General features: G+C 68.6%; 97 protein-coding genes and 27 pseudogenes (2 of these 124 running past the window's edge). 55 read left to right on the forward strand and 69 right to left on the reverse strand.

Annotated features, from left to right (window positions below):
- The 8 genes and pseudogenes from H0I39_RS22010 to sucC all read right to left on the reverse strand — a co-directional run.
- A protein-coding gene (locus H0I39_RS22010) for an adenylate/guanylate cyclase domain-containing protein (RefSeq protein WP_307776891.1) crosses the window boundary here: on the reverse strand, nucleotides 1-681 show its 5' portion. 483 nt of this gene lie to the left of the window's left edge; the window shows 681 of its 1164 coding nt (coding positions 1-681); it begins with the start codon at nucleotides 679-681; its stop codon lies beyond the left edge, outside the window.
- Nucleotides 597-1100: a CHASE2 domain-containing protein gene (locus H0I39_RS22015; protein ID WP_257646078.1), complete on the reverse strand. Its 504-nt coding sequence runs from the start codon at nucleotides 1098-1100 to the stop codon at nucleotides 597-599. Before H0I39_RS22015 ends, H0I39_RS22010 begins: the two co-directional genes overlap by 85 nt.
- Nucleotides 1021-1755 (reverse strand): annotated as a pseudogene (locus H0I39_RS22020) (CHASE2 domain-containing protein); the annotation flags it as partial. The pseudogene H0I39_RS22020 and the gene H0I39_RS22015, both read right to left, overlap by 80 nt.
- A gap of 31 nt (nucleotides 1756-1786) precedes the next feature.
- Complete coding sequence (locus H0I39_RS09440; RefSeq protein WP_180550315.1) at nucleotides 1787-2416, reverse strand: FHA domain-containing protein; 630 nt, start codon at nucleotides 2414-2416, stop codon at nucleotides 1787-1789.
- Between the two features lie 107 nt (nucleotides 2417-2523).
- On the reverse strand, nucleotides 2524-3285 hold the full coding sequence (locus H0I39_RS09445; protein ID WP_180550316.1) for a Stp1/IreP family PP2C-type Ser/Thr phosphatase: 762 nt from the start codon (nucleotides 3283-3285) through the stop codon (nucleotides 2524-2526).
- A gap of 59 nt (nucleotides 3286-3344) precedes the next feature.
- Nucleotides 3345-4054: pseudogene (locus tag H0I39_RS09450) on the reverse strand (TerC family protein).
- A 114-nt stretch (nucleotides 4055-4168) separates the two neighbouring features.
- Nucleotides 4169-5061 (reverse strand): annotated as a pseudogene (sucD, locus tag H0I39_RS09455) (succinate--CoA ligase subunit alpha).
- Nucleotides 5062-5073: 12 nt separating this feature from the next.
- A pseudogene (sucC, locus tag H0I39_RS09460) lies at nucleotides 5074-6232 on the reverse strand (ADP-forming succinate--CoA ligase subunit beta).
- Between the two features lie 186 nt (nucleotides 6233-6418).
- Here sucC and argC point away from each other — a divergent pair.
- Nucleotides 6419-7329 (forward strand): annotated as a pseudogene (argC, locus tag H0I39_RS09465) (N-acetyl-gamma-glutamyl-phosphate reductase).
- A 35-nt stretch (nucleotides 7330-7364) separates the two neighbouring features.
- Here argC and H0I39_RS09470 read toward each other — a convergent pair.
- The 3 genes and pseudogenes from H0I39_RS09470 to recA all read right to left on the reverse strand — a co-directional run bounded on the left by H0I39_RS09470 (nucleotide 7365) and on the right by recA (nucleotide 9959).
- On the reverse strand, nucleotides 7365-7901 hold the full coding sequence (locus tag H0I39_RS09470; protein WP_180550317.1) for a hypothetical protein: 537 nt from the start codon (nucleotides 7899-7901) through the stop codon (nucleotides 7365-7367).
- Nucleotides 7902-8038: 137 nt separating this feature from the next.
- A pseudogene (gene recX, locus H0I39_RS09475) lies at nucleotides 8039-8514 on the reverse strand (recombination regulator RecX).
- 395 nt (nucleotides 8515-8909) lie between these two features.
- A complete protein-coding gene (gene recA, locus H0I39_RS09480; RefSeq protein ID WP_180550318.1) occupies nucleotides 8910-9959 on the reverse strand; it encodes a recombinase RecA in 1050 nt (349 codons plus the stop codon).
- 131 nt (nucleotides 9960-10090) lie between these two features.
- On the opposite strand from recA, the gene H0I39_RS09485 reads away from it, so the two are divergent.
- From H0I39_RS09485 to H0I39_RS09495, 3 genes are all read left to right on the forward strand, one after another.
- On the forward strand, nucleotides 10091-10561 hold the full coding sequence (locus tag H0I39_RS09485) for a MarR family winged helix-turn-helix transcriptional regulator (RefSeq protein WP_180550319.1): 471 nt from the start codon (nucleotides 10091-10093) through the stop codon (nucleotides 10559-10561).
- A 233-nt stretch (nucleotides 10562-10794) separates the two neighbouring features.
- A complete protein-coding gene (locus tag H0I39_RS09490) occupies nucleotides 10795-11469 on the forward strand; it encodes a response regulator (RefSeq protein ID WP_180550320.1) in 675 nt (224 codons plus the stop codon).
- A 58-nt stretch (nucleotides 11470-11527) separates the two neighbouring features.
- Nucleotides 11528-12976, forward strand: a complete 1449-nt coding sequence (locus H0I39_RS09495) for a sensor histidine kinase (protein ID WP_180550321.1) — start codon at nucleotides 11528-11530, stop codon at nucleotides 12974-12976.
- 327 nt (nucleotides 12977-13303) lie between these two features.
- Here H0I39_RS09495 and H0I39_RS09500 read toward each other — a convergent pair whose 3' ends face one another.
- The 4 genes from H0I39_RS09500 to H0I39_RS09515 all read right to left on the reverse strand — a co-directional run bounded on the left by H0I39_RS09500 (nucleotide 13304) and on the right by H0I39_RS09515 (nucleotide 16477).
- Nucleotides 13304-13963, reverse strand: a complete 660-nt coding sequence (locus H0I39_RS09500) for a glutathione S-transferase family protein (protein WP_180550322.1) — start codon at nucleotides 13961-13963, stop codon at nucleotides 13304-13306.
- Nucleotides 13964-14376: 413 nt separating this feature from the next.
- On the reverse strand, nucleotides 14377-14817 hold the full coding sequence (locus H0I39_RS23240) for an SPOR domain-containing protein (RefSeq protein WP_307776799.1): 441 nt from the start codon (nucleotides 14815-14817) through the stop codon (nucleotides 14377-14379).
- 325 nt (nucleotides 14818-15142) lie between these two features.
- Entirely contained in the window at nucleotides 15143-15940 is a 798-nt protein-coding gene (locus tag H0I39_RS09510; RefSeq protein WP_180550323.1) for a biotin--[acetyl-CoA-carboxylase] ligase, read from the reverse strand.
- Between the two features lie 3 nt (nucleotides 15941-15943).
- Nucleotides 15944-16477: an SET domain-containing protein gene (locus H0I39_RS09515; protein ID WP_180550324.1), complete on the reverse strand. Its 534-nt coding sequence runs from the start codon at nucleotides 16475-16477 to the stop codon at nucleotides 15944-15946.
- A 105-nt stretch (nucleotides 16478-16582) separates the two neighbouring features.
- Between H0I39_RS09515 and H0I39_RS09520 the strand changes: the two are divergent.
- The 8 genes and pseudogenes from H0I39_RS09520 to H0I39_RS09555 all read left to right on the forward strand — a co-directional run bounded on the left by H0I39_RS09520 (nucleotide 16583) and on the right by H0I39_RS09555 (nucleotide 23943).
- Nucleotides 16583-19529: pseudogene (locus H0I39_RS09520) on the forward strand (DNA topoisomerase III).
- 74 nt (nucleotides 19530-19603) lie between these two features.
- A complete protein-coding gene (locus tag H0I39_RS09525; protein WP_180550325.1) occupies nucleotides 19604-19885 on the forward strand; it encodes a type II toxin-antitoxin system prevent-host-death family antitoxin in 282 nt (93 codons plus the stop codon).
- Between the two features lie 7 nt (nucleotides 19886-19892).
- Nucleotides 19893-20312: a type II toxin-antitoxin system VapC family toxin gene (locus H0I39_RS09530; RefSeq protein ID WP_180550326.1), complete on the forward strand. Its 420-nt coding sequence runs from the start codon at nucleotides 19893-19895 to the stop codon at nucleotides 20310-20312.
- Nucleotides 20251-21261 (forward strand): patatin-like phospholipase family protein, encoded by a 1011-nt coding sequence (locus tag H0I39_RS09535; protein ID WP_180550327.1) that lies wholly within the window; start codon nucleotides 20251-20253, stop codon nucleotides 21259-21261. The genes H0I39_RS09530 and H0I39_RS09535 overlap by 62 nt, the downstream gene beginning before the upstream one ends.
- Before the next feature lie 43 nt (nucleotides 21262-21304).
- On the forward strand, nucleotides 21305-21775 hold the full coding sequence (locus H0I39_RS09540; protein WP_180550328.1) for an FKBP-type peptidyl-prolyl cis-trans isomerase: 471 nt from the start codon (nucleotides 21305-21307) through the stop codon (nucleotides 21773-21775).
- 247 nt (nucleotides 21776-22022) lie between these two features.
- Nucleotides 22023-23273 carry an MFS transporter gene (locus H0I39_RS09545; RefSeq protein ID WP_180550329.1) on the forward strand — a complete coding sequence of 417 codons (1251 nt, stop codon included), beginning with the start codon at nucleotides 22023-22025 and terminating at the stop codon, nucleotides 23271-23273.
- Between the two features lie 93 nt (nucleotides 23274-23366).
- Nucleotides 23367-23531, forward strand: a complete 165-nt coding sequence (locus H0I39_RS09550; protein ID WP_180550330.1) for a hypothetical protein — start codon at nucleotides 23367-23369, stop codon at nucleotides 23529-23531.
- A 94-nt stretch (nucleotides 23532-23625) separates the two neighbouring features.
- The gene (locus H0I39_RS09555) at nucleotides 23626-23943 is read left to right on the forward strand and encodes a putative signal transducing protein (RefSeq protein WP_180550331.1); all 318 of its coding nucleotides are present in this window, start codon (nucleotides 23626-23628) and stop codon (nucleotides 23941-23943) included.
- 58 nt (nucleotides 23944-24001) lie between these two features.
- On the opposite strand, the gene H0I39_RS09560 is transcribed toward H0I39_RS09555, so the two are convergent.
- The 3 genes from H0I39_RS09560 to purB form a co-directional block, all read right to left on the reverse strand.
- The gene (locus tag H0I39_RS09560; RefSeq protein WP_180550332.1) at nucleotides 24002-24562 is read right to left on the reverse strand and encodes a YaeQ family protein; all 561 of its coding nucleotides are present in this window, start codon (nucleotides 24560-24562) and stop codon (nucleotides 24002-24004) included.
- Between the two features lie 34 nt (nucleotides 24563-24596).
- Nucleotides 24597-25109: a TIGR00645 family protein gene (locus tag H0I39_RS09565; protein WP_180550333.1), complete on the reverse strand. Its 513-nt coding sequence runs from the start codon at nucleotides 25107-25109 to the stop codon at nucleotides 24597-24599.
- 142 nt (nucleotides 25110-25251) lie between these two features.
- Entirely contained in the window at nucleotides 25252-26658 is a 1407-nt protein-coding gene (gene purB / locus H0I39_RS09570; protein WP_180550334.1) for an adenylosuccinate lyase, read from the reverse strand.
- 128 nt (nucleotides 26659-26786) lie between these two features.
- On the opposite strand from purB, the gene H0I39_RS09575 reads away from it, so the two are divergent.
- A complete protein-coding gene (locus tag H0I39_RS09575) occupies nucleotides 26787-27407 on the forward strand; it encodes a glutathione S-transferase N-terminal domain-containing protein (RefSeq protein ID WP_180551758.1) in 621 nt (206 codons plus the stop codon).
- 348 nt (nucleotides 27408-27755) lie between these two features.
- Here the strand turns inward: H0I39_RS09575 and H0I39_RS09580 are convergent, their stop codons facing one another.
- The 6 genes from H0I39_RS09580 to rarD form a co-directional block, all read right to left on the reverse strand.
- On the reverse strand, nucleotides 27756-28301 hold the full coding sequence (locus H0I39_RS09580) for a ferritin-like domain-containing protein (protein ID WP_180550335.1): 546 nt from the start codon (nucleotides 28299-28301) through the stop codon (nucleotides 27756-27758).
- A 316-nt stretch (nucleotides 28302-28617) separates the two neighbouring features.
- Nucleotides 28618-29115, reverse strand: a complete 498-nt coding sequence (locus H0I39_RS09585) for a hypothetical protein (protein ID WP_180550336.1) — start codon at nucleotides 29113-29115, stop codon at nucleotides 28618-28620.
- A gap of 152 nt (nucleotides 29116-29267) precedes the next feature.
- Nucleotides 29268-30209, reverse strand: a complete 942-nt coding sequence (locus H0I39_RS09590) for a FecR family protein (protein WP_180550337.1) — start codon at nucleotides 30207-30209, stop codon at nucleotides 29268-29270.
- Entirely contained in the window at nucleotides 30107-31189 is a 1083-nt protein-coding gene (locus H0I39_RS09595; RefSeq protein ID WP_180550338.1) for a hypothetical protein, read from the reverse strand. Before H0I39_RS09595 ends, H0I39_RS09590 begins: the two co-directional genes overlap by 103 nt.
- A gap of 5 nt (nucleotides 31190-31194) precedes the next feature.
- A complete protein-coding gene (locus H0I39_RS09600) occupies nucleotides 31195-31719 on the reverse strand; it encodes a hypothetical protein (RefSeq protein ID WP_180550339.1) in 525 nt (174 codons plus the stop codon).
- A gap of 21 nt (nucleotides 31720-31740) precedes the next feature.
- The gene (gene rarD, locus H0I39_RS09605) at nucleotides 31741-32628 is read right to left on the reverse strand and encodes an EamA family transporter RarD (protein ID WP_180550340.1); all 888 of its coding nucleotides are present in this window, start codon (nucleotides 32626-32628) and stop codon (nucleotides 31741-31743) included.
- Between the two features lie 417 nt (nucleotides 32629-33045).
- Here rarD and H0I39_RS09610 point away from each other — a divergent pair, with 417 nt between their 5' ends.
- The 4 genes and pseudogenes from H0I39_RS09610 to H0I39_RS09625 all read left to right on the forward strand — a co-directional run bounded on the left by H0I39_RS09610 (nucleotide 33046) and on the right by H0I39_RS09625 (nucleotide 36734).
- The gene (locus tag H0I39_RS09610) at nucleotides 33046-33291 is read left to right on the forward strand and encodes a DUF2061 domain-containing protein (protein WP_180550341.1); all 246 of its coding nucleotides are present in this window, start codon (nucleotides 33046-33048) and stop codon (nucleotides 33289-33291) included.
- 56 nt (nucleotides 33292-33347) lie between these two features.
- A pseudogene (locus H0I39_RS09615) lies at nucleotides 33348-35666 on the forward strand (NADP-dependent malic enzyme).
- Between the two features lie 207 nt (nucleotides 35667-35873).
- Nucleotides 35874-36228 (forward strand): annotated as a pseudogene (locus tag H0I39_RS09620) (guanyl-specific ribonuclease).
- A gap of 80 nt (nucleotides 36229-36308) precedes the next feature.
- Nucleotides 36309-36734, forward strand: coding sequence for a barstar family protein (locus H0I39_RS09625; RefSeq protein WP_180550342.1), 426 nt, complete (start codon nucleotides 36309-36311; stop codon nucleotides 36732-36734).
- Nucleotides 36735-37005: 271 nt separating this feature from the next.
- Here H0I39_RS09625 and H0I39_RS09630 read toward each other — a convergent pair whose 3' ends face one another.
- Nucleotides 37006-37407, reverse strand: a complete 402-nt coding sequence (locus H0I39_RS09630) for a hypothetical protein (RefSeq protein ID WP_180550343.1) — start codon at nucleotides 37405-37407, stop codon at nucleotides 37006-37008.
- A 256-nt stretch (nucleotides 37408-37663) separates the two neighbouring features.
- Between H0I39_RS09630 and H0I39_RS09635 the strand changes: the two are divergent.
- Nucleotides 37664-39102: pseudogene (locus H0I39_RS09635) on the forward strand (FAD-linked oxidase C-terminal domain-containing protein).
- Between the two features lie 195 nt (nucleotides 39103-39297).
- Here H0I39_RS09635 and cutA read toward each other — a convergent pair.
- From cutA to H0I39_RS09685, 11 genes and pseudogenes are all read right to left on the reverse strand, one after another.
- Nucleotides 39298-39618, reverse strand: coding sequence for a divalent-cation tolerance protein CutA (cutA, locus tag H0I39_RS09640; RefSeq protein WP_180550344.1), 321 nt, complete (start codon nucleotides 39616-39618; stop codon nucleotides 39298-39300).
- A 22-nt stretch (nucleotides 39619-39640) separates the two neighbouring features.
- Nucleotides 39641-40806 (reverse strand): annotated as a pseudogene (locus tag H0I39_RS09645) (aminotransferase class V-fold PLP-dependent enzyme).
- Nucleotides 40807-41335: 529 nt separating this feature from the next.
- Nucleotides 41336-42239: pseudogene (locus H0I39_RS24065) on the reverse strand (alpha-amylase family protein).
- Entirely contained in the window at nucleotides 42206-42751 is a 546-nt protein-coding gene (locus H0I39_RS09655) for a DUF2334 domain-containing protein (protein ID WP_180550345.1), read from the reverse strand. Before H0I39_RS09655 ends, H0I39_RS24065 begins: the two are co-directional and overlap by 34 nt.
- Nucleotides 42751-43128: a DUF2334 domain-containing protein gene (locus H0I39_RS09660; RefSeq protein ID WP_180550346.1), complete on the reverse strand. Its 378-nt coding sequence runs from the start codon at nucleotides 43126-43128 to the stop codon at nucleotides 42751-42753. The genes H0I39_RS09655 and H0I39_RS09660 overlap by 1 nt, the downstream gene beginning before the upstream one ends.
- Before the next feature lie 111 nt (nucleotides 43129-43239).
- Nucleotides 43240-43737: a hypothetical protein gene (locus H0I39_RS09665; RefSeq protein ID WP_180550347.1), complete on the reverse strand. Its 498-nt coding sequence runs from the start codon at nucleotides 43735-43737 to the stop codon at nucleotides 43240-43242.
- Nucleotides 43738-44025: 288 nt separating this feature from the next.
- Nucleotides 44026-46833 carry an NfrA family protein gene (locus H0I39_RS09670; RefSeq protein WP_180550348.1) on the reverse strand — a complete coding sequence of 936 codons (2808 nt, stop codon included), beginning with the start codon at nucleotides 46831-46833 and terminating at the stop codon, nucleotides 44026-44028.
- A 95-nt stretch (nucleotides 46834-46928) separates the two neighbouring features.
- The gene (locus H0I39_RS22025) at nucleotides 46929-48272 is read right to left on the reverse strand and encodes a cyclic di-GMP-binding domain-containing protein, MshE-related (protein ID WP_257645727.1); all 1344 of its coding nucleotides are present in this window, start codon (nucleotides 48270-48272) and stop codon (nucleotides 46929-46931) included.
- Nucleotides 48269-49057 carry a glycosyltransferase gene (locus H0I39_RS22030; protein WP_257645728.1) on the reverse strand — a complete coding sequence of 263 codons (789 nt, stop codon included), beginning with the start codon at nucleotides 49055-49057 and terminating at the stop codon, nucleotides 48269-48271. Before H0I39_RS22030 ends, H0I39_RS22025 begins: the two co-directional genes overlap by 4 nt.
- Nucleotides 49044-50513: pseudogene (gene wecB / locus H0I39_RS09680) on the reverse strand (non-hydrolyzing UDP-N-acetylglucosamine 2-epimerase). The gene H0I39_RS22030 and the pseudogene wecB overlap by 14 nt, the downstream one beginning before the upstream one ends.
- A 510-nt stretch (nucleotides 50514-51023) precedes the next feature.
- The gene (locus H0I39_RS09685) at nucleotides 51024-51425 is read right to left on the reverse strand and encodes a hypothetical protein (RefSeq protein ID WP_180550349.1); all 402 of its coding nucleotides are present in this window, start codon (nucleotides 51423-51425) and stop codon (nucleotides 51024-51026) included.
- Between the two features lie 62 nt (nucleotides 51426-51487).
- Here H0I39_RS09685 and H0I39_RS09690 point away from each other — a divergent pair, with 62 nt between their 5' ends.
- Both H0I39_RS09690 and H0I39_RS09695 read left to right on the forward strand, forming a co-directional pair.
- Nucleotides 51488-52414 (forward strand): PAS domain-containing protein, encoded by a 927-nt coding sequence (locus H0I39_RS09690; protein WP_180550350.1) that lies wholly within the window; start codon nucleotides 51488-51490, stop codon nucleotides 52412-52414.
- A 26-nt stretch (nucleotides 52415-52440) separates the two neighbouring features.
- Entirely contained in the window at nucleotides 52441-53724 is a 1284-nt protein-coding gene (locus H0I39_RS09695) for a putative bifunctional diguanylate cyclase/phosphodiesterase (RefSeq protein WP_308645917.1), read from the forward strand.
- Nucleotides 53725-53762: 38 nt separating this feature from the next.
- On the opposite strand, the pseudogene putA reads toward H0I39_RS09695, so the two are convergent.
- Nucleotides 53763-57598: pseudogene (putA, locus tag H0I39_RS22035) on the reverse strand (bifunctional proline dehydrogenase/L-glutamate gamma-semialdehyde dehydrogenase PutA).
- A gap of 173 nt (nucleotides 57599-57771) precedes the next feature.
- Here putA and H0I39_RS09710 point away from each other — a divergent pair.
- Complete coding sequence (locus tag H0I39_RS09710; protein WP_180550352.1) at nucleotides 57772-58248, forward strand: Lrp/AsnC ligand binding domain-containing protein; 477 nt, start codon at nucleotides 57772-57774, stop codon at nucleotides 58246-58248.
- Nucleotides 58249-58299: 51 nt separating this feature from the next.
- Nucleotides 58300-58866, forward strand: a complete 567-nt coding sequence (locus H0I39_RS09715; protein ID WP_180550353.1) for a P-loop NTPase family protein — start codon at nucleotides 58300-58302, stop codon at nucleotides 58864-58866.
- 86 nt (nucleotides 58867-58952) lie between these two features.
- Here H0I39_RS09715 and H0I39_RS09720 read toward each other — a convergent pair whose 3' ends face one another.
- Both H0I39_RS09720 and rocF read right to left on the reverse strand, forming a co-directional pair.
- Entirely contained in the window at nucleotides 58953-59102 is a 150-nt protein-coding gene (locus H0I39_RS09720; protein ID WP_180550354.1) for a hypothetical protein, read from the reverse strand.
- A gap of 523 nt (nucleotides 59103-59625) precedes the next feature.
- Nucleotides 59626-60569: pseudogene (rocF, locus tag H0I39_RS09725) on the reverse strand (arginase).
- A gap of 150 nt (nucleotides 60570-60719) precedes the next feature.
- On the opposite strand from rocF, the gene H0I39_RS09730 reads away from it, so the two are divergent.
- The gene (locus H0I39_RS09730; RefSeq protein WP_180550355.1) at nucleotides 60720-61307 is read left to right on the forward strand and encodes an NnrU family protein; all 588 of its coding nucleotides are present in this window, start codon (nucleotides 60720-60722) and stop codon (nucleotides 61305-61307) included.
- Between the two features lie 226 nt (nucleotides 61308-61533).
- Here H0I39_RS09730 and H0I39_RS09735 read toward each other — a convergent pair.
- Nucleotides 61534-61740, reverse strand: a pseudogene (locus H0I39_RS09735) (acylphosphatase); the annotation flags it as partial.
- A gap of 56 nt (nucleotides 61741-61796) precedes the next feature.
- On the opposite strand from H0I39_RS09735, the gene H0I39_RS09740 reads away from it, so the two are divergent.
- The 3 genes from H0I39_RS09740 (at nucleotide 61797) to H0I39_RS09750 (ending at nucleotide 64587) form a co-directional block, all read left to right on the forward strand.
- Entirely contained in the window at nucleotides 61797-63050 is a 1254-nt protein-coding gene (locus tag H0I39_RS09740; protein ID WP_180550356.1) for a M14 family metallopeptidase, read from the forward strand.
- Nucleotides 63051-63195: 145 nt separating this feature from the next.
- Nucleotides 63196-63441, forward strand: coding sequence for an ATP-binding protein (locus H0I39_RS09745; RefSeq protein ID WP_180550357.1), 246 nt, complete (start codon nucleotides 63196-63198; stop codon nucleotides 63439-63441).
- Nucleotides 63442-63495: 54 nt separating this feature from the next.
- Complete coding sequence (locus H0I39_RS09750) at nucleotides 63496-64587, forward strand: 3-deoxy-7-phosphoheptulonate synthase (RefSeq protein WP_180550358.1); 1092 nt, start codon at nucleotides 63496-63498, stop codon at nucleotides 64585-64587.
- A 472-nt stretch (nucleotides 64588-65059) separates the two neighbouring features.
- Here the strand turns inward: H0I39_RS09750 and H0I39_RS09755 are convergent, their stop codons facing one another.
- The 3 genes from H0I39_RS09755 to H0I39_RS09765 all read right to left on the reverse strand — a co-directional run bounded on the left by H0I39_RS09755 (nucleotide 65060) and on the right by H0I39_RS09765 (nucleotide 67006).
- The gene (locus H0I39_RS09755) at nucleotides 65060-65527 is read right to left on the reverse strand and encodes a protein-L-isoaspartate O-methyltransferase family protein (RefSeq protein WP_307776892.1); all 468 of its coding nucleotides are present in this window, start codon (nucleotides 65525-65527) and stop codon (nucleotides 65060-65062) included.
- Nucleotides 65528-65786: 259 nt separating this feature from the next.
- Nucleotides 65787-66053 carry a translation initiation factor IF-1 gene (infA, locus tag H0I39_RS09760; RefSeq protein ID WP_180550359.1) on the reverse strand — a complete coding sequence of 89 codons (267 nt, stop codon included), beginning with the start codon at nucleotides 66051-66053 and terminating at the stop codon, nucleotides 65787-65789.
- 344 nt (nucleotides 66054-66397) lie between these two features.
- Nucleotides 66398-67006, reverse strand: coding sequence for a hypothetical protein (locus H0I39_RS09765; RefSeq protein ID WP_180550360.1), 609 nt, complete (start codon nucleotides 67004-67006; stop codon nucleotides 66398-66400).
- 370 nt (nucleotides 67007-67376) lie between these two features.
- Between H0I39_RS09765 and H0I39_RS09770 the strand changes: the two genes are divergently transcribed.
- Nucleotides 67377-67586: a hypothetical protein gene (locus H0I39_RS09770; protein ID WP_180550361.1), complete on the forward strand. Its 210-nt coding sequence runs from the start codon at nucleotides 67377-67379 to the stop codon at nucleotides 67584-67586.
- A 104-nt stretch (nucleotides 67587-67690) separates the two neighbouring features.
- Here H0I39_RS09770 and H0I39_RS09775 read toward each other — a convergent pair whose 3' ends face one another.
- On the reverse strand, nucleotides 67691-68581 hold the full coding sequence (locus H0I39_RS09775; protein WP_180550362.1) for a DUF4124 domain-containing protein: 891 nt from the start codon (nucleotides 68579-68581) through the stop codon (nucleotides 67691-67693).
- 192 nt (nucleotides 68582-68773) lie between these two features.
- Between H0I39_RS09775 and H0I39_RS09780 the strand changes: the two genes are divergently transcribed.
- Nucleotides 68774-69409: a GNAT family N-acetyltransferase gene (locus H0I39_RS09780; protein ID WP_257646084.1), complete on the forward strand. Its 636-nt coding sequence runs from the start codon at nucleotides 68774-68776 to the stop codon at nucleotides 69407-69409.
- Nucleotides 69410-69554: 145 nt separating this feature from the next.
- On the opposite strand, the gene H0I39_RS09785 is transcribed toward H0I39_RS09780, so the two are convergent.
- Nucleotides 69555-69971, reverse strand: coding sequence for a DUF6683 family protein (locus H0I39_RS09785; RefSeq protein ID WP_180550363.1), 417 nt, complete (start codon nucleotides 69969-69971; stop codon nucleotides 69555-69557).
- 95 nt (nucleotides 69972-70066) lie between these two features.
- Here H0I39_RS09785 and H0I39_RS09790 point away from each other — a divergent pair, with 95 nt between their 5' ends.
- The gene (locus H0I39_RS09790) at nucleotides 70067-70447 is read left to right on the forward strand and encodes a hypothetical protein (RefSeq protein WP_180550364.1); all 381 of its coding nucleotides are present in this window, start codon (nucleotides 70067-70069) and stop codon (nucleotides 70445-70447) included.
- Between the two features lie 117 nt (nucleotides 70448-70564).
- Here H0I39_RS09790 and H0I39_RS09795 read toward each other — a convergent pair whose 3' ends face one another.
- From H0I39_RS09795 to H0I39_RS22050, 6 genes are all read right to left on the reverse strand, one after another.
- On the reverse strand, nucleotides 70565-71149 hold the full coding sequence (locus H0I39_RS09795; protein WP_180550365.1) for a biosynthetic peptidoglycan transglycosylase: 585 nt from the start codon (nucleotides 71147-71149) through the stop codon (nucleotides 70565-70567).
- Nucleotides 71150-72012: 863 nt separating this feature from the next.
- Entirely contained in the window at nucleotides 72013-72597 is a 585-nt protein-coding gene (gene xrtQb / locus H0I39_RS09800) for an exosortase Q subunit 2 (RefSeq protein WP_257645730.1), read from the reverse strand.
- Nucleotides 72598-72693: 96 nt separating this feature from the next.
- Complete coding sequence (locus tag H0I39_RS22040) at nucleotides 72694-73092, reverse strand: archaeosortase/exosortase family protein (RefSeq protein ID WP_308645819.1); 399 nt, start codon at nucleotides 73090-73092, stop codon at nucleotides 72694-72696.
- Complete coding sequence (locus tag H0I39_RS22045; RefSeq protein WP_257645731.1) at nucleotides 73020-73556, reverse strand: exosortase/archaeosortase family protein; 537 nt, start codon at nucleotides 73554-73556, stop codon at nucleotides 73020-73022. The genes H0I39_RS22040 and H0I39_RS22045 overlap by 73 nt, the downstream gene beginning before the upstream one ends.
- A 303-nt stretch (nucleotides 73557-73859) precedes the next feature.
- A complete protein-coding gene (locus H0I39_RS09810; protein ID WP_308645820.1) occupies nucleotides 73860-75299 on the reverse strand; it encodes a vWA domain-containing protein in 1440 nt (479 codons plus the stop codon).
- A complete protein-coding gene (locus H0I39_RS22050; protein WP_257645732.1) occupies nucleotides 75257-76063 on the reverse strand; it encodes a VIT domain-containing protein in 807 nt (268 codons plus the stop codon). Before H0I39_RS22050 ends, H0I39_RS09810 begins: the two co-directional genes overlap by 43 nt.
- A 468-nt stretch (nucleotides 76064-76531) precedes the next feature.
- Here H0I39_RS22050 and H0I39_RS09815 point away from each other — a divergent pair, with 468 nt between their 5' ends.
- The gene (locus H0I39_RS09815) at nucleotides 76532-76777 is read left to right on the forward strand and encodes a hypothetical protein (protein WP_180550366.1); all 246 of its coding nucleotides are present in this window, start codon (nucleotides 76532-76534) and stop codon (nucleotides 76775-76777) included.
- 273 nt (nucleotides 76778-77050) lie between these two features.
- Here the strand turns inward: H0I39_RS09815 and H0I39_RS22055 are convergent, their stop codons facing one another.
- The 13 genes and pseudogenes from H0I39_RS22055 to H0I39_RS09875 all read right to left on the reverse strand — a co-directional run bounded on the left by H0I39_RS22055 (nucleotide 77051) and on the right by H0I39_RS09875 (nucleotide 85467).
- Nucleotides 77051-77806 carry an ATP-binding protein gene (locus H0I39_RS22055; protein ID WP_308645821.1) on the reverse strand — a complete coding sequence of 252 codons (756 nt, stop codon included), beginning with the start codon at nucleotides 77804-77806 and terminating at the stop codon, nucleotides 77051-77053.
- Entirely contained in the window at nucleotides 77740-78564 is an 825-nt protein-coding gene (locus H0I39_RS22060; protein WP_257645733.1) for a sensor histidine kinase family protein, read from the reverse strand. Before H0I39_RS22060 ends, H0I39_RS22055 begins: the two co-directional genes overlap by 67 nt.
- A gap of 238 nt (nucleotides 78565-78802) precedes the next feature.
- Nucleotides 78803-79564, reverse strand: a pseudogene (creB, locus tag H0I39_RS09825) (two-component system response regulator CreB).
- Nucleotides 79565-79778: 214 nt separating this feature from the next.
- Nucleotides 79779-80039: pseudogene (gene minE, locus H0I39_RS09830) on the reverse strand (cell division topological specificity factor MinE); the annotation flags it as partial.
- Nucleotides 80040-80041: 2 nt separating this feature from the next.
- Nucleotides 80042-80856 (reverse strand): annotated as a pseudogene (minD, locus tag H0I39_RS09835) (septum site-determining protein MinD).
- 167 nt (nucleotides 80857-81023) lie between these two features.
- Nucleotides 81024-81794 carry a septum site-determining protein MinC gene (gene minC, locus H0I39_RS09840; RefSeq protein WP_307776802.1) on the reverse strand — a complete coding sequence of 257 codons (771 nt, stop codon included), beginning with the start codon at nucleotides 81792-81794 and terminating at the stop codon, nucleotides 81024-81026.
- 389 nt (nucleotides 81795-82183) lie between these two features.
- The gene (locus tag H0I39_RS09845) at nucleotides 82184-82393 is read right to left on the reverse strand and encodes a DUF2788 domain-containing protein (RefSeq protein ID WP_180550367.1); all 210 of its coding nucleotides are present in this window, start codon (nucleotides 82391-82393) and stop codon (nucleotides 82184-82186) included.
- A 66-nt stretch (nucleotides 82394-82459) separates the two neighbouring features.
- Nucleotides 82460-83263 carry a DUF2189 domain-containing protein gene (locus H0I39_RS09850; RefSeq protein WP_257646089.1) on the reverse strand — a complete coding sequence of 268 codons (804 nt, stop codon included), beginning with the start codon at nucleotides 83261-83263 and terminating at the stop codon, nucleotides 82460-82462.
- Between the two features lie 312 nt (nucleotides 83264-83575).
- Nucleotides 83576-83932 carry a peptidoglycan-binding domain-containing protein gene (locus H0I39_RS09855; RefSeq protein WP_180550368.1) on the reverse strand — a complete coding sequence of 119 codons (357 nt, stop codon included), beginning with the start codon at nucleotides 83930-83932 and terminating at the stop codon, nucleotides 83576-83578.
- 212 nt (nucleotides 83933-84144) lie between these two features.
- Nucleotides 84145-84516 carry a Spy/CpxP family protein refolding chaperone gene (locus tag H0I39_RS09860; protein WP_180550369.1) on the reverse strand — a complete coding sequence of 124 codons (372 nt, stop codon included), beginning with the start codon at nucleotides 84514-84516 and terminating at the stop codon, nucleotides 84145-84147.
- Nucleotides 84480-84695 (reverse strand): hypothetical protein, encoded by a 216-nt coding sequence (locus tag H0I39_RS09865; RefSeq protein WP_180550370.1) that lies wholly within the window; start codon nucleotides 84693-84695, stop codon nucleotides 84480-84482. Before H0I39_RS09865 ends, H0I39_RS09860 begins: the two co-directional genes overlap by 37 nt.
- 167 nt (nucleotides 84696-84862) lie before the next feature.
- Nucleotides 84863-85273, reverse strand: coding sequence for a Cu(I)-responsive transcriptional regulator (gene cueR / locus H0I39_RS09870; RefSeq protein ID WP_180550371.1), 411 nt, complete (start codon nucleotides 85271-85273; stop codon nucleotides 84863-84865).
- Nucleotides 85270-85467 carry a heavy-metal-associated domain-containing protein gene (locus tag H0I39_RS09875; protein WP_180550372.1) on the reverse strand — a complete coding sequence of 66 codons (198 nt, stop codon included), beginning with the start codon at nucleotides 85465-85467 and terminating at the stop codon, nucleotides 85270-85272. The genes cueR and H0I39_RS09875 overlap by 4 nt, the downstream gene beginning before the upstream one ends.
- 280 nt (nucleotides 85468-85747) lie before the next feature.
- Between H0I39_RS09875 and H0I39_RS09880 the strand changes: the two genes are divergently transcribed.
- From H0I39_RS09880 to fghA, 12 genes and pseudogenes are all read left to right on the forward strand, one after another.
- Nucleotides 85748-86317 carry a GNAT family N-acetyltransferase gene (locus H0I39_RS09880; protein ID WP_180550373.1) on the forward strand — a complete coding sequence of 190 codons (570 nt, stop codon included), beginning with the start codon at nucleotides 85748-85750 and terminating at the stop codon, nucleotides 86315-86317.
- 71 nt (nucleotides 86318-86388) lie between these two features.
- On the forward strand, nucleotides 86389-88314 hold the full coding sequence (locus tag H0I39_RS09885) for a heavy metal translocating P-type ATPase (protein ID WP_257645734.1): 1926 nt from the start codon (nucleotides 86389-86391) through the stop codon (nucleotides 88312-88314).
- A 210-nt stretch (nucleotides 88315-88524) separates the two neighbouring features.
- A pseudogene (locus H0I39_RS09890) lies at nucleotides 88525-88899 on the forward strand (HAD-IC family P-type ATPase); the annotation flags it as partial.
- A 485-nt stretch (nucleotides 88900-89384) separates the two neighbouring features.
- Nucleotides 89385-90002 (forward strand): OmpA family protein, encoded by a 618-nt coding sequence (locus H0I39_RS09895; RefSeq protein ID WP_257645735.1) that lies wholly within the window; start codon nucleotides 89385-89387, stop codon nucleotides 90000-90002.
- Between the two features lie 12 nt (nucleotides 90003-90014).
- Complete coding sequence (locus tag H0I39_RS09900; protein ID WP_180550374.1) at nucleotides 90015-90164, forward strand: hypothetical protein; 150 nt, start codon at nucleotides 90015-90017, stop codon at nucleotides 90162-90164.
- Nucleotides 90161-90463 (forward strand): hemerythrin domain-containing protein, encoded by a 303-nt coding sequence (locus H0I39_RS23250; RefSeq protein ID WP_307776803.1) that lies wholly within the window; start codon nucleotides 90161-90163, stop codon nucleotides 90461-90463. Before H0I39_RS09900 ends, H0I39_RS23250 begins: the two co-directional genes overlap by 4 nt.
- A complete protein-coding gene (locus tag H0I39_RS09905; RefSeq protein WP_307776804.1) occupies nucleotides 90364-90744 on the forward strand; it encodes a hemerythrin domain-containing protein in 381 nt (126 codons plus the stop codon). Before H0I39_RS23250 ends, H0I39_RS09905 begins: the two co-directional genes overlap by 100 nt.
- 104 nt (nucleotides 90745-90848) lie before the next feature.
- Entirely contained in the window at nucleotides 90849-91148 is a 300-nt protein-coding gene (locus H0I39_RS09910) for a metal-sensing transcriptional repressor (protein WP_180550375.1), read from the forward strand.
- A gap of 24 nt (nucleotides 91149-91172) precedes the next feature.
- A complete protein-coding gene (locus H0I39_RS09915; RefSeq protein ID WP_180550376.1) occupies nucleotides 91173-92285 on the forward strand; it encodes an S-(hydroxymethyl)glutathione dehydrogenase/class III alcohol dehydrogenase in 1113 nt (370 codons plus the stop codon).
- A gap of 68 nt (nucleotides 92286-92353) precedes the next feature.
- Nucleotides 92354-92608, forward strand: coding sequence for a type II toxin-antitoxin system ParD family antitoxin (locus H0I39_RS09920; protein WP_180550377.1), 255 nt, complete (start codon nucleotides 92354-92356; stop codon nucleotides 92606-92608).
- The gene (locus tag H0I39_RS09925) at nucleotides 92608-92898 is read left to right on the forward strand and encodes a type II toxin-antitoxin system RelE/ParE family toxin (RefSeq protein ID WP_257645736.1); all 291 of its coding nucleotides are present in this window, start codon (nucleotides 92608-92610) and stop codon (nucleotides 92896-92898) included. The genes H0I39_RS09920 and H0I39_RS09925 overlap by 1 nt, the downstream gene beginning before the upstream one ends.
- A gap of 38 nt (nucleotides 92899-92936) precedes the next feature.
- The gene (fghA, locus tag H0I39_RS09930; RefSeq protein ID WP_180550378.1) at nucleotides 92937-93776 is read left to right on the forward strand and encodes an S-formylglutathione hydrolase; all 840 of its coding nucleotides are present in this window, start codon (nucleotides 92937-92939) and stop codon (nucleotides 93774-93776) included.
- Nucleotides 93777-94034: 258 nt separating this feature from the next.
- On the opposite strand, the pseudogene H0I39_RS09935 reads toward fghA, so the two are convergent.
- Nucleotides 94035-95161, reverse strand: a pseudogene (locus H0I39_RS09935) (alkene reductase).
- Between the two features lie 83 nt (nucleotides 95162-95244).
- Here H0I39_RS09935 and H0I39_RS09940 point away from each other — a divergent pair.
- Both H0I39_RS09940 and H0I39_RS09945 read left to right on the forward strand, forming a co-directional pair.
- Entirely contained in the window at nucleotides 95245-96459 is a 1215-nt protein-coding gene (locus H0I39_RS09940; protein ID WP_180550379.1) for a YbfB/YjiJ family MFS transporter, read from the forward strand.
- Between the two features lie 188 nt (nucleotides 96460-96647).
- Entirely contained in the window at nucleotides 96648-97520 is an 873-nt protein-coding gene (locus tag H0I39_RS09945; RefSeq protein ID WP_180550380.1) for a transporter substrate-binding domain-containing protein, read from the forward strand.
- Nucleotides 97521-97548: 28 nt separating this feature from the next.
- On the opposite strand, the gene gstA is transcribed toward H0I39_RS09945, so the two are convergent.
- Together gstA and H0I39_RS09955 are read right to left on the reverse strand one after the other, a co-directional pair.
- Nucleotides 97549-98151, reverse strand: coding sequence for a glutathione transferase GstA (gstA, locus tag H0I39_RS09950; protein ID WP_180550381.1), 603 nt, complete (start codon nucleotides 98149-98151; stop codon nucleotides 97549-97551).
- 132 nt (nucleotides 98152-98283) lie between these two features.
- The gene (locus H0I39_RS09955) at nucleotides 98284-98607 is read right to left on the reverse strand and encodes a YkgJ family cysteine cluster protein (RefSeq protein ID WP_180550382.1); all 324 of its coding nucleotides are present in this window, start codon (nucleotides 98605-98607) and stop codon (nucleotides 98284-98286) included.
- Between the two features lie 215 nt (nucleotides 98608-98822).
- Here H0I39_RS09955 and H0I39_RS09960 point away from each other — a divergent pair, with 215 nt between their 5' ends.
- Nucleotides 98823-99005: a DUF1328 domain-containing protein gene (locus H0I39_RS09960; protein ID WP_180551764.1), complete on the forward strand. Its 183-nt coding sequence runs from the start codon at nucleotides 98823-98825 to the stop codon at nucleotides 99003-99005.
- A gap of 53 nt (nucleotides 99006-99058) precedes the next feature.
- Here H0I39_RS09960 and H0I39_RS09965 read toward each other — a convergent pair.
- Nucleotides 99059-100372 (reverse strand): annotated as a pseudogene (locus H0I39_RS09965) (Glu/Leu/Phe/Val family dehydrogenase); the annotation flags it as partial.
- Nucleotides 100373-100576: 204 nt separating this feature from the next.
- Here H0I39_RS09965 and mnmG point away from each other — a divergent pair.
- From mnmG to H0I39_RS10015, 10 genes and pseudogenes are all read left to right on the forward strand, one after another.
- Nucleotides 100577-102586: a tRNA uridine-5-carboxymethylaminomethyl(34) synthesis enzyme MnmG gene (gene mnmG / locus H0I39_RS09970; RefSeq protein ID WP_308645822.1), complete on the forward strand. Its 2010-nt coding sequence runs from the start codon at nucleotides 100577-100579 to the stop codon at nucleotides 102584-102586.
- Nucleotides 102583-103235 (forward strand): annotated as a pseudogene (gene rsmG / locus H0I39_RS09975) (16S rRNA (guanine(527)-N(7))-methyltransferase RsmG). The gene mnmG and the pseudogene rsmG overlap by 4 nt, the downstream one beginning before the upstream one ends.
- Before the next feature lie 2 nt (nucleotides 103236-103237).
- Nucleotides 103238-103851 (forward strand): annotated as a pseudogene (locus H0I39_RS09980) (LysE family transporter).
- Nucleotides 103848-104632 (forward strand): annotated as a pseudogene (locus H0I39_RS09985) (ParA family protein). The pseudogenes H0I39_RS09980 and H0I39_RS09985 overlap by 4 nt, the downstream one beginning before the upstream one ends.
- Nucleotides 104633-104696: 64 nt before the next feature.
- Complete coding sequence (locus H0I39_RS09990) at nucleotides 104697-105257, forward strand: RBBP9/YdeN family alpha/beta hydrolase (protein WP_308645823.1); 561 nt, start codon at nucleotides 104697-104699, stop codon at nucleotides 105255-105257.
- Nucleotides 105258-105557: 300 nt separating this feature from the next.
- Nucleotides 105558-106466: a ParB/RepB/Spo0J family partition protein gene (locus H0I39_RS09995; protein ID WP_308645824.1), complete on the forward strand. Its 909-nt coding sequence runs from the start codon at nucleotides 105558-105560 to the stop codon at nucleotides 106464-106466.
- Between the two features lie 143 nt (nucleotides 106467-106609).
- Nucleotides 106610-107362, forward strand: coding sequence for a class I SAM-dependent methyltransferase (locus H0I39_RS10000; RefSeq protein ID WP_180550385.1), 753 nt, complete (start codon nucleotides 106610-106612; stop codon nucleotides 107360-107362).
- Nucleotides 107363-107698: 336 nt separating this feature from the next.
- Complete coding sequence (locus H0I39_RS10005; RefSeq protein ID WP_180550386.1) at nucleotides 107699-110290, forward strand: hypothetical protein; 2592 nt, start codon at nucleotides 107699-107701, stop codon at nucleotides 110288-110290.
- A 221-nt stretch (nucleotides 110291-110511) separates the two neighbouring features.
- A pseudogene (locus tag H0I39_RS10010) lies at nucleotides 110512-111427 on the forward strand (CsgG/HfaB family protein).
- Nucleotides 111428-111740: 313 nt separating this feature from the next.
- Complete coding sequence (locus tag H0I39_RS10015; protein ID WP_308645825.1) at nucleotides 111741-111980, forward strand: peptidoglycan-binding domain-containing protein; 240 nt, start codon at nucleotides 111741-111743, stop codon at nucleotides 111978-111980.
- A gap of 100 nt (nucleotides 111981-112080) precedes the next feature.
- Here the strand turns inward: H0I39_RS10015 and H0I39_RS10020 are convergent.
- Nucleotides 112081-113136: pseudogene (locus H0I39_RS10020) on the reverse strand (FAD-binding oxidoreductase) (it continues 371 nt past the right edge of the window).

Consider the following 113136-nt stretch of genomic DNA (forward strand, 5'->3'; position numbering starts at 1 on the left):
GCCGACGGACACCGACGGCGCGCCGCGCGCCGCGCGCTCGGCATTGAACTGGCGCATGGTGGCGGTCATGGCGACGGCGGCATCGACGGCCAGGCGGGCGTGGTCGGGCTGGGCCACGGGCGCGCCCCAGAAGGCCATGACGCAGTCGCCCATGTATTTGTCGATGGTGCCCTGGTGCGCGCGGATGACGTGGGTGAGGCGCGAGAGCACGTCGTTCAGCAGCGCCTGCAGGGCCAGCGGCTCCATGGTTTCCGACAGGCTGGTGAAGCCGCGCAGATCGCAGAACATCACGGTGAGCTCTTCGGCGCGCGCCTGCATGCCGTAGCGCTCGGGGTTGCGCACCATCTGGCGCACCAGCTCGGGCGGCACATAGGTGGCGAACTGCTGGGCCAGCTCGCGCTTGGCGCGGCTTTCGACAAAGTAGCCCAGCGCCATGTTGACGGCCAGCGCGGTGAGCGTGAGCACCAGCGCCGTGGCCAGCGGCATGGCCAGGCCGGCGCCCAGGTAGAGCGAGAAATCCAGCGCCAGAATGCCGGCCAGCAAGGCCAGCCCCAGCCCCAGCGATGCCGCCACGGGCAGCAACGGCAGGCCCAGGATCAGCACCAGCCCCAGGGCCAGCAGCAGGGCCACTTCGTAGCCGGCGGCGTAGTCGGGCCGCACGGCAATGCGGCCGTCGAGCATGCCCGAGAGCAGGTTGGCGTGCACTTCAACCCCGGATACACCTCGCCCACCGGCGTGGCGCGCAGGTCCATCAGCCCCGGCGCCGTGAAGCCGAGCAGGGTGTAGCGGCCCTTCAGCTCGCCGGCGGGCAGACGGCCTTCGAGCACGTCGAGCGCCGAGATGTAACGGAACGAGCCGCCCCGGGGCCGCCCGGCCCGCGGAAAGGCACCAGCGCGGCACCGCGCGCATCCACCGGCACGCGCAGGGCCTGCGCGCCCGAGCCCAGGGTGACGGCCGCCAGGCCGCCTGCCGCCTGCCCGGCCACGCGCTCTGCCGCAGCGGCGGGTTGTCGAGCCCCAGCCGCAGCGCGGCCAGTGACAGCGATTCGTACAGCCGGCCTTCGAACGCCGCCACCAGCGGCACGGCGCGCACCTTGCCATCGGGGTCGGCCACCGAGTTGAAGAAGCCGGCGCGCGGGGCGGCCGCGGTCAGCGGCGCGATGTTGCTGCCGTAGCCATCCCAGTGCAGCATGCCGGGCGGCGGCGCATCCACCTCGGCCAGCGGGCGCGGCAGGGTGCCGCTGCGCCGCGCGTCGCGGTCGCTGCTGAGGTAGTAGCCCAGCGCCACCGGGCCTTGCTGCAGCGCGCGGGCCAGCACGCCGTCGTAGTCGAGCTGCGGCGCGGCACGGGCCAGCCAGTCGGCAAACGCAGGGTCGTGCTGCAGGTCCTCGCGGGCCAGGCGCTCGAGGTTTTGCAGGCCGGAACTGCGGTCGGGTTCGGCAAACACCGCGTCCAGCGCGAGCGCCGCCACCTGCTGACGCTCGGTCAGCTCGCGCACCAGCGCGGCCACGCGGGCGCGGCTCCAGGGCCACTGGCCCACGCGCGCCAGGCTGCGTTCGTCGATGTCGATGATGACGATGCGTTCGTCGAATGTCTGCGGCATCGTCAGCCGCAGGCGCAGGTCGTACAGGGCTTCGTCCACGCGGTGCAGCGCGGCGAAACTCCACACCCCGGATGCATGCAGGATCGCCAGCAGCACCAGCACCGCTGTGGCCAGCGTGCGCTTTCGATGGCGCTTCAAGCCAGCCCAAGCCATGCGTTGTCATCGCCCGCGCCGGGGCGCCGTGTCAGCGGTCGACAAACTCCAGACGGATGCCGCCCAGGTCGATCTGATCGCGGTTCTTGAGGGTGATGGGGCCCGCGTCGACGGCCACGCCGTTGACGGCCGCCACGTGCGTGCCCTCGACCTGCGCCAGGTCGAACCCATGCACGCGGCGCGTGATGGAGGCCACCGACAGGCCGGGCTTGCCGATGGTGGTGACCACCTTGGTCAGCGGCAGCTCGCGCCCGGCGGCGGAGCCGTTCAGCACGCGCACCCGCGGGCCGGTGGCCTCGGGGCCGAAGCCGACATCCACCCCCATGGGCACCGACAGGCCGGCGCCGGGCAGACTGACCGGCGCAGACATGGTGTCGCCGTCGACGAACTTGACCTTGTACTTGCCGACCTCGATGGTGTCGTCGTGCGCCAGTTCCTGCTTCTTGATCGCCTTGCCATTGACGTAGGTGCCGTTGGTGCTGCCCAGATCCTCGAGCACGGCGCGACCATCCACCATCTGCACGACGGCGTGCTCGCCGCTGACGGCGAGGTTGTCGATGACGACGTCGTTGTAGGGCCGCCGACCGATGGTCGAGCGATCCTTGATCAGTTGGTATTCCTTGACGACGACACCGTCGATCGAAACGATCAACTTCGGCATGAACGGCTCCCGTTTTCTGGCTTGTACTGGTATGAGTGGCCTATTGGAGCGTAGCCGCTGGGGCGCCGACAAGCCAACTATTGCCTATTTTCTCAACAATTTGGCCATCATCCCGGACTTTTGGGCGGTTCATGGGCTTTGACGATGACCACCGATATGTTGTCGCGCCCGCCGCGTTCGTTGGCCAGCCCCACCAGCCGCTGGCACTTGGCATCCAGCGTCAGGTCTGCCGCCAGGATCTCGGCGATCTCGTCGTTGCGCACCATGTCGTTGAGGCCATCGGAACACAACAGCAACTGGTCGTCGCACAGCACGTCGACCTCGCGCACATCCAGCAGCACCGTGTCTTCCACGCCCAGGGCGCGCGTGACCAGGTTGCGGTTGCCGGAGGCGGCGGCCTCTTCCGGCGTGATCAGGCCGATGTCCACCTGCTCCTGCAGCAGCGAGTGATCGCGCGTGAGCTGCTCCAGCACGCCCTCGCGCAGTCGGTAGGCGCGCGAATCGCCCACATGGCCGATCACGAACTTGCCGCCATGCGCCACCGCCATGGCCAGCGTGGTGCCCATGCCGGCATAGGCCGCGTGCGTGTTGGCAGCGTCGAAGATGGCGCGGTTGGCGTTGTCGACGCAGATTTCCATCGCGCGGCGCACGTCGCGCAGCGTGGCCACGGGCGAGGCCTCGTGCAGCCAGCGCGCCATCTCGCCGGCGATCAGTTCGACCGCCAGCGCGCTGGCCACTTCGCCGGCGTTGTAACCGCCCATGCCATCGGCCAGCACGGCCACGCCGTGCGCGGCATCGACCATCACGGCGTCCTCGTTGTTGGTGCGCACGCGCCCCACGTCGGACAGTGCGCCGTACTCGAACTCCATGTCAGGCCGTCGCTGCGATCAACCGGGGGCCGAGGGGCAAAGCCACATGCAACGGGCCCTCATGCCGCCGAGGCGGGTGGCGGGCTGCGACGGCTCTGCACCCACTTGCCGATGGCCAGCACCAGCAGCGCGCCCGCCACGCCCATGGCGTAGTGCACGGTCTTGTCCTGCGGGATGTAGGGCACCAGCGCCGGGTCCGAGTGCATCATGGTGCCGGCAATCCAGCCCAGCAGCATGCCCCCAGCAGGATGATGATGGGGAAGCGGTCCATCAGCTTGAGCACCAGCTGGCTGCCCCAGACGATGATGGGGATGCTGACCAGCAGGCCGAAGATGACCAGCGGCAGCTGGTGCTGCTCGCCCGCACCCTGCGCGGCACCGGCGACGGCGATCACGTTGTCGACGCTCATCACCAGATCGGCCACGATGATGGTCTTGATGGCGCCCCACAGCTTGTCGCTGCCCTGGATGCTGCCGTGCGCGTCTTCCTCTTCCGGCGCGATGAGCTTGATGCCGATCCAGATCAGCAGCAGCGCACCGACGAACTTGAGGAAGGGCACCTGCAGCAGGGCGAGCGCGAAGGCGATGAGGATGACCCGCAGCACGATGGCACCGGCCGTGCCCCAGATGATGCCCTTGGTGCGCTGGTGCGCCGGCAGGCCGCGGCAGGCCAGCGCGATCACCACGGCGTTGTCGCCCCCGAGCAGGATGTCGATCATGATGATCTGACCGACGGCGACCCAGAAATGGGCGGTGAAAAATTCTTCCACTTTGTCTCTTCCCTAGGAACTTGGGGCGGCTCAAATAATACAGCCGGATGGCCTGGCGGGGCATCCGGCTGCAGCATGGAGGCCGCTTCAGGGCGGCCTCGGCCCGCGATCTGCTTACAGCAAGCCCTTGAGCAGCTTGCCCATCTCGGACGGGTTGCGCGTGACGGTGAAGCCGCACTCTTCCATGATGGCGAGCTTGGCGTCGGCCGTGTCGGCACCGCCGCTGATCAGCGCGCCGGCGTGGCCCATGCGCTTGCCGGGGGCGCGGTGACGCCGGCGATGAAGCCGACGATGGGCTTCTTCATGTGGTCCTTGCACCAGCGGGCGGCTTCCGCCTCGTCGGGGCCGCCGATCTCGCCGATCATGATCACGGCATCCGTATCCGGATCGTCGTTGAAGGCCTTCATCACGTCGATGTGCTTCAGGCCGTTGATCGGGTCGCCGCCAATGCCCACGGCGCTCGACTGGCCGATGCCCAGCTCGGTCAGCTGTGCCACGGCTTCGTAGGTCAGTGTGCCGGAGCGGCTGACCACGCCGACGCGGCCCTTCTTGTGGATGTGGCCGGGCATGATGCCGATCTTGATCTCGTCGGGCGTGATGATGCCGGGGCAGTTGGGGCCGAGCAGCAGCGTCTTCTTGCCGCCTTTTTCTTCCTTCTGCTTCATCTTGTTGCGCACTTCCAGCATGTCCTTGATCGGAATGCCCTCGGTGATGCAGACGACGAAGTCGAGGTCGGCCTCCACGGCTTCCCAGATCGCGGCGGCGGCGCCGGCTGGCGGCACGTAGATCACGGAGCAGGTGGCGCCGGTTTCCTTGGCCGCATCTTTCACGCTGGCGAAGATAGGGATGTTGAAGATCGACTCACCGGCCTTCTTGGGGTTCACGCCGGCGACGAAGCAGTTCTTGCCGTTGGCGTATTCCTGGCACTTCTCGGTGTGGAACTGGCCGGTCTTGCCGGTGATGCCCTGGGTGATGACTTTGGTGTCTTTGTTGACGAAGATGGACATGTTCAGGGCTCCTTACTTGACGGCGGCAACCACTTTTTGAGCCGCTTCGGCCATGGTGTCGGCGCTGATGATGGGCAGGCCGCTTTCGGCGAGCATCTTCTTGCCCAGTTCCTCGTTGGTGCCCTTCATGCGCACCACCAGCGGCACTTTCAGGTCGACCGCCTTGCTGGCCGTGATGACGCCGGTGGCGATGGTGTCGCACTTCATGATGCCGCCGAAGATGTTGACCAGGATGGCCTTGACCTTGGGATTCTTGAGCATGATCTTGAACGCCTCGGTCACCTTCTCGGGGGGCGCCGCCGCCCACGTCGAGGAAGTTGGCCGGCTCGGCGCCGAACAGCTTGATGGTGTCCATGGTGGCCATGGCCAGGCCGGCGCCGTTGACCAGGCAGCCGATGTTGCCGTCGAGACTGATGTAGGCCAGGTCGAACTTGCTGGCCTCGATCTCGGCCGGGTCTTCCTCATCCAGGTCGCGCAGGGCCACGATCTCGGGGTGGCGGAACAGGGCGTTGCTGTCGAAGTTGAACTTCGAGTCGAGGGCGATGATGTTGCCCTTGCTGTCGCGGTTCAGCGGGTTGATCTCGACCAGCGAGGCGTCGGTGTCCATGTAGCAGGTGTAGAGCTTCTTGAACACGTCCACAGCCTGCGCGGTGCTGTCGGCCGGGATGCCGATGCCGTCGGCCAGTTCCTTGGCCTGCGCGTCGGTCATGCCCTGCAGCGGATCGACGAACACCTTGATGATCTTCTCGGGGTGGCTGTGCGCCACTTCCTCGATGTCCATGCCGCCTTCGCTGCTGGCGATGAAGGCAATCTTCTGCGTCGCGCGGTCGGTGACCACGGAGACGTAATACTCTTTCTGGATGTCGGCACCGTCCTCGATGTAGAGGCGGCGCACCTTCTGGCCTTCGGGGCCGGTCTGATGCGTCTTGAGCTGCATGCCCAGGATCTGCGTGGCCAGTTCCTTGACCTGTTCGATGGACTTGGCCACCTTCACGCCGCCGCCCTTGCCGCGGCCGCCGGCGTGGATCTGCGCCTTGACCACCCACACCGGGCCGCCGAGTTTCTGCGCCGCTTCCACGGCTTCCTGAACGGTGAATGCGGGAATGCCGCGCGGCACGGGCACGCCGAATTGACGCAGGATCTCCTTGCCCTGGTATTCGTGGATCTTCATGAGGCCCCTCTGAGGAGTGTTGGTGTGATGAGAGAAAACGGTCGGGCCACCGGTGGGCCGTCGGGCGCCGCACTGCCGCAGGGCCAGCGGGCCGCCTCGGCGAATGTATCATGGTGCGACGCACCAATTGTGCGCGAGGGCCTTACGCTGCCATGACGCAGGCCCCGCGATGGAAGGATTCAAGCAATGGCCAAGGTATTCATTGATGGCGAGGCCGGCACCACCGGCTTGCAGATTCGCGACCGCCTGCAGGGCATGCCGGGCGTGGAGGTGGTCAGCATCGACCCCGCGCGCCGTAAGGACCCCGAGGCCAAGCGCGAGATCATGGCCGCGGTCGACCTGGTGATCCTGTGCCTGCACGACGACGCCGCGCGCGAGTCGGTGGCCATGATCGACGCCCTGCCGAACCGCAAGCCGCGCATCATCGATGCCAGCACGGCGCACCGCGTGGCCGAGGGCTGGACGTTCGGCTTCCCGAGCTGTCGAAGGACCAGCGCGCCGCCGTGCAGGCTGCCGATCGCGTGGCCAACCCGGGCTGCTACGCCACCGGCGCCATCGCCCTGCTGCGGCCGCTGGTGGACGCCGGCATGCTGCCGCCGGATTACCCGGTCGCCTTGCCGTCGGTCAGTGGTTACTCCGGCGGTGGCCGGCAGATGATCGAGGCCTATGAAGCCGGCGGCGCGCCGGCCTACGAGCTGTACGCGCTGGGCCTGAAGCACAAGCACATCCCGGAGATCATGAAGTACGGTCGCGTCACGCGCCGCCCGATCTTCGTGCCGGCGGTGGGCAATTTCGACCAGGGCATGCTGGTCGAGTTGCCGCTGCACCTTGACACCCTGCCCGGCCAGCCGACCGCCGCGCAGCTGCTCGACACCTACCGCGCCCATTACGCGGGCGCCGAGGCCGTCAGCGTGGAAGCGGCGCCCGAATCCGGTAAGCTGGATGCCGTGGCGCTGAAGAACACCAACCAGCTCGAAATCCGGGTGTTCGGCAACGACGAGGCGAAGCAGGCGGTGTGCGTGGCGCGCCTGGACAACCTGGGCAAGGGCGCCAGCGGCGCGGCGGTGCAGAACCTGCGGCTGATGCTGGGGCTGTGACCGGCGCGCGCTGAATCGGCGCCGGCGGCGCAGGATCAGCGCCGCTGCGCCCGGCGCGGCGGCTGCAGCAGAAAGGCCGCCGAGTCGGCGAACTCGGCACCGGCCTCGGTGCCGGCACGCGCCACGATGGCGTCGATCAGCGGGTGCAGGTACGGCAGCAACTCGCCCAGCGTGGTGGCGGTGGCGATCTGCTGCTCGTAGGCATAACGGCCCAGGTGCCGGCGGATCGAGCGGATCATGAAGTTCGACATGGCGTGGCACACGTCGTCGGGGCGGCGCGACAGGGGCGATGGCGCACTGTGCGCTGGCGCGGAGGGCGCAAAAGGCGCTGTGGCTGGTGCCGGCCGCGTGTCCAGGTCGGCCATCTCGGAAGGCTGGATGTAACCCGAGGCGCTGAGCCAGCGCAGGCCGCCCGCGGTCAGCGCGCTCTTGCCGGTGGCGGCCAGCAGATCCTCGCGCGTGCGCCGGCCATCCACCATGCGCAGCAAGCCATGCAATTCGACCGGCAAGGTGCTGTGCGCGGCGGCACACTCGCGCGCGCCCTTGTCGCTCAAGGCGTAGACGATTCTCATTGTTTTGTTCTCCCTGCAGCCCATGTGGGTGCGGCCCAAGGGCCTCCATCACCATGACGCTGGCGGGGTGATTGCGGCGGCAACCCGCGCGGCTGTCAAGCCCGCACTTGAAGGGGTGGTGGCGGGTGCGCGCGGCGTCAGAAATCGTCGTCGTCCGCAGCGCCGCCCAGCGCGCGGCGCGCCACGTCGCCGCTGAAGCCGCGCGCGGCCAGAAAGCGCAGCTGGCGCGCCCGCTCGGCCGCGTCGGCGGGCGGCTGGCCGAACTTTCTGCGCCAGACGGCCTGCGCGCGTGCCAGTTCGGTGCTGCGCAACTGCGCGGCGGCGTCGGCCACCACCTCGTCGGGCAGGCCCTTGGCACGCAGCTCCTGCAGCACGCGCGCGCCGCCCAGGCGCCCGGCGCGGCGGTGCAGCACGGACTCGGCCACGCGCGCCTCGTCGATGAAACCCTTGGCGGCCAGTTCGTCGAGCACGCGCGCCACAGCGTCCGGGTCGTCCTCGGGCCCCACGTGGCGCGACAGCTTGTGGCCAGTTCGGCGCGCGAATGCTCGCGCGCCGCGAGGTAGCGCAGGGCGCGGCCCTTGAGGGAGAGGGTCTGCGCGGGGCGTGGGGTCATGGGCTGCTGGATGCTATCAATTTGATGGCTGTTCGCGCCGATTCACACTTGATTTCATAATGAAATCACTATGAAGTCCGCTTGCAGAAGGCGCAAGCAGCTCCCAATAAGAGAGCGTCAGCCTCCTGCCGGCGATGCCGAGCGACTCACGGACGCCGGTTTTAGCTCCGGCACGCCGCTTCGCGGCTTCACGTGCGCTGCGCGCACGTGAGCCTGCGCTGAAACTGCGGTGCGAATTCGGCTCACGCCTCATCGACGGCGGCTTCCGCCGCCGCCGGTCGCCCGGCGATGCCGAGCGACTCGCGCACCTTGTTTTAATTTCGGCACGGCCGCTGACGCGGCCTTCACATAGGCTGCGCCAATATGAGCCTGCACTGAAATCGTGTTCAAGAGGCTCACGCCTCTTCCGCAGCGGCTTCCACCGCTGCGGGTCGCCCGGCGATGCCTAGCGACTCACGAACACGATTTTCAATCTCGCGCGCCAGATCGGGGTTCTCGCGCAGGAACTCGCGGGCGTTGTCGCGGCCCTGGCCGATCTTTTCGCCCTGGTAGGAATACCAGGCGCCGCTCTTGTCCACCACCTTGGCGGTCACGCCCATGTCGATGATCTCGCCCTCGCGGCTGATGCCTTCGCCGAACAGGATGTCGAACTCGGCCTGCTTGAAGGGCGGGCTGACCTTGTTCTTGACCACCTTCACGCGCGTTTCGTTGCCGATGGCTTCGTCGCCCTTCTTGATGGTGCCGATGCGGCGAATGTCCAGGCGCACCGAGGCGTAGAACTTCAGCGCGTTGCCGCCGGTGGTGGTTTCGGGGCTGCCGAACATCACGCCGATCTTCATGCGGATCTGGTTGATGAACACCACCGTGCAGTTGGTCTTCTTGATGGTGGCGGTCAATTTCCGCAGCGCCTGGCTCATCAGCCGCGCCTGCAGGCCGGGCAGGCTGTCGCCCATGTCGCCCTCGATCTCGGCCTTGGGCGTGAGCGCGGCGACCGAGTCGACCACCACCAGGTCGATGGCACCCGAGCGCACCAGCGAATCGACGATTTCCAGCGCCTGCTCGCCGGTGTCGGGCTGGCTGATCAGCATGTCCTGCAGGTTCACGCCCAGCTTCTGCGCGTAGGCGGTGTCCAGCGCGTGCTCGGCGTCGATGAAGGCGCAGGTGCCGCCCAGCTTCTGCATCTCGGCGATGACCTGCAGCGTGAGCGTGGTCTTGCCGCTCGATTCCGGGCCGTAAATCTCGATCACCCGGCCGCGCGGCAGGCCGCCCACGCCCAGGGCCACGTCGAGCCCCAGCGAGCCGGTGGAAACGACCTGGATGTCGGCGACCACCTCGCCTTCGCCCAGGCGCATGATGGTGCCCTTGCCGAACTGCTTTTCAATCTGCGCCAGCGCGGCCTGCAGGGCCTTGGCTTTTTCGGTCTTGTCGGCGACGGCCATGTCCATGATTTTTCCTTTGAGATCAATGGGTTGAAGCGGATGCACCCGAATCAACTGGATGCTTGAACAGGACTGTATATCAATCCATTGATTGCCGTAAAGCCGATTTATGGTCAGTTTGCCTTACTATCTAGCGCATGAATGAGCCCGACGATGACCGCTGGCGCGAGACGCACCTCGGCCGCCTGCTCGGCCACGCCATGCGCCGCTTCGACGAGCGCGTGCTGCAGCTGATGGCGGCCAGCGAGCAGGCGCCGCTGGCGCTGGCCAACCTGGCGGCGCGCGACAAGGTGGGCGCGGCGCACATCCACATCACGCGCCACCTGCCGCTGGGCGGCGCGCGGCTGACCGAGCTGGCCGCCTGGGCCGGCATAGCCAAGCAGTCCATGGGCGATCTGGTGGACCAATGCGAAGCCTGGGGCCTGGTGGCGCGCGAGCCCGACCCGCGCGACGCCCGGGCGCGGCGCATCGTGTTCACGCCGACGGGGCTGGACTGGTTGGCCGCCTTCCGCGACGCCGTGGCGCAGGCCGAGGCCGAGTTCCGCGCCGCCGTGGGCGACGAGGTCGCCACCGTGGTGGCGCTGGGGCTGGAGGCGTATGCGGCCTGATGTTTCAGGCGAAATCGGCCTTCAGAGCTTGTACAGCAAGCGCCGATAGCTATCTTGTTGATAGCGAATGGCGTGGCCTGCGCTGCTCGCCCCGCGCAACCATCCGCGCACCCGCATGCCCACCCCGCCGATGCGGGGACAACCCCAGCGCGGCCCCCGCGGCGGCGCTCTAGAATTTGCTGCCAACGCCCAGTACAACGATGCGGCGCGCGGCGCCGCCACAGGAGACTTTCATGCGCATCCTCATCGCCGAAGATGACCAGGTGTTGGCCGATGGCCTGATGCGCAGCCTGCGCACCCACGGCGCCGCGGTGGACCACGTGGCCACCGGCACCGAGGCCGACACCGCCCTGCTCACCAACACCGAGTTCGACCTGCTGATCCTCGACCTGGGCCTGCCCAAGCTGCACGGGCTGGAGGTGCTCAAGCGCCTGCGCGCGCGCGGGCAGACGCTGCCGGTGCTGATCCTCACCGCGGCCGACAGCATCGAGGAGCGCGTGAAGGGCCTGGACTACGGCGCCGACGACTACATGGCCAAGCCGTTCGCGCTGACCGAGCTGGAAGCGCGCGTGCGCGCCCTCACGCGGCGCGGCATGGGCGCGGCCAGCGCCACCATCAAGCACGGCCCGCTCGAATACGACCAGACCGGCCGCGTGGCCAGCATCGACGGCAAGATGGTCGACCTGTCGGCGCGCGAGCTGGGCCTGCTGGAGGTGCTGCTGCAGCGCAGCGGCCGCCTGGTGAGCAAGGAGCAGTTGGTGGAGCGCCTGTGCGAGTGGGGCGAGGAGGTGAGCAACAACGCCATCGAGGTCTACATCCACCGCCTGCGCAAGAAGATCGAGAAGGGGCCGATCCGCATCGCCACGGTGCGCGGGCTGGGCTACTGCCTCGAGAAGATTCCGGGTTGAATCAGGCGCCCGCGCTTGCTGGGCAAGCGCTGGCAGCTACCGAAACAGCAGCAATGCAGTGAAGATATTCCAACGCGCCCAGCGCTCGCTGTTCGGCGAGATCCTGGACTGGATGCTCACGCCGCTGCTGCTGCTGTGGCCCGTCAGCCTGGCGCTGACCTGGCTGGTGGCGCAGAACCTGGCCAACAAGCCGTTCGACCGCGCGCTGGTCTACAACGTGCAGGCGCTGGCGCAGTTCATCCAGGTCACGCCCGGCCAGCGCGTGCGCTTTCTGCTGCCGCAGCCGGCCAGCGAGCTGCTGCGCGCCGACGACTCCGACAACGTCTACTACCAGGTGCTGGGCGCCAAGGGCGAATACCTGTCGGGCGAGCGCGAACTGCCCGCGCCGCCGCGCGCGGGCCACGAGCCGAGCACGGGCGAACTGGCCGAAGAGCCACAGCTGCGCGATGCCGAATTCCGCGGCCTGCCGGTGCGCGTGGCCTACCTGTGGGTGCCCATCGGCGACAGCGGCGCCCAGGCGCTGGTGCAGGTGGCCGAAACGCGCGAGAAGCGCAGCGTGCTGGCGGCCGAGATCATCAAGGGCGTGATGCTGCCGCAGTTCGCCATCCTGCCGCTGGCGGTGCTGCTGGTGTGGCTGGCGCTGGTGCGCGGCATCCGGCCGCTGTCGGCGCTGGCCTCGCGCATCCGCGCGCGCAAGCCCGACGACCTAAGCCCGCTGGACGAAAGCGCCGTGCCCCAGGAGGTGGGGCCGCTGGTCGGCTCGGTCAACGACTTGCTGACGCGGCTGAAGGACTCCATCGCCACGCAGAAGCGCTTTCTGGCCGACGCCGCGCACCAGCTGAAGACGCCGCTGGCCGGGCTGCGCATGCAGGCCGACCTGGCGCAGCGCGAGGACGCCAGCGCCGACGACCTGAAACAGTCGCTGCAGCAGATCGGCCACGCCAGCGTGCGCGCCACGCACACCGTCAACCAGCTGCTGGCGCTGGCCCGTGCCGAGGCCGGCGGCGCCGTGATGGCGCAGCAGCCGTGCGACCTGGCGCAGCTCACCATCGACGTGGTGCGCGAGGCCGTGCCGCAGGCCATGGACAAGCAGATCGACCTGGGCTACGACGGCCCGGCGCCCGGCGCGCCCGAGCTGACGCTGCTGGGCAACCCCACGCTGCTGCGCGAGATGATCCGCAACCTGGTGGAAAACGCCATCCACTACACGCCTTCCACGCCCGAATCGCCCGGCGTCGTCACCGCGCGGCTGCGCGTGGAGCCGTTCAGCCGCGCGCTGGCTGTGCAGGTGGAGGACAACGGCCCCGGCATCCCCCAGGCCGAGCGCGCCAGCGTGTTCCAGCCCTTCTACCGCGCGCTGGGCACCAACGTGCACGGCTCGGGCCTGGGGCTGCCCATCGTGCAGGAGATCGCGGCGCAGCACCGCGCAGAGGTCAGCGTGGACGACGCCCACCCCGGCCAGCAGCCGCCGGGCGCGTGCTTCACGGTGCGTTTTCGGGCAAGTTGATGGCGCTATCTTGTCGATAGCTTGAGGCGCCCGGCGGGCGGGCGTCGGCGCAGGATTCGGGCATCATCGCCCCGCCAGGCAGGCCACGGCTCGATGGCTTTTTCGTGGGAGCGGGCTTGCCCGCGATGAAGCACTGAACGCGAGGCGACGCCGCATCGCGGGCAAGCCCGCTCCCACAGCCCGCGGTCACCACATACTCCCCTATAAGTAAGCCGATAGCGCCCTATTGGCGGGCGCTGGAGCCGCATACCCCCTACAGTCCGCTCGCACCGACGCCATGCAGCGCCTCTGCACGCCAGGATGATCGAAGCGGCCGCTCCGCCCGCCTCAGGCCGGCTTGTACAGGCTCAGCTGCAGCTTCTCACGCTCCATGGCGCGCGCCACCGCCGGCACCTGGGCGGTGCGCTGCACATGCGCCCACAGCTCGGGAAAGTCCTCGGGGTTGATGCCGGCGATGGTGCCCCAGCGCAGCAGCGTCAGCGCATAGGTGTCCAGCGGGCCGCAGTGCACGCCGCCCAGCCAGTCGCGGCCTTCCGCGTGCGCCTTCTTCACCAAGTCCTGCAGCTCGCCCATCAGCGTGCGGTACTGGCCCACGGCGTGCGTCTTGATGGCGGCCTGCGCCGCCTCGTCGCCGGTGAACTTGTGCGGCATGAAGATGTGCGTGAAGGTGGGGTGCACCGTGTTGTTCATCCACGCCAGCACCTCGACGAAGCGGCCACGCGCCAGCGGGTCCTTGGGGATGAAGGTGGCCTCGGGAAACTTGGCGTCGATGTAGGCAATGATGGCCATGATCTGCGTGATCACCTCGCCGCCGTCCACCAGCACCGGCACCTGGCCGCGCGGGTTGATGGCCTTGTACTCGGGGCTGTTCTGCTCGTTGCGGTGCAGCTTCACCGCCACCGGCTCGAAAGTGGCGCCGGCCATCTCCAGCATGCTGTGCGGCACGAACGAGCAGGCGCCGGAGGCGTAGTAGAGCTTGAGGGTCATGGGGAAGTCTCCTGTGGATCGGTGGGTAGGCAAGGGCCTGAGCATAGCGCGGCGGGCGGGGCGCCGAACATCAATAAAGATAGCTGCCTGCGCCGGTCAATCAATGGTTTCAGATGGCTTCGGCTTGAAATCACGGATGGACAAGCGCAAGCCGCTATCAATTAAAAAGCGCCTGATCGATTAGCCAGCTACGGGAGGATGCGTCTCCGACCCTCACCCCCGCCCTCTCCCGCAGGCGGGCGAGGGAGTTTCAGGGCCAGACGCCCCCTTCGTGAATCGAACGGCCGCGGAGCAGGCCATCAAGCGAACGCCGTGGAGCGGGCTTGGCCCGGCCACTGGCGTTGTCCCCTTCCCGCGAAGCGCAGCGCAGCAAGAGAAGGGGAAGCCGCGTCAGCGGCTCAGGGGTTGTTCTTCTATTCACACCCTCGCAGCTCCTTGCCCGCCAGCGCGCCGCGCAGGCCGCGCACCTGCTGGCGCAGTGCCGCATCGGCATTCGGCAGGCGCAGCAGGTAGGCCGGCGTGTCGCGCCGCTCCTGCACCACGCGGGCGGTGCGCACGCCCTTGCGGCCCAGGTCGGTCAGGGCGCGTTGCGCGGCCTCCTCGCTGGAAAAGCGGCCCAGCGACAGGCCCGGCTCCAGCGCGGCGCCGGGGCGGTCGGTGTCGACACCCAGGTCGCGCAGCTCGCTGCGCTTGGTGCGCACGGCATCCGCGTCGGCCAGCTTGCCGACGTAGACCATCCAGCGGCCGGGCAGTTGCACCGGCTCCAGGCGCCAGCTGCCGGCCGGCAGGCTGGCGGCGGCGCGGCGCACGGCGTCGGCCTGCTGCTCGTTGAACACGCCGGCCTGCAGGCACACGCCGGGGGCCGGGGCCGGCGGCGGGGCGCGGCGGCCACGGGTGGCTCCGGCGCGGGGGCGGGTTGTGCGGGCACCGCCGGTGCCGGCGCAGGTGCGGGGGCCGGGGCTGGCCGGGAGGCCCGCGATGCGGGTGCCGGCGCGGGCGCTGCGGCCGAGGCCGCGTCCAGCGGCCGCAGCGTCAGCGATTCGGGGCGCACCTGGCGCTCCAGCCGCTCGGGCTCGGCCTGCACCGTGGGCGCCAGGCCCAGCACGCGCAGCCAGCCCTGCGACCAGGCGAACCAGGCCACGTTGGCCACCAGCAGCAGCACGACCAGACGACCGACCATCACCCACCTCCTTGTGGCGCCTGTGGGCGCACGCTGACCTCGGCGCTGTGCACCTCGCGCAGGCCGGCGGGCGTGTGCACGCGCAGCTCGCCGCCGGGGCCGACGCCTTGCGCCACGCCTTCCGTTCCATCGGACAGCCGCACCGCCTGCCCGGCCAGCAGGTCGCGCGCGGCAAAGCGTTCGGCCAGCGGTGCGAAGCCGCCCTGCTCGAACCCGCGCACCGTCTGCACCAGCGGCGCGGCGATGCGCGCCAGCGTGGCGGGCGCGTCGATGCCCGGCAACAACTCTTGCAGCCACGCGGGCGGCGTGGCAAAGCCTTCGCCCGGCAACGGCGCGATGTTGACGCCGATGCCGATGACGGCGTAGCGCCCCGTGCCCGGCTGCCCGGTGCCCGCCGTCTCGACCAGGATGCCGGCCAGCTTGCGGCCCTGCCACCACAGGTCGTTCGGCCACTTCAGGCGGATGTCCGGGTGCAGGCTTTCTGCCACCGCCAGCCCCACGGCCAGCGAAAGGCCCGACCAGTCGCACGGCACCAGCGGCAGGCCCAGCGAGAAGGCCAGCGCACCGCCGCGCTCGCCGTCGCCCGACTGCCAGCCGCGCCCCAGGCGGCCGCGACCGGCGGTCTGCAGCTCGGCCACCAGCAGCGTGGGCGCCGTGCGGCCGGCGCGCGCGCGGCGCATCAGCTCGCTGTTGGTGGAGTCGATCCCGGCCACCACCTCCACCGCCACGCCCGGCAGCAGCGGCGCGAGTTGCGTGCGCAGCGCATCCAGGGGCCAGGCAAGGGTGGGGTGGGGCATGCGTCAGCCTTTGGCCTTCTTCTTTTTCTTCTTCTTTTTCTTGTCACCGCTTTCCGCCGTTTCCAGGTCGGACGACAGCAGCGTGCCGCGGCATTTCTTGCTGCCGCACCAGCAGGGGTAGTCCGCCTTCAGCTCGGGCGTCAGCGGCTCGTCGATGACCAGGCCGTAGTCGTAGTTCAGCTCGTCACCGGCCTTGATCTTGCGGCGCGACGTGATGAAGATGCGGCCCTCGTCCTCGTCGGCGATGCAGTTCGGGTCGCAGCTGTGGTTGATCCAGCGCGAATCGTTGCCGCCGTACAGCGCGTCGATCACGCGGTCTTCGTCGATGTGGAAGTAGAAGGTGTGGTTGGGGTCATCCGGGTCGTGCGGATGGCGGCGCTGCGCCTCGTTCCAGCTGATGATCTCGCCCACGTATTCGATGATGCGCTCGCCCTTGGGGATGTCGACCAGGGCGAACACGCCCTGCCCATGCACGCCTGAGCGGCGCACCTCGATGCGGCGCGTGGCCGACGAATCTGCGGGGTTTTTGCTGGCCACGGAAAGTTTTTGCTATGTTGGTTTGAGTGCGCGCGCATGCGTGGGCGTGGGCGCGCGAGTGCGGGTGCGCGTGTGCGCACGCGCGAGGAGCCGGATTCTAGCCACATGAAAACACTGGTCATCGCAGAGAAACCATCGGTCGCGCAAGACATCGTGCGCGCCCTCACGCCCGTTGCCGGCAAGTTCGACAAGCACGACGAGCATTTCGAGAACGAGCGCTACGTCGTCACCAGCGCCGTCGGCCACCTGGTGGAGATCCAGGCGCCCGAGCAGTACGACGTCAAGCGCGGCAAGTGGAGCTTTGCCCACCTGCCGGTGATTCCGCCGCACTTCGAGCTGAAGCCGGTGGACAAGACCAAGACGCGCCTGAACGCCGTGGTGCGGCAGGCCAGGCGCAAGGACGTGGGCGCGCTCATCAACGCCTGCGACGCGGGGCGCGAGGGCGAGCTGATCTTCCGCCTGATCGAGCAGTACGCCGGCGGCGGCAAACCGCTGGGCAAGCCGGTGCAGCGCCTGTGGCTGCAGAGCATGACGCCGCAGGCCATCCGCGACGGCTTCGACAACCTGCGCACCGACGCCCAGATGCAGGGCCTGCACGACGCCGCGCGCAGCCGCAGCGAGGCCGACTGGCTGGTCGGCATCAACGGCACGCGGGCCATGACGGCCTTCAACTCGCGCGACGGCGGGTTCTTCTTGACCACCGTGGGCCGCGTGCAGACCCCCACGCTGGCCGTGGTGGTCGAGCGCGAGGAGCAGATCCGCCGGCACGTGGCGCGCGACTACTGGGAGATTCACGCCACCTTCCTGGCTGAGGCGGGCGAGTACGCCGGCAAGTGGTTCGACCCGGCCTGGAAGAAGGACGCGGGCGATGCCGACAAGCGCGCCGACCGGGTGTGGGACGCCCACACCGCGCAGGCCATTGCCGACGCCGTGCGCGGCAAGGCCTGCAGCGTCACCGAGGAGAGCAAGCCCAGCACGCAGGCCAGCCCGCTGCTGTTCGACCTCACATCGCTGCAGCGCGAGGCCAACGGCAAGTTCGGCTTCAGCGCCAAGACCACGCTGGCGCTGGCGCAAAGCCTGTACGAGCGGCACAAGGCGCTGACCTACCCGCGTACCGATTCGCGCTGGCTGCCCGAGGACTACCTGGCCGTGGCGCGCAAGACCTTCGAAATGCTGGCCACCAGCGGCCAGCGGCATCTGGCACCGCACGCGAAGAAGGCGCTGGATGACGGCTACGTCAAGCCCAGCAAGCGCATCTTCGACAACAGCAAGGTGTCGGACCACTTCGCCATCATTCCCACGCTGGAGGCGCCCGGCGCGCTATCGGAAGCGGAGCAGAAGCTGTACGACCTGGTGGTGCGCCGCTTCATGGCGGTGTTCTACCCCAGCGCCGAATACCAGGTGACGACGCGCATCACGACTGCGTCGCACGAGGGCCAAAGCTACAACTTCCAGAGCAACGGCAAGGTGCTGGTGCGGCCCGGCTGGCTGGCCATCTACGGCAAGGAAGCCGACGCCGAAATGGAGAAGAAGGAAGGCGAGCAGTCAAAGTCGCTGGTGCCGGTGAAGCCGGGCGAGATGGTGCGCAACGAACACGTCGAGCCCAAGGCGTTGCAGACCCGCCCGCCCGCCCGCTATTCCGAAGCCACGCTGCTCGGCGCCATGGAAGGCGCGGGCAAGTGGATCGAGGACGACGAGCTGCGCGAGGCCATGCAGGAAAAAGGCCTGGGCACGCCCGCCACGCGCGCCGCCATCATCGAAGGCCTGATCGGCGAGAAATACATGCTGCGCGAGGGGCGCGAGCTGATCCCCACCGCCAAGGCCTTCCAGCTGATGACGCTGCTGCGCGGGCTCCAAGTGGAAGAACTCAGCAAGCCGGCGCTGACCGGCGACTGGGAATACAAGCTGGCGCAGATGGAAAAAGGCCAGCTCTCGCGCGAAGCCTTCATGCGCGAGATCGCGGCGATGACCGAGCGCATCGTGCTGAAGGCCAAGGAATACGACCGCGACACCGTGCCCGGCGACTACGCCACACTGCAAACGCCCTGCCCGAACTGCGGCGGCGTGGTGCAAGAGAACTACCGCCGCTATGCCTGCACCGGCGCCAGCGGCGCGGGCGAAGGCTGCGGCTTCTCGTTCACCAAGACGCCCGCCGGCCGCACGTTCGCCGTCGAGGAGGCCGAAGCCTTTTGAGCAACCACAAGATCGGCCCGCTGGAAGGCTTTCGCAGCAAGGCCGGCTGGCCCTTCGTGGCCGAGCTGGCGCTGGTGCGCGACGAGGAAAGCGGCAACTACAAGCTCGAATTCGACTTCGGCGACGACGCCAAGGCCGAGCAGACCGGCGAGATCGTCGACCTGTCGGCGGAACCCAGCGTCGGCCCTTGCCCCAAGTGCGGCAACCCGGTGAAGGCCTTCGGCAAGAGCTACGTCTGCACCCGCAGCGTGCCCTCGCACGAGCACCCCGCGCCCAGCTGCGACTTCAAGAGCGGCCAGGTCATCCTGCAGCAGCCGGTGGAGCCCGAGCAGATGGCCAAGCTGCTGAACGAGGGCAAGACCGACCTGCTCGACAAGTTCGTCAGCATGCGCACGCGCCGCCCCTTCAAGGCGCGCCTGGCCTGGAGCCCCGACGAGGGCAAGGTGGTGTTCGAGTTCGAGCCGCGCGAAGGCGGCCGCAAGTACCCGCCGCGCAAGACCGCCGCCGCACCGGCCAAGACCGCTTCCAAATCAGGAGCTGCCCGCGCTGAAGGGGCGGGCGCTGCAGCCAAAAAGCTGCCAAAAAGGCACCGACCAAGAAAACCGCCGCCAAGACCGAAAAGACCCCGCGCGCCGGCAACCTGCAGCCCAGCCCCGCGCTGGCCGCCGTCATCGGCCCCGGCCCCTTCGGCCGCGGCGAGGTGATGAAGAAGCTGTGGGACTACATCAAGGCGAACAACCTGCAGGACCCGAACGACAAGCGCACCATCCTGGCCGACGACAAGCTCAAGCCCGTGTTCGGCGCCGACAGCGTGGGCATGTTCAAGCTGGCGGGGCTGGTGGGCGGGCACCTGAGCTGAGGAGCGCGCGGTTGTCCGGCGGCGATGAATGCTCTAACATACAAGCATTCATTCCGTCCCATGTGGAGCTGCCCATGAGCGCCCATCCCGCCCCCATCACCACCTACACCAGCCGCGAGTTCACCCGCGACGTGGCGGCAGCCAAGCGCGCAGCCGCCAACGGCCCGGTGTTCATCACCGACCGTGGTGAGCCGGCGTATGCGCTGCTCAGCATCGAGGAGTACCACCGGCTTCGGGGTGGCAGCCAACCGCGCACCTTGCTCGAAGTCATGCAATCCATCCCTGGCGGCGATTTCGAGTTCGAGCCGCCCAAGTTGGACGACGTCGCGAAACCGTTCGATTTCGACGCCGATTGAGCCGCACGTGTACCTGATCGACACCAACGTCATCTCGGAACTGCGGGAGGGCAAGCCTCGCCCGGATCCTGCCGTGCTGGCCTGGGCCGGCACCGCGCTGCCGCAAAGCCTGTTCCTGTCCGTGGTCACCAAGTTCGAACTGGAGATGGGCGAGTTACGCCTGGCGCGCAGGGACCCGGCGCAGGCCATCGTGCTGCGCACCTGGCGCCAGCTGGTCCTGGCGCAGTTCACCGGCCGCGTTCTGCCTTTCACCGAATTCACCACACCGTTCTGCGCCGCGCTGCACGTGCCTGATCCGCGATCATTTCGCGACGCCATGATCGCCGCCACGGCGCTGGAGCATGGCTTTACGGTCGTCACGCGCAATGTCGGTGACTTCACCGGCACCGGCGTGCGGCTGCTCAACCCTTGGGATTTCAACGCGTGACGCCGCGCCGCCCCTGATCGGCCTCGCCCTCGGCAGCGGCTCGGCGCGCGGCTGGGCGCACATCGGGGTGCTGCGGGCGCTGGCCGAGGCGGGGCTCAAGCCCGACATCGTGGCCGGCGCGTCGGTGGGCGCCATCGTGGGCGCGGCGTATGCGGCGGGTGAGCTGGACCGCTTCGAGGAATGGGTGCGGCGCCTCAGTGCCCGCGCCGTGTGGTCGTTCATGGATTTCGGGCTGGGCGGCGGCATGCTCAAGGGCGAGAAGCTGGTGGCGTTTTTCCGCAACCACTTTGCCGATCCGGCCATCGAATCGCTGCCGCTGCGCTTTGGCGCCGTGGCCACGGCCCTGCGCACGGGCGACGAGGTGTGGCTGCGCGAGGGCTCGGTGGCCGATGCGGTGCGCGCCTCGTTCGCGCTGCCTGGGCTGTTCACGCCCGTGTGGCAGGACGACCGGCTGCTGGTGGACGGCGGGTTGGTGAACCCGGTGCCGGTGTCGCTGGCGCGCGCGCTGGGCGCCGAGGTGGTGATCGCCGTCGACCTGAACGCCGACATTGCCGGCCGCCTGCTGCGCGCCGAGCCTGCGCCGGCGCCGCGCGCGCCGTGGATGCAGTCGCTGCAGAACCGCATGAGCGCGCTGATGCCGCATGGCGCCGAGCCGCCGGCCGACGCCCCAGCTGCCGAACCCGCGCCGGCCACGGCGCCGCGCGGCCTGCCCTCGGTGCTCGACGTGCTGGCCAGCAGCATCCACGTGATGCAGGTGCGCATCACGCGCAGCCGCATGGCGGGCGACCCGCCCGAGACGACGATCGCGCCGCGCCTGGCGCACCTGGGGCTGCTGGACTTCCACCGCGCGGCCGAGGCCATCGACGCCGGCCGCGCCGCCGCCGCCGAGGTGCTGCCGCTGCTGCGCGCGCGCGGCCTGTGCCCGCCGCTGGCGCCGGATGCGGCGTGATGCTGTCAAACTCCCGCCCATTCACCCGAATCAGACGCATCCCATGAACATCACCAAGGACACCGCCGTCACCATCGCCTACCGCATGACTTCACCGCAAGGCAAGCCGTTGGACAGCGGCACCACCGCCTACCTGCACGGCGGCTACGGCAACCTGTTCGACAAGGTGGAGGCGGCGCTGGACGGCCAGGGCGTGGGCCACAGCGTCAGCCTCGACCTGACCGCTGCCGAGGCCTTCGGCGAGCGCGACGAGGCGCTGGTGCGCACCATCCCCAAGAGCGAATTCCCGCCCGGCGTGAAGGTGGGCGGCCAGCTGCAGGGCGCGGGGCCGCAGGGTACGCCGGTGGTCTACAACGTGGTCAAGATCAAGGGCCCCGAGGTGCACCTGGACGGCAACCACGCGCTGGCCGGGCAGGCGATGCGCTTTGCCGCCACGGTGACGGCCGTGCGCGCCGCCACGGCCGAGGAGATTGCCCACGGGCATGTGCATGGTGCGCATGGGCACCAGCATTGATGATTTCGCTACATTTTAAATAGCCCTCAGCGCTTGCCAGACGGGCGCTGAAGCCCGATTTGGCTTCTAACCTCTTGAGATCCCCCGTCCGCCGGGGCAAGCCGGAATGACAAGGAAGTTTTCAGCCGTGGTCCCCGTGAAGCAGCGCCCATGGGCTTGCGCCGGCGTGGGGTGAAACAGCGACATACCCTATCAGCCGCTTGCGCGACTGCGTGCCTGCCCCGTTTGCGCTAGGCTTCGCGCCGCCATGTCCAGCGCCGCGCCCCCGCCCGCCAACCCTCTTTTGCCACCGCGCGTGGCCTGGGCCATTCTGCTGGCGCTGGCCAGCGGCTTCACGCTCAGCCAGTCGTTCCGCACCGTGGCGGCCATCATGGGGCCGCCGCTGGCGGGCGAGCTGCACCTGTCGCCGCAGCAACTGGGGCTGTGGGCGGCGGCGTACCACTTCTCGTTCGGCATCATGCAGCTGGTGATGGGCGTGTCGATCGACCTGTTCGGCATCCGCCGCACCATCCTCGCCGCGTTTCCCATGGCGGTGCTGGGCGCCGCGGTGTCGGCCGTGGCGCCCAATTACACGGTGCTGCTGATCGGCCAGATGCTGATCGGCACCGGCTGCGCGCCGGCCTTCCTGGTGTGCACGGTGTTCATCGCCAAGTACTTCGTACCCCAGCACTTCACCTCCACATCGGGGCTGATCATGAGCATCAGCGGCCTGGGCGTGCTGGCCACGGCCACGCCGCTGGCCTGGCTGATCGAGGTCAGCCACTGGCGCTGGGGCTTCGGCGTGCTGGCGGTGGCTTCGGCCGCGTCGTGGCTGGCGATGTGGTGGCTGGTGCGCGCGCCGCGCGGCAGCAGCGCCGCACAGCCGGCGACTGAGCGCCAGAGCGTGCTGGCGGCGCTGCGCGATCTGCTGCGCCTGTTCGCCCTGCCGCACACGGCCGGTCTGGTGGCCTACGCGGCGGTGGCGTACGCGGGCTTCATCACCCTGCGCGGGCTGTGGCTGGGGCCGCTGCTGGTGGAGCGCCACGGCTTCAGCCTGGTGCAAAGCGGCAACGTGGCCTTTGTGATGACGCTGGCCAGCATGGCCAGCCCGGCCATCTTTGGCCGCATCGACCCCGGTGGCGCGCAGCGCGTGCGCTGGCTGCTGGGCTTTGCCGTCGTGGCCGTGCTGATGCTGGGGGCGATGGGCCTGATCCACGTGGCCTGGGCCGACGTGTTGCTGGCCATTGGCTACGGCGCGCTGTCGGGCTACGGCGTGCTGCAGTACGGCTACGTGCGCGAAGCCTACCCCGAGCACGTGCGCGGCCGGGCGCTGTCGCTGTTCACCATGGCGATGTTCCTGGGCATTGCGCTGATGCAGTGGGCCAGCGGCCTGGCCGCCAGCCTGGCGCCGCGCTTCGGTGTCGAACCCTTCACCGCCGCGCTGCTGACCATGAGCGCGGTGGTGCTGATGGGCACGCTGGCGTTCTGGAAGCTGCCGCGGGCGCCGGCTGCGGATTGACGGCCCTCACGTCTGGTCACGATTGCCCGGCACGCCGGCGCCGCGCGCGGCGGCCAGCGGGCATACTGGCCGCACACTGAAGGAGTACCCGCCATGCGATTCATCCGCCCATTCATCGCCTGCGCCGGCCTGCTGGCCGCCGCGCTGACGCTCGCCGGCTGCGGTGCCACGCCGCACAACCCCGACACCGCTGGCGCCACATCGGGCGTCACCGTTTACGGCACCGCAGATGTGGGTGTGGGGCGCGTGCGCAAATAAGCCTGCCGAGGCTGGTCACTTGATTTTTGATAGCTGCTTGCGCAAGCCAGATAAGCGCCAGAGCCGATTTTCTGCCCGCTCGCCTCACCGCCACATGCGCCGTCTGATCCACGCCCCCAACGCCGCCATCGCGCAGATCTGGGCCGATCTGCTGTGCGAGGCCGGTTACCCGACGACGGTGGAGCGGCGCTTTCTGTCCAGCGTGGCCGGCGAGCTGCCGCCCGACCAATGCCTGCCCGAGCTGTGGGTGCGCCACGACGAACACCACGCCGCCGCGCGCGCGCTGCTGGCCGAACTGGCGCAGGTGCCGCAACGCCGCTGGCAATGCGCGGCCTGCGGCGAGCAGATTGAGGGCGGCTTCGAGCAGTGCTGGGCGTGCGGGGCGTTGATGCCATCACTATTGAATTCGTAGCTGTCAGCGCTTGTCCAGCAAGCGCTGCGGGCCGATTTGACCAAAATCGTGAGGGCGCTTACTTCCAGCGCAGCGGCTCGGTGCTGACGCTGCCGCGTGCGCTGGACAGGGTCAGCACGCCCTCTTGCAGCGTTGCTTGCAAGGCCATGCCGCGCTCGGCCAGCGCCGCCAGCGCTTGTGCGTCGGCGGCGGGCAAGCGCCAGACTTGCAGCTTGTCCAGCCGCGCCAGCTTGCCTTCGATGCCGCGCCACCACACATCGGCCGCCGGGCCGAAGGCGTAGACGATCACCGCATCGGCTTTGCTGCACGCCTTGGCCAGCGGCTTGTCGTCGGGCTGGCCGACTTCGATCCACAGGCGGGTGCGGCCGGTGAAATCGACCAGCTGCACATCGGGCTCGTCAGGGCTGGAGAGGCCCGCGCCAAAGCCGATGCGCGCGTCGCCGCCGCACACATCCTGCACCTGGTGGGCATTCAGTGCCAGCGCGGCCAGGCGCACCATCATGCGTTCGTCGGTCTCGCTGGGGTGGCGCGCCAGCGTAAGGGGCAGATCGGTGTAGCAGCCGTGGTCGATGTCGGCGAGCTGCACGTCGGCCTTGAAGACCGTAGATTTGAGGGCCATCGGGAGCGGCTGCGAGCGGGGCTGCTGGGGTGCCTCAATGGCCGTTGGGTTTTCCGGCGGTCAGGCGGTCCATGAAGGCGAACAACACGCCGGACAGCACGAAGGTCAAGTGCAAGCCGACTTTCCAGGCCAGCTGCTTGTCGGTGTAGCTTTCGACGTTGACAAAAGCCTTGAGCAGTTCGATGCCGGAAATCGCGACGATGGAGCCGATCAGCTTGATCTTCAAATCGGAAAAGGTGACGTGCCCCATCCATTCGGGCCGGTCTTCGCTGTCTTCCGTGTTGATTTTTGAAACGAAGTTCTCGTAGCCCGCAAAAACGATGATCAGCAGCAGATTGGCCACCAGCGCCACATCCACCAGCGTCAACACACTCACCATGATCTGCCCGCCATCGAGCGTCGCCACCTGGGGCAGCAGCATGACGAACTCTTTGATGAACTTGAACAGCAGGATGGCGATGGCGCCCACCAGCCCGACATAAAACGGCGCCAGCAACCATCGGCTGGCGAACATGAATCGCTCGAGACGCTGTTCAAAAGATTTCATGGGATGGGCATTGCAAGATCAAATGGCAGAGGGCTGCGCGGTGCGCCGATGGGATCTCGGTCACTGCCGCTCCGATCAGCACACCGCAGTGTGCAGAGCGAATATCACGTTTTCTGGCTTCCGGCGGGATGGTCGAAGATTCCTAGACCCGCCGCGCCAGATCGGCCGCCTTACCAATGTAGCCGCTGGGCGTGAGCGCCAGCAGGCGGTCTTTCTCGGGCTGCGGAATGTCCAGCCCGCGGATCAGGCCGTGCAGCGCCTCGCGCGTCACGGCCTGGCCGCGGGTGACGTCTTTCAGCTTCTCGTACGCACCCGGCACGCCGAAGCGGCGCATCACGGTCTGGATCGGCTCGGCCAGCACTTCCCACGAGGCGTCGAGGTCGGCGGCCAACGCCGCCTCGTTCAGCTCCAGCTTGCTCAGGCCGGTCATCAGCGACTGGTAGGCCAGCACCGCGTAGCCCAGCGCCACGCCCATGTTGCGCAACACGGTGCTGTCGGTCAGGTCGCGCTGCCAGCGGCTGATGGGCAGCTTCTCGCTCAAATGGCGCAACACGGCATTGGCCAGGCCCAGGTTGCCCTCGGCGTTCTCGAAGTCGATGGGATTGACCTTGTGCGGCATGGTGGACGAGCCGATCTCGCCCGCCTTGGTCTTCTGCTTGAAGTAGCCGACGCTGATGTAGCCCCACACGTCGCGCGCCAGGTCGATCAGGATGGTGTTGGCTCTGGCCACCGCGTCGAACAGCTCGGCCATGTAGTCGTGCGGCTCGATCTGGATGCTGTAGGGCTGGAAGGTGAGGCCCAGGCCCGGCTTGGCCGCGTTCGATCCGGGCTCGCCGGCGGCGGGCGCCTCGACCACGCGGCGGCTGAAGGCTTCCCAGTCGAAGTCGGGCCAGGCGCTTAGGTGTGCGTTGTAGTTGCCCACGGCGCCGTTCATCTTGGCCAGCAGCTTGACTTGGGCGATGCGATCGCGCGCGGACGCCAGGCGCACCACCACGTTGGCCAGCTCCTTGCCCACCGTGGTGGGGCTGGCCGTCTGGCCGTGGGTGCGGCTCAACATGGGCACGGCAGCATAAGCGTGCGCCAACTCGCGCAGCTTGGCAACGACGGCATCCAGCTGCGGCAGCAGCACCGTGTCGCGCCCCGCCTTCAGCTGCAGGGCGTGGCTGGTGTTGTTGATGTCCTCGCTGGTGCAGGCGAAGTGCACGAACTCGGCGGCGGCCTGCAGCTCGGGCCGGCCCTCGAACTTGTCCTTGATCCAGTATTCGACCGCCTTCACGTCGTGGTTGGTGGTCTTCTCGATGGCCTTGATCGCGGCGCCATCGGCTTCGGAGAAGTCGCGCAGCAGTTCGGCGAGGTAAGCGCGCGCTTCGCCCGACAGCGGCTTGAATTCGTCGAAACCGGCATCCGACAGGGCGATGAACCAGGCCAGCTCCACCTGCACACGGCGCTGCATGTAGCCCAGCTCGCTCATGATGGGACGGAGGGGCGCCAGCTTGGCGGCGTAGCGGCCGTCGAGCGGCGAAACGGCGGTGAGAGAGGTCAGGTCCATGCCCCGGATTGTAGAAGCCGCCCCTTGACGAGACCTTGATCCACCGCCCATGCAACGAATGGCGCGGGGCTGGCCTTCGCCTAGAATGCCGCGACCCTGTCACATTTCGAAGCAGTTCAGCCATGTCGATGCGATTGATCGGTGCCGTGACCAGCCCCTACGTGCGCAAGGTGCGCGTGGTGCTGGCCGAGAAGAAGCTGGACTACCGCTTCGTGCCCGAGGACGTGTGGGCCGACGACACCCAGATCGCCGCCGCCAACCCGCTGGGCAAGGTGCCCTGCCTGGTGATGGACGGGCAGGACGCGGTGTTCGATTCGCGCGTGATCGTGGAATATCTCGACATGCTGTCGCCCGTGGGGCGGCTGATTCCGCCGTCGGGCCGCGAGCGGGTGGAGGTGAAGACCTGGGAGGCGCTGGCCGACGGCCTGATGGACGCCGCCATCCTGGCCCGGCTGGAGCGCACCTGGCCCGGCCGCACCGAGGGCGAGCGCAGCGAGGCCTGGATCGCGCGCCAGATGAAGAAGGTGGACGATGCCCTGGCCGCCATGGACCGCGGCCTGGGCGACAAGCCCTGGTGCTCGCCCGCCGTGCACATCACGCTGGCCGACATCGCCGTGGGCTGCGCGCTGAGTTATCTGGACTTCCGCTTTCCCGAACTGGACTGGCGCGAGCGCCACCCCAACCTGGCGCGGCTGCTGGACGACAAGCTGATGCAGCGCCCCACCTTCGCCGACACGGCACCGGCCTGACGCAGGCGGCCGCTGCCGCGCCACTTTCCGACACCTTCAAAGCGAAGCGCCGCCGGGGCCTGAAGCCCGGGCGGCGCGTTCTGAATAAAAAGCTGCCGAAGCGGCCTGAAACGAAGGAGGAGGAGGGAGGGAGGAGGAAGTGCGCTTCAGGTTTTCAAATCGGCTGGGCCGTCAGGCTTGGCAGCGTAATGCAATCAACGGGTTCAATCCCACTCATCACGTTGATTGAGAGGGCATGTTGCCGGGTAAGTTCCGACGGCGACAGCCCCTCGAGGTAAAGAAGTGTGAACCCGGTGTGACGTATTGCGCAGAGCGTGCACTGCACGATGATGCTGCGCGCCACGCCCGTCACATCCAGTCGGCCAGTTCGTCGGCATGTTCCTGCTCGTCGGCCAGGATTTCCTCGAGCATGCGGCGCGTGGTCGGGTCCTTGTCGCCCACCAGGTCGATCATCTGGCTGTAGGCCTCGACGGCCACGCGCTCGGCGATCAGGTTGGCCTTGATCATGGCCTTGAGGTCGGCCGAGTCGTCGTAGTCGGCGTGGCTGCGCGCCAGCAGCGAGGCGGGGTTGTAGTCGGGCTCGCCGCCCAGCTGCACGATGCGCTCGGCAATGCGGTCGGCGTGCGCGGCTTCCTCGTTGGCGTGCACCAGGAACTCGTCGGCAATGGCCGGCGAATTGATGCCCTTGGCGGTGAAGTAGTGGCGCTTGTAGCGCATCACGCACACCAGCTCGGTGGCCAGCGAGTCGTTCAGCAACTTGATGATGTCCTTGACCCAGGGGCCATCGATGTGCGGCGTGACGGCGCCATCGTCCAGGCTGGACTTGGCTTTCTTCAGCGCGGCTTCGTCCAGGGCCAGGCGGGTGCTGGGGCGTTTGGCGGCAGATGCGTTCATGGCGTCCTCGGTGTCTGTTGCGGCGCGGCCGGCCGGATGGACCGACGCGCTGAGCCGCCAGCTTAGGCCGCCGCGCTCAGCGCGGCTGGCGGCCATCAGGCCGTCGCACTGTCAGCCCCGTCCTACGAGGCGCGATGCGGCGGCCGCGCGCGCTTCAGCATGCCGGCGGCATGTGGCCTTCTCAATAAAAAACAGGGAGTATGCGCCTTCAGCGCCCGTCAATACTGCGCTGGCCTATAGCATACCGGGGAGTATGCTCTCCGCAGCACGACACCACAATGGCGCTGAGCGCCCGGCCGCGCCGGGCCAGCTGCGCTCAGCGCATCATGCTGTTCTTCATGCGCGCCAGGGCGATCATCAGCGCGCCGGCGCCCAGCGTCTTCACCAGATCGGGGTGCTGGGCGTAGAAGTCGCTCACGCGGTCGAACACGCCCGGCTCGTCGGCCGTGCGGGCGGTGGTGACGACATCGCGCACCTGCTCGGGCGTGATGGTGGTGGCCTTGTCGACCGTGACCACCGGGCTGTCGGGGCCTTCGTGGCCGGCCAGCGCACCGCCGGCCACACCGGCCAGCGCGCCGGGGCCGAGCTTTTCGACCAGCGTGTTCAGGATGTCGGCGCGGTCCTGCGGCGAGGCGCGCTCGAACATGTCGGCCACGATCTGCGACAGCTGGGGCGTCTCCTTGGAGCGCAGGGCCTCGCCCACGCTGCTCTTGAGCTCATCGCGCGAGGCCTCGCGCGTGATCTGGTCGATCTGCTGCGGCTCGGGCGCCTTGGCGCTGTTCAGAATCTGCTGCAGGACGTCGAAGAGGGCCATGGGGAATTCCTTTCTGGAAGCGGGACGATCATGGCGCAGCCCGTTCAGGCCCGCGCCGGGGTGAATCGGCCATGGTAATCGCGCCCCGACGGCCAGCTTGTGACGGGCCACCAAGTCGCGGCCTTGTCCGACACGGCGGGGCCGCCGTCGGCTCAGCGCGCCGGGCGGGCCGGGTTGGCGGGCGTGGCCGGCACGCCGGGGCCACCGGGCTGGGCAGGTGTGGCGGGCGTCGCCGGCTGCCCCGCACCGCCCGGGTTGGCCAGTGTGGCATGCGTCGCGCCGGTACCGGGGCCACCGGGCTGTGCCGGTGTGGCCGGCTGGCCCGGCCCTCCTGGGCTGGCGGGCGTGGTCGGTGTAGGGCCAGCCGGTGGGGTCGGCGTGGCGGGCGAGCCGGGATCGGCCGGCGCGGCGGGCGCCACCGGTTGGCCCGGTGCCGCAGGCAACGCCGGTGCGGCTGGCCCGGATGGCCCCGCTGGCGTGGCAGGCGCGGCTGGGGTTGCTGGCAGCAGCGTCACGGGCACCGGCTGTCCGTCGACACTGACGCGCGGCACCGGCACCGCGCCGAGGCCCGGGGTCGAGCCGCCCGGCACGGTCGGCAGCGCAGCGCCAGGGGTTGCCGCGCCAGCGGCCGCGCCGCCGGGCACGGTGGCCGCCGCGGTGCGCGCCGGCAAGGCGCCGCTCAGGGGCGCGCGCGCCGATTCGCCGCGCGCCACGTCGACGCAGCCCGCCGGGTTGCACAGGGCCACCCGGCCCTGCAGCACGTCGAGCAGCACCTGCTCGCCCTGCAGTTCGGTGCGGTATTCGGTGCCGCGCACGCCGATGGTGACGGTGCGCACGCGCAGTTCGTAGCCGGGCTGGTCCTGCTGGCCGATCACGCCGCTCAGCGTGCGCAGGCCGCCACGCACCAGCTCCAGCAGGCTGCGGTGGTTGGCGGGCTGGGCGGCCAGCTGGTATTCGGCCAGGCGCAGGGTGCTGCCGGGCTCCAGGTCGATCATGGCGCCGTCGACCATGCGCAGCTGGGCGCGGCCGCCGGGGCCGGTCTCCACCACGTCGCCCTCGTGCACCACGGTGCCGCGCACCACGGCGCTGGCCATGCCGCCGGCCTGCACGCTGACGGGGCCATGGGCGAACAGGAACACACCCGCGCGACCATCGGCCACGGGCGCCGCGGCGGTCTGCGCCTGGGCTGCGGTGGCCAGTGCGGCGCCGCAGGCCAGCGCGGCCCATGACAGGCGCCTGCAGCGGCCGCCTGGAAACTGGGTGGGTGTGTGCATGGCTCAGAACTGCATGCCGTCACCTGAAACAGCGTGCGGCGATAGTGGTAAAGCTCGACGTTCGAGCGGGCATGGATCCAGCTCACCTGCGGGCGCAGCGACCAGTGACACGACAGCGCCAGCCGCACGCCCAGGGTGAGGTCGGACACCCGGTCATGGCGGCGCCGCAGGAACAGCGGGTCGATTGCCCGGTGCCGGTGACGCTGGTGCTGCACCCAGCCGTACCCGCCCACACTGCGGCCCAGTTGCTCCAGGCCCAGCCGTGCGCCCACGCTGCTGCGCCCCAGGTGCACCATGGCTTCCGATACCGGACGATCACGCATCCACCACAGGCTCGTCAAGCCCTTGAGGTCCATCGCCGGTGCTTCATGCACGAAAGTACCGCCCACCACGGTGCGGCGCAGGTCGTGCCGGTTCACTGTGAATTCGTGCACCCGCGCGTGCTTGAGCGACAGGCTGAACGCACTGCGCTCGCCCAGCGCGACGCGCCACTGCAGCAGCGGCCCCGGCGTGCTGCGCAGCGCCTGCTTGCCCAGGCTGCCGCCCAGGCCGTGGCGCTCGCCATGCAGGCCCGCGCTCAGCGTGTGCGCGCCGGCCTGCCAGGCCAGCCCGGCCTGCACCGCCAGCCAGCTGCTGTCCAGGCGGCTGTGATCGGCATGCAGGCTGGTGCTGCCCTGCAGCGAGCCATAGGCCGCCCAGGGCCCGCCCGCGCCGGCGCCCAGCATGGCGTAGGCATCGCCGCGCCGGATGCCATCGGGCGCCAGTGGCAGCACCTCGTAGCCGTATGCGGGCACCACCACGCCGGTCAGGCGAGTGGCGCTGTTGACGTTGCTGTCGTGGCCCAGCGCGGCTTCCACGTAGGCCCAGCCGCTGCGGGCGGGCGCCGTGCTGGTGCGATGGGTGCGCCGTGGCTTTGCGGCAGCGGAGCCTCGGCCTGCAGGGCATGGGCGCGCTGGCGGGCCTCGCGGGCGCCGCGGGCATCGCCGGCGGCTGCAGCGGCCAAGGCCAGTTGCTGCCAGTGCGCCACATGGCGCGGCTGCACCACCACCAGGCGGCGCAGGGCGTACACGGCGCGTTGCGGATCGCCGCAGGCCAGGGCGGCGCGCGCCAGCAGCGCGTCGAACGCCGGATCGCCGGCCGATTGCGGCTCCAGCGCCAGCAGGTGGCGGCACGCGCCGGCGGTATCGCCGGCGGACAGCAGCTGTTCGCCCTCGGCCCACGCCGGCGCCGATTGGGCCAGCGCCGGCCCCGCGCCCAGCCCGCCGGCCAGCAGCAAGGCGCATGCCCAGCGCCGGGCAGGCGGCTGGGCGGTGGCCAGGGTGTTGGGCACGTGGACTGACATTACGTTACATCATGCCGCATTGGCGTGACGCAGGCGAGTGCGGTGGCGGCGATAGGCGCCGGCGCTGAAAACCAGCAGCCCCAGCCACACGGCCGCGAAGCCGGCCAGCCGCTGCGCATCGACCGGCTCGTGCAGCACGAACACGCCCAGCAGAAACTGCAGCGTGGGCGAAATGTATTGCAGCATGCCCAGCGCCGCCAGCGTGAGCCGGCGCGCCGCCACGGCGAAGGCCACCAGGGGCACGGTGGTCATCAGGCCGGTGCTGATGAGCAAGGCGTCGGTGCCCGCACCGGCTTGGCCGAACGCCAGTTGCCCGCGCGTGGCCAGCCAGCCCAGCACGGCCAGCGCGGGCAGGGCGATCAGTCCGGTTTCGAGGGCCATGCCCTCGGCGGCGGGCAGCTCGGTCTGCTTCTTGACCAGGCCGTAGACGCCGAAGGACGCGGCCAGCACCAGCGCCACCCACGGCAGGCGTGGCGACACCAGCGCCAGATAACCCACGCCCAGCGCTGCCAGCATCACACCGATCCATTCGCCGCGCGTGAGCCGTTCGCCCAGCAGCAACACGCCCAGCGCCACGTTGAACAACGGCAGCAGAAAGTAGCCCAAGCTGGCGTCCAGCGTGCGGCCATGGGTCACCGCCCAGACGTAGGTCAGCCAGTTGATGCTGACCAGCAGCGCCGCCAGCGCCAGGCGGGCCAGCAGGCGCGCGTCGAGCCGCCGCCACAGCGGACCGAGCTGCCCGAGCACACCCAGCCACAACAGCAGCAGCGCCAGCGACCAGACGATGCGGTGCGCCACCACCTCGATCGCGGTGGCCGGCGCCATGAGGCGGAAGTACAGCGGCATCAGGCCCCACAGCCCGTAGGCCAGCAGGGCGGCCGTGACGCCGCTGTTCATGGCAGACGGGCGACGGCGCGCGCCGTCGCGTTCACGTTGCTGCCTGCAGCGTGGTGCCAACGGATTTCAAGCCAAATCGGCCTCCAGCGCTTGATGGACAAGCGCTGACAGCTACTATTTAGATAGTAAACGATGCTCGGACTCCGACGCGTTCAGTTCACAACGGTTTTCTGGCTTGCCAGGCCAGCGTGTCTTCGCCGTGCTCGGCCCATGGCCCGACGCCGATACATGGCTTGTCGATGAAATCCATCAGCGCCATGTCTGCCTCCGCGGGGTGAAACTCGGCGGATGATACGCATGGCAACGTGAAGCGGCCGCGCCACCCATCGGCACGGGCTATCGGCGCCTTCGGAAAAGTCGATTGGCCTTTTTAAATGAGAATGACTATCATTTGATGAAGTATCCAAGGAGTTCCCAATGTCCCGCTTTGCCCGCCGCCACCGGCTCACCCTGCAGAAAACCGCCAGCTACTACGTCATGCACATCACGGTGGCCATGGCGGTGGCCTATCTGGTGACGGGCGACGCGATCACCGCCATCACGCTCAGCCTGCTGGAGCCCACGGTACAGGCGGTGGCCTTCTTCTTCCACGAGAAGGCCTGGGCCCGGCGCGAGGCCGCACCGGCCGTCGGCGCTGTCGAAGCCGCGCCAGAACCCGCGTGAATGTCGCCCGAGGCCTAGAATCCCACGCACCCGAAGAGACACAGGACCAGCGAGCGATGACCCCCACCGACAAGAACGCCGGCGAAGAAAAACGCGCCGAACTGCGCCGCGCCGCGCTGGAATACCACGAGCACCCGGTGCCCGGCAAGATCGCCGTCACGGCCACCAAGCAGCTGGTCAACCAGCATGAGCTGTCGCTGGCCTATTCGCCGGGCGTGGCCGCGCCGTGCGAGGAGATTGTCAAGGACCCGGCGGCCGCCTTCCGCTACACCGCGCGTGGCAACCTGATCGGCGTCATCACCAACGGCACGGCCGTGCTGGGGCTGGGGACATCGGCCCGCTGGCCGGCAAGCCGGTGATGGAAGGCAAGGCGGTGCTGTTCAAGAAGTTCTCGGGCATCGACGTGTTCGACATCGAGATCGACGAGAAGGACCCGGACAAGCTGGTCGAGATCATCGCCGCGCTGGAGCCGACCTTCGGCGGCATCAACCTGGAGGACATCAAGGCGCCCGAATGCTTCATCGTCGAGCGCAAGCTGCGCGAGCGCATGAAGATCCCGGTGTTCCACGACGACCAGCACGGCACCGCCATCGTGGTGGGCGCGGCGGTGGTCAACGGGCTCAAGGTGGTGGGCAAGCAGATCGACCAGGTCAAGCTGGTGGTCAGCGGCGCCGGCGCCGCGGCGCTGGCCTGCACGGGCCTGCTGGTCAAGCTGGGCGTGCCGCTGAAGAACGTGTGGGTCACCGACATCCACGGCCTGGTCTACGAAGGCCGCACCGAGCTGATGGACCCCGACAAGGCGGTGTATGCGCAGGCCACCGACAAGCGCACGCTGGGCGAGGTGATCGACGGGGCCGACATCTTCCTGGGCCTGTCGGCCGGCGGCGTGCTGAAAGCCGACATGGTGGCGCGCATGGCGCCGCGCCCGCTGGTGCTGGCGCTGGCCAACCCCAACCCCGAAATCCTGCCCGAGGACGTGAAGGCCGTGCGCAATGACGCACTCATCGCCACCGGGCGCACCGACTATCCGAACCAGGTCAACAACGTCCTGTGTTTTCCGTACATCTTCCGCGGCGCGCTGGACTGCGGCGCGACGACGATCACCAAGGAAATGGAAATCGCCGCCGTGCACGCCATCGCCGACCTGGCCCAGGCCGAGCAGAGCGAGGTGGTGGCGCGCGCCTACGCGGGGCACACGCTGTCGTTCGGGCCGGAATACCTGATTCCCAAACCGTTCGATCCGCGCCTGATGATGAAGATCGCGCCCGCCGTGGCCGAGGCCGCCGCCACCAGCGGCGTGGCGCAGCGCCCCATCGCCGATCTGGACGACTATCGCGACAGGCTTCAGACCTTCGTCTACGCCTCGGGCACAACGATGAAGCCCATCATCGACGCCGCCCGCAGCGCCACCAGGAAGCGCGTGGCCTACGCCGAGGGCGAGGAGGAGCGCGTGCTGCGCGCCGCGCAGATCGTGGTGGACGAAGGCATCGCCCGCCCCACGCTGATCGGCCGCCCGGCCATCATCGCCCAGCGCATCGAGAAATTCGGCCTGCGGCTGAAGGAGAGCGTGGACTACGACGTGGTCAACGTCGAGCACGACGAGCGCTACCGCGGCTTCTGGCAAACCTATTACGAGCTGACCAAGCGCAGGGGCGTCACGGTGCCGATCGCCAAGATCGAGATGCGGCGCCGGCTGTCGCTGATCGGCTGCATGCTGCTGCGCTCGGGCGACGTGGACGGCCTGATCTGCGGCACCTGGGGCACCAACCAGATGCACCTGACCTACATTGACCAGGTGATCGGCAAGAAACCCGGGGCACGCACCTACGCCGCCATGAACGGCCTGATGCTGCCCGGCCGCCAGGTGTTCATGGTCGACACGCACATCAACGCCGACCCCAGCGCCGAGCAGCTGGCCGAAATCACCATCATGGCGGCCGAGGAGATGCAGCGCTTCGGCTTCAAGCCCAAGGCGGCGCTGCTGTCGCACTCAATTTCGGCTCGTCCAACCTGCCCAGCGCCGTCAAGATGCGCGAAGCGCTGACCCTGATCCAGGAGCAGGCCCCTGGCTGGAAGTGGACGGAGAAATGCACGGCGACGTGGCACTGGACGCCGCGCAACGCCGCGCCCTGATGCCCGACAGCAGCCTGCGCGGCGACGCCACCTTGCTGGTGCTGCCAGGCATTGACGCGGCCAACATTGCCTACAACCTGCTCAAAGTGGCGGCCGGGGGCAACATCGCGATCGGGCCGATTCTGCTGGGGGCCGCCCAACCCGTGCATATTCTCACGGCCAGCACCACCGTTCGCCGCATCGTGAACATGACGGCACTGGCCGTGGCAGACGCCAACACACCGGCCTCATCGAATCAGTGAGCGCCCACTCATCAGGCGTGCATGCCCCTGTTCGCATTGCCTGAATTTTAGGCAAGCGCTTGCTTTTTCGTGGCCCATGCGTCACACTACCGCCTTGGAATTTTCGGGTTAACCCGGAGGTTTCCGAAAGGTGTTTTTCATGTTGCGAACAGCGGCATCGCATGCTGTCCGATCGACTCGGTCACCTCGGTCTTTTTGGCAGTCCCGATGCTGGCGGTCGCGCTCTCTCTGGGGAGCGTGGCTGAAGCGCGCGACATGCCCTGGAAGACCGCCGAGCCGACCGTCGCGGTGGCGGATCTCCCAGGCAGGGCCAGCAGACGTATCAGCTCATCCTGCAAGGTGGCCCGTTTCCCTTCGGCAAGGACGGATCGGTGTTCGGCAACCGGGAGCGCCTGTTGCCGCGTGAGCGGCGCGGCTATTACCGCGAATACACCGTCGAGACCCCGGGGCACGCGACCGTGGCGCCCGCCGCATCGTCTGCGGCGGCAAGCGGCGCACCACGCCCGATGCCTGCTGGTACACGAGCGATCACTATTCGAGCTTCAGGAAGATCGTGCAATGAAAGCATTCGAACAGTTTCAACCCGCTCCGGCCGTCGCGCCGGGCGAAAACCGGTTATTGACTTCAGAGAAAGCAGCGGAGATGGATCAACCCCAACGCCCGCCCCAGGAAACGCCGCTCAAGGGCGTGCGCACCAACATCGTGCAATCGATCCGGGCCTTCCACGTGCATGACCTGCAGGATGCGGCGGCGCAGCTCGGCCAGCATTTCCTGTACGCCAACCTGGCCAACGCGCAGACCAAGCAGGACGTGCTGGACATGATCGCCGCGCAGTTCACCTTCCCGGCACACTTCGGCAAGAACTTCGACGCGCTGTACGACTGCATGACCGATCCGCTGCACAAGAGCGGCCCGCAGCCTGGCTTCATCGTCGTGCTGGAACAGATCCCGGCCACCGCCAAATTCGACAAGGAAGCGCGCGAGCAGTTGCTCGACATCTTCCGCGACGCCGCCGACTACTGGAACGACCGGAAGATACCGTTCAGGTGCTTCTATTCTTTTCGGTAGCCCGTTCTGCACCAGCTGGCCAAGCAGAACGGGCGAATGAGGCCCAGGGCGAAACCGCGCCCGCCGACAACATCGAGGTGGATGGCAGCGAAAAGATGCCGACCGACAAGCTGGTGGACATCTCCCGCTGGCGCTGCGCATGAGCAGCCCGTTCAACGCCGGGTACTGGTTGAGCGCTGCCTGACGCGGCACAGCCTCCGCGCTGCCCATCAGAAAGAAAAGCCCGCTGCATGCGGGCTTTTCTTTGCTGGAGGCGCCGCACGCCTGCCGCCTACTGCTCGCCCGCTGCAGGTTGCGGCGTCGACACCGAAGGCTTCGCATCGGTGACGGCATCCGCTGCCGGCCTGGGCCGCGGCGGTGGCGGCGGCCGGCGCGGCAACTCGGTGGAGGGCACGGCCAGCGCCTGGCGCTCACAGTCGCGCTGTGCCTGGGTGCGCGCGGCGACACCGCTGACGCCGCCAGCCTGTCGCTTGCAGTTGCGTTCGACGATGCGTTCGCCCTCCAGGCGACGCGCCAGGCAGGTGCGCAGCTTGCCCTTGCGGTCGCGCTCCACCGCGCCCACCTCGCGCTGGCACAACACCATCCGCGTCGGCAGCAATTCGTCCGGATACACCAACGGGGGCGTGGCGGACTGCGCGCCTGCACCGCCCGCCCACACAAGCCCGCAGGCCACCCATCGTTTCATCGCACTCAATCGCTGCACCACACTGCTTGTTCGACTCCAACACGCCGACCCATGCAGGCGCGGCGCCGGCACCCTGACACCGGCCCGGCCATTCTCGCCGCGCCGATCTACAGCACGGTGACGCACGGCCGAACCGCGGCGCCATGCCCTATAGTGGGCTGAACGCATTCAAGAGCCGCCCCGTGGATACCGATACTGCCCAGCACCCCTCTCGAACACTACAAAAACAGAGCTTCAGGCGCAGTTGGTTCAAGCGCTGCAGGCCTTTTTGCCGCCTCAAATGCTGCTGTGGAGCAACGAGCAGACCACGCCTTACGAATGCGACGGGCTGACCGCCTACCGCCAGCGGCCCTTGGTGGTGGCCCTGCCCGAGAGTTACGAACAGATTCAACAAGTGTTGAAAACCTGCCACAGCCTGGGCGTGCCGGTGGTGGCGCGCGGGGCGGGCACCGGGCTGTCGGGCGGTGCCATGCCGCACGAGCGTGGCGTGACGCTGTCGCTGGCCAAGTTCAACCGCATTCTCGAGATCGACCCGCTGGCGCGCACGGCACAGGTGCAGTGCGGCGTGCGCAATCTGGCCATCAGCGAGGCGGCCGCCGCGCATGGCCTGTATTACGCGCCCGACCCGAGCAGCCAGATCGCCTGCACCATCGGCGGCAACGTGGCCGAGAACTCGGGCGGCGTGCACTGTCTGAAATACGGGCTGACGGTGCACAACGTGTTGAAGGTGAAAGGCTTCACCATCGAGGGCGAGCCCATCGAGTTCGGCAGCGAGGCGCTCGACGCGCCCGGCTACGACCTGCTGGCGCTGATCAACGGCAGCGAGGGCATGCTGGCGGTGACGACCGAGGTCACCGTCAAGCTGCTGCCCAAGCCGCGTCTGGCGCGCTGCATCATGGCCAGCTTTGCCGATGTGCGGCAGGCCGGCGACGCGGTGGCGGCGGTGATCGCGGCCGGCATCATCCCCGCCGGGCTGGAGATGATGGACAAGCCCATGACCGCCGCTGTCGAGGACTTCGTGCACGCGGGCTACGACCTGGATGCCGCCGCCATCCTGCTGTGCGAGAGCGACGGCACGCCGGAAGAAGTGCAAGAGGAAATCGGCCGTATGTCGCAGGTGCTGACAGCGGCAGGCGCTACCAAAATTGCAGTGAGCGAATCCGAAGCCGAGCGCCTGAAGTTCTGGAGCGGGCGCAAGAACGCCTTCCCCGCCAGCGGCCGCATCAGCCCCGACTACATGTGCATGGATTCGACCATCCCGCGCAAGCGCCTGGCCGACATCCTGCTAGCGATCCAGCAGATGGAGCAGAAGTACGGCCTGCGCTGCGTCAACGTGTTCCACGCCGGCGATGGCAACCTGCACCCGCTGATCCTGTTCGACGCCAACGACCCCGACCAGCTGCGCCGCTGCGAGCAGTTCGGCGCCGACATCCTGGAAACCAGCGTCGCCATGGGCGGCACCGTGACCGGCGAGCACGGCGTCGGCGTCGAAAACTCAACTCGATGTGCGTGCAGTTTTCTGCCGAGGAGAACGAGCAGATGTTTGGCATCAAGCGCGCCTTCGATCCCCAGGGCCTGCTCAACCCCGGCAAGGTGATTCCGACCCTGAACCGCTGCGCTGAATACGGCAAGATGCTGGTGCGCGCCGGGCGGCTGCCGTTTCCCGAGCTGGAGCGGTTTTGACGCAGCGTTGGCGGCAGCGAACACGCTGCGTCTTCATCGGCTTGGTTTGGAACGCGGCTTATTCCATTTCCAATTCAATGCGTCAACCACCGTCATCCCGGCGAAGGCCGGGATCCATGTTTCTCCGCACACGCCGTCTGGATTCCGGCTTGCGCCGGAATGACAAGATATGGCAGTTTTGATCTGGAATTGGAATTACTGCGGCGCGGTGCTTTCGGCAGCCACCCAGGCCGCGAATTCGCTGCTGGCCTGCGCCGGCAGGCAGACGATGGCCGGCAGCTCGTAAGGATGGTGCTCGCGCAGCGCAGCCTGCAGTGGTGCGCTGCGTTCGGGTGTGGTCTTGAACAGCAGGCGGAATTCGGGTTCCTGCTGCACGGCACCGTTCCATCGGTACACGCTGTCGATGGCTTCGATGTGCACACAGGCAGCCAGGCGTTGCTCGACCACGGCGCGCGCCAGCCGGTCGGCATCGGCGCGCGTGCCGACGCTGGCGAGGACCAGAAGAATATTGGTCAAATCGGCTTCCAGCGCCTGTCCATCAAGCGCTGACAGCTTCTTTATTTATAGCATTCACGCCGATCGCATCCAGTGCCTTGGACAGCTGACCGACACTGCGGTCGACATCCGCCCATTTGTCCAGCCCGAACAGGCCCAGGCGGAAGGTGCGGAAATCCGACGGTTCGTCGCACATCAGCGGCACGCCGGCCGCGGTCTGCAGGCCCTGGGCGATGAAGGCCTTGCCGCTCTGGATATCGGGGTCGGTCGTGTAGCTGACCACCACGCCCGGTGCCTGGAAGCCCTCTGCTGCCACGCTAGGCATGCCGCGCGACGTCAGCAGCGCACGCACCTTCTGGCCCAGCGCCATCTGCTGCTCGCGCACGGTCGCAAAACCGCGGTCCCGCGTTTCCTGCATCGCATCGCGCAGCTCTACCAGCGCTGTGGTGGGCAACGTGGCGTGGTAGGCGTGGCCGCCGTTTTCGTAGGCCTGCATGATCTGGTGCCACTTCTTCAGGTCGGCAGCAAAGCTGGTGCTGGTCGTGCCTTCCATCACCTTGAGCGCGCGCTCCGACAGGCACACCATGGCGCCGGCGGGCGAGCTGCTCCAGCCCTTCTGCGGCGCGCTGACCAGCACGTCGACGCCGATGGCCTTCATGTCCACCCACATGGCGCCGGAGGCGATGCAGTCCAGCACGAACAGGCCGCCGCCGGCGTGCGTGGCCTCGGCCACCTGTCGCATGTAGTCGTCGGGCAGCATCATGCCGCTGGCCGTCTCCACGTGCGGGGCGAACACCACCGCCGGCTTCTCGCGCGCAATGGTGGCCACCACCTTGTCGATGGGCGCGGGGCCCACGGCGCCTGAGGACTATCGCCGGCACGGCGCGCCTTGAGCACGGTGATGTTGGCGGGCGCGGTGAGCTTGCCCATCTCCAGAATCTGGCTCCAGCGGAAGCTGAAAAAGCCGTTGCGGATCACCAGCACCTTCTGGCCGTCGGCGAACTGGCGCGCCACGGCCTCCATGCCGAAACTGCCGCTGCCGGGCACGAACACGGCGGCGTCGGCGTGATACACCTCTTTCAGCAGACTGGAGAGATCTTTCATCACGCCCTGGAACTTCTTGGACATGTGGTTCAGGGCACGGTCGGTATAGACGACCGAAAATTCGAGCAGGCCGTCGGGATCGATGTGGGGCAAAAGGCCGGGCATGGCAGTCTCCTTGGTGGGGCACAGCTGGCAGTGTGCCAGCCTCAAACGATTCACTTTACACGCAAGAGCGCTCCTTCGCGGCACTCATGGAAATCGGTGCCCTGCCCTTCTCCGCTCCGGTTGGTTCTGCCCTGCCAGTAGTGAGCTTGCCGGCATCGGCGTCAGTTTTTCGACAATAGCCCGCCCACAAGCTTGGCCCCGCGCAGTGTTCGTGCTGTGCGGCGTTTCGGTCTGAACGTGAAGCTGATGCTGAGTGTCGCCATGACGGCAGGTGCCGGCAAGGCTGCCAAGGCACGGCCGCTCGTGGACGACGGCCACCTGTGCATCCAAGTCTTTCTGCTGGATGGTGTTTCTGCTCGACAGCGAGCCGGATTTTGCTTCGTGCCCCCTCATCGCGGGTGCGGCACTGCCCCACCGCGAGTCGACCGTCATCCTGCTGTGTGTCAGACGACCCCTCCCCTCTGCCGCGTCGAGTGAACTGGCCCAGGGCTCATGCGTGGTGGCCGAGGACTGGCGGCCTCAGGCAGAGTTAGCCAGGACCCACGCCACGCGCCACCAGTTCACGCACTCGCTCATCACCCAGGTAGTGCGGACCGTCAAAAGCATAGATCGGCCATGCCTGGTAGGCGTCGATCTGGGGCAGGAATTCGTCCGCCGTGGCACTGCGGAACCCCCGTTAGGGGCCGGGCGAAAGGCTTCCGCGATGACGCGCACGCGGGAGGGCCCCAGTCGGCGTGTCAGGTGCACAAGATAGTCGCGCGCCACCTCGGGGTGCGCGCATGCACGCCCACGCCGTCTTGAAAGAATACGCCCACGTCGCGTGGCAACCAGCGTTCGATCCAGTCGGCCAGGGCGCCGGGACCCAGGTTGGCGCTGTCGTAGGCGCTGATCCACAGCGGGCGCGGCAGCTCGCGCAGCGCCTCGGCAAGCAACTCGGGGCCCGCCCAGGTAGGGTCGACCTCGGCGGGGAAATACCAGCCGCTGACCCGCAGCGGCAAGGGAGCTGCAGCCAGCGCCAGCGCGCGCGATTGCGCCGCCAGTTCTTTCAGCGACGCACGTGACCATGCTTCGTCGTGCAGGCCCGAGAGGCCCAGAATGACGTCGCGCGCCCAGGGTTCACTGGCGATCCGGTACCAGTCAGGCAAGTCCGGGCCAATCAGCGGAAGTCCTGCGCCTTCGACAAAGCTCTGACCATCCACGGCCGACCATTGGACCAGCAACCGTCTGACACCTAAGCGCTCCCATCCGCCACGGGGGCGCAGAGTCTGACGACTGAGTTGCCAGACGATGCCGTCGATACGGCGCGCGGCCGAACTTGGCTGACCAGCGCACGCTCCCGACGCTGTGACAGCGACAGCCGTGGCCAGCACCGTGCGACGTGTCAGGGCACGCGCCCTTCCTAGCGATTGTCGAGGCGACTGGGCGAGGTCCATGTGTAGCCCAGGGCCTCGAGGCCTGTCACGATCTCCTGCAGATCGCGCATGCCACGGCCGCCGGTGATTTCACCGATAAGGAATGGGTGAATGAAGAACGAGGCGAATCCATCGCGCACAACCCGAGCGTATTCGGCGTTGCGGACCACATCCTGTGCCGTGAGTTCCTCCTCGACGCCGAACTGGTAGTACTGAAGGTTGCCTAGGTTTTCCGGCAGCACGCGCAGACCGTAAATATCGCGCTCGATCACGTAGGGGAAGAACTGCCACAGCTCGAAGTCGGCACCCAGGCCTGGCGTGAGGTTGGGGGTGCCGGAGGTGTAATAGGTGTGGCGCTGGTAGGCAGTTTGGTAGACCTGTTCAACGGCTTGCAGGACGGACGGCGCACCATGGTAGTGAGGGGTTTCCCAGGCGACGGGCTGATACCCGAGATCGAGGAACTGACGCAACCCGGTGTTGACGCGATTGAGTGCCCAGGCCACTGAATCGCCCGCCATGGGGGCATTGCGCATCACGTCCCAGAACTCGTAGTCAAGGCCTGACCCCCGGTGCCGGGAAAGCCGTTGCGATAGGTATCGGACTGATGGCTCAGGCCATGCTGCACAATTTCGCCGCCCCGCGCCAGCGCGTAATCCAGCGCCAAGCGCAGGGTGGTGGCCTCGGCCAACGGAATGTCCGTGGGCACGCCGTTGTTCTGCGAACCATAGGGATCCTTGTAATGCGGGATCGTGGCCATCGAAAACGGGATGCCGCGTGCATGGAGATAGTCGACGACCGGCTTGAAGTTGTCCGGATCAACCTTGGCATCAATATCCTCCAGGCGGATCATGGCCTGGTGCGACTCGGCATGGTCGACGCCGAGCATGTCGTGCAATAGATCGGCGAACACCAGATACCGGTCACGGGCATGGATGTAGTTGAATGGCAGATTCGGCGACGAACCAGAAGTTGTCCGATTGCAGGACATACGGCGCTGTGGCTCCAGTTGCTGGATTACCGATCACCGCATGCACCCGCGCCCGCGTGCGGTCGGTGACCTCGGTGATGAACACTTCCGGATCGGCAGCGATTTCCCCTCATAGATGGTGGCACGCTTCTGAAACGAGAGGTTCTTGTAGTAGACGGTGCTGAAGAAGCTGGGCACGCTGCCGGCAGGGGTTGGCCCTGCGTCAAAGAAGCGGCTGCCCCAGGGAACGAAGCCCCAGCGTGACCTGGTGGAGAAACCGTCGAGCAGGTTCATCTGCTCCAGATTGCTGCGCAACCACACCACGCGCGCGTTGGTTCTGCTGACATCGCTCAGGAAGTTCGTGGGTACAGTCTGTCCGGTGGCCCAGCCGATATAGAACGTGGTGTGGTACTCGTTGACCGAGCCGTTGCGATACTGTTGGACGGGGATAGCCTGGACTTCGGCGTCGAAATGGCCCAGCAGGTTTTGCAGCATGATCCCGAAGCCGCGCCCGAGCCTGGCGTACTGGTTGTCCTCAGGTTCGTCGTACAAGATCAACACCCGCGGTCCGGCAGGAGGCGTGCGAACGGGCGCAGGAAGTGCCGCAACGGGCGCGCGTGGCACGGGCACATTGGTGCCGAAGGGAAAGACTGGCGGCGTCGCTCCGCCGCCCGGCCCAGCGGGTGGCTGGCTGTAGAAGGGTCAGACCCACCGCCGCAGGCGGTGAGGGCAATAACCATGAGCAGGTATGCGTATCGAAGAAGGCGTTGAATCACGATGTGCTCTCCTGCGGCCCGACACCTATGGTCAGGCCGTCGTCATTGGCAAGAATCGGGTCGGTCAATACACCAGCGCAGCGCGCAGAAACCACCCCTTGCCGCGCTCGTCGCCCGCCAGCCGCCAGCGATGCTGCAGCGACAGGTCGAGGTAGGAGCGCGGTGCGTGGTATTTGTCTTCGCGGAACCAGTAACGGGCACCCAGACCGATGCCCGCGCCCGCCGCGCCGTTGTAGCCCGCAGCGGTACGCCACGAGTTGTAATCAACACCCAGCACTGCGTGCGGAAACAGCACCCAGCGTGCATCCGGATCGCCCATGCGGAAGCTGCGTCCTGCCTGAGCTTCGAACGTCAGGTAGTCCTGCTTGCGCCGCAGAAAGCGACCGGCCTCCACGTACACGTTCAATGTATTCCAGTGCGGCACGTCGACGCGCAGATCGGTGCCAAATCCGCCGGAATAACCGGCACGCACCAGCCAGTCGTTGTGCGAGAGGGAGCCGATCTTGATGCGTCGCTCGATCGCCAGCACCAGATTGTGATCTCTCAAGGGCTTGACCCGAAGCCCCAGCGCCCCTTGCATCGTTTCCGCACCTCTCGGCCCACCATCCTTGCTGTAAATGGTTTGCGCCAAGCCTCCGTACACCTCCCAGAAGCTGCCATCCCTGTAGCCCTGCGGCCGCCAGTACGCTTCGCCCACCAATTGAGCGATGTCGCTGTAAGCGCCAGGCTGCGCAGCCACCGAACCCGGCGACATGCCGCGGTAGCCGAGCAAAGCATTGACGCCCCACGTTCGCTCACGGTCAGCCAACTCTCTGCGTGTGGCGAATTTCTGTCGAGAGCTGAGTTGCAGACGCCCTGCTTCAGCTGCGTCAATGGCTTCACGAAAATAGAGCATGGATCGTTCGTTGTCGACCATGCGGGTGGCGGTATAGGCGGCATCCTGCAATGACGTACTGGGCAGCTTGCCTGCCGCATGCGCACGATTGAAGACATCCAACCCGGTGCGGTCGTCACCAACGCGTGTCGCCAGATAAGCCAGATCCGGATCCGTGCTCTGGCGCAGGGCCGGCGTCGATACAGCTTCGGCAAAAAGCGCTGCAGCCTCGTCGCGGCGCCCTTCCTGCAGCAGAAGATCCACCTCACTGGATAGCGACAATCGGCCGGCTTGCAAAGCGGCCCGCGCATCGGAAGATGCCGCCTCGGTCTGCCCAAGCTGTTGCCGCAAGCGGCTACGTAGAGCCAAGACCTCGGGCGCACTGGGGCGACTCTCAAGGTAGCGGTCAGCTTCCGTGATGGCTTGGGTCGTGTTGCCACCCGATATCAGGGCTTGCAGGCGCAGCAGGAGATAGGGTTGGTGCGCAGGGTTAAGCTGCATGGCCTGCCCCGCCTTCTCAGCTGCCTCCGCATAGTCACGCGATGCGTAAGCTCGATATGCAGCCTGCGCGATCTCGCTGGCGGGGTCTGCAGGATTGGGGCCTGGCCAGATTTCGCACCCAGGCGTATAGGCGGAACCGAAACAGTTCACCATGGGCAAGCGCAACGCCGCCGTGTACAGGGATGCAGGCGAAATCACACGCCTCAGCGCGGTGTCCACCTCGGCCTGGCGGGCAAGAACGCCCGGATCTGTCCCCGCGCCGAGCGGTGCGATCAAGACTTGCGCGCGCTCAGGTTGACCGGCCGCGAGCGCTGCGTCGGCGGCGATGATCCGATAGCTCTGTTGTTCGTGCTGCGTCAAGTGAGGCATGGTCAGCGCGGCATCGAATGCCTGTGCTGCCTCACCTGTGCGCCCTTGGGCCTGCAACGCGGCGGCGCGCAAAACACGCAGCGAAGCATGGTCCGCAACCGCCAATCCATCATTGGCCACCTGCTCGGCACGCGCGTACTGTTGACCTTCGAGCAGCAAGCCCAACAACTGCAGGCGGTGTGCAAGCACGTTGGGCATCTGCTCCAGTCCCTGCTGGGCACGCTGGACGGCCTCTACCAGATCGCCGCGGCTACGCGCCTGGCGCGCTTGGTCGAAATAACCCCAGGCACGGCGCTGCTGCAAGCTCTCGTGCAATGTTCGCCACGCGGGATCAGCCTGCAGATTCGCTTGCTGCTCGACCTGCGCCATGGTGGCTGCCGCCTCGACATCGTGACCATTCTCCAACAGCAGGTAAACCAGCAGGCGTTGGTACTCCACGTTATCTGGCGCCTGTTGCGCCGCAGTCCGCGCATGCTGAAGGGCTACCCTGGTCTCACCCCTGTCGACCGCTGCATAAGCCGCGGCGGCGGCTGCATAGCCCGGGACGGCCGGTGCGGTCTTCTGCACCAGACCGGTTCCATGCCGCTGTCGCGGCGTCGATGCCGGGCGCTGAGCCGGGCGCCGCGGTGTCGCACGAGACGGAACCGGAGAACTCGTTACATCAACCGACTTTGTCGGCGCCGCAGACTTCGGTGCAGCCGCTGGGGCTGTCTCGGTGACTGGAGCAGCCGCCGTGGGCTCGGAGGCCGGCGCGAGCGCCGGCACTGGAGGGACCGCCCGCTCCAGACCGCGCAAGGCTTCGATCAAGCGCCGATCCCCGGGGTTGCGCTTGACCTGCGATTTCAGCAATGCCTCGGCCTTCTGCGCCTCGCCATAGCGGCTGTAAGCGGTCGCCAGATGGAGTGCGATGACCGCACTTTGGGGCGCCAGTCGATGGGCCTGCTCCAACTCCGAAATGGCCCGCCGCCCATCGCCTCGAGACATGGCCTCGAAGGCTTTGTCGAGATGAGGATGGAGCTGAAAACGCTGGAACGGCGTGATCTCCGGACCCAGCTCCACAACCTGTGAGACGGCTGCAAGCGGCCCGAGTGCCAGCGTGAAGAGAACAATGTGAGAGGTACGCATCATCGATTGCCTATGCTGTGCCATGCGCCCGCTCCGGTTCAACTTGCCCGAGCAGATGGGACATCGTCACCTGCAATTGCTTCTGAAGCTGAAGCGCCTCATCCAGTCCCCCAGATGTCAGCACACCTTCGCGCACCAAAAATTCGCCGAGACTGGTTTCGGTTTTTCTGGCGCAGCAGCAACGCTCCCAGCGCGGCTGGGTCTATACTGCCGACAGCCATCAAGACATCCCCCAGCAGAAGCTGTCGAGAAACGTAGTGGCGCCATAACGACCTGGCGTTGTCGACCGATATCCGCTGCTCGCGCACAGCCGATTCGAGCAGTTCCTGCGCTGGTTCGGAACCATGACGAGCGTATAGCCGCCGCAACTCGACGGTGACCTGACCCTTTGGCACGATCACATAGCGAACCGGTCGTTTCAACTTGCGCCCGATCGCCGCCAAAGACACCGGATCGATGGTCGCCTCGCTGGCCAAGACCAAGGTACGCCCGTCCTCGCGAAGCGGCACGACGCCATATCGCAGCGCAATGGACGCTGGTACCTGTGCCGCCGCCTGCTCATCGAGTGGTCGTCCGTCCATCGATTCCCAGTCCACCTCGCCCTGAGTCGCCACAGCCGCCGCCAACTGATCGGCACTGATCACGCCTCGGTGAACGAGCGCGCTGCCCAAGCGCAGGCCGCGCGTGGGTCTCTCCAAGGCAGCTTGCAATTGCTCCTCCGTCAGCGCCCCTTGATCGACCAGTATCCGTCCCAGCGGGTGGCGCTGGCGCGGACCCTCTCCCAGCAAAGGAAAGTCGTGATCCGTCTTCACCCAGGCCATTCGGCGCAGATCCTTGGCACGCAGTGCCTGCGCTACCGCGCGCCAGTTGGCCAGGAAGTTCACGAAGTTGCCCCAGATCAACCGCAACACCGACAACAGCCCCTGCAATACACCGTAATAGCTGGTGACAAAGAAAATCCGCTGCAAGATGCGATTGAACATGAGCACCAGGTTGACGAGAAGCAGCAGCACGAACCACCGGTCACCCTCGAAGATCGAAAGGAACTTGTAGCTGTCCGGCACCCAACGCTGGTAAAGCCAAATGGCAATCAACTGCAGCGCCAGCAGCGTGGCCAGAAAGCTGGCGAAGTTCGTGATGGCACCCTTGCGGTCACGCCACAGGAAGTAGTTCAGCGGCGCGCTCTTGGTCCAGCGCAAAGTGCGGAAACCCTGGATCACGATGCCAGTGATCCAGCGGGATTTCTGGCGCACTGCCGCCGCCAGCGTATCGGGGAAATACTCCCGCACCGAAATCACGCTGGCCTCACGGGCACTGCGCCCCACACGTTTGGGCGTCTGATGGTCGGAGTGGTGACTGGTGTCGTCCACCGGGAAACGCACAAAGATCTCGCTCATACCCAACTGCTTGAGGCGGAACCCGATGTCGTAGTCCTCCGTCAAGCTCTGGGTATCAAAGGCAATGCCATCCCCTGCGCCAGCAGCGCAGTGATGGCCCGTCGACTGAAGCAGGTTCCCACACCGGCGCTTGGCACTTGGCCAACCAGCGCCTCGCGCACCACGATATCCTTGCCGTGCAGTTCCGCGAACTCATCCAGATAATGGCCGCCGGTGAAATCCAGCAGCGGTCGCTCCAACGGATAGACGGGCAACTGGATCATGTCCTTTCGGTCGACCAGGAAGTTGAACAACCGCAACTCGAGCTTCGACAGCACGTCTTCTGCATCGTGCAAGATGAACCCGGCAAACTGAACGCCTGACCGCTGCTCGAACTGGAAAATCGCATCCACGATGTTGTTCAGGCAATCGGCCTTGCTGGTTGGCCCAGGTCGAGCACAAACCACGTTGTGAACATTGGGAAAGCGGCTGCGCACCTTTTCCACATCGGCAAAGGTCTCGGGGTCGTTGGGATAGGTTCCCACGAAGATGTGGTAGTTCTCGTAGTCCAGCGTGGTGGCTGCGAGCTCAGCCATCCGCCCGATGACACCATGCTCCTGCCATGCGGGCACCATGATGGCCAGTGGTTTCTCTTCGATGGCGTACAACGCGTTGGAGTCCATTCGCTGGTGGCGTGCATACACCGTGAGTGCGCGCCAAGCGCGCCTGACCCAGTAGGCGATGTCGATGAACAGGTCATCGACGCCACTGATGAAAATGACGATCGCGACCACGATCGCGATGGCTTTCAGTCCATAGAGATAGGCTGTAAAGACGTCAAGCCACGACATTGACCTGACCTTCCGGCTGATCGCAGGATGAATCTTCCCCGCACAGGGCGGACCCCAGCCGGTCGGCAATCTGCAGCCCGGCCGTGCCGTCGCCGAACGGGTTGCTGGGCGCCTGCATCCGCCTGTAGGCGACGTCATCGGTCATCAAACGGCGCACTGTTTTCAGGATCAGGTCACGATTCGTGCCGACCAGGAGCGCGCAGCCCGCGTCCAGAACTTCCGGCCGCTCCGTCTCTTCGCGCAGCACCAGTACCGGCACCTTGAACGTCGGCGCCTCTTCCTGCAAACCACCCGAATCGCTGAGCACCAGCCAGGCGTCGGCAAGGGCTTGCTGCATGGCGAGATAGTCAAGCGGCTCGGTAAGGCAAATATTGGCCAGCCCCCAGAAGGCGATGCACCGGCTCCTGGATGATCGGGTTCAGGTGCACCGGAAACAGCACCGGCAACGAGGAAATTCCCGCGCAATGTCGGCGACAGCGGCACACGCGTGCTCCACGTCGGCTCCCCAGTTCTCCCGCCGATGCATCGTCACCAGCAGATGCCCCTTCCCGACAAGACGGCGTCGAATATCATGCTGTGCGCACGCCCACAACTGAGCATCGACCACCGTATTGCCCGTGACCATGATCTTCTGAGGCGACACTCCCTCCCTTTCCAGGGCTTTCGCAGCGCGCGAAGTCGGCGCGAAGTGAAAGCTGGCGATGCGGCCGATCATCTGGCGCAGACCTTCCTCGGGGAACGGTCGGTTCAGGTTGTAGGTTCGCAACCCCGCTTCGACGTGTGCGACAGGAATCTGGTGGTAAAACCCTGACAGTGCCCCCAGGAACGCACTCTCGGTATCGCCCTGAACGATCACGGCGGCCCAGGGTTTGCTGCGCAGCACGGCATCGAGTTGCACCCGGCAACCTGTGCTGAAGTCCAGAAGAGATTCCTCTTTCCGCTCCAGAACATGGTCGGGCTTGACGTTGAAGCATGCCAGCATCTGTACAGCCATGTCACCGTGCTGACCAGTGTGTACCCAACTCGGGCGGGCCCAACTAGACTCCCGCAACGCATGGTAGACGGACGCAAGCTTGATGATTTCGGGCCGCGTACCGCAGACGATCAGGATGGGAACCTTGCCGTCTGGAAGTGTGTGGAGGAATTCCTCATCACAACACCTCGAAATCAGCCCAGGCTGAAGAAGGCCCCGAATCCTCGCTCGGTGGCGGGGCATCAAGGTCGACCACGAAGACGATCTCGCCGCCGAAGCGACCGACCCCAGCAACCTCATCAGGGCCTGCTCCTGCTCAGGCGTCGCCATGCGCAAGAAGCAGATGGCCTGCTGCCTGCCTTCATGTACAGACGTCAGAATGTCCATTCGACGAACAGTACCGAACGGCGCACACATTTCCTGCAACGCGGTCCGAAGGGCAGCAATATCTGCGCATTTGCACAGTTCTGCGATGGATCTCATTGTTTTGCTCTCCCTGAAACGAGCACCGACACCAGTCGCTTGCTCTTATGAGCTGTTCCGACTGTACTCACTTGTGCACAACTCTCGAGTCGTTGCAATCAATGCGAGGGTGCATTCGTGATCTTTGTCACAATTCTCGAAGATTGGATCGATCCTTGGCTCGACCGCGCCGCAAAGGTCGTGCTTGCGCCCGTGTCACAATTTGCGACAGTCCGATTCGCAGTTCTTGGGATCTTGAATTCTCACCAGTCAACGTGAACAGCTCGCAACATCCCAGGCGCAGTGCCGAGGTCCCCCGGTCTCAGGGGGCGGAACTGCGCCAACCGCGAGAAGGGAAGCCTCGCTGGACAACATCGCGCGACTGGTGCAGGAGTCGACTGCACTGGATGCAGCATTGATCTGCTTGCAACCTGGCGCGGGCACGGAGCCTCTCCGCTGGGGGCCTGCGGGATCCCCATTGACGCGCAGGACCAAGACAGCGTCCTGGCCATGTGGACGAAGCTCATCTCGTCACCCGCGCCGACACTGGACGAACCCATTGCAGGACGGCGGATTTTGCAGCGTGCGGTGGCGCCGGTGCGCAATCGGGCTGGCGATCAACTGGGTTGGCTGATGGTTTTGAGCTTTTCTGACCCGGGGCCCCATCAAACCGCAGAAGCGCTGGTTCAGCGACTGGCCGCCCGCCTGAGCCACTGGATCGAACTCACGGAGGCGGTTGACCGGCACCCGAAGACGGAAGACGGCCATGCCGCCGATCAACTCGAGGCGCGCCTGCGCGGCGCCATGCGGGCCATGCAGATGGGCAGTTGGGTCTACAGCGTCGCACCGCGGCGGCTGGCCCTGAGCGCCGACGCGGCCATGATCCTCGGCCTGACGGCGCAACAGCCGCGCAATCTGGACGACCTTCTGCAATCCTTCACCGCCGAAACAGCCAGGGGCTGCGCCGCGCGTTCGTGGCATGCATCCGCGACCGCATGCCCATCGACACCGAAGTGCGCTTCAGCTCACCCGACGCCACGGGCCGCTGGATGCGCTTCATTGGCGAGGCCAGCACCAGCAGCGCTGGCGAGGTGCTGGAAATACATGGCGCCGTGCAGGATGTCAGCACTCGCCGGCAGGCCCAGGAAGAAACCGTGCGCCTGGCCATGCGCCTGACGACGACGCTCGCCAGCATCAACGAGGCCTTCGTCACCCTCGACCGGCAAAGCCAGTTCATGTACGTCAACCGCGAAAGCGAGCAGCTGCTGGGTCACACCACGGGCGAACTGCTGGGAGAGCCGGTGCATCGCTGGCTCGTGGGGCAGACCCCGGGCTTGCTGCAGGAGGAGCTGGAAGGCGCGCTGGCGCGCAACGAGCGCACCGAGTTCGAAGACTTCTACCCCGCACTGAAAAAATGGATTGAAGTCCGGGCCCACCCTTATGCCGAAGGCTTGGCGGTGTACTTCCGCGACGTCACCGAGCGGCGCCTCGCGCAAGAGCAGCTGATGCTGCTGCAGACCGGCATCGCGCGACTGAACGACATCGTGCTCATCGTCGAGGCCGTGGGTGGCGATGCCGGCCAGACGCGGATCGCCTTCGTCAACGATGCCTTCGAGCGGCAGACCGGGTTTTCGCGCAAGGACGTGGTGGGCAAGGGGCTTGGCGTGCTGGCGCATGGCGTGGGCGCCGACACCCTGAGCGAACTCATCACCGGGCTGGCGCACCCCGACACCTTCACCGTGCGCCGACGCGAGATGCTGCTGCAGCACCGCGACGGCTCCACCTACTGGATGGACCTGGACGCGGTGCCCGTGCGCGCTTCCGACGGCCAGATCACCCACTGGGTGGCGGTGGGCCGCGACGTGACCGCGCGCAAACAAGCCGACGAAAAATCCACCACCTGGCGTTCTTCGACCCGCTGACCGAGCTGCCCAACCGGCTGCTGCTGATCGAGCGCCTGGAAGCCGCCCTGGCCGAGAGCGAGCGCACCGGCCAGTCCGGAGCGCTGATGTTCATCGACCTGGACAACTTCAAGGTGCTGAACGACACCATGGGCCATTCGCGCGGCGACCTGCTGCTGCAGCGCGTGGCCGAGCGCCTGCAGCGCAGCGTGCGCAAGGCCGATACCGTGGCGCGCATCGGGGGCGACGAGTTCGTGGTCATGCTGCAGGGCCTCGGCACCGATCCGCACAGCGCGGCCCTCAAGACCAAGACGGTGGCCACCAAGGTGCTGGCACGCATGAGCGAGCCGTTCGACCTGGGCGACTACCAGCACTACAGCACCGTCAGCATCGGCGTCACCGGCTTCGGCGCCCAGCCGACCGGCGTGAGCGAACTGCTCAAGCAGGCTGATCTGGCCATGTACCAGGCCAAGAGCGCGGGGCGCGACACCATCGCCTTCTTCGATCCGGCGATGCAGGCGGCCGTCAGTGCCAGCGCGGCCCTGGGCGCCGATGTGCGCGCGGCCCTGCAGGCCGGCGACCAGTTCAGCGTGCACTACCAGCCGCTGTTCAACCAGCAGCGCTGCGTCACCGGTGTCGAGGCCCTGCTGCGCTGGCGCCATCCGGCGCGCGGCGCGGTCAGCCCGGCCGAATTCATTCCCATCGCCGAAGACACCGGACTGATCCTGCCGCTGGGCCACTGGGTGCTGGAGCAGGCCTGCGCCCAGCTGGCGGCGTGGGCGGAACGACCGGAGACGGCGCAGCTCAGCATCGCGGTCAACGTCAGCGTGCGCCAGTTCCGGCACCCCGAGTTCGTCGACCAGGTGATCGCAGCCATCCGGCGCCACCGCGTGGCGCCCCGCCTGCTGAAGCTGGAGCTGACGGAAAGCCTGCTGGCCGACCGCATGGAGATCACGCTGGAGAAGATGGACACGCTCAAGCAGCTCGGCGTGACGCTGTCGCTGGACGACTTCGGCACGGGCTACTCCTCGCTGGCCTACCTCAAGCGCCTGCCGCTGGACCAGCTGAAGATCGACAAGGGCTTCGTGGCCGATGTGCTGACCGACCCCAGCGATGCCGCCATCGCCCGCGCCATCATCGAGCTGGCGCACAGCCAGGGCTTGTCGGTGATTGCGGAAGGCGTCGCGACCGAAGAGCAGCACCGCTTCCTGGTCGATCACGGGTGCGATCTGTTCCAGGGCTTTCTGCTGGCCAAGCCGATGTCGATCGGCGCGCTCGAAGAATTCATGGATCAGCACCGCGACACAGCCACCGCGCCGTTGCACGAATGAGCTCGGCGCCGTCATCGCGCCGACTGAACCCCGGGACCTCAACCCAGCGTCATCAGGCTCGCGTTGCCACCAGCGGCGGCCGTGTTGATGCTCAGGGCGCGCTCGACCACCAGGCGCTCCAGCGGCACGTCGGCCTGGCCGGGTGGCAGCGCCGCCAGCCTGACGATGGGGCCGGCACGCCCCGCCAGCAGCTGCGCGATTTCACGCGTCCGCGCCTCATCGCCATGCAGCAGCACGGCGTCGACTGCGGCCGTGTCGCTGCGCCAGTCGGCCGCCACGGCGACCTGCGCCAGCACCTCCACCGGCAGCCGCGCCCAATCGGCCTGCGCACTGGCCGGCCACACCGCCTGGCCACCGACGGCCAGCACGGCAGCGGTCTGCAGCAGGCGATCGGCGCCGTTCGCGGCCAGACACAGCACGCGGGCGCAGGGCGCCAGGGTGTAGAGGTTGCGTTCGCCGGTCGGGCCGTGCAGCACGCGTGCCGGCCCACCCGGGTTGAGTTCGGCAAAGCGCTGGCAGGCAGCGATCAGCGCGTCGTCGCGCTGGGTCCGTGCCCAACCCAGCAGCGCGTCGAAGGCGGGCGAAGACCCCGTCGGCTCCCGGTCCGCGTCGCCTGCCGCACGGACAGCCTGCCGCGCCGCGGCGGCCGGCCGTGCGGACAGCAGTCGCAGCAGGTACAGCGGCCCGCCCGCCTTCGGGCCCGTGCCCGACAAGCCATCGCCCCCGAAGGGCTGCACACCCACTACCGCACCCACCATGTTGCGGTTGACGTACAGGTTGCCCACCTGGAGGCGCCGCGTGACGCGCGCAATGGTCTCGTCGATGCGCGTGTGCACGCCCCGGTCAGGCCGTAGCCGGCGGAGTTGATCTGGTCGATCAGCGCATCCAGCCCGGCGCGGCGATAGCGCAGCACATGCAGCACCGGGCCAAAGACTTCGCGCTCCAGCTGATCCAGCCGGTCGATCTCGATCAGCGTCGGGGCGATGAAGGTGCCGTGCACCTGCGCCTCGCGCAGACCGCGCGTGGCCTGGTGCACGGCCTGCCGCTGGCGCGCAGGGCGTCGATGTGGCGCTGGATGCCGGCCTGCGCGGCGGCGTCGATCACCGGGCCGATGTCGGGGACAGCGCCGCCGGGTGGCCGATGGTCGCCTCGTCCATGGCGCCTTTCAGCATGGCGACGATGCGGTCGGCGACGTCGGCCTGCAGGCACAGCACGCGCAATGCCGAGCAGCGCTGCCCGGCCGAGTCGAAGGCGGACGCCATCACGTCCTGCACCACCTGCTCGGCCAGCGCGGACGAATCGACGATGAGCGCGTTCTGCCCGCCGGTCTCGGCGATCAGCGGCACCGGCTGGCCGTCGGGGCTCAGGCGCGCAGCCAGCGCGGCCTGGATGTTGCGCGCGACCTCGGTGGAGCCGGTGAACAGCACGCCGCGCGTGCGCGCATCGGCCACCAGCGACGCGCCCACGGTCGCGCCATCGCCCGGCAGCAGCTGCAGCGCACCGTGCGGCACGCCGGCGGCGTGCAGGTGGCGCACGGACTCGGCGGCAATCAGCGGCGTCTGCTCGGCCGGCTTGGCCAGCACCACGTTGCCGGCGGCCAGCGCGGCAGCGACCTGGCCGGTGAAGATGGCGAGCGGGAAGTTCCACGGACTGATGCACGCCACGGGGCCCAGCGGCACGTGTGTGGCGTTGTCGAACTGCGTGCGCGCCTGGGCGGCGTAGTAGCGTAGGAAGTCGATGGCCTCGCGCACCTCCGACACGGCATTGGCCCAGGTCTTGCCGGCTTCGCGCACCAGCAGGCCCATGAGGCGCGGCATGTCGGCCTGCAGCGCATCGGCCGCGTGTTCGAGCGCGGCGGCGCGCGCGGACGGCGGCGTGGCGGCCCAGGCGGGGGCGGCGGCTTCGGCAATCGTCAGCGCGTGCTCGACATCCGCGACGGTGGCGGGGCGCACGTGGCCGACGATGTCGCGCCGGTCGGCGGGGTTGCGGATGGGGATGCTCCCTCGCCCAATTGGGGAGAGGGTTGGGGTGAGGGGCCGGCGGTGGCAGGACGTGAAGCGGTTGGCCCCCACCCCAGCCCTCCCCAGCGGGGAGGGGAAGAGCCCTCACCCCGGCCCTCTCCCGCCAGCGGGAGAGGGAGTGGATTCGGCATCGAATCGGGCGTCAGCGCTTGCTGGACGGGCGCAGACAGCAATGATTTCGATAGCGCCACCAGCGTCTGCTCATCCGCCAGATCCATCCCCGCCGAATTGCGCCGCGCCGCGCCGTACAGCGCGCCCGGCAGCGGGATGCGCGGATGCGGCGCGCCGACGGGCTGCTCGCGCTCGACCAGCGCCACCGGGTCTTCGATGAGCGCTTCAAGCGGCACCGCGTTGTCCGCGATACGGTTGACGAACGACGTATTCGCCCCGTTCTCCAGCAGCCGCCGCACCAGGTAGGCCAGCAGCGTCTCGTGCGTGCCCACCGGGGCGTAGATGCGGCACGGGCGCTGCACACCGAGCGCGCCACGCACGATCTGCTCGTACAGCGGCTCGCCCATGCCGTGCAGGCACTGGAACTCGTATTGCCCCGGCCGCCAGTCGGCCGTCCCGGCCATCTGCACGATGGCGGCCACGCTGTGCGCGTTGTGGGTGGCGAACTGCGGGTACACCGCATCCGGCGCCGCCAGCAACTGGCGTGCACAGGCCAAGTAGCTCACGTCGCTGTGCGCCTTGCGGGTGTAGACGGGGTAGTCGCTCTGCCCATCCACCTGCGCGCGCTTGATCTCGCTGTCCCAATAGGCGCCCTTCACCAGCCGCACCATCAGCCGGTGGCCGCTGCGGCGCGCCAGGTCGACCAGCCAGTCGATCACCGCCGGGCAGCGCTTCTGGTACGCCTGAATGACGAAGCCGATGCCGTGCCAGCCGGCCAACGCAGGCTCGTGGCACAGCCGCTCCAGCAGGTCCAGCGACAGCTCCAGCCGCTCGGCCTCCTCGGCGTCGATGTTCAGGCCGATGCCGTGCCCGCGCGCGCGCTCGGCAAGCTGCCGCAGGCGCGGGTACAGCTCGGCCAGCACGCGGCCTTTCTGCGCACGGCTGTAGCGCGGGTGCAGCGCCGACAGCTTGATCGAGATGCCGGGCCCGTCGATCAGCCCGCGCCCGCCGGCCGCGCGGCCAATGGCGTCGATGGCCTGCTCGTAGGCCGCCAGGTAGCGCGCTGCGTCGGCGGCCGTCAGCGCCGCCTCGCCCAGCATGTCGTACGAAAAGCGGAAGCCCTCGGCCTCGCGCGGGCGGGCGTTGCGCAGGGCTTCGTCGATGGTCTCGCCGGTCACGAACTGCTCGCCCATCAGGCGCATCGCGCGGTCCACGCCGGTGCGGATCAGCGGCTCGCCGCCCTTGCCGATGAGGCGCGTGAGCGACTGTCCCAGCGTGGCCTCGCTGTGCGTGGCCACCAGCCGGCCGGTGATCAGCAGCCCCCACGCGGCGGCGTTGACGAACAGCGACGGACTTTGGCCCAGGTGCGCCTGCCAATCGCCGCGCGCCACCTTGTCGCGGATCAGCGCGTCGCGCGTGGCCGCATCGGGAATGCGCAGCAGCGCCTCGGCCAGGCACATCAGCGCCACCCCTTCCTGCGACGACAGCGCGAACTCCTGCAGCAGCCCCTGCACGATGCCGGCGCGCCCACCCTCGCGCCGGCGCGCGCGCAGCGTGCTGGCCAGCCGGTGCGCCAGCGCGTGCGTGGCGGCGGCCTGCTCGGGCGGCAGGCGCGCGGCGCCCAGCAGCGGGGCCAGCGCTTCGGCTTCAGGCACGCGCGTGGCGGCGGTGATGGCGGCGCGCAGCGGCTGTTGCGGCGCGATCTCGGCGTGCAGGGCGGCGAAGGGGTCGGTGGCGGTCATGGCGGCATCCAGGGGTGTGGGAGCGGCCTTGGCCGCGATGGCAGCCCGTCATCGCACGAGGCGCTGATCGCGGCCGAGGCCGCTCCCACAGGGGAGAACATGCCGCCATTGTTCGATGCTCTCCACCGAATAAATCACCAACATGGGCAACTTTGGCAGCAAAATATTCAGCCATGCCCACCACCCACCCCGACCTCGACCGCATCGACCTGCGCATCCTGGGCGCCCTGCAGCGCGACGGCCGCATCAGCAACCTGAAGCTGGCCGACACCGTGTCGCTCTCGCCCACCGCCGTGCTGGCGCGCGTCCAGCGCCTCACGCGCGAGGGCTTCATCCGCGGCTACCACGCCGAACTGGACCCCGGCAAGCTCGGCCGCGGCATGGTGGTGTTCGTCGAGGTGCTGCTCGACCGCACCACACCCAACGTGTTCGACCAGTTCAAGGCCGCCGTGCAGGTGCACGACGAGATCATGGAATGCCACATGGTCGCCGGCGGCTTCGACTACCTGCTGAAGACCCGCATGGCCGACATGGCCGCCTACCGCGCCTTTGCCGGCCAGGTGCTGTGGCAGCTGCCGGGCGTGCGCGAAACGCGCACCTATGCGGTGATGGAAGAGGTGAAGAGCGGCAGCGCGCTGCCGCTGGGGTAAGCGGCGGCGCCGCCTGGATTACATGCCAAATCGCTCTGTAGCTCCCAGCCGATGAGCGCAGACAGCTATCAAACCAGAAGCAATCCGCGCATCCTGGTGGTCGGCACCAGCGGCGCCGGCAAATCGCGCCTGGCGGGCCAGTTGGCCGCCGCGCTCGGCGTGCCGCACGTGGAACTGGACGCGCTGTACTGGGGCCCCGACTGGACGCCGCGGCCGCGCGCCGACTTCGAGGCCGGCGTGCGCCAGGCCGCCGCCGCGCCGGCCTGGGTGATCGACGGCAACCACGGCAGCGCGCGCGACCTGCTGTGGCCACACGCCACGCACGTGGTGTGGCTGGACTACGGCCGCGCCACCGTCATGGCGCGCGTGCTGCGCCGCACGTTGCGCCGCGTGCTGCTGCGCCAGCCGCTGTGGGCCGGCAACCGCGAATCGCTGCGGCGCACGCTGTTCACGCGGGGCAGCATCCTGCGCTGGTCGTGGGACACCTTCGAGAAGAACCGCCGCGCCTACACCAGGTTGCGCGATGGCAATGCCTATCCGCAGCTGCAGTGGCTTGAATTCCGGCGTCCGGCCGAAGCGCGGGCATGGCTGCGGCGCATTCGAAAGCTATCACAATGATAGCTTTATGCGCTTGATACAAGGGCGCTTCGGGGCAATTTGAGCCACAAACGCTTCGACCGGGCAGCGTCCGCGCCGAACCACCATCACTGGCGCAGCCGCAACTCGTACTCGACGACGGTGAACTTGCGCACCTTCTCGCGCTCGGCCCAGGCGCGCAGCGGCAGGCCGCCGGCGACCATGGCCTGCAGCCGGCGCCGCGCCGCGCGCTGCCGCGCGCCATGTCCGGGTCCCACACCAGCGGGCCGTCGGCCGACAGCCCGGCGATCAGCACGCTGTGCTCGAACGAGCCGCTGACCACGTGGCGCCCTTCCAGGACGGCCGCGTGCGCCAGGCGGGTGGCGGTCTTCAGGGGCAGATGGTCGTCCCAGCGCTGGCAGCTGAATTCGATGTCGACCAGCGCGCGCCGGTCGGGGTGCCAGACCTGGCGGAAGACCCAGGACCTGCCCTTCTTCGACGGCACGTTCTGGTCCCACACCAGCGGCCCGCGCTTGCCATCGAGCGCGCGTGCCGGCAGGTCCTTGTCGGGCGCGTAGTAGCCGGTCTGGATGGCGGCGTCGGCCAGTGTGGCCGGGTCCACGCCGGCGATCATGGCCAGGCAGGTGAAGTGGCAGCCCGATTCCGCCAGGTTGTTCCACTCGCGGTCTGATTTTTCGGCGCGCGCGATCTGCTGCGGCTTGTCGACCAGGAAGGTGTTGCGGTAGAAACTTTGCGCGTGGTAGCGGGGATAGAACAGGTGCATTCGGATGCTCCGGATGTTCAGGCGTCGCCGCGCCGCGCGCGCATCAGCGTGCTCTTGCCGAACAGGCTTTCCACCAGATCGACGGCCAGCTCGGCGGTGCGGTTGTGGGTGTCGTAGGCGGGGTTGATCTCGACGATGTCGAGCGAGGCCAAGAGGCCCGTGTCGGCGATCATCTCCATGCACAGCTGCGCCTCGCGGTAGGTTGGGCCGCCGCGCACGGTGGTGGCCACGCCGGGGGCGATCTCGGGGTCGAGGAAGTCCACGTCCAGGCTCACGTGCAGGTGCGTATGTTCATCCACGCCGGCCAGCGCGCGCTCCATCGCGGCACGCATGCCGTGCTCGTCGATGAAACGCATGTCGAACACCTCGATGCCGGCGGCGTGCACCAGGCGCTTCTCGCCGGCATCCACGCTGCGGATGCCGATCTGGCGCAGCTCGCTCGCACGCAGCGCCGGCCGCTGCGGCGTGAAGCCGCCGATGCCCACCAGCTCGGGCGGGCCGTCGCCGCACAGGCTGGCCACCGGCATGCCGTGGATGTTGCCGCTGGGCGTGAGCGCGACGGTGTTGAAGTCGGCGTGCGCGTCGAACCACAGCACGCGCAGCGGCCGGCCGCTGGCCTGGCAATGCCGCGCCACGGCGCTGATGGAGCCGATGGCCAGGCTGTGGTCGCCACCCAGCAGCACCGGCAGCTGGCCCGCCTGCAGGGCGTCGAACACGGCGTCGTGCACGGCGCGGTTCCATGCGGCCACCTCGGGCAGATGGCGAAAGCCGTTCACCGGCGGCAGGCAGGGGTTGGGCGGGCCGCTCAGGTTGCCGGCATCCAGCACGTCGACGCCCTGGCCGCGCAGCGCCTCCACCAGACCGGCCACGCGCAGCGCCCGGGCCCCATGCTGGCGCCGCGCGCGCCGCCGCCGACGTCGGTGGGGGCGCCGATGAGGCAGACGGTGGCGGGTGTGGCCATGGCGGTCAGTGCAGGACAGTGGCGGGGTGCGCGGGCGATGCGGCCATCTTCGCACGGCCGGCAGCAACGGCACCCGTGCACCCATAATGGCCCGCATCCTTCACTTCACACGCCCCGCGTCCGGCACCGCCGGCAGGGCGACCACAACACATGCTGGTTCTGATTCTTGGGTTGCTGATCTTCCTGGGCATGCATTCGGTGCGCATCTTTGCCGACGACTGGCGCACGGCCACGCTGGCGCACCTGGGCGAGAAGCCGTGGAAGGGCGCGTATTCGCTGGTGTCGCTGGTCGGCTTCGTGCTCATCGTGTGGGGTTACGGGCTGGCGCGCCAGCAGCCGGTGGTGCTGTGGCAGCCGCCGGTGATGATGAAGCACCTGAACTCGCTGTTCACGCTGGCGGCCTTCACCCTGATCGTGGCCGCCTACGTGCCGCGCAACCACTTCAAGGCGAAGCTGCGCCACCCGATGGTGCTGGGCGTGAAGCTGTGGGCTTTCGGCCACCTGCTGGCCACGGCCAAGCTGGCGGATCTGGTGCTGTTCGGCGCCTTCCTGCTGTGGGCCATCCTGTGCTACCGCGCGGCGCGCAGGCGTGATCGCGCGCTGGGCACCACCGGCGCCGCCGGCGCGATGGGTGGCACGCTGGTGACGCTGGTGGTGGGCGTGGTGGCCTGGGCGGCGTTCGCGTTCTGGGCCCACGCCGCGTGGATCGGCATTGCGCCGTTCGGGCGCACGCTATAAGGCCCTGGCCCCATCCACATGGGAGTATAGGACTCCAATGCCTATCTGGCGGGCGCTGCCGGGCAGTATATTGGGAGTATACCGGCAGCAAGCCCGCTCCCACCAAGCGCGTTGCGCACGCCCGCCGCCGGCCCACGCTCGCCGTGCCGCGCTGCACGAAGCCCTCGAACGCCTCGAACTCCGCCGTCGCCATATCGGCCACGGCCACGCGCGTGACACGCGCCTGCGCCGGCCCGCGCTGCGCCCAGTCGATCACGGCCTGCACCGCGTCGGCCGGGCCTTGCACCACGGCCTCCACCGGCCCGTCGCGCAGGTTGCGCACCCAGCCGCGCACGCCCAGCCGCGTGGCCTGCTCGACCATGCTGGCGCGGTAGTACACGCCCTGCACGCGGCCTTCGATGAGCAGGTGGCGGGTCAGCTCGGCGATCATCATCGGCCCATGATACGGGCCGCCTATAGTGGCCGGGTTTAACGAAGGAGGAACAGGATATGATGCTTCGCTGGTTGTGGCGCGGCTTGCTGGCGCTGATCGTGGTGGCTGCGCTGGGCGTGGCCGTGGCGCTGTGGCGCTTTGCCAATTACGCGCCGGCCGATCCGGCCATCGCGCCCGACGCGGCTGCGCAGGCGCTGTTCATCGACGACTACGCCGGCGCGCGCCAGGCCTTCCTGGCCGAGGGCGATGCGCTGGCCGCGCGCTTTCAGCGGGTCGAGCGCTTCGCCATTCCGGTGGCCAGCGCGCAGGCCAGCGGCCTGTTCGTCGACGGCCTGTACGTGCCGGCGCAGCAAAGCCCCAAGCGCCTGATCATCATGTCCTCGGGCGTGCACGGCGTGGAAGGCCCGGCGGGCAGCGCCGTCACGCGGCTGTTCATGCAGGAGTTCATGGGCGAGGCCGCGCTGGCCGACACCGGCGTGCTGCTGCTGCACGCCATCAACCCCTACGGTTTCGCGCGGCAGCGCCGCTTCACCGAGCAGAACGTGGACATGAACCGCAACGCCGCGCAGACCAACGCGCTGTACCTGACCGACAACGCCGGTTATCCGCTGGTCGACAGCCTCATCAACCCCACGCAGCCGGCCGACCTGGGCGCGGTGCAGCACCGGCTGTTCCTGCTGCGCGCGGTGGGCATGATCGGCCAGCACGGCATGGGGCCGCTGCGGCAGGCGGTGCTGCAGGGGCAGTACGCGTTTCCCAAGGGCATCTACTACGGCGGCAGCGCGCTGGCGCCGCAGTTCGAGGCGCTGGCGCCGCGCCTGCGCGCCATCATGAACGCCTACCCGGTGTCGATGAGCATCGACCTGCACACCGGCTACGGCGCGCGCGGGCACCTGCACGTGTTCCTGAACCCGCCCGACGAGCCGCGCGTGCGCCAGGGGCTGGAGACGGTGTTCCAGGGCCACCCCATCGACTGGGGCAGCGGCAAGGATTTCTACACCATCACCGGCGACGTGACCTCGTGGATGGGCTCGCTGCGCGAAGGCGGGCTGCACCTGCCGGCCGGCTTCGAATACGGCACGCTGGACAGCCAGACCACGCTGGGCGCCATCAAGTCGCTGCACATCACCGTGCTGGAGAACCAGGGCGCGCAATGGGGCTACGCCAGCGCCGACGACCAGGCCCGCATCCAGCGCGACTACCGCGAGATGTTCAACCCGTCGTCGCCCGCCTGGCGCACCAAGGTCATTGCCGACAGCCGCGCGCTGCTGGCGCGGGCGATGGCGCAGTACGCCACGGTGCAGCCCTGATTCCATTTCGAGATCGAAACGACATGAATCTCGTCATTCCGGCGAAAGCCGGAATCCAGACGACGCGCGCGCCGAGCGCATGGATCCCGGCTTTCGCCGGGATGACGATGGTTAACGTCTTGAGGTGGAAACGGAATGAGGCATCATGAAAGCGCCTGCCCGCGCCGTGCCGCTGATCAACCCCACGCGCTGCACCGGCTGCGGCTGGTGCGTGGCGGTGTGTGCGCCGCGCGTGCTGTGGCTGCGGGCCGAGGGCGGGCGCAAGACCAGTGCACTGCATGACGCGGCGGGCTGCACCGGCTGCGCGCTGTGCGCCGTGCGCTGCCCGTTCGGGGCGATCACGATGCTTCGAGTCAAAGCGCCGACTGCATCCTCGAAAATATCAATTTGATAGCTGCCTGCGCTTGCCCCACGGCGCCAGCGGCACAAAGGCGATAATCGGCGCATGGCCTCCGTTGCATCCTCCTCCACCCACGACACCACCCGCATCGACGGCACGCGCATCCGCGCCGTGCGCCCGCTGCTGACGCCCGCGCTGCTGCAGGAATGGCTGCCCGCGCCCGAGGCGGCGCAAGACCTGGTCGAAACCAGCCGCGCCGCCATTTCGCGCGTGCTGCACGGCGCCGACGACCGGCTGGTGGTGGTGGTGGGGCCCTGCTCGATCCACGACCACAACCAGGCGCTGGAGTACGCGCGCCGCCTGCACGCCGAGACCGCGCGGCTGCAGGACGACCTGCTGGTGGTGATGCGCGTGTACTTCGAGAAGCCGCGCACCACCGTGGGCTGGAAGGGCTACATCAACGACCCGCACATGGACGGCAGCTACGCCATCAACGAAGGGCTGCAGATGGCGCGGCGCCTGCTGCTGGAGGTGCTGGCGCTGGGCCTGCCTGTGGGCACCGAGTTTCTCGACCTGCTGAGCCCGCAGTTCATCAGCGACCTGGTGAGCTGGGGCGCGATTGGTGCCCGCACGACGGAGAGCCAGAGCCACCGCCAGCTGGCCAGCGGGCTGAGTTGCCCGGTGGGCTTCAAGAACGGCACCGGCGGCAGCGTGAAGATGGCGGCCGACGCCATCCTGGCCGCGCAGTCTCCGCACGCCTTTCTGGGCCTGACCAAGATGGGCCAGGCCGCCGTGTTCGAGACGCGCGGCAACGACGACTGCCACGTCATCCTGCGCGGCGGCAAGGCGCCCAACTATTCCGCCGCGGATGTGGACGCGGCCTGCGCGTTGCTGAAGGACGCCGGCCTGCGCGCGCAGGTGATGATCGATCTGTCGCACGCCAATTCGAGCAAGCAGCACGCGCGCCAGATCGTGGTGGCCGAAGACGTGGCCGCGCAGGTGGCGGCGGGCGACGCGCGCATCATGGGCGTGATGATCGAAAGCCACCTGCACGAAGGGCGGCAGGACATCGTGCCCGGCCAAGCGCTGAAGCCCGGCGTGTCGGTGACGGACGCGTGCATCAGCTTCGAGCAGACGGTGCCGGTGCTGGACGGGCTGGCGGCGGCGGTGCGGGCGCGGCGGGTGGCGCGCAAATAGTGGAGTATGCATCGCCAGCACTTGATGGACGGGCGCTGGCGGCTTGCATGGCAGGGAGTATCTGCCCCGGCCGGCTGGCCCACCTCAAGGGCTCGAAACGGTAGCCGCTGGCCCCGCAGTGGACAAGACCGGAGCGCAGGCAAGGGAGTATGCATTGTCGGCGCTTGATGGACGGGCGCTGGCGGCTTGCGTGACAGTGAGTATATGGCCCCAGCAGCTTTGTGGGAGCGGGCCTGCCCGCGCTAGGGCGGTTGGAAGGGCGAGGCGCCGTCATCGCGGGCAAGCCCGCTCCTACAAGAAGGCGTATCGGGGCGCCCGCCGCGACCACTCACCCCGCGCTTTCCGCCCCTTTCCAATGGCCGCAGAGCAGGCCACGCCAGTGAACGCCGCGCAAGGGCTTGGCCCGCCCGCTGGCGTTATCCCCCTCGCGCAGCAGAGGGGAAGGCGCCGCAGGCGACTCAGGGGGTGCCTCTTATTTCAACGGCACGAAGCGGTAGCCGCCGTGGCGCGTGATCTCGGTCTTGTCACCGCGGCGCACCACGCGCAGCATCTCGCCGGCGACCGGAATCACCATGGCGCCGCCGTCCTTCAATTGGTCGACCAGCGTCTGCGGCAGCGTGTCGGGCTCGGCCGAGACCAGGATGCGATCGAACGGGCCGTGCGCCGGCAAGCCCAGCACGCCGGGCGTGGCGGCCACGATGCTGGCCCAGGGCTGCTGGGTGGCGGCCAGGTTGGCGGCGCCCCAGCGTGCCAGCTCGGGCACCAGTTCGACGCCGCGCACTTCGCCGGTGGCGCCCACCAGGTGGGCCAGCAGCGCGGTGCTCCAGCCCGAGCCGCTGCCGACGTCGAGCACGCGCATGCCCGGCGCCACATCGAGCAGGCGCAGCATGTTGGCGACGGTGCGGGGTTGCGAATTGGTCTGGCCGTGGCCGATGGGCAGGGGCCGTCGTAGCCGGCCTGATCGCGCACTTCGGGCGGCAGGAAGCCGGTGCGCGGGTGGGCGGCGAAGGCGGCCGCCACCGCATCCAGGGTGTCAGGTGTTGTCATGGCGCGGACGCCCGAAGGCGTGGAGGGTTGCGGCACGGCAGCGCCCGTCCGCGAAGCGGCTGCCGGCCCCACTGCACCGAGGGCGCCGGCAACAATGAGGCAGTGAAGCCACAGGCGACGGCCTGCGTGGCGGGTCACTGCGGGCCCGCGCGTCAGCGGCGGCGCTGGCCGCCACCACCGGTGGGGGCCGGGCCGCGGCGCTCGAGGTGGCGGAAGTTGATGCGGCCCTTGGTCAGGTCGTAGGGCGACAGCTCCAGCGTCACGCGGTCACCGGCCAGGATGCGGATGTGGTTCTTCTTCATCTTGCCGGCGGAATAAGCCACCAGCTCGTGGCCGTTGTCCAGCGTCACGCGAAAGCGCGTGTCCGGCAGCACTTCGTTGACGATGCCTTGCATCTCGATCAGTTCTTCCTTCGCCATCGTTTCTCCTGAATCCTTCAATGCTTACAAACTCTGTCTGCGTCACAGCGGGGACCGGGCTGAAAGGGCGGTCTGCGCGGCGCGCGCTGGTCGGGCACGGACCCGGCGCGGACGCTGCGAAGGCCCGGCACCGCCGCCCTTTCAGGGCTGATCGGCAAGGGCAGTGGCGGCACGGTGTGCGGCGCTGCCGGCGGGCAGGTATGAAGGGGCGCACCAGGCATAACCACAAGGCGAAAACGTGCTGTCTGCGGCACTCCCCCGCGCCAATGGGTCGTGAGGGCAACCCTTTATTTTACCCAGCAGGGCGGTCTGGCGCCAGTGCTGGCGGCGCGGTTCGGCAACGCCTAGCAGCGCAGCTGGAACTGGCGGCTGCGCGCCTGGTGCCGGCGTTCGCTGATCCAGTCCTGCATCTGCCCGCTTTGCGGCTGGCGCGCCTGGGCGTCGAGCTGCTCGATGCGCCGGGCCAGCGCGGCGCATTCGCTGCGCCGGTCGATGCCCACCCGGGCCGCGTTGCCGCCAGGCGCCGCGGCGGCCTGCGGCGCCCGCTGCGGCCGGGCACGCGGCAGGTGGGCGGCGCCGTCGGCCAGGTTCAGGTCGCGTTGCACGCGCAACTCGCTGGCCTGGGCGCCGGGGGCGCAGTCGCCGTCGGTGAAGGTGGTGCGCCCGGCCTGCACGCAGCGGGTGACGACGGTGTCGCCCGGCACCGCGGGCGACACGCGCGCCGGCGGCAGCGCGGGCGCGGCGGGCACGGGGGCGGGCCGCGCGGCAGGGGCCGGCGGGGCGGTGGGTGCGGGCGCGGCCGCAGGCGCTGGCTCGGGCGCCGGTGCCGCTGTCAGCCGCAGCAGTTGCAGCGCCAACACGCCCAGCAGCACCAGGCCGGTCAGCCACGCGCCCAGGGGCACGCCGCGCTCCGGCGGCGGCCTGAGAAAGGAGGGAGGCGGGTCGTTCGGCATGGGTGCATGGGCCAGGCGGCGCCTCGGGGCGCCATGGCGGCAGGGTAGCCAACCCAGCCCCCGGCTGGCAAGGGCAGGCGGCGGATGAAGCCGCGGATCCGGTGCTTTCACACGCTGACAGCCACGCCGACAGCTCCCGGCCAAGCCTTGCGACTTGTAATGTGAGTATGCATTCACATCGTTACAACGCCAACATTTGCGCCCGTCATGTAACGGGCAAAGCCGGCAGACTGCGCCTTGTGTTCAACCACCGAAAGGTATTCACGCATGTCTCAACGCATTCTTCGCACCGTCCCCGCCGCCCTGCTGATGACCACGGCGCTGGCCTGGAACCTGCCGGCCGCGGCGCAGGGCACGATGGGCGCGCCGGTTGGCGCCGCCACCGGAACGGTGCAGAAAGCACCGGCACCCGCCACCCCGGCGCCAGCGGCTGACACGGCCCCGCGGCGGCGCGGCCTTTGGCGGCGGCAGCGCCCTGCCGGCCGACCTGACGCCCGCCATGCCGGCCAGCGCGGCCAGCGGTGCCGCCAGCGCCGGCAAACCGGCGGGCATGCCGGCGCCGCGCTCCACCCGGCCCTGAGTGCGGCCGGCCCGGGGCGATGGCCCCGAGTTGACCGCCGCCATATGAAAAAACCCGACCTGTTCAGGCCGGGTTTTTCTTGTCTTTTCGGCTTTAGCGCCCGTCTACATTGCGCAAACAGCTATAAAACTTGCTGCACTATCAAGAAAACTTGAAGCGCTCGCCAGGCCCTCAATCGCCCGGCTTTTCGTCCACCACCTTCGCCGCCGGGCGTTTGCGCGCGGCGGGCGCGGCCTGGCATCGGCCGCCGCCTTGGGCAGCGGGGCGCACTGGGCGGCGGCGTGCTCGGCACGCAGGGCGCTGAGCCGGCTGGAGATGTGGTCGAGCACGTTGGGCGGCAGGGGCTGCCTGAACTCGAAGTCCAGGCGCGTGATCTCGGCCAGCAGGTAGCCGCACACGGCGGTCTGGTGGCTGGGATCGCCCACGCCCAGGCTGGTCGGGCGCGCCACCAGCACGGGCACGCTGTCGCCGGTGGAGCCGACGACGCCATTCGGGTCTTCGCCATCGGCTTGCAGGGCTTCGCTGGCGGCGCCGTCGGGGCAGGGCTGGTTGGAATAGGTCACCTGGCCGTCGACCACGCATTTGTGGATGGCCTGGCCGGTGACGGCGGGCGCCGGGGCCTCGAGCGGCGCGCTGGGCTGCGCCGGCTGCACGGTGCGCCCGACGGGCGGAGCGGCGTCGGGCTGGCGCGCGCGCGCGGCGGGCGGCGGTGGCGGCGCGGCGGGCGCCTCGGCCACGGCGCGGCGGCGCTCCACGTCATTCACCAGCCATTCGTACGCCTGGTAGGCACCCACCACGATGACCAGCACCAGCACGGCCGCCACCAACCAGCGCCACAGGCTCTGTTCGGCCTCGGGCTCGGGCGGGCGCAGCGGCTGGTCGGGGTGGTCGTGAGGATCGGGGGCATGGCGAGAGCGGCGGGCAGGCCGCGCGGCGGATGCGGCAAGGGCGAATGATACGGGAGGCGGCCCATCCGCAGGCGGTGAAGGCTTCATGCAGAAAATTCGAGTCAAATCGGGTTTTTAGCCTTTACCGACAAGCGCAGGCAGCTATTTATTGAATAGCAAAAGATTGTTGGTAAACCTCCGCTGGCGGCCGTCATTGGCCCCGGCTACAGTGCCCGCAGCCATGACCGCCGCCGCGCCGCCCTGCCTGCACCGCCCTGGCCCGCCAGCGCGCGGCTGCGCCTGCGTGAGTTTGCCGCCCACGACACGGATGACCTGGCCGACATGCACCGCGACCCGCGCGTGCGCGCGCAACTGGTGGACGACCTGCCGCTGGACGAGCCCGCCACGGCGGCGCGCTTCATCGCCGGCCTGCGGGATTTCTACCGCCGGCACGAAGGCACGGGCATCTGGTGCGCCGAGCGCGCCCTGCCGCCCGACGCGGCCACGCTGGCCGAGGCGCGCCAGGCGCATGCTGATGGCGAGATCAACGACGCGCTGCTGGCGCTGGTGGAAGCGCCGGAGTGGCGCTTCAGCGGCTGGTTCAGCCTGGTGCACGTCATCGACGACCCGGACGAGCTCGAGATCGGCGCCCGCCTGCGGCCCGACGCCTGGGGCGGCACTCTGGCGCTGGATGGTGGCGAGTGGCTGCTGCGGCGCGCCTTCGACGGCCTGGGGCGCGAGCGCGTGTTCGGCTATTGCGACCCGGCCAACCGTTCGGCCGCCCACTGCCTGCGCGTGCTGGGCTTCGAGGGCACGGGCTTGGCGCCTTACAACGGCCACCAGGCGGCGCAGTTCCGGCTCGGGCGCGACCGCTGGGCCGACTGGCACCGCCTGCCACGGCGCGACAGGCTGCGGCGAGCCGCCGCCGCGGCGTAGCCGCCAGCTCATTCCATTTCCAATTCAATGCGTCGATCACCGTCATCCCGGCGAAGGCCGCGATCCATGTTTCTCCGCGCACGCCGTCTGGATTCCGGCTTGCGCCGGAATTACGAGCTATTGCAGCTTTGATCCGGAATTGGAATCAGTCGACGCGCAGGCCAGCCGCGGTCAGGCGCACCCGCTCGGCGCCGGTTTTCAGGAACGCCTCCAGATAGGCCTTGCCGGTCTGGCGCATGCGCGCCTCGATACCGGCATCCGGCTGGCGCTGCAGACCGATTTGCGTGGTGGCCATCAGCATGCCCAGCGTGGCCAGTTGCTCGAACATGTCCTGCCGTTCGGCATGCCCCGTTTGCGCAAAGCGCGCATCGGTCGCCAGGGCCTCGCGCATGGGCGCGACCAGCGGCTTGAAGTGCTCATCGGGAAAGTTGGCGTTACGGTAACCCATGTAGCTGCCGGCCAGAAAGGCCGCCACGGCGCTGGCCACGTCGTTCGGCGGTAGGCCGAACTGCTTTTCGATCTGGCGAAAGCCATCCAGCAGCTTGCGAAACTCCGTGCGCACCTGCCCCTGCACCCCGAGCGCTGGAGCCACACACCCGACAACTACAAGCAGCGCATTCAGGAATACGCGGCGATGCCCGTGTGACAGCTTCGCCCATGAACCAAGACGAACTGCTCGTTGCGCTGTGCAAGACCCTCCTGGCGGAAACCGAGCGCCAGCCCGGCTGGTCCAAGTTGATCATGGTGGGTGAGATGGATGGTGGCAGCGCGGGCATGGCGGGGTACAGCTTTGACCTGTCGGGCCAATGGAAAGCCACCTCGCCGCGCGGCGGCGAGTCGCTGGACTTGCTGGAGCAGTTGCACGAGGCCATGACCGCCGCCAGCCCCACCGGCCGGCCGTGGCTTGCGTGCCTGCTGCGCATCGGCAGCAACGGCGAGGTGGGTGCGGATTTCGAATACGACGACGCCGAGCGCTGGGCCATCAACCCGCGCAATCTGGCGCAGCGCATCGCCGAGTTCGCCGCCATGCCGGTCTGAGTGCAAGGCCGCGCCCTGAATGCGCGGCGCCCCGCCCGCCGCATACTCCCCAATATGGTTCTCTGCAGCGCCCGCCAGTCGGGCGCTAAAGTAATATACTCCCACATATCCCTGAATTCACAGCCCGTCCACGATCATCGCGGTACGGTCCGCTGGCACAGACGTGACGGCCTGCGGTGACGACTCGGCCTGCAGCTGCGCCACCAGCCCGCGCCGCTGGCGCACCGGCACGCCACGCACCTGCTGGGCGATCCAGGCCAGCCGGTCGCGGTCCACGCTGCCTTCTTGCGCCCAGCGCGCGGCCTCGCGCTGCGGGTTGCGCAGCATGGCCGCCAGCGTGACAGCCTGGCGCGGGCTGAGGCGGCGCGCGGGCACGTCGAAGTAGTGGCGCGCAGCGGCGTCGGCGCCGCACAGCAGGCGGCCCTGCGCATCCTCGCCCCAGGGCGCCAGGTTCAGGTACAGCTGCAGGATGCGCGCCTTGCCCAGGGTTTGCTCGATCTCCACCGCGTAGAGCAGTTCGCGCAGCTTGCGCGCCAGCGTGCGCTCGTCCCCGGCCACCATCAGCTTGGCGACCTGCTGCGTGATGGTGCTGCCGCCGCGCCGGATGGCGGCGTGCTGCTGGTTGGCGTCGAGCGCGGCGAGCAGCTCGGCCAGGTCGTAGCCGGGGTGCTCGAAGAAGCGCTGGTCCTCGGCCGCCAGCACGGCGCGCGCCAGCCAGCCGCGCGCATCGTGCACGCGGTGCGGCCCGCAGGACGAGCGCGCGTGCGCCCAGCGCTCGGTGCCCAGGCCGCTGACGGCCAGGCCCTGCACGCGCGGCGTGACTTGCAGCGTGCGCGCGGGCAGTCGCAGTTCGGCATCTGCGCCGATGCGGCCGTCGATGCGCGCCACGGCCAGTTCGGGCAGGCCGGGCGCCAGCAGCGCCAGCCAGTGGCGCGCGGGGGCGTCGGGCCCTGCAGGCGCACGTTCCAGCCGGCACCCTGGCGGCGCGCCTGCCAGCGGGCGGTGATGACGGCGTCATCACCCTGCGGGTCGTGCGCGCCCAGCAGCAGCGTGCCGCGCAGGTGCTGCACCTCATGGCGCGACAGCGCGAGCTGCACCGCCGGCACCGCCAGCCGGTGCTGCCCCACGGCGGCAGGCAGGGGCAGGGTGCAGGGCTCGCAGTGCAGGGTCAGCACCGGCTCGGGGCCTTCCTGGCCGGCGGCGATCCAGCCCAAGGTGACGGGCCCCATCGGGCTGTGCACGCGCAGGCCGTGCAGCAGCGGGCCGATGCTCGGCGTGGTGGCCAGCCACACCAGCTGCGGCACGCTGGCCCGCAGCGTGAGCGGGCCGCGCCCGATCTCGGTGGCCCAGTCGCCCGCCGCCGGCATCAGCGCGATGCGCAGCGTGGCCCACAGCGCGCCCAGCGCCAGCAGCAGGGCGACGCCGACGATGAGCAGGCCGCGCACGAAGCGGCGCAGCAGGCGCTGGAAGGATTCGGCACGGGTCATGGCGGCTCTCCTGAAACGGCGTGATGAATATGAATTTGATAGCTGATCGCGCTGGATGGACGGGCGCTGCAAGCGTTTTTATGTGGATCCGGCGGACAGCGCCCGCGTCACCGTGACGGCGCGCCACGGCCCCTGGCTGCGGCCCAGCGCCGCCGCCCAGTACCAGGCCGAGGTGTCGGCAAAGCGCTGGCCGTGCGCGTCCTCGATCTGCTCGCACACGCGAAGCTGAACGTCGCCCTTGCGCGCGGTGAAGCAGCGCTGCACGGGCGCATCGGCGTGTTCCGCCGTTCGTTCGAGCCGCTCGCCCTCGATGCGGTAGCCGATGGCGCGGTAGCAGTCGGCCGCCGGGTGCAGCATGCGCGTGGGCACGGCCACGTCGCGCAGCACCACGATCTGGCGGCCGTCGGTCAGGCGCGCGATGGTGCCGGGAAAGCGCTCGGCAAAGCGCTGCTCCACGGCGCTCATCGCCAGCGGACGCACCGGCTGGCCTTGCCAGTGCGCGGGCAGTTCGGTGGCGGCATGGCTGGGCGCGGGGATGGCTGCGTCACTGCCAGCGCCCCACAACGCACAAGCCAGCATGGCAGCGCCGAACAGGCTCTTGCCGAGCACGCGGTGGGCGAAAGTGTTGAGCATCCAGGGCATGGTGTTCTCCAGGGTTTTCAAGAAGGCGGGCCTTGTGCGTCGGCAGTGGCGATCAGCGGTTTTCAACTGTGGGAGCGGCCTTGGCCGCGATGGGGCTGTCGCACGCCGGGTTGGCGCTCATCGCGGCCAAGGCCGCTCCCACAAGGATGTGCCGCGCGCCATCGCCCACGCCACGGCGCCACATACGGCTGCCAATGCCACCAGCCCGATGCCTTCATGCAAGGCCGGCGTGCCACGCCCCGTGGCCTCCAGCGCCACCAGCGCGGTGTTGCGCAGCACGTTGCCCAACAGCACGGCGGCGCCGACCAGCGGCAGGCGCAGCGCGAAGGCGCGGTCGCCGCGCCCGGCCCACAGCGCCACGGCGCAGGCGGTGAAGTAGCCGGCCCACGCCATCTGCACGCCCGAGCAAGGCGCATCGACGATGACCAGCAGGCCGTCGACGTTCAGGCTGCTGCCCTCGCGCAGCACGTGGAACCACGGCAGCAGCAGCCAGCGGCTGACCTCGGCGGTGAGCACGCGCAGCGGTAGCCGGCATAGAACTGCAACGAGGCGATGAGCGGCAGCGCCAGCACCGCCAGGCCCAGCACCGGCAGGGCGGCGATGGGAAAGCGCGGCGCGGCGTGCAGCACGCCGTCGCGCACCTGCATGGCACCGCGGCGTTCGTCCGGCAGAAACGCCAGCAGGCCGCCCGCCCAGGCGACGATGGCCAGCAGGCTGCCGAGCAGCGGTGCGACGTGGCCGTGCAGCGCCGTGGCGGCCAGCGTGCCCGCCAGCGCCATTGCCAGCCACGGCAGGCGCGGTGCGCTGCGCAGCTGCCCGCGCACCGCCACCAGCAGCGCGGCCAGGGCGGCGAGCGCCAGCAGCCCCAGCGGGTCGTCCGAACCATCGGCCATGCGCGCCGCCATCCAGCGCCAGGTGGGCCACAGCGCGGCGGTCTGCAGCGCGATCCACGCGAGGGCCGGCGCGCGGTCGAGGCGCATGGCAGCGGACAGCAGGCGGGGGAGCGGGTGAGGAAGGTGATGGACATGATCTGAGGTTTTTTGGCCTGTAGCGCTGATCTGGCAAGCGTTGGAAGCTATTGATACTGGAGCAAAGTGGTCCGGGGACTGGCTCCCTCGCCCCTTTGGGGAGAGCGCCTGCCCCGGACTTGATCCGGGGCTGGGGTGAGGGGCGGCGGCGTTGCAATGGATGCGCGGTCGGCCCCCACCCCAGCCCTCCCCAGCGGGGAGGGGGAGACACCCTCACCCCAACCCTCTCCCGCAGGCGGGAGAGGGAGAAGGCACTCAGGCCGTGAACGGCTGGCGGCGCTGGCGGCGCGCAGCCTGGGCGCCCAGCACGGCCAGCACCACCAGCATCGCGGCCCAGGTTTCGGGCTCGGGCGTGCTGCTCACCGCCGCGCCCAGGGCGCTGGCCTCGCCCACGGCGAGGTTGCTCACGCCTTCGGGCAGCGGGCTGGGCTGGTTCGCCGTCGCGCCTCGTCCACCCGGGTTGCGCACCACCTTGTCGACTGCGATGAAGCTGGTGTATTGCGTCAGCAGGCTGTAGTCGAGGCCGAGCTTGGTGATGGCGGCCTTCTGCGCCTCGCCGCCGGTCAGTGCCTCTTCGTCGCTCAGCGCAGCGATGCGGTGGCGTGCCCACAGCAGGCGAAGCGCGCCGGTCCCTGGCCCGTCGGCCGCCACGTCGATGGGCAGCGTCTGCGTGTAGGGGCCGTGCGCGGCGCGGCCTTCCACGATCAGGTTCGGCGGCGTGGTGCCGGCGTGCTCGCGCCACTTGCCGAACACGATCACCGGGCGCTCGGCCAGCACGTCGGGCAGCTGCTGCGGCTCGACGTCGTACACGTCGATGCCCTCGAAGCGCGCCTTCACGCTGGTCAGCACCGGCGATTCGATCAGCTTGCGAAAGCGCTCGGCCTGCGCCTTGGCTTCGTCGGGCCGGGTGACGATGAAGGGCTCGCCCATGCCGGCGCGCGCCAGGCCTTCCATCAGGTGTCGGTTGACCGAGCTGCCGATGCCGAAGGCGAACACGTTGGCCTGGCCCAGGTGCTGGCGCACCAGCGCGAAGGCTTCGCTTTCCACCGTGACGTAGCCATCGGTCACCACGACCACGGTGCGCGCCAGCTCGGGCGCCTTGGGCTCGGCATAGACGCGGCGCAGCGCCGGCAGCAGCTCGGTCGATCCGCCGCCGCCCATCTGCTCGATGGTGCGGATGGCCGCGTTGACGTTGGCCGGCGTGGCCGGCACCGAGTGCGGCGCCAGCATGCGGTTGGAGCCCGAGAAGAGCAGCACGTTGAAGGTGTCGCTGGCCCGCAGGTTGCCCAGCAGCTGCCGCATCAGCGACTTGGCGGTGTCGAGCGGAAAGCCGTGCATGCTGCCCGAGATGTCGACCACGAACACGTAGTCGCGCGGCGTGATGGCCGCCTGCGGCACAGCCTGGGGCGGCTGCACCATGGCGAGGAAGAAGTTTTCCTTCTCGCCCCGGTGCAGCAGCACGCCGGACTGGATGGCGCTGCCGGCCAGGCGGTAGTCGAGGATGAAGTCGCGGTTGTTGGCCACGCGGCTGGCCGCTGCGGCCAGCTGCACGCTGGCGCGTTTCGATGCGGTGCCCGCGTCCATGGCCGTGTCGATGGCATGGCTGGGCGAGCGGATGTCCTGGATGCCGATCGGGCTGGCCAGGTTGACCTTCAGGTTGAACGCGCTGGGGCTGACTTCGCCCTGGCGCAGCACGGGCTGGGCAGGGAAGGCCTGGGCGTGCGCGGGCGTGCTGCCGCTGGTCGTTTCGCTGGGTGCGTTCGACGCGGTGCCCGCGTAGCGGGGCCGACGACCGTCGGGTACACGAACTGGTAGTTGCCGTCCTGCGGCACCAGCAGCTCGTTGTAGCGCAGCTCCACCAGCACGTCGTCGCCGGGCAGGATGTTGGCGACATTCATCTGGAACACGTTGGGGCGGTGCTGCTCCAGCAGCGCGGCGGTCTTGCCTTCCTTCCTGGCCTGATCGTATTCGATGCGAGCCTGCTGCTTCTCGCGGATCTGCGCGGTGATCAGCCGGTCGGCGATGCGGACTTGAAGGCCGTTGACGGTCGCGCGCGTCGAGCCGGGGAACAGGTACTTCGCTTCGATGGGCACCGTGCCCTCGTTTTTGTAGCGCTGCGTCACCACCACATCGGCGATGACGCCGCTGATGTCGACGCGCACGTCGGTGCTTTTCAGCGGCAGCGCCTCCACGCCGGGCTGCGCGCCCTGCACGAAGAAGTAGGGGCTCTCGGCCTGGGTGCCTTCTGGCGCGTTCTGCGCGCGGGTGGGCGGCGCCAGCAGCACCAGCGCCGACAGCAGCGCATACCAGGCCATGCGCTGCGCGACCTGGCCGGCACGTTGGCCGCTGCGCAGCGTGCGCCGCAGCGGGGCCTGCAACAAGGGTGGCGCGCTGCGCAGCGCGGCGGCGGGCAACTCGCGCAGCGCGGTCAGCGCATTGGTGGATGGAAAGGCGCGCATGGTGTTCTTCCTTCTTCAAGTGGTGAGGTGGCGGGGCTGCGGCGCCGGCCCTCACATCCCGGCCGCCGCATGACCGCCACTGTGGAATCGCCACGGGAAGGCGCGATGAAGTGCGCGAGAAGAACGCACGCGCTCTGTGAAGTGCGCGTGAAATCGCCGTGAAGTGCCGCGTGGCGAACGACTTCAGGCGCTGCTGAAAGCTACAAAATCAGGAGCTGACCGCGCCGTATTTTCCAGCGTTAGAGCCCTATTCGAATCACATGTTAATCATGTACATGTTTGGTTCATGCGACTGTGAAATATGTCGTGGCAGGTATCTCACGCCGGCGCGGCACGGTGCACGGCAAGCGTGCAATTTGTCGCGCAAGCCTTTGTCACGCCTGCACACACATCGTGGGGCGATGGCACATTGGAGGCTCGTTTTTCAACCAACGTCTGAGAGCCCGAACCAGGGCAAGGAGAAAATCAATGGGTGCCAAGAAAGTGCGCGTCGAGTTCGTCGATGGTTCCGGTCAGGGCGTGGGCGGTGTGACCGTGAAGGCCACCGGCTGTTCAGAACTGCAAACCGCCCCCACGGGCCAGGCCTTCTTCCTGGTGGACGAAGAGAACTTCGCGGTGACGGCCAACGGTGCCGAGGTCTACAAGGGCACGCTGTCGGCCCTGCCCGAGAAGATCGTGTTCAAGCAGGATGGCGGCAGCTGGAAGGCCGCCTGATCGGCACCTGCCGAATCCGCTTCGACGAACGGCCCTTTGGGGCCGTTTTTCATTGAACCTAGAAACGGCAGTTGGATGCGCCCGAGCGTGCCGTGATGGGCGCGTCAGGCAAGGCGTGAGGACGCGGCAGGCCCGTGCCTGGGAGGACGAGCAACGCCGCATGGCGCGACCAGCGCGGTGCGATCGGGTGCATAGCGCGCTCACCCAACAGGTGAACGCGACCGAAGCCGTGAAAGTCAGCATTCATGCGGGTTGCCCAAGGATAGCGAGCGGTCAACTGCCGTTTCTAGGTTTAACCGCCGGCAGGCGCAGCGTGGCCAGCGCGCCCTGCGTGGCGCGCTCGGGCACCAGCGTGGGTTCGCGCCGCGCCACGGCGTTGCGCAGCGACACGCTGCCCTGGTGCAGCACGGCGATCTCCTGCACGAAGGACAGGCCCAGGCCGGTGCTGCGTTTTTGCGAGCCGGGGCGCGCCAGCGAGAAGAACTTGTCGAACACCTTGTCTTCGGCGTAGGCGGGCAGGCCGGGGCCGTGGTCGCGCACGGCAATGTGCGCCCAACGCCCTTCGCGCGCCAGCGTGAGCACGATGTCGGGCACGTTGCCATCACCCGCGCTGGTGAAGTCGACCGCGTTGTCAAGCAGGTTGCCGATGGCGCGGCGCAGCAGGAAAGGGTCGCCCTCCACCGCCACGTCATCGGGCGCCACGACGTCGATGCGCAGCGCCGGCGCTCTGGCGCGGGCGGCGGCGGCCAGCTCGTGCAGCATCGGCGCCAGCGCCACGCGCTGCTGGTCCTGCAGCAGGCGGCGGCTTTCCAGCGCGGTCAACTCCATCATGCGGTCCACCACCTCTTGCATGCGCAGCGACTCGCGCTCGATGTTGGCGGCGAAGCGCGCGGCCTGCGCTGGGGGCAGGCTGGGTTCCTGCAACAGCTCGGCCGCTCCGCGCACGGCCGACAACGGGCTCTTCAGCTCGTGCGTGAGCTGCTGCACGTAGTCCTGCACGTAGTTGCGCCCGGCCACGGCATCGCGCACTTCCTGGTAGGCGGCGCGCGCCTGCGCCCGCAGCGCGCGCCCGCGCGGCGCGGGCTGAAGCGGCGGCGGCCCTGCGCGTCGTGCCACAACGCGGTGCGCAGCGCGGCCAGCAGGTCGGTGGTGATGCCCAGCGGGCGAATCAGCAGAAAGGAGAGCACCAGCGCCAGCACCAGGGCCGACAGGCCGGACATCAGCCCCAAGTAGAGGATGTTGCTGCGCGCGGCCGAGACGAACTGGCCGAAGCTCTGCACCGGCTTGCCCAGGCTGACGGCGCCGACGATCTCGCCCTGCCAGCGGATCGGCGCGCCGACGTACATCACGGCGCTGTCGGCGTCCTGCGCCACGTCGCGCGTGGTGCGCGCGCCGTACTCGCCGCGCAGCGTGTTGCGCACGTCGCGCCAGCCGGCGTAGTCCTTGCCCAGGTCGCGCCCAGTCGAGTCGTAGACCACCACGCCGTGGCGGTTGGTGACATAGGCGCGCAGCTCCACGCGCGTCTTGTGCAGTTGGAAGATCTGCGCCGAGAAGCGCCGCGCGTACAGGTCGCGGAACAGCGCGCCGATGCGGTCGGTGGGCAGGGCGCCGTGCTCCACCTCCTGCTCGATCACCGTGGCCATGAGCTGCGCGGTCTCGATCAGCCCTTCTTCGGCCGACTCGCGGTAGCGCGGGTCCAGGTCGGCCAGCAACTGGTACAGCAGCGCCGCCATGCCGATCGCGTACACCGCGATCAGCGCGAGCAGGATGCGGGTGCGGCGCGACATGGGCGCGATGATAGTCAGGGCCCGGCGCGCCGCACGGGCAGGCTGGGTGCGCCCGGCAGCACGCAGCTCCACGCAACATATACTCCCTTATAGATATCCCCCAGCGCCCGACAATAGGGCGCTGTCGATGCATACTCCCCTTCAAATGGAGAGCATGGCACCCACCGCCAGCGCCACCACAACGGCGAACATCACCACCCAGACGATCTGGCCGGCGCAGGGCCTGGCGCGCCGACCTTCAGTGTTCTTCTCGCAGCGCATAACCAACGCCTCGCAATGTCCGGATCGGGTCTTCGTCGTCGCGCACGGCGCGCAGCTTGGCGCGCAGGGTCTTGATGTGCGCATCCACCGTGCGGTCGAAGCTCTCGCCGGGATCGTCCCACACGCGCTCCAGCAGTTCGTCGCGCGTGTACACGCGGCCGGGGCGCTGCATCAGCGCGGCCAGCAGGCCGTATTCGTAGCGCGAGAGTTCCAGCGGCTGGCCGTGGTAGCGGATCAGGCGGCGCTCTTCATCGAGCAGCAGCGGCCCATGCCGAACAGACTTTTTACTCCTGAATCAATAGCTTCCTGCGCTTGTGCAGTGGGCGCTGGAGGCGTTTTTATCTGAATCAGTGGCGGCAGCCCGCCCGCTGCGCCGCAGGATGGTGCGCACGCGCGCCACCAGCTCGCGCGGCGAGAAGGGCTTGGCCACGTAGTCGTCGGCGCCCAGTTCGAGCCCCACCACGCGGTCGATCTCGGCCGAGCGGGCGGTGAGGAACAGCATCGGCACCTGCCTGCCGCCCGGCAGATCCTGCAGGCGGCGGAACAGCTCGAAGCCGTTCATGTCGGGCAGGCCGACGTCGAGGATGGCCAGTGCGGGCAGGGCCGCCGTGAAGTGCTCCAGCGCCTCGCGCGCCGTGCCGCACACGCGCGGCTCGAAGCCGTCGCTGGCCAGCGCGTAGTGGATGGTGTCGGCGATGCCGGGTTCGTCTTCGACAACCAGGATGCGGGGCTTGGTCACGTGGGGGATTATCGGGATGTCCGCGGTGCGCGAGACGCTGCCGGCCCTCACCCCTGCCCTCTCCCAGAGGGAGAGGGAGCTGTCCGGACGCTGGGCTGCGCGGCCAGCCCACCCAACGGCCGCGGAGCAGGCCATGCGGGAACGCCGTGGCCGGGGTCCCCCGGCCACCAGCGTTGTCCCCTTCCAGGGGAAGGCGCGTCAGCGCCTCAGGGGTCGCCGATTTTTCTGGCAATTCGATCTTGACTTCGAGGACTTCCAGGTCGTCCTGCCGCTCCAGGTTGACCTTGATGTCCTTCGGATCGATCTTGACGTACTTGCTGATGACGGCGATCAGGTCGCGCTGCAGGTCGGGCAGGTAGTCGGGCTCGAAGGCGGCGCGGCCGCCGCGCTCGTGCGCCAGGATGATCTGCAGGCGCTCCTTGGCGACGCTGGCGGTCTTCTTCTTCTCGCCCAGGAAGAATGAGAGGAAGGACATGTTCACTTGCCCCCGAACAGGCGCTTGAAGAAGCCCGGCTTCTCGGCCTCGATGTAGCGCAGCGGAATGTCGGCGCCCAGGAAGCGCTCGATGACGTCGGTGTAGGCGCCGGCCACGTCGGTGCCCTTCAGGTGCACCGCCGGCAGGCCCTGGTTGGAAGCCTGCAGCACCGCATCGCTCTCGGGGATCACGCCGATCAGCTTGATGCGCAGGATGTCCTGGATGTCCTCCAGGCTCAGCATCTGGCCGTCGGCCACGCGGTTGGGGTTGTAGCGGGTGATGAGCAGGTGCTCCTTCACCGGCTCCTTGCCGTCGATGGCGCGCTGCGTCTTGCTGCCCAGCATGCCCAGGATGCGGTCGGAGTCGCGCACGCTGCTCACCTCGGGGTTGGTGACGATCAGCGCCTCGTCGGCGTAGCGCATGGCCAGCAGGGCGCCGGTCTCGATGCCGGCGGGCGAGTCGCAAACGATGTAATCGAAGTCCATCGCCGCCAGGTCGTCCAGCACCTTCTTCACGCCTTCCTGCGTCAGCGCGTCCTTGTCGCGCGTCTGGCTGGCGGCCAGCACGTACAGGTTCTCGCACTGCTTGTCCTTGATGAGGGCCTGCGTCAGGTTGGCCTCGCCCTGGATGACGTTGACGAAGTCGTACACCACGCGGCGCTCGCAGCCCATGATGAGGTCGAGGTTGCGCAGGCCGACGTCGAAGTCGATGACGGCGGTCTTGTGGCCCTTCAGGGCCAGGCCGGTGGAGAAGGCGGCGCTGGTGGTCGTCTTGCCGACGCCCCCTTGCCGGAGGTCACCACAACGATTTTGGTCATGTCAATTGCTCCCATCGCGCGCAACAGCGCACGAAGAACGTGGATGGGCTAGGTCAAAAATTCCGATGGCCGCGGAGCAGGCCGAGCCAGGCAACGCCGTGCCCGGACCTGCGCCGGGCACTGGCGTTGTCCCCTCGCGCAGCAGAGGGGGAAGGCGCGTGAGCGACTCAGGGGCGTGCTTCATTCGATCGGTTCGAAAATGAGTTTGTCGCCGGCCTCGCTGGAGGCCAGTCGCACACTGGCAGCGCGGCCCCACACGGTGTCGGGCAGGGGTCGTCGCCGGTGCGGTAGACGCCGGCGATGGACACCAGGTCAGGCCGCATGTCGCGCGCGAAGATGCGCGCCTCGGCCCACCCGCGTGCGCCGGCAATGGCGCGGCCGCGCAGCGGCGCGTAGACGTGGATGTGGCCGTCGGCAATCACCTCGGCACCCGGGTTGACCATGGCCAGCAGCACCAGGTCGCGCCCGCGCGCATACACCTGCTGGCCCGAGCGCAGCGGCCGGTCGATCACCAGCGCGCCGGGCGGCGGTGGCTCCGGCGCGGTGGCGGCGCTGTCGGCGGTGGGCAGCGTGGCGTCTGCAGCGGGCGGGGTGGGTCCCCGTGCCTCGGGCGCCAGCAGCAGGCCCAGCGCCTGCGCATCGGCCTGCTGCTGCGCGCTGCCGCCGCGCACCGCCAGCAGGCGCAGGCGGCGTTCGTGCAGCAACTCGCCCACGCGCTGGAAGTCGATGCTGGCCTCGGCCTGCTCGGCCGGCAGCAGGGCCAGGTCGAGCACCACGCCGTCGTCCTCGAAGAAGTCGGGCATGTCGCCGTACTGCGCCTGCAGTTCGTCGGCCAGCACGTCCAGTTCGCTTGATTTCAGGCGCAGCGCCAGCAGCGGCAGGTTGGCGCTCTTGATGTCGAAGGTGGAAGGGCTGCGGCCGGCAAGGGCAACGGACATGGTCGCAGAAAGCGTCGGTGAAGGCGGTCCGCGGCGCGGACGTCAAAGCCGAGCGATCTTACCAGCCGCACTGCACTGCAAACGCCGGCAAACGTACGGCGGTGTAACAGGGTGCCCGGGTGTGTTCAGCGCTCCGCTGTCTTGTCTCTTAGGTCTTTTATATAAGCGTAGTAGTCGTAGTAGGTGCCCTGCACTTTTGTGGACAAAGCCGCCAAAGCCTGCAGCGGCAAGGGTTTGCCGGCGGTCGCGGTCTGTGGGCAAGACGGGCGGGATGGAGGGGTCGGGCAGGGACAACTTGGCGGCCGCCGCGGGTTCTGTGGATAAGGCGCCGGTTGTGCCAGCACTGTCCACAGGCTTGTCCGCAGGGGCGACTCAGGCCGCCCCCGGCCTTATTTGTCGATGATCCACTGGATGATGCCCTTGGCGATGAAGCCCACCATGCCGAAAGCCAGCGCCAGGAACAGCACGAAGGTGCCGAACTTGCCGGCCTTGGCCTCCCAGGCCAGCTGCGCGACGATGAAGATCATGTAGAGCATGAAGGCGCCGACCCCGATGGTGAGGCCGAACCAGGCGATCTGCTCTTCGTTGAAGCCGAACATGTCAGTACCCGACAGCGCCGCGTTGCACGGGCGGCGCAGACAAAACAAGAGAGGGCGGGACGACGCTCATTTCATCCCTTCCGGTGGCAGGCGCTCGGGCAGGCTGGCGGCGTCCACCAGCGCCCGGTAGGCGTGCCAGCTGGCATGGCCGAGCCAGGGCAGGATGACAATCAGACCCAGCAGCCCGGTGGCCATGCCCAGCAGCGTCAGCCCCATGATGAGCGCGGCCCACAATGCCAGGGCACCGGGGTTGGTCATCACCGTCTGCCAGCTGGTCAAAACGGCCTGCAGCACATCGACCCGGCGGTCCAGCAGCAGCGGCATGCTGACCACGCTGGAGGCGAACAGCGGCGCCGCCATCAGCGCGCCCATGGTCAGCCACAGCTCGAACAGGTGGCCGCCGGGCGCCAGCACCACGTGGCGCACGAAGTCCATCGGCGTGTGCACCGGCTGCGGCGCCATCAGGGTGATGAGCGCGGCCGAGGTCAGCACCCAGCCGGTGCCCGCCAGCGACAGCAGCAGGCCGAAGCGCACCAGGCTCCAGTAGCCGCCGTGCACGGCGTAGCGCGAGTATTGCCAGCGCGTCCAGGTCTTCCGGATGGTGCGCCAGCCGGCGGGCTCGCCGCGCTCCAGCGCGCGGCTCAGCGCGTACAGGCTGGTGGCCAGCACCGGCGCCACCACCAGAAAGCCCGAAAACGCGCCGGCCAATAGCCAGAAACGATCACCCGCCAGCCACAGCAGCAGCAGACCGAACACTGCCATGGCCACGCCGTGCACCAGGCTGCAGGTGCCGCAGCGCCACAGGTCGCGCCAGCCCTGGCCGAGCCAGCCAAGCGGCGCCGTCAGCTCGACCTGGCGCACGGCCGGCAGTTTCAGGGTGCCGCGCGGCGGACGGGGCGGCAGCGGAGGAGGGGAGGAGCGGTGTAGGGCACGGTGCGCAGCTTAAGGCCGTTCCGGCGCCGGCGCCAGAGTGCCGATGCGGTCGATTTCTATCAAAAGTATAGCTGTGTGCGTCGCTTGGGTGCCTTGTGAGGTCTTGTGCGGTGGGTGGCTTCAGGACACGGACAGACGCTGAGATCACTACACTATCAGGAGCTTCTAGCGCTTGTCTGATAAGCGTTTGAGTCCGATTGGGCATGTAAAAACCGCCCGAAGGCGGTTGGTTGGATGAAGGTTGATGGCTCAGCGGCCCAGCGCGTTCATGGTCTCGCTGTCCAGGCGGCCGGTGGCCATCAGTCCCTCGTCGCGCTGGAACTGGCGCAGCGCGTTGGCCGTGCGCGGGCCGGAGATGCCATCGACCGTACCGGGGTCGTAGCCCTTGTCCAGCAGGCGCTGCTGGGCCTGGCGCACCGTCAGGCGCACCGGGCCCTGCTCGGCGGCCGGCGCGGTGACCGCGGGTGCGGGGGCAGGCTCGGCCGGCGCCGTCACCGGCGCTGGTGCGGGTTGGGGTGTGGCGGTGGTGGTCGGCTCGGAGGCGCAGGCGGCCAGCAGGGCCAGCGGCGCGCCCAGGGCGATCAGGCGGGTCAGCGATGCAGTCATGTGGTGTTCCTTCCGTGCGTTGGTATGACGGGCAGACTGGCGGTGCCAGCCCGTAGCCCGTACGCATACGGTAACACCCCGGGTTTCAGCGGAGAGAAACCGGTGCCCAGGCCGACCTGGTGGCAGGAAAAAATGGCCGGCGGGCACCTTGAGGCACCTGCCGGCCGAGGCGGCACCGCGTTTTGGGTGCCGCTTATTCAAGGGTCAGCGGGTCAACGCCAGCCCATGCCACCGCGCGGGCCATGGCCAGGCCCGCCACGCTTGCCGCCCTTGTCACCGCGCATGGCGCGGTCGTCGTAGATCTTCTGCTGCTCGGGTGTGAGCTGGGCGTAGAAGGTCTTGACGGCATCGCCGCGCTGCTTCATTTGCGCGTGGCGCTCGTCGGCCCGTTGCTGCATGCGGTCGATGCGCTGCGGCGTGCTGAGTTGGGCGAACTCGGCGCGGTCCATGCGCTGACCAGGGCCGCGCATATTGGCCGGTGGCTGCATGGCGCCGGTGTAGGCGGTCCAGGCGGCTTCCTGCGCCGGGGTGATCTTCAGCTGCGCCTTCAGATCGGCCATGCGCTGGGCGCGGCGCTCTGCCATGCGTTGCTGGCGCTGCTCCATGCGCTTCTGGGCTCGGCCGGGTCCATGCGGCCGCGCTGCTGCACGGCGGTGGTTTCACCCGCGGCGGGCGTTGCGGGGGCGGGGGTTTGAGCGACGGCGAAGGCGCCGGTGGCGGCCAGCACGGCGGCGATGAAGAGGCGTTTCGGGGTCTGAGCCATGGTGTGCTTCCTTTCAGGATCGGGACTCGGGATCAATGCGTGGCTGGCGGTGGGCTGAAAGGCCTGGCGCCGGCTTGAAAGGAAGTTTGCGCGCCGCGTGTATCGCGCCCATCAGCGGCGCATGTCGGTTTGTAAAGATGGGTGAAATTTCTGCCGCTGGCGGCGCCTCAGTGGCCTGCCAGGTTGTCGAGGATCGGGCACTCCGGTCGGTCGTCGCCGTGGCAGTGATGCAATAGATTTTGTAGCGTCTTGCGCATGTCCTGCATGGCCTGGATGCGTTTTTGCAGCTCATCCGCATGGCGCGTGGCGATGCGTTTGACGTCGGCGCTGGCGCGCTGGCGGTCGTGCCACAGGCTCACCAGTTCGGCGATCTCGGCCATCGAGAAGCCCAGATCGCGCGCCCGCTTGATGAAGCGCAGGGTGTGCACGTCAGCCGGCGTGTACTGGCGGTAGCCGGCGTCGGTGCGGGCCACGGCGCCCAGCAGGCCGAGCGCCTCGTAGTGGCGCACCATCTTGGCCGACACGCCCGAGGCACGGGCCGCCTCGCCGATGGCGACCGGGCTGGTGGCGGTGCTCATTCGTCGACGCTGTAGCCTTCTTCCCTGATGGCGGCGGCGATGGTCTCGCGCGGCTGGGTCGACTGCACCTCGACCAGATTGTTGGCACGGTCGATCTTGACCTCGGCCCCGCCGTCGATCTGCTTGATGGCGCGGGTGACGGCCGCCTCGCAGTGGCCGCAGGTCATGCCGGTGACGGTGAATTGCTGGGACATGGTTCGGGTCTCCTTGAAGAATGGATGGGTGACAAAAGCATAGCCTGAGGCTTGCCACCGTGGGAAGGTCAAGGGGCTTGCGGTAGCGTAGGCGGTGGCCGCGCGCGGGTTGTTCGGGTGGAAGGGACGGGGCTGGTATCCAAGTCCTAGATCAAGTAGCTAATGGGAGTATCGATTGCCAGCGCTGGATGGATAAGCGCTGGTGGTTATATGGATTGGGAGTATGTTCATGCTTCAACCCCAAAGCCGGGTCAGATGCCCACCGAAGATGCCAACATGAATGCCCGCCCTTCCCTGTTCCAAACAGCTTCGCCATGACCCCGACCGTCGCCCCGATCTCCACCAGCATCCGCATTGCACGCTGCGCCCCTGGCGCGAGGGTGACCAGGACGCGCTGGTGCGCCATGCCAACCACCGCGCGGTGTGGCGCAACCTGACGGGCATGTTTCCGCACCCGTACACGCGCGCCGATGCCGACAGCTGGATCGTGACGGCGCAAGCCGATGCACGCAGCCTGCACCTGGCGATTGCGCTGGATGACGAGGTGATCGGCGGCATCGGCGCCATCGCGGGCAGCGGCATCGCGGTGGCGACGGCCGATTTCGGCTACTGGCTGGGCGAGGCGTTGTGGGGCCGCGGGCTGGCGAGCGCGGCGGTGCTGGCGTTCAAGGCGCATCTGCTGCGCTCGGGCCGCTTCGCGCGGCTGCAGGCGGGCGTGTTCGCGTGGAACCCGGCGTCGATGCGCGTGCTGGAGAAGGCCGGCTTCGTGCGCGAGGGCGTGCTGCGCCACAGCGTGACCAAGGACGGCGCGCTGATCGACAGCGTGATGTACGCCTGCACCGCGGCCTGAAGGCGGCGCCCGCCGGGGGCAAAAGACCGCCCGCTTGACCTTGACATGGGGTGAAGCCTCACACTGGGCGCATGAACGATATCGCCACCACCGCCACGCTGGACCTCGGCGTGGGCGGCATGACCTGCGCCAGCTGCGTGTCGCGCGTCGAGCGCGCCTTGAAGAAGGTGCCCGGCGTGCAGGACGCGGCCGTGAACCTGGCCACCGAATCGGCCCGCGTGACCTATGCCGGCGGCGATGACATGGCCGCCGTGCTGCGCCGCGCCGTGCGCGACGCCGGCTACGAGCCGCGCGCGGCCGATGCCGCCATCGACGCCGCCGATGCCGGGCCGTGGGCCGGCTTCTGGCCGGTGGGCGTGGGCCTGCTGCTGTGCGCGCCGCTGGTGCTGCCGATGCTGGGCATGCCCTTCGGCTGGCACTGGATGCCGCCGCCGTGGGTGCAGTTCGTGCTGGCCACGCCGGTGCAGTTCTGGCTGGGGGCGCGTTTCTACAAGTCGGCCTGGGGCGCGATCAAGGCGAAGAGCGGCAACATGGAACTGCTGGTGTCGATCGGCACCACGGCGGCGTGGCTGCTGTCGGTGTGGCTGTGGCTGGGCAAGCCGCACGCCGATGGGCACGTGCCGCACCTGTACTTCGAGAGTGCCGCGGTCGTCGTCACCCTGGTGCGGCTGGGCAAGTGGCTGGAAGAGCGCGCCAAGCGCCAGACCACCGCCGCCATCCGCGCGCTGCATGCGCTGCGGCCCGAGGTGGCGCACCTGATCGACTGGGACGGCAGCGAGAAGGACATCCCGGTGGATGAGCTGCGCACGGGCGACCGGCTGGCCGTGCGCCCCGGCGAGCGCGTGCCGGCCGATGGCACGGTGACGGAAGGTGCCACGCAGGTGGATGAATCGATGCTGACGGGCGAGCCCTTGCCCGTGAGCAAGGCCGTGGGCGACGCGCTGACCGGCGGCTCGATCAACGGCGACGGCCGCGTGCTGCTGCAGGTGACGGCGGCCGGCAGCGAGAGCGTGCTGGCGCACATCATCCGCCTGGTGCAGGACGCGCAGGCGGTGAAGGCGCCGGTGCAGCGGCTGGTGGACAAGGTGGCGGCGGTGTTCGTGCCGGTGGTGATCGTGATCGCGCTGGGCACCTTTCTGGGCTGGTGGCTGTGGGGCGGCACGGGGCTGGAGACGGCCATCATCCGCGCCGTGGCCGTGCTGGTCATCGCCTGCCCGTGCGCGCTGGGGCTGGCCACGCCCACGGCCATCATGGCGGGCACGGGGGTGGCGGCGAAGTTCGGCATCCTGATCAAGGACGCCGAGGCGCTGGAGGTGGCGCACCGCGTGGACACGGTGGCCTTCGACAAGACCGGCACGCTGACGCAGGGCCAGCCGCGCCTGCTGGCGCTGCTGCCGGCGCCGGGTGTGGACGAGGCGGCGGCGCTGCAGACGGCGGCCAGCCTGCAGTCGGGCAGCGAACACCCGCTGGCGCGCGCCGTGCTGGCGGCGGCGCGCGATGGCGGCGTGGCCTTCGATGCGCCGCAGGACGTGCGCGCCGTGCCGGGCCGCGGCACCGAAGGCACGGTGGCCGGCCACGGCGTGCTGATCGGCAGCCAGCGCTGGATGCGGGAGCTGGCCGTGGATTTGAAGCCTTTTGAGGCTACAGCGCAGGCGCAGCAAGCGCAGGACGCTACTATTTCAATAGTTGCCGTGCGCACGGGCGAGGGCGCAGCACCACGTGCCGTGGCGCTGCTGGCCTTCGGTGACGAGCCGAAAGCCGGTGCGCGCGCGGCCATCGACACGCTGCACGCGCGCGGCATCCGCGCCGTGATGATCAGCGGCGACAACCGCGCCGCCGCCGAGGCCATGGCGCGCCGGCTGGGCCTGAAGCCCGAGGACGGTGAGGTGCTGGCCGAGGTGCTGCCGGGCGACAAGGCGGATGCCGTGCAGGCGTTGAAGCGCGGCACCCTCCCCGCTGGGGAGGGCTGGGGTGGGGGCTGGCCACGCTGGCGATGACGCTGCGGTGGATCAAATGGCGCAGCCCCCATCCCCACCTTCCCCCAGCGGGGAAGGGGTGAACAGCCGAATCTTCACCCCGGTACGCTCCCTCTTCCCGGTGGGGGAGAGGGCTGGGGTGAGGGTGGGGAGCCTTCGCACGGCACGGTTGCCGATCAGGCGCCGCGGCCCTCGCCCCCAGCCTCTCCCGCCCGCGGGAGAGGGCGCAAGCCCCACGTCGTCGCCATGGTCGGCGACGGCGTCAACGACGCGCCCGCGCTGGCGGCAGCCGACGTGGGCATGGCCATGGGCAGCGGCACCGACGTGGCCATGCACGCGGCCGGCATCACGCTGATGCGCGGCGACGTCGGCCTGGTGCCGGCGGCGCTGGACATCTCGCAGCGCACGGTGGCCAAGATCCGCCAGAACCTGTTCTGGGCCTTCATCTACAACGTGGCCGGCATTCCGCTGGCCGCGCTGGGCTACCTGAGCCCGGTGCTGGCCGGCGCGGCCATGGCACTGTCTTCGGTCAGCGTCACGACGAACGCCCTGATGCTGAGGCGCTGGCGTCCGGCGGCCAGTGCCACCACCGGCCGTGGGGACTAAAGTGTGAAATAAGTCGCGGTGGACCGTTAGACTGCGCGGCGTGTCCGACTGCCGAAGAACGTCCGCCATGCGCTTCCATTCCGCCTTGTTGGCTACGACCCTGCTGGCTGTACTGCTTGTCACGGGGTGCAAGCCATCCGCTACTGAATCTGTGCCGGCTCCGGCCCATCCCCAGCCGGGCTCGGCCCCGCGCCGGCGCCTGTGCCCGTGCCCGTGCCCGTGCCCGCCGCCAGCGCGCCGCAGGCCGCCTTCGATATCGCCAAGCTGCCGCTGAGCCAGGTCACGCTGGGCGAATGGCCATACCTGGGGCTTCCCGACGGCTATATCGCCGAGGGCGCGCCAACCGCACCAAGGCGTTTGCCCGTTTTCCGTTCTGGGTCAACGGCGCGGCGCACTGGGTGGAAGGGCGGTTTCATGAATGGCGCTTCAGCGCCCAGCCAGGGGCGCAGTATTCACCGCCGGAAGTAGCCAAGAACGTGGAGAGCATGGTGCAGCAACTTGGCGGCGTGAAGGTGAGCGAGGGCAAGCTCCCGGCCGAAACCGCCAACAGCTGGGGTGACGAGATCACCCAGGGCTTCATCGACGGACTGGGTGATGTGTGGAACCGTCCCGTCACTACCTATGTGGTGCGCCGCGACGACGGCAACATCTGGGTGCACTTCGGGCAGAACAACGAACAGGGGTGGATGACCCTTGGGCAGGAAAAGGCCTTCCAGCCCAGCGCCCAGTTGCTGCCCGCCGGCGAGCTGAAAAAGCAGCTCGACAGCGCCGGCAAGGTCACCATCGCCGTCAACTTCGATACCGACAAGACCTCCATCCTGCCCAGTTCGCAGCCGCAGATCGATCAGGTGCTGCAGTTGCTGAAGGACGACCCGGCGCTGCGCCTGTCGGTGAACGGTCACACCGACAACCGGGGCGACGCCGCGCACAACCAGGCGCTCTCCGAAGGCCGCGCCCGGGCCGTGGTGTCGGCCCTCAACGGCCAAGGCATCGAAGCCGCTCGGCTGACGGCGCAGGGCTTCGGCGACACCCAGCCGGTGGCCGACAACAGCTCCGACGAGGGCCGTGCGCGCAACCGGCGGGTGGAGCTGGTCAAGGCCTGACGGGAGGCGTCCATGGCTGATGCGGTCGGCGCGGAAACCGACCGTGATTGCTTGATGCGCATCAACTTCGAACCGGGTTGGATGGCCAGCGTTCGCGCCTGCGCGGGCAGTTGTGGCATGCTCGCATTTCACGCCCGCCAAGCGGAGAGGAGACTGATTTGAAACACCGGAGTCTGGAGATCATCCGCGACGAGCATTCGTCGCTTGCCGCCATGCTGCAGTCCATGCGGATGCTGGTGGACCGCGGGCCCGGCGACGACCCGAAGAACTTCTTCGACGTGCTGCGTGCCATGCTGTTCTACATCGACGAGTTTCCCGAGCGCCTGCACCACCCGAAGGAGACGGAACTGCTGTTCCCCGCGTGGCTGCCGCCGCGCCCGAGGTGGGCGTGGCCATTGCCCGGCTCGACCGCGACCACGAGTACACCGAGAAGGCCGTGCGCGATATCCAGCACCTGCTGATGGCGTGGGAATACATGGGCGAATCGCGCCGCCAGGCCTTCGTGGACGGGTTCACCCGCTACGTCAATCTGTACCTGGCGCACATGCAGCTGGAAGAGCAGGAAGTGCTGCCCGCCGCCGAGAAGCACCTGACCGAGGCTGACTGGGCACTGCTGGACGCCGAGTTCGAGAAGAACTGCGACCCACTGACCGGCAAGTACAAGCCCGACCCGGCCTACGAGGCGCTGTTCACCCGCATCGTGATGAACGCGCCCGCGCCCATCGGACTGGGCGGCGGCTGACGGCCCCTGCCCTGAACCTGAAAAGGCCGCCACCGCGCGGCCTTTTGCCGCCCGGCGTTTGTACTGCACCCCAGTATCCCGTAGACTGGCCGTGAGTACCTGCCATGCCCCATTCACCCGACGACAAGAAGCGCGCCATCACGCGCCTGCGCCGCATCCGCGGCCAGGCCGAGGCGCTGGAGCGCAGCATTGCCGACGGCGCCGACTGCGGCCCCGTGCTGCAGCAGTTGGCCGCCATGCGCGGCGCCGTCAACGGTCTGATGGCCGACGTGCTGGAGGGCCACCTGCGCGAATCCTTCGGCCACGCCGACTGCAGCATCGAAGCATTGCAAGACCCCGCCCATGCGCGCACGCACGAGGCCATCGACGAGATTTCGTCGCTCGTGCGCTCGTACCTCAAGTAAACCCGTTCACCAGGAGACACGCCCATGAAATCCCGCGCCGCCGTTGCCTTTGCCGCTGGCCAACCGCTTGAGATCGTCGAGATCGACGTCGCCCCGCCGAAGAAGGGCGAAGTCCTCATCAAGATCACCCACACCGGCGTCTGCCACACCGACGCCTTCACGCTGAGCGGTGACGACCCCGAGGGCATCTTCCCCGCTGTGCTGGGCCACGAGGGCGCGGGCATCGTGGTGGAGTGTGGCGAGGGCGTGACCAGCGTGAAGCCAGGCGACCACGTGATCCCGCTCTACACCGCCGAATGCGGCGAATGCCTGTTCTGCAAGAGCGGCAAGACCAACCTGTGCGTCTCGGTGCGCGCCACGCAGGGCAAGGGCGTGATGCCCGACGGCACCACGCGCTTTTCATACAACGGCCAGCCCATCTACCACTACATGGGCTGTTCCACCTTCAGCGAATACACCGTGGTGGCCGAGGTGTCGCTGGCCAAGGTGAACCCCGATGCCAACCCCGAACAGGTCTGCCTGCTGGGCTGTGGCGTGACCACGGGCCTGGGCGCGGTGAAGAACACCGCCAAGGTGCAGCCGGGCGACAGCGTGGCCGTGTTCGGCCTGGGCGGCATCGGCCTGGCGGTGATCCAGGGTGCCAAGCTGGCCAGTGCGGGCCGCATCATCGCCATCGACACCAACCCGGGCAAGTTCGACCTGGCACGCACCTTCGGCGCCACCGACTGCGTGAACCCGAAAGACCACGAAAAGCCGATCCAGCAGGTGATCGTGGAGATGACCACCTGGGGCGTCGACCACAGCTTCGAGTGCATCGGGAACGTGCAGGTGATGCGCGCCGCGCTCGAATGCGCGCACCGCGGCTGGGGCCAGAGCGTGATCATCGGCGTGGCCGGCGCGGGGCAGGAGATTTCGACCCGGCCGTTCCAGCTCGTCACCGGCCGCAAGTGGATGGGCACGGCGTTTGGCGGCGTGAAGGGGCGCAGCGAGTTGCCGGGCATGGTGGACGATGCGATGGCGGGGCGGATTCAGCTGGCGCCCTTCGTCACGCACACCATGCCGCTGACGGAGATCAACACCGCGTTCGACCTGATGCACGAGGGCAAGTCGATCCGGAGCGTGGTGCACTACGCTTGAATGCCCCCGTGCTTGATCTGCTCCTGCCTCGGATTTAATATCTATTAACAACAGATAGGAGAAATCCCATGCCCACCAGCGTTGCGCTTGGCAGTCATTTCGAGGTTTTCGCCCGCGAGCAAGTGCAGAGCGGCAGATTCAACAACGTCAGCGAAGTCGTGCGTGCCGGCTTGCGCCTGCTCGAAGAAAGCGAGCAGCGCCGGCAACTGGAATTGGACGCGCTGCGGGCCGAGATCGCCGCCGGTTTGGCCAGTGGCGCTCCGCGGCCTGCGGAGGAGGTTTTCGCGCGCGCCGAGACCAGATTCGCCGACCGGGCGCGCTGATGCGCCTCGGCTTCACGCCGCTGGCGGAGCAGGATCTGGTGTCGATCGCCGACTACATCGCCACCGACAACCCACGCCGGGCCGCCAGCTTCGTGCGGGAGTTGCGCCAACAATGCGAACGCATCAAGCGCAACCCGACCGGCTACCGGCTGCGTCCCGAATTGGGCGAAGGCATCCGCTCTTGTGCGCACGGCCGCTACATGGTTTTTTATCGCATCGGCCAGCGAGATCGTCGTCGTGCGCATTCTGCATGGCGCGCGCGATTTGCCAGCGCAGTTCGCAGCGGATGAGACCCCGCCCTGAACCGATCCCTCTACAGGAGTCCACCATGCAACGCACCGAACACCACGCCAGCTTCGGCGGCCGCCAGGAAGTCTGGCAGCACGCCAGCACCAGCACGGGCACCGACATGAAGGTCGGTGTCTACCTGCCGCCTGCCGCCTTGAAGGGCGAGCAGTGCCCGGTGCTGTACTGGCTCTCGGGCCTGACCTGCACCGAGCAGAACTTCATCACCAAGGCCGGCGCGCAGCAGTTCGCGGCCGAGCACAACCTAATCCTCGTCGCGCCCGACACCAGCCCGCGGGGCGAAGGCGTGGCCAACGACGACGCCTACGACCTGGGTCAGGGCGCGGGCTTCTACCTGAACGCCACGCAGGCGCCGTGGGCACCGCACTTCCGCATGGAGGATTACGTGGTGCAGGAGCTGCCGGCGCTGATCGAGCAGCACTTTCCGGCCAGCGCCGCGCGCGGCATCTTCGGCCACAGCATGGGCGGCCACGGCGCGCTGACGCTGGCGCTGCGCCATCCCGGCAAGTACAAAAGCGTGAGCGCGTTCAGCCCCATCGTGGCGCCGTCGCAGGTGCCGTGGGGGCAGAAGGCGCTGAAGGCGTATCGGGGCGACGACCCGGCGGCGTGGAAGCAGCACGACACCGTGGCGCTGATTGCCGGTGCCACCGAGCGCCTGCCGCTGCTGGTCGATCAGGGCGATGCCGACGAGTTTCTGGCCGAGCACCTCAGGCCCGAGCTGCTGCAGGCCGCGTGCGACAAGGCCGGCCACCCGCTGACGCTGCGCATGCAGCCCGGCTACGACCACAGCTACTACTTCATCGCCAGCTTCATGGCCGATCACCTGGCGCACCACGCGCGGGCACTGCGCCCGGAGCGCTGATACCGAGGGGTTCCACGGCGGGCGCGGTCGTCGGCGCGGCGGGGATGCCGCGGGTGGGCCGTGGGGTGGCGCCAGGCCGGCGTACAGCACGCCCACGATGAGCAGACTGGCGAAAACGATGGCGAGCGCTTGTTGTGTGGTCATGGTGCCTCCCCAGAGCAACGAGGCCCATTGGAGCGCAGTCACGTGCTGTGCACCATCAGCCATTGGGCCAGGGCCACCCCACTTTGGTTGTAGGCGGCCCTGAAGGACGCGGCCTCAGCCGCCCAGCGTCGGGTAGTCGGTGTAGCCCTGGGCGCCACCGCCGTACATGGTGGCCTTGTCCAGCCCCTGGTAAGGCCCGCCGTGGCGGATGCGGGCGGCCAGGTCGGGCATGCTGATGAAGGCCTTGCCGAAGGCCACCAGATCGGCGCGGCCGGAGGCGACAGCGTCTTCGGCCAGCACCGGGTCGTAGCCGTTGTTCACCATCCACGCGCCGCGGCCGCCGGCCTGGCGGTAGGCGGCCTTCATGGCGGCATAGTCGAACGGGCGCCCGGGCACCTCGCGCGGGCCGCCGGTGGCGCCTTCGATGACGTGGATGTAGGCCAGGCCGAGCGGCGCGAGCTGGCGGATGAGGTAATCGAACAGCGGCTGCGGCTCGGCGTCGTCGATGCCGTTGGCGGGCGTGACGGGCGATAGTCGGATGCCCACGCGGTCGTGGCCCACGGCATCGATCACGGCGCGGGTCACTTCCAGCATCAGGCGGGCACGGTTCTCGATCTTGCCGCCGTAGTCGTCGGTGCGCTGGTTGGCGCCGGTCTTCAGGAACTGGTCCAGCAGGTAGCCGTTGGCGCCGTGGATCTCGACGCCGTCGAAGCCGGCCGACTTGACGGCGTTGCGCGCGGCGGCGGCGCAGTCGTGCACGATCTGCGGGATCTCGTGCCGGTGCAGGGCGCGCGGCGCGCTGACCGGCGTGAAGTGGCCCTGGCCCTGTTCGTTGAAGACGTAGGTCTTGGCCTCGGCGCGGATGGCCGAGGGCGCCACCGGATCGGCGTTGCCGGGCTGCAGGATGTGGTGCGACACGCGGCCCACGTGCCACAGCTGGCAGACGATCTTGCCGCCCTGCGCGTGCACGGCCTGGGTCACCTTCTTCCAGCCGTCGAGCTGCTCGGTGCCGTACAGGCCGGGCACGTCGGCATAGCCCTGGCCCTGGGGGCTGATGGCGGTGGCCTCGCTGATGATGAGGCCGGCGCCGGTGTCGGGGTTGGCGCGCTGGGCGTAGTACTCGGCCATCAGCGGCGTGGGGTGGCGCCGGGCGCGCGGTTGCGCGTGAGCGGGGCCATGACGATGCGCGTGGCCAGGTCAATGGCGCCGGCGCGGGTGGGTGAAAACAGTGGGCTGGGCATGGTCGATCCTTGCGTTGACGCCCGTGATTTTGCGCCAAGCGCGGGGCGTGCCGCAGGCGCCCGGTGTCGCACACAATGTGCGCATGTCCACGCCCGAAACACCCCGCCTGCGCCGGCTGGTGCTTATTGCCCTGGCGCTGTCGCTGGGCGCGGCGGTGTCGCTGGGCATCACGCGCTTCGCCTATGGGCTGCTGCTGCCGGTGATGCGCGACGACCTGGCCTGGAGCTACACGCTGGCCGGCGGCATGAACACCGCCAACGCCGCCGGCTACCTGCTGGGCGCGCTGGCCACGCCGTGGCTGATGCGGCGCTTTGGCGCGGCGGCGGTGCTGCTGGGCGGGGCGCTGCTGGCCAGCCTGTTCATGGCGGCGTCGGGCTTCTTCACCGCGGCCAACCCGCTGCTGCTGCAGCGCCTGCTGGCGGGCGTGGCCAGCGCCTTCGTGTTCGTGGCCGGCGGGCTGCTGGCGGCGCGGCTGGGCGCGCGCCTGCCGGCGCACGCCGGGCTGCTGCTGGGGTTGTACTACGGCGGCACGGGCTGGGGCATCGCGGTGTCGGCGCTGGGCGTGCCGGCGCTGCTGCAGGCGGCGCAAGGCGTGCCGCACGGCTGGACCTGGGCCTGGTGGGGGCTGGCGCTGGCCTGCCTGGTGGCCACGGCGGTGCTGGTGTGGCCGGCCAGATTGCTACATAAAGAAGAGCTGTCAACGCAGGCCAGTACTGCGCAAAAGCCCGATTTTATGCCTGATCCGCTGCCCTGGCGCCGCATGCTGCCGGCGCTGGCGGGCTACACGCTGTTCGGTGTGGGCTACATCGGCTACATGACCTTCGTGATCGCCCTGCTGCGCGAGCAGGGCGTGGGCGCCGGGGCCATCACGCTGTTCTACACGCTGCTGGGGCTGGCGGTGGTGGCGTCGGCGCGCATCTGGGCCGGCCTGCTGCAGCGCGCCCAGGGCGGCGGCGCGCTGGCGCTGCTGAACGCGCTGCTGGGCGTGGCCACCATCCTGCCGGCGCTCACCGGCGCGTGGCCGGTGGTGCTGGCGTCGGGGCTGCTGTTCGGGGCGGTGTTCCTGTCGGTGGTGGCGTCGACCACCGCTTTCGTGCGCCACAACCTGCCGCAGGCGCAGTGGGCGGCCGGCATCAGCGCCTTCACCATCCTGTTCGCCTTCGGGCAGATCGTGGGGCCCACGGTGGTTGGCTGGGTGGCCGACGGCCCGGGCGGGCTGGCGCGCGGGCTGGTGTATTCGGCCGCGGCGCTGTGGTTGGGCGCATGGCTGGCCTGGCGCCAGAAGCCGCTGGCCTGAACCCCGCCCGCACACTGCATGGGTGTGTGATGTTTGTCGCGCCGCTGTGGCGCCGGCTGGGGACAAGTGCACACAAGTGGTTGATTTCGGCAACTGCAGGCGCACGCCGGCGCGGCCCGGCGCCAGAATCGCGCCCGCCGGCTGGCTGTCGCGGACAGGGCGGTCGGCACTTCACCCGAAAGACTCCCATGCGCATGATGAACGCCCATTCCCTTGCCCGCCGCACGCTGATCGCGGCGGCTTCGCTGGCCCTGCTGCCGGCCTTCGCGCAGTCGCCCGCGCTGGCCGACACGCTGGCCAAGCTGAGCGCCAGCAAGACCATCACGCTGGGCGTGCGCAAGAACGCCGCGCCCTTTTCGTACATCGATGCCGCGGGCAAGCCGGCCGGCTTCAGCTGGGCGCTGTGCCAGGCCATCGTGCAGCAGCTGTCGGCCGAGCTGAAGACGCCGATCGCGGTGAAGTTCGAGCCGGTGACGCTGGGTGAATCGTTCGATCTGCTCAAGCAGGGCCGGATCGACCTGCACTGCGGCAGCACGGCCAACACGGCGGAGCGCGCCAAGGCGGTGGATTTCTCCAACACCTTCTTCGTGTCGCGGGTGGTGGCGGCGCACCGCAAGCAGGACGCCAAATTCGCGTCGGCGCGCGAGTTCGGCCGCACGGGCGTGCTGCAGGGCTCTACGGCGCAGACGCTGATGCAGGTGTACGCCGCCAAGAAGGCCAGCACGCTGGCGCTGGGCCCGGTGAAGCCCTTCGCCAGCTACGACGAGGGCGCCAAGCTGCTCAAGGGCGGCGCCATCGACACGCTGGTGGCCGACGAACTGCTGATCCCGCGCGACGCAGAGATCGCCCTGCGGCGCGACCAGCTGACGGTGGAGCCCTATGCGCTGGTGATGCGCAAGGGCGATGCGGCGTTTGTCGACGCGGTGGACCGCGCGCTGGCCAAGGTGGTGAGCGGCCCGCAAGCCAGGCAGCTGGCGGAGGCCGCGGGCCTGAAGGTGGACCACATGACGCTGGACGCCTGGCGCAACCCCAACAAGCAGCCGGCGCCGCCGGTGTTCTGACGGCGCGCGGGCGCTCAGGCCCGGTCGATCAGATCAGGCCTTCGGCCTTCATCGCCGCCTGCACCGCCGGGCGGGCGGCCACGCGCTGGCGGTAGGCCGTGAGGTTCTGGTAGGGCGACAGGTCGATCTGCATCGGCTGGGCCCAGTTGGTGACGGTGAACAGGTAGCCGTCGGCCACGGTGAAGTCGTCGCCCATCAGCCAGGTCTTGCCGGCCAGCAGGCCGTCCACGTGCTGCAGGCGGTCGGCCAGCTTGGCCTTGAAGCGCTCCTTGGCCTCGGCCGGCATGCCGGGGTCGAACAGCGGGCCGAAGTTCTTGTGCAGCTCGGTGCCGATGAAGTTGAGCAGGCTTTGCAGCTGGTAGCGTGCCAGGGTGCCGTTGGCGGGGGCGAGCTTGGCCGGCGCCTGGTCGGCGATGTACTGGACGATGGCCGGACCTTCGCTCAGGCCGGTGCCATCGTCGAGCACCAGATAGGGCACGTAGCCGAGCGGGTTGACCTGGCGGAAGTCGCTGCCGTCGGGCAGCTGCTTGGTCTTGGTGGGGGCAGAGATGGCTTCGTAGGGCAGGCCGGCTTCCTCGAGCGCGATGTGGGGCGACAGCGAGCAGGCGCCGGCAGAGTAGTAGAGCTTCATGGATGCATCCTTTGTTTTATGGGTCGAATCGGGCTCCAGCGCCCGTCCTGATTGCGCGAACAGCTATCTAAAGAATAGCATCTGTTGCCGCGCCGATCAGCATATCAAAAGCCGAGCAACCTTGCAGGCGGCTCAGGCGGGGCGGGTGCGGGTGGCGCGCTCCAGCTGCGCCAGGTAGCGCATGGCGTGCACGCCGTTGTCGGCCACGGGGCCGCACATCTCCAGCGCCGGCCGCAACTGGCGGCACACCGCCGGGCGACCGGGCTGGCCGAAAACGCGGCAGCGCAGGGCGTCGTCCAGCTGCACGCAGTGCACGCCGGCCGGCTTGCCGTGCGGCATGCCGGGAATGGCGGAGCTGATCGACGGGGCGATGCAGCAGGCACCGCAGCCGGGGCGGCAGGCCAGCGCCTGGTCAGGTGCCGGATCGGGCTGCAGCGCAGGTGGGTCAAGCGTCATATGCTTTCATAATCATAGCGAGCGAGCGGATGGCCGCCGCAGCGGGGTTGCGCTGTCCTACGCGCTTGTGCCGGTGTGGATGACGGCGGCTGGCCGCGACCGGGGCGACCATGAAGCCATGCAGTGACGGCCCCCAGGGCGACTGACCAAAACGGCCGAAGGCTTTGACCGCTGGCACTGCATTCAGACAGACCACTTTCGAGAAGGAGATAGACATGCTGAAATGGGCCATTATTTTTGCCGTGATCGCGCTGGTGGCGGGTGTGCTGGGCTTTGGCGGCGTGGCCGCGGGGGCCGCGGGCATTGCCAAGATCCTGTTCGTGCTGTTCCTCATCGTCGCCGCCGTGATGCTGGTGCTGGCGCTGATGGGCGGCAAGGCGGTCAGCAAGAACTTGTAAGGGCGCTGCCCGTCAAGCCAGGAAAGCCGCCCGAGGGCGGCTTTCCTGCTTTCAGGGTACAGCCCGCGCAGGTCGCGCGCATGCAGGATGCGCGTGCAGGCGACGATGAAGGTGGCGGTGCGCAGGCTCACCTGGTGCTGTTGCGCCGTGTGCCACACGCCGGCAAAGGCATCCTTCATGATCTTGACCAGGCGCGCGTTGATCTCGTCCTCGCTCCAGAAGAAGCTGGAGAAGTCCTGCACCCACTCGAAGTAGCTCACCGTCACGCCGCCGGCATTGGCGATCACGTCGGGCACCACCAGCACGCCCTTGTCGTTCAGGATGTCGTCGGCCTCGGGCGTCGTCGGGCCGTTGGCGCCCTCGATCAGCATGCGGGCCTTGATCTTGCCGGCGTTGTCTTTCGTGACCTGGCCTTCCAGCGCGGCGGGGATCATGATGTCGCACTTGGTGCCCCAGAACTCGGCGGGCTTGATCGGCTCGCCGCCCTTGAAGCCGGCCACGCCGCCGGTCTTGGCCACGTGCTCGAGCAGCTTGGGCACGTTCAGGCCCTTGTCGTTGGCGATGGCGCCGGTGTGGTCCTGCACGGCGACCACCAGCGCGCCGGCCTCGGCGAACAGCTTGCCGGCGGTGCCGCCCACGTTGCCGAAGCCCTGCACGGCCACGCGCGCGCCCTCGATGCTCAGGCCGATCTGCGCCGCCGCTTCGCAGGCGATGGTGAACACGCCGCGCCCGGTGGCCTCGCGCCGGCCCAGCGAGCCGCCCACGTCGACGGGCTTGCCGGTGACGACGCCGGTGGCGGTCTCGCCGATGTTCATCGAGTAGGTGTCCATCATCCAGGCCATCACCTTCTCGTTGGTGTTGACGTCGGGCGCGGGGATGTCTTTGGTCGGGCCGATGATGATGCCGATCTCGGAGGTGTAGCGCCGGGTCAGGCGCTCCAGTTCCTTCATCGACAGCTGGCGCGGGTCGACCCGGATGCCGCCCTTGCCGCCGCCGTAGGGCACGTTGACGGCGGCGTTCTTGATCGACATCCACGCGGCCAGCGCCATCACCTCGGACAGCGTCACGTCCTGGTGAAAGCGCACGCCGCCCTTGGCCGGACCGCGGCTGGTGTTGTGCTGCACGCGGTAGCCTTCGAAGTGGGCGACGGTGCCGTTGTCCAACTCGATCGGCACATCGACGATCAGCGCGCGCTTGGGGCGCTTGAGCGTCTCGACCCAGCGCGCCAGCGGGCCCAGGTAGGGCGTGACGCGGTCCACCTGCTGAAGGTAGATGCCCCAGGGGCCGAGGTGGTTCGGGTCGAGGTACGAGGGCAGGGCGTGGGCGCTGGCGGCGGGCGCGCCGCTCTTGGATGGGGTGCGGGGCATGGGTCTCCTTGTCGTGGAAGCGTCGGCGCGCGGCAGGCAAGGGGCCGCGCACCCTGACGGTGCAGCATAGCACCGGGCTCCGGCAGGCCAGGGCATGCCCACGACTGGGTGGTAGCTATTAAAAATATAGCTGCTCGCGCAGTATGGGCGCTGACAGAAGGCTGATTCAGCCTTAGAATGGCAGGCTTTCGCAAGCGAACCAGCGTGCCTTCACCCACCTACACCCATCCGCAGCATTTCGAGGTCATCGTCGTCGGTGGCGGCCACGCCGGCACCGAGGCGGCGCTGGCCGCCGCGCGCATGGGCGCGCAGACGCTGCTGCTGACGCACAACATCGAAACCCTGGGCGCGATGAGCTGCAACCCCAGCATCGGCGGCATCGGCAAGGGCCACCTGGTGAAGGAGGTCGATGCCCTGGGCGGCGCCATGGCGCTGGCCACCGACGAGGCGGGCATCCAGTTCCGCATCCTCAACAGCAGCAAGGGCCCGGCGGTGCGCGCCACCCGGGCGCAGGCCGACCGCGTGCTGTACAAGGCCGCCATCCGCCGCCGGCTGGAGAACCAGCCGAACCTGTGGCTGTTCCAGCAGGCGGTGGACGACCTGCTGCTGGAGGGCGGGCGCGTGGTCGGCGCCGTCACGCAGGTGGGCATCGCCTTCCGCGGCCGCACGGTGGTGCTGACGGCCGGCACCTTTCTGGACGGGCGCATCCACGTCGGGCTCGACAACTACCAGGCGGGCCGCGCGGGCGACCCGCCAGCGGTATCGCTCTCGGCGCGGCTGAAAGAGCTGAAGCTGCCGCAGGGGCGCCTGAAGACCGGCACGCCGCCGCGGCTGGACGGGCGCAGCATCGACTTCGCGGCCTGCGAGGAACAACCCGGCGACGGCATGCCGGGCGGGCAGAACCCGCGCATGCCGGTGTTCAGCTTCATCGGCCGCGCCGACATGCACCCGCGCCAACTGCCGTGCTGGATCACGCACACCAACGCGCGCACGCACGACATCATCCGCTCAGGCTTCGACCGCAGCCCCATGTTCACCGGCAAGATCGAGGGCGTGGGGCCGCGCTACTGCCCGAGCGTGGAAGACAAGATCAACCGGTTCGCCGACAAGGAAAGCCACCAGATCTTCCTGGAGCCGGAAGGGCTGGATACGCACGAGGTGTACCCCAACGGCATCTCCACCAGCCTGCCGTTCGACATCCAGCTGGAACTGGTGCGCAGCATGAAGGGGCTGGAGAACGCCCACATCCTGCGCCCCGGCTACGCCATCGAGTACGACTACTTCGACCCGCGCGCGCTGAAAAGCAGTTTCGAGACACGCGACGTGCAGGGCCTGTTCTTCGCCGGCCAGATCAATGGCACCACCGGCTACGAGGAGGCGGCGGCGCAAGGCCTGTTCGCCGGCATCAACGCCGCGCTGCAATGCCGCCAGCTCGATGGCCGGGCCGACGACTTTGGCGGCGCGTGGTTGCCGCGCCGCGACGAGGCCTATTTGGGCGTGCTGGTCGACGACCTGATCACCAAGGGCGTGACCGAGCCGTACCGCATGTTCACCAGCCGCGCCGAGTTCCGCCTGCAACTGCGTGAAGACAACGCCGACATGCGCCTGACGGAAACCGGCCGCGCGCTCGGCTTGGTGGACGATGCGCGCTGGGACGCGTTCAGCCGCAAGCGCGATGCTGTTTCACGTGAAACACAGCGCCTCAAGTCCACCTGGGTCAACCCGCGCAACCTGCCGGCGGCCGAGTCCGAGCGGGTGCTGGGCAAGGCCATCGAGCACGAGCACAACCTGTTCGACCTGCTGCGCCGCCCGGAGGTGAGCTACGCCAGCCTCATCAGCCTGGACGGCGGCAAGCATGCCGGCACCGACGTTTCACCTGAAACACTGGGCGACCTGACCGATCCGGTGATCGAGCAGGTGGAGATTGCCGCCAAGTACAGCGGCTACATCGATCGCCAGCGCGACGAAGTGGAGCGCGCTGCCTATTACGAAAGCCTGCGCCTGCCGCCTGAGCTGGACTACCTGCAGATTGGCGCGCTGTCCATCGAAGTGCGGCAGAAGTTGCAGGCGCAGCGGCCCGCCACGCTCGGCCAGGCCGGCCGCATCAGCGGCGTGACACCGGCCGCCATTTCCCTGCTGCTGGTCCACCTGAAGAAGGGTGGGTTCAAGGGTTTCGACGGCGCCGCCTCTCCGCGCGCTGCCGAAGCGGCATGAGCCACCACCCCCAGGCCAGTCGTCTGGCAGCGGGCCTGCAGGTGTTGGGGCTGGCGCTGTCGGCAGAGCAACAGCAGAAGCTGCTGGCCTACCTCGACCTGCTGGCCAAATGGAACAAGGTCTACAACCTGACGGCCGTCCGCGATCCGGACGAAATGCTGACGCACCATCTGCTGGACAGCCTCTCCGTCATCGCGCCGCTGCACCGACACACCGGGGCGGGGCGATCCACCTGCTGGATGTCGGCGCCGGCGGTGGTCTGCCGGGTGCGGTCATCGCCATCTGCTGCCCGGAAGCCCAGGTCGATTGCGTCGACACCGTGGGCAAGAAGGCTGCCTTCATCCAGCAGGTGGCCGGCGCATTGGCCTTGCAGAACCTGCGCGGCATTCACGCGCGGGTCGAAGCGCTGACTGGTCCCTACGACGTGATTGCCTCGCGCGCGTTTGCCTCGCTGGGCGATTTCACCGCCTGGTCGCGCCAGGCGTTGGGCCAGCGGGGCGTCTGGATGGCGATGAAGGGCAAGCACCCCGACGACGAACTGGCCGCCCTGCCGGCTGACGTGGAAGTGTTTCACGTGGAACAACTGGAGGTGCCGGGGTTGGACGCCGAGCGCTGCCTGCTGTGGCTGCGCCCAAAGGAGTACGTATAAGCATGTTCGGCATCCAGGACTATGGGGCCTTTGTTGCGGCCGTCATCGTGTTCCTGGCCATTCCGGGGCCGGGCAACTTCGCGGTCATCACTTCTACCGGCAAGGGGCGCATCCGGGGTGGGTTGGCGGCCACCTTCGGCATCATCGCGGGCGATCAGGTGCTGATGTGGCTGGCCGTGGCCGGGGTGGCGGCGCTGCTCAAGGCCAACCCGGCGGTGTTCGCGGCGGTGCAGTACGCCGGCGCAGCCTATCTGGCGTGGCTGGGCTTTCAGATGCTGCGCGCCAGACCGGGGGTGCGCCGGTGCTCGATATCCAGCCGCACCATTACTTCAGGCAGTCTCTTCTGATCACGCTGCTCAATCCCAAGGCCATCGTGTTCTACATGGCCTTCTTCCCGCTCTTCGTCGATCCGGCGCGGCACCAGGGGCTGCTGACCTTTGGGGTCATGGCGGCCACCATCGCGGTGCTGACCTTCGGCTATTGCGCCAGCCTCACCTTGATCACGCATTTCGCCGCCGAGCGCCTGCGCGCCAACCCGCGCGCGTCGGCGTGGTTGAATAGAATCGCCGGTTCCATGCTGCTCGCCTTTGGTCTGAAACTGGCGATTCAAAAATGATGAAAATCTTCTGTATCGCCAACCAGAAAGGCGGCGTCGGCAAGACCACCACCACGGTCAACCTGGCCGCCGGCCTGGCCAGGATCGGCCAGCGCGTGCTGCTGGTCGACCTGGACCCGCAGGGCAATGCCACCATGGGCTCGGGCGTGGACAAGCGGGCGATGGCGCTGTCGGTGTACGACGTGCTGCTCGAATCCGCCAGCGTGGCCGAGGCCGCCACCGTGCCCGACAAGCTGAAGGAAGCCGGCGCCGGCTACGCCGTGCTGGGCGCCAACCGCGAGCTGGCCGGGGCCGAGGTGGAACTGGTGGGCGAGGAGCGCCGCGAGCGCCGGCTGAAGGATGCCCTGGCCGCAGTGAGCGCAGACTACGACTTCGTGCTGATCGACTGCCCGCCGTCCTTGAGCATGCTCACGCTGAACGGCCTGTGCGCCGCGCAGGGCGTGATCGTGCCCATGCAGTGCGAATACTTCGCGCTCGAAGGCCTGGCCGACCTCACCAACACCATCAAGCAGGTGCACGCCAACCTGAACCGCGACCTGCGCCTGATCGGCCTGCTGCGCGTGATGTTCGACCCGCGCATCACGCTGCAGCAGCAGGTCAGCGAGCAGCTCAAGGCGCACTACGGCGACAAGGTGTTCGACACCATCATCCCGCGCAACGTGCGCCTGGCTGAGGCGCCCAGCTACGGCTTGCCCGGCGTGGTGTTCGACCCTCGGCCAAGGGCAGCAAGGCCTTCGTCGCCTTCGCCAGCGAGATGGTGGAACGCGGTCTGCGTGGATGAATTCTTTAAGCCAAATCGGCCTTCAGCGCCCGCCCATCAAGCGCAACCAGCTATATAAACAGTAGTGATCCAGGTCGCTCCTTCCATCGTCCTCGTGCTGCCCGGCTGGCAGGGCAGCGGCCCGGGCCACTGGCAGAGCCGCTGGGAGACGCGCCACGGTTACCAGCGCGTGGAGCAGCACGACTGGCTGCGCCCGCTGCGCGGCGACTGGACGGCACGGCTGGAAGAGGTGATCCTGGCCCAGCGGCGCCCGGTGCTGGTGGCCGCGCACAGCCTGGGCTGCATCCTCACCGCCTGGTGGGCCGCGCATTCGCGCCACACCGACCGCGTGGCCGGCGCCCTGCTGGTGGCGCCGCCCGACATCGAACGCTACGACAACCGCCAGCAGATCCCTGGCTGGGCCCCCGTGGCGCGCCAGCGCCTGCCGTTCCGCAGCATCCTGGTGGCCAGCAGCGACGACCCCTTCGGCAGCCTGGAGGGCGCCAGCCGCCTGGCGGCCGACTGGGGCGCGGATTTCGTCAGCCTGGGGCCGAAGGGCCACATCAATGCCGATTCGGGCTTGGGCGATTGGGAAGAAGGGCATGTGCTGCTGCTTTCCCTGGTGCCAGCGGAAGACGCGGCGTGATCCGCGGCCTGTCGCACCTGACCTTCATCGTGCGCGGCGATCTGCACCACCGTTGGCGGCGCGATCACCCACGCGCCACCCGGTGGCGTTCATCGCCTGAGGCGTTGGCGGTCCGGCGGTTGCCGTTGGGCCGTTCGCGCTGGCGGCGGTACTGGGGCTGATCGCCTTCGGTATAGTCCTTCGGCTTGTGCGGCGCAGGCGCCAGCGGGCGCTGCGCTCTCTATAGGACATTTGCATGGTCACCAAAAACCCAAGGGCCTCGGCCGCGGCCTCGACGCGCTGCTGGGGCCGTCGCTGTCCGTGGGCACTGCCGAAGGCAGCGCACCCGCCACGCCTGCCGGCACGCCGATGATGCTGGCGCTGCACGAGCTGGCGCCCGGCCAGTACCAGCCCCGCACGCGCATGGACGAGGGCGCGCTGTACGAGCTGGCCGAGAGCATCAAGTCGCAGGGCATCATGCAGCCGATCCTGGTGCGGCGTTTGGGGTCAAATCGGCCGCCAACGCCCACGGGGCAAGCGCTGACAGCTCCTGATTTGGAAGCGCATTACGAGATCATTGCTGGCGAGCGGCGCTTTCGCGCGGCGCGCCTGGCGGGCCTGACCGAGGTGCCGGTGCTGGTGCGCGACGTGCCCGACGAGGCCGCCGCCGCCATGGCGCTGATCGAGAACATCCAGCGCGAGGACCTGAACCCGCTGGAGGAGGCGCAGGGCATCCGCCGCCTGACGGTGGATTTCGGCCTGACGCACGAGCAGGCCGCGCAGGCCGTGGGCAAGAGCCGCAGCGCCGCCAGCAACCTGCTGCGCCTGCTGCAGCTGACCGAGCCGGTGCAGACCATGCTGATGGCCGGCGACATTGACATGGGCCACGCCCGCGCGCTGCTGGCGCTGCAGGGCGCGGCGCAGATCACCGCGGCCAACCAGGTCAGCGCGAAGAAGATGTCGGTGCGCGAGGCCGAATCGCTGGTGCGCAAGCTGAACGCCGAGTTCAACCTCACCTCGCCCCGCAAGCCCGCCGCGGGCGCCGACAAGTCGGGCGACGTGCGCCGGGTGGAGGAAGAGCTGTCCGACCTGCTGCTGGCGCAGGTCGAGGTGCGGGTGAAGAAGAAGACCAAGCGCGGCGGCCGGCTGGAGCAGGCGGGCGAGCTGGCCATCGCCTTCGGCTCGCTGGACGAGCTGAACGGCCTGATCGAGCGGCTGCGCGGCGCATGAACGCGGGCGGGCAGGGCAGCGTGCCCGCACCTCCTGTGACAGATTTGCGGCCAGCGCCTGTGGTGCAGGGCCGTCCGCCGTTGTAAGCTGCGCCCTTCGCACGGATTTGCCCGCGCATTCCCCGCCACCCACCGCCATTCCCCATGCCCCTGCCCACGCCCCGTTCCGCGTTCCGCAACGGTGATGCGCGCCTGCGCACGGCCCTGGCTGCGCGGCGCAACGGCGGGCCGCCGCTGGCGGTGCGCGCGGCGCGTGCCAGCGTGGCGCGCGTGCGCCGCGCCGTGGACCACGCCGTGGCCCGCTCGCCGCAATCCCTGTTCCTGCGCGAGCTGGTGACCCAGCCGGGCACCGTGGGCGCCATCTGCGCCAGCTCGCCCCGGCTGGCGGCGCGCATGGCGGCCTGGGTCGATGCGGCCGCGCCCGGCGTGGTGGTCGAGCTGGGCGGGGGCACCGGCGTCATCACTGCAGCGCTGCTGGCGCGCGGCGTGGCGCCCGAGCGGCTGGTGGTGATCGAGCAGTCGGCCGCGCTGGCGGCGCACCTGCGGCGGCGCTTTCCGCACATCCACGTGGTGCACGGCGACGCGGCCGAGCTGGCCCGGCTGGCCGCCGGCGCCGACTGGCCCTGCCGCGGCGCCGACGGCGCGCCGCTGCCGGTGCAATGCATCGTGTCCGGGCTGCCCTTGCTGTCGATCCCGCTGCCGGTGCGCCAGCGCATCCTGCAGGCGGGCGCGCAGGCGCTGGCGCCGGGCGGGCGCCTGCTGCAGTTCACCTACGCCATGCGCGGGCCCTCGCTGTGGCAGGGCGCGGGCCTGGTCGGCCAGGCCCGCGAGCGCGTGCTGGCCAACCTGCCGCCGGCGCGCATCGACGTGCTGGGGCACGGCGCGGCAGCGCACTGACGCCTGCCATTGCAAGCCATTCTGGCCTCCAGGCGCCGTCCATCAAGCGCGGACAGCTATCAATAATGAAGTGACAGGTGCCATGAAAGTGGCCTGCGCCACGACCACGGTGCAGCCTGCGTGGCGGCACCCGGTGGCTGCCCGGCCGCGTCCGCCAGCCCGCGTGTGTCATCAGTGCGGGCATTTCACGCGACATATTTCATCCTCCGTGTTGCGTTTGGCGCGCAAGTGCGTGCCGTATCGGCCTTTTTCCGGTCACCTGCGGTTACCATTTGACGCTGTATGCCCACGCCCTGCCGGGCGTGGTGCCCGCCAGTCCGCGCGAGGAAGTGCACCATGAAGTCGTCTCAGAAGAACGCCAAACCATCCATCCGGCAGGCGATGCTGCTCGGTGGCAGCCTGGTCCTGGCCGGCGCCGCCCAGGCCGGCATGGTCACCGACCAGCACGGCAACGTCGGCTACGACAGCGCCGCCGAATGCGATGCCGCCGTGCAGGCCGGCACGGCGCGCTTCTACCGCCCCGTCACCGACCGCAAGCCGGCCCGCAAGGCGGGCGAGGCCAGCGTGCGCACCATCCGGCTGAGCGAGCTGTCCAGCGCCACCGCCCAGGCCGCCGGCCTGCGCTACAGCGCCGCCGACTACGCCCGCGGCGCCTGCGACCTGGGCATCCGCCACGTCAAGGGCCGGCCCGACATCACGCCCGAGCTGGTGGGCAAGTGGGTGCCGTTCAGCCCCGACATGCCGCTCAACCTGTACAGCAACGCCGCCGGCCAGCCGGTGCGCGCCACCATGGCGCAGTGCGACAACGGCTTCTCCGGCAACCTGCCGCGCCCGGTGCCGCCGCTGCCCACGGTGGCCGAGCAGGTCGTCGCGCCGCCGCAGCCCCTGCCCAACCAGTGCTTTGCCAACATCCTGCAGCCGGCGCGCTTCGAAACGCGCAGCGAGCAGGTGCTGATCGCCCCCGCCACGCGCCGTGAAGAGGTGGTGCCCGCCACCTACAAGACCGTGACCGAGCAGGTGCTGGTGCAGCCCGAGACGCGCCGCCAGGTCGCCGTGCCGGCCGAGCTGAGGACCGTGACCGAGAACGTGGTGGTGCGCCCCGCCGGCGTGCGCGACGAGCCGGTGCCGCCCACCTTCAAGGCCAGCACCGAGCAGATGGTGACGCGCGAGGCGACACAGCATGTCGAAGTGGTGCCGCCCGTCTACAGGACCGAGATGACGCGCGTGGTGGACGTGCCCGAGCACACCATCCAGCGCGTGGTGCCCGCCGTCTACAAGGAAGTCGAAGAGACGGTGATGGTCAGCCCCGACACCACCCGCACCGAGGTGGCCGAGCCGCGCTACCGCACCGAGGTTGAGCGCGTGCTGGTGCGCCCCGAGGTGGTGCGCTACGTGCCGGTGCGCCTGCCCATGAAGCAGGTGCCCGAGCGCCGCCTGCGCGCCGAGGCCACCACCCGCATCGAGGCCGTGCCGCCGGTGCTGCAGACGGTGGTCGAGCCCGTGGAGGTGCGCCCGGCCACCGTGCGCAAGATGGAGGTGCCGGCCGCCTACGAAATCGTCACCGAGCAGGTCAAGATCAGCGAGCCCTACCGCGAATGGCGCCGCGGCCGCGCCTGGGTGGGCCAGGCCATCGAGGTGGTGCCGCTGCGCGCCTTCGTGGTCGACCCGACGGGCCAGTTCAAGGGCTACAACGTGGCCGGCCGCAGCCTGGTGCCGGCGGCCACGGGTGGCGCCTCGCGCGGCGTGATCGACATGGGCGCCACGCCGGCCGACAACCGCCAGCTGGAAGACGACGTGTGGTGCCTGGTCGAGGTGCCGGCGCAGTACCAGACGGTGCAGCGCAAGGTGCTCAAGGCCCCCGCCACCACCAGCGACATCGCCGTGCCGGCCGAGTACAAGAACGTCACCAAGCAGGTGGTGGTGCGCGAAGGCACCCAGCGCGTGGTGCCGGTGCCCGCCGTCTACCACAGCGTGTACCGCCAGGAGGTCGACTTCGACCGTGCCCGCGCGCTGGGCTACAAGTTCGACCCCAGCGGCGAGCTGATCGCCACCCCCAGCGGCGAGCGCCTGGTGCGTGCCGAAGCCATCGCCCACCAGCCCGGCGTGCAGATCGACCGCTCGTACCTGGCCCTGGGGCGCGACGCCTGGGTGCGCGAAGTGCGCGTGCCGGCCGAATACCGCAACGTCAACCGCTACGTGCCCGAGCAGCCCGCTGCCGTGCGCGTGGTCGACGTGCCCGCCGCCTACCGCACCACCAAGCGCCGCGTGATGGTCGAGCCCGCCCGCACCGAAACCGTGGTGGTGCCCGCCACCTACAAGACGGTGCCCACGCAGGTGCTGGTCCGCGCCGAAACCACGCGCGCCGTGCCGGTGCCGCCCGAGGTGCAGGCCATCACCCGCTACGAGCTCGACCAGCCCGCCAGCCTGCGCCAGGTGCCCGTGCCCGAGCTGGTGCAGCCGCTGTCGCGCCAGATCGTCACGCGCGAAGCCGGCGTGCGCGAGGAGGTGGTGCCCGCCGTCTACCGCACCGAGACGCGCCAGGTCATCGACCAGCCCGCCAGCACGCGCTGGGTCGACGTGCCGGCGCAGTACGAAACCCTGACCTGGCAGGTCAAGGTGGCCGAGCCGCGCGAGGAAAAGCGCGAAGTCATGTGCGAGACCAACACGCACCCCGACAAGATCCGCGAGGTGCAGCGCGCGCTGCAGTCGGTGGGCTTCGATCCCGGCGCCGTCAACGGCGTGCTGGCGGCCCCACGCTGGCCGCCGTGGCGCGCTACCAGCAGGCGCGCGGCCTGCCGGTGCATGGCTACCTCGACGTCGACACCGTGCGCGCGCTGGGCGTGGCGCCGAACTGACGGCAAACATGCTATCTTGATGATAGCTTTTGGCGCCCTGTTGACGGGCGCTGCAGCCGTTTTTCATGCTTGACCCGGCAAACCGGCCGTGGCTGCCCGCATACTCCCAGCGTAGGACAGATCAAGTAACACCTTGGGTTTATCATCGCCCGCTTGGCACGGCCCATTGGAGTGAGGAGGCGAGGCGCGGGCACCCTACCGATGGCTGGTAGGCATAGCCCCGCTTCGTGGCACGATCCTGCGGCCTTTTTTGTCTGGCCTTCGTCGCAGAAGGCATACCCAGGAGTAGAAGCAATGTCGAAGAAGAAACTGGCCGTCCTGGCCGCCGCAGGCGCGGCCATGCTGCTGGCCGGCTGTGAAACCACCAACCTGAAGATGGGCAGCGGCAGCGGCGCCGACACCGTGGCCACCGGCGGCGCCGGCGGCGCCACCAGCAGCGGCGAGAACTCGCAGCTTGAGAAATGCGCCTCGCCCCTGGGCACCGTGTCGCTGGTCGAGAACCAGAACGCCGGCTGGTACACCATCCTGCGCGATGAATACCGGCTGCCCCCACCGCCAACCTGCTGCGCCTGATGGTGCAGCAGTCCAACTGCTTCGTCGTGGTCGAGCGCGGCGCCGCCGGCATGCGCGCCATGAGCCGCGAGCGCGAGCTGATGCAATCCGGCCAGATGCGCGGTGGCAGCAACTTCGGTGGCGGCCAGATGGTGGCCTCGGACTACGGCCTGTCGCCCGAGATCGTCTTCAGCGAAGGCAACACCGGTGGCCTGGGCGGTGCGCTCGGCGGCATCATCGGCGGGCGCGCCGGCTCGGTGCTGGGCGGGCTTTCGGCCGGCACCAAGACGCGCGAAGCCGCCGCCATGCTGACCCTGGTGGACAACCGCTCGGGCGTGCAGGTCGGCGCCTCGCAGGGCAGTGCCTCCAAGACCGACTTCGGTGGCATGGGCCAGCTGTTCGGCAGCAGCGCCGGGGCTCGCTGGGCGGCTACCAGAACACGCCGCAGGGCAAGGTGATCGCGGCCGCCTTCATGGACGCCTACAACCAGATGGTGCGCTCGGTGCGCAACTACCGCGCGCAAAGCGTGCAGGGCCAGGGCCTGGGCGGCGGTGGCCGCCTGGGGGTGGACGGTGGCGCCGCCCCGTCGCAGACCTACACGCCCGAGAACGCGCCGCGCAAGGCCGCACCCACGCGCCGCACCCAGCGCCGCCGCTGATCGCCTAGCGCGCGGGCGATTCCACTGCCATCACGGCCGCGTCAGCGGCCGTTTTTTTGCATGGGCCGTTCCGCATCGGGCGGCAAGGCGCGCCATGCCGTGGTCATGAAACCGTCATAGCATCGGTGTCGTCCGACCGCCACCCCGATGCCATGAACCGCCCCATCGCCGCCCGCACCCTTGCCGCACTGCTTTGCTGCGCCTGTCTGGCCGCCTGCCAGTCGATCGAACCGCCGCGCCCCGAGCCCGATCCGGCCCAGCCGCCGCCGGCCCCATCACCCCGCCGCCACAACTGCTGCCACCGCACGGCCGCGTGGTCACCGCGCCGCTGCCCGGCCGGCCCGAGCCGGCGCCCGTCGTCGCCCCCGCGCGCCTCACGCTGCGCGACGCGCAGACGCGGCTGAACGGCATGGGCTACGACGCCGGCCCGGCCGACGGCGTGGTCGGGCGCCGCACCGCGGCGGCGCTGCGCGCCTTCCAGCGCGACCACGGGCTGCCGGACAGCGGCCGGCTCGACGAGGCCACGCGCCAGGCACTGACGGCGCCGCGCTGAGGGCATCGTCAGCCGTCGTTTGCTATCGAATCAGAAGCTTTTGGCGCTCGCCAGCATTGGCCTGAAGGCCAATTTGGCTTGAAATCGCTGGGCCCACGGCCTACAGCGCAAACACCTTCCCCGGGTTCATGATGTTGTCCGGGTCCAGCGCCTGCTTGATGGTGCGCATCATCGCCACCGCGCCGGCGCCGGCTTCGTCGATCAGAAAGCCCATCTTGTGCAGCCCCACGCCGTGCTCGCCAGTGCAGGTGCCCTGCAGCGCGATGGCGCGCTGCACCACGCGGTGGTTCAGCGCCTCGGCGCGGGCGCGCTCGTCGTCGTCGTCGGGGTCGATCAGGTAGCCGACGTGGAAGTTGCCATCGCCCACGTGCCCGACCAGGAAGTAGGGGATACCGCTCTCGTCCGCCTCGGCCACCGTGTCCAGCAGCGCATCGGCCAGGCGGCTGATGGGCACGCAGGTGTCGGTGGTGATGCAGCGGCAGCCCGGGCGGCTTTGCACGGCGGCGAAGTAGGCGTTGTGCCGCGCCGTCCACAGGCGCGTGCGCTCCTCGGGCGTGTCGGCCCATTCGAAGTCGGCACCGCTGTGCTCGCGGGCGATCTCCTGCACCACTTCAGCCTGCTCCTTCACGCCGGCCGGCGAGCCGTGGAACTCCATCAGCAGCATCGGCTCCTCGCGCAGGCTCAGCTTGGCGTACTGGTTCACGGCGCGCACGCTGTTGCCGTCGATCAGTTCCACCCGCGCAATCGGCACGCCGATCTGGATGGTCTGGATCACCGTGGTCACCGCGTCGGCGATGGTCGGGAACGAGCAGATCGCCGCCGACACCGCCTCGGGCAGCGGGTAGATGCGCAGCGTGACCTCGGTGATCACGCCCAGCGTGCCCTCGCTGCCCACGAACAGGCGCGTCAGGTCGTAGCCGGCGCTGCTCTTTTGGCGCGCGTGCCGGTGCGGATGGCCTCGCCCTGCGCCGTCACCACTTCCAGCGCCAGCACGTTCTCGCGCATGGTGCCGTAGCGCACGGCGTTGGTGCCGCTGGCGCGCGTGGCGGCCATGCCGCCGATGCTGGCGTCGGCGCCGGGGTCGATGGGGAAGAACAGGCCGGTGCTCTTGATCTCGTCGTTGAGCTGCTTGCGCGTCACGCCCGGCTGCACCGTC

It is taken from the genome of Ottowia beijingensis (assembly GCF_013423955.1).
GTDB lineage: Bacteria > Pseudomonadota > Gammaproteobacteria > Burkholderiales > Burkholderiaceae_C > Ottowia > Ottowia beijingensis.

Coding starts and splice junctions, on each gene's coding strand:
- minC (WP_307776802.1), bottom strand. CDS start 81,794: ATGTCCGTTGCCCTTGCCGGCCGCAGCCCTTCCACCTTCGACATCAAG.
- H0I39_RS09775 (WP_180550362.1), bottom strand. CDS start 68,581: ATGAAGCCTTCACCGCCTGCGGATGGGCCGCCTCCCGTATCATTCGCC.
- H0I39_RS09865 (WP_180550370.1), bottom strand. CDS start 84,695: ATGGCTCAGACCCCGAAACGCCTCTTCATCGCCGCCGTGCTGGCCGCC.
- H0I39_RS09440 (WP_180550315.1), bottom strand. CDS start 2,416: ATGCCGAAGTTGATCGTTTCGATCGACGGTGTCGTCGTCAAGGAATAC.
- H0I39_RS09710 (WP_180550352.1), top strand. CDS start 57,772: ATGCCCACCACCCACCCCGACCTCGACCGCATCGACCTGCGCATCCTG.
- H0I39_RS09545 (WP_180550329.1), top strand. CDS start 22,023: ATGTCCAGCGCCGCGCCCCCGCCCGCCAACCCTCTTTTGCCACCGCGC.
- H0I39_RS09920 (WP_180550377.1), top strand. CDS start 92,354: ATGCCCACCAGCGTTGCGCTTGGCAGTCATTTCGAGGTTTTCGCCCGC.
- H0I39_RS09585 (WP_180550336.1), bottom strand. CDS start 29,115: ATGGCCCTCTTCGACGTCCTGCAGCAGATTCTGAACAGCGCCAAGGCG.
- H0I39_RS09510 (WP_180550323.1), bottom strand. CDS start 15,940: ATGCCCCACCCCACCCTTGCCTGGCCCCTGGATGCGCTGCGCACGCAA.
- H0I39_RS09855 (WP_180550368.1), bottom strand. CDS start 83,932: ATGACTGCATCGCTGACCCGCCTGATCGCCCTGGGCGCGCCGCTGGCC.
- H0I39_RS09945 (WP_180550380.1), top strand. CDS start 96,648: ATGCGCATGATGAACGCCCATTCCCTTGCCCGCCGCACGCTGATCGCG.
- H0I39_RS09560 (WP_180550332.1), bottom strand. CDS start 24,562: ATGGCCCTCAAATCTACGGTCTTCAAGGCCGACGTGCAGCTCGCCGAC.
- H0I39_RS09910 (WP_180550375.1), top strand. CDS start 90,849: ATGCCCCATTCACCCGACGACAAGAAGCGCGCCATCACGCGCCTGCGC.
- H0I39_RS09445 (WP_180550316.1), bottom strand. CDS start 3,285: ATGGAGTTCGAGTACGGCGCACTGTCCGACGTGGGGCGCGTGCGCACC.
- H0I39_RS09790 (WP_180550364.1), top strand. CDS start 70,067: ATGAACCAAGACGAACTGCTCGTTGCGCTGTGCAAGACCCTCCTGGCG.
- H0I39_RS09690 (WP_180550350.1), top strand. CDS start 51,488: ATGCCCATCGACACCGAAGTGCGCTTCAGCTCACCCGACGCCACGGGC.
- H0I39_RS09580 (WP_180550335.1), bottom strand. CDS start 28,301: ATGAACGCATCTGCCGCCAAACGCCCCAGCACCCGCCTGGCCCTGGAC.
- H0I39_RS22015 (WP_257646078.1), bottom strand. CDS start 1,100: ATGGCAAGGTGCGCGCCGTGCCGCTGGTGGCGGCGTTCGAAGGCCGGC.
- H0I39_RS09590 (WP_180550337.1), bottom strand. CDS start 30,209: ATGGCCAGCGCCGTGGTGCGCGGCACCGTGGTGCACGAGGGCGACGTG.
- H0I39_RS09900 (WP_180550374.1), top strand. CDS start 90,015: ATGGCTGATGCGGTCGGCGCGGAAACCGACCGTGATTGCTTGATGCGC.
- H0I39_RS09750 (WP_180550358.1), top strand. CDS start 63,496: ATGGCCTCCGTTGCATCCTCCTCCACCCACGACACCACCCGCATCGAC.
- H0I39_RS09815 (WP_180550366.1), top strand. CDS start 76,532: ATGGGTGCCAAGAAAGTGCGCGTCGAGTTCGTCGATGGTTCCGGTCAG.
- H0I39_RS09960 (WP_180551764.1), top strand. CDS start 98,823: ATGCTGAAATGGGCCATTATTTTTGCCGTGATCGCGCTGGTGGCGGGT.
- H0I39_RS10000 (WP_180550385.1), top strand. CDS start 106,610: ATGCCCCTGCCCACGCCCCGTTCCGCGTTCCGCAACGGTGATGCGCGC.
- H0I39_RS09745 (WP_180550357.1), top strand. CDS start 63,196: ATGAAAGCGCCTGCCCGCGCCGTGCCGCTGATCAACCCCACGCGCTGC.
- H0I39_RS09670 (WP_180550348.1), bottom strand. CDS start 46,833: ATGATGCGTACCTCTCACATTGTTCTCTTCACGCTGGCACTCGGGCCG.
- cueR (WP_180550371.1), bottom strand. CDS start 85,273: ATGAGCACCGCCACCAGCCCGGTCGCCATCGGCGAGGCGGCCCGTGCC.
- fghA (WP_180550378.1), top strand. CDS start 92,937: ATGCAACGCACCGAACACCACGCCAGCTTCGGCGGCCGCCAGGAAGTC.
- H0I39_RS09625 (WP_180550342.1), top strand. CDS start 36,309: ATGGATCAACCCCAACGCCCGCCCCAGGAAACGCCGCTCAAGGGCGTG.
- H0I39_RS09535 (WP_180550327.1), top strand. CDS start 20,251: ATGTCGGTGACTTCACCGGCACCGGCGTGCGGCTGCTCAACCCTTGGG.
- recA (WP_180550318.1), bottom strand. CDS start 9,959: ATGGACATGGCCGTCGCCGACAAGACCGAAAAAGCCAAGGCCCTGCAG.
- H0I39_RS09575 (WP_180551758.1), top strand. CDS start 26,787: ATGCGATTGATCGGTGCCGTGACCAGCCCCTACGTGCGCAAGGTGCGC.
- H0I39_RS09540 (WP_180550328.1), top strand. CDS start 21,305: ATGAACATCACCAAGGACACCGCCGTCACCATCGCCTACCGCATGACT.
- H0I39_RS09730 (WP_180550355.1), top strand. CDS start 60,720: ATGCTGGTTCTGATTCTTGGGTTGCTGATCTTCCTGGGCATGCATTCG.
- H0I39_RS10005 (WP_180550386.1), top strand. CDS start 107,699: ATGAAGTCGTCTCAGAAGAACGCCAAACCATCCATCCGGCAGGCGATG.
- H0I39_RS22030 (WP_257645728.1), bottom strand. CDS start 49,057: ATGTCGTGGCTTGACGTCTTTACAGCCTATCTCTATGGACTGAAAGCC.
- H0I39_RS09845 (WP_180550367.1), bottom strand. CDS start 82,393: ATGTTCGGCTTCAACGAAGAGCAGATCGCCTGGTTCGGCCTCACCATC.
- gstA (WP_180550381.1), bottom strand. CDS start 98,151: ATGAAGCTCTACTACTCTGCCGGCGCCTGCTCGCTGTCGCCCCACATC.
- H0I39_RS09550 (WP_180550330.1), top strand. CDS start 23,367: ATGCGATTCATCCGCCCATTCATCGCCTGCGCCGGCCTGCTGGCCGCC.
- H0I39_RS22060 (WP_257645733.1), bottom strand. CDS start 78,564: ATGTCGCGCCGCACCCGCATCCTGCTCGCGCTGATCGCGGTGTACGCG.
- H0I39_RS09525 (WP_180550325.1), top strand. CDS start 19,604: ATGAGCGCCCATCCCGCCCCCATCACCACCTACACCAGCCGCGAGTTC.
- H0I39_RS09925 (WP_257645736.1), top strand. CDS start 92,608: ATGCGCCTCGGCTTCACGCCGCTGGCGGAGCAGGATCTGGTGTCGATC.
- H0I39_RS22045 (WP_257645731.1), bottom strand. CDS start 73,556: ATGCGCCTCGACCGCGCGCCGGCCCTCGCGTGGATCGCGCTGCAGACC.
- H0I39_RS09490 (WP_180550320.1), top strand. CDS start 10,795: ATGCGCATCCTCATCGCCGAAGATGACCAGGTGTTGGCCGATGGCCTG.
- H0I39_RS09555 (WP_180550331.1), top strand. CDS start 23,626: ATGCGCCGTCTGATCCACGCCCCCAACGCCGCCATCGCGCAGATCTGG.
- H0I39_RS09765 (WP_180550360.1), bottom strand. CDS start 67,006: ATGCCGAACGACCCGCCTCCCTCCTTTCTCAGGCCGCCGCCGGAGCGC.
- H0I39_RS09875 (WP_180550372.1), bottom strand. CDS start 85,467: ATGTCCCAGCAATTCACCGTCACCGGCATGACCTGCGGCCACTGCGAG.
- H0I39_RS09885 (WP_257645734.1), top strand. CDS start 86,389: ATGAACGATATCGCCACCACCGCCACGCTGGACCTCGGCGTGGGCGGC.
- H0I39_RS09715 (WP_180550353.1), top strand. CDS start 58,300: ATGAGCGCAGACAGCTATCAAACCAGAAGCAATCCGCGCATCCTGGTG.
- H0I39_RS09610 (WP_180550341.1), top strand. CDS start 33,046: ATGTCCCGCTTTGCCCGCCGCCACCGGCTCACCCTGCAGAAAACCGCC.
- H0I39_RS09500 (WP_180550322.1), bottom strand. CDS start 13,963: ATGACCCTCAAGCTCTACTACGCCTCCGGCGCCTGCTCGTTCGTGCCG.
- H0I39_RS09655 (WP_180550345.1), bottom strand. CDS start 42,751: ATGCGCAATGCCCCCATGGCGGGCGATTCAGTGGCCTGGGCACTCAAT.
- H0I39_RS09880 (WP_180550373.1), top strand. CDS start 85,748: ATGCCCGCCCTTCCCTGTTCCAAACAGCTTCGCCATGACCCCGACCGT.
- H0I39_RS09895 (WP_257645735.1), top strand. CDS start 89,385: ATGGTGCAGCAACTTGGCGGCGTGAAGGTGAGCGAGGGCAAGCTCCCG.
- H0I39_RS09940 (WP_180550379.1), top strand. CDS start 95,245: ATGTCCACGCCCGAAACACCCCGCCTGCGCCGGCTGGTGCTTATTGCC.
- H0I39_RS09565 (WP_180550333.1), bottom strand. CDS start 25,109: ATGAAATCTTTTGAACAGCGTCTCGAGCGATTCATGTTCGCCAGCCGA.
- H0I39_RS09740 (WP_180550356.1), top strand. CDS start 61,797: ATGATGCTTCGCTGGTTGTGGCGCGGCTTGCTGGCGCTGATCGTGGTG.
- H0I39_RS09485 (WP_180550319.1), top strand. CDS start 10,091: ATGAATGAGCCCGACGATGACCGCTGGCGCGAGACGCACCTCGGCCGC.
- infA (WP_180550359.1), bottom strand. CDS start 66,053: ATGGCGAAGGAAGAACTGATCGAGATGCAAGGCATCGTCAACGAAGTG.
- H0I39_RS09470 (WP_180550317.1), bottom strand. CDS start 7,901: ATGAGAATCGTCTACGCCTTGAGCGACAAGGGCGCGCGCGAGTGTGCC.
- purB (WP_180550334.1), bottom strand. CDS start 26,658: ATGGACCTGACCTCTCTCACCGCCGTTTCGCCGCTCGACGGCCGCTAC.
- H0I39_RS09915 (WP_180550376.1), top strand. CDS start 91,173: ATGAAATCCCGCGCCGCCGTTGCCTTTGCCGCTGGCCAACCGCTTGAG.
- H0I39_RS09955 (WP_180550382.1), bottom strand. CDS start 98,607: ATGACGCTTGACCCACCTGCGCTGCAGCCCGATCCGGCACCTGACCAG.
- H0I39_RS22050 (WP_257645732.1), bottom strand. CDS start 76,063: ATGCGCGCCTTTCCATCCACCAATGCGCTGACCGCGCTGCGCGAGTTG.
- rarD (WP_180550340.1), bottom strand. CDS start 32,628: ATGAACAGCGGCGTCACGGCCGCCCTGCTGGCCTACGGGCTGTGGGGC.
- H0I39_RS09860 (WP_180550369.1), bottom strand. CDS start 84,516: ATGGCAGAGCGCCGCGCCCAGCGCATGGCCGATCTGAAGGCGCAGCTG.